The 113874-nt window shown below is 62.1% G+C and carries 107 protein-coding genes and 2 pseudogenes (1 of these 109 only partly in view); 58 read left to right on the top strand and 51 right to left on the bottom strand.

Annotated features, from left to right (window positions below):
- Positions 1-789 (bottom strand): citrate/2-methylcitrate synthase (locus P0D70_RS08330; RefSeq protein ID WP_408184064.1); only part of this gene is annotated, 789 nt, incomplete at its 3' end.
- A gap of 432 nt (positions 790-1221) precedes the next feature.
- Between P0D70_RS08330 and P0D70_RS08335 the strand changes: the two genes are divergently transcribed.
- Complete coding sequence (locus P0D70_RS08335) at positions 1222-1623, top strand: hypothetical protein (protein ID WP_408184065.1); 402 nt, start codon at positions 1222-1224, stop codon at positions 1621-1623.
- Between the two features lie 141 nt (positions 1624-1764).
- Here the strand turns inward: P0D70_RS08335 and P0D70_RS08340 are convergent, their stop codons facing one another.
- From P0D70_RS08340 to P0D70_RS08350, 3 genes are all read right to left on the bottom strand, one after another.
- Positions 1765-2550 (bottom strand): alpha/beta fold hydrolase, encoded by a 786-nt coding sequence (locus P0D70_RS08340; RefSeq protein ID WP_408184169.1) that lies wholly within the window; start codon positions 2548-2550, stop codon positions 1765-1767.
- Between the two features lie 281 nt (positions 2551-2831).
- Positions 2832-3884, bottom strand: a complete 1053-nt coding sequence (locus P0D70_RS08345; protein WP_091807970.1) for a rod shape-determining protein — start codon at positions 3882-3884, stop codon at positions 2832-2834.
- 218 nt (positions 3885-4102) lie between these two features.
- Complete coding sequence (locus P0D70_RS08350) at positions 4103-4762, bottom strand: alpha/beta hydrolase (protein ID WP_091809247.1); 660 nt, start codon at positions 4760-4762, stop codon at positions 4103-4105.
- A 325-nt stretch (positions 4763-5087) separates the two neighbouring features.
- Between P0D70_RS08350 and P0D70_RS08355 the strand changes: the two genes are divergently transcribed.
- Complete coding sequence (locus P0D70_RS08355) at positions 5088-6665, top strand: DHA2 family efflux MFS transporter permease subunit (RefSeq protein WP_408184066.1); 1578 nt, start codon at positions 5088-5090, stop codon at positions 6663-6665.
- Positions 6666-6687: 22 nt separating this feature from the next.
- On the opposite strand, the gene P0D70_RS08360 is transcribed toward P0D70_RS08355, so the two are convergent.
- From P0D70_RS08360 to P0D70_RS08380, 5 genes are all read right to left on the bottom strand, one after another.
- Complete coding sequence (locus P0D70_RS08360; protein WP_408184067.1) at positions 6688-7440, bottom strand: AraC family transcriptional regulator; 753 nt, start codon at positions 7438-7440, stop codon at positions 6688-6690.
- A 302-nt stretch (positions 7441-7742) separates the two neighbouring features.
- Complete coding sequence (locus tag P0D70_RS08365) at positions 7743-9047, bottom strand: MFS transporter (RefSeq protein ID WP_408184068.1); 1305 nt, start codon at positions 9045-9047, stop codon at positions 7743-7745.
- An 84-nt stretch (positions 9048-9131) separates the two neighbouring features.
- On the bottom strand, positions 9132-10001 hold the full coding sequence (locus P0D70_RS08370) for a class II aldolase/adducin family protein (RefSeq protein ID WP_408184069.1): 870 nt from the start codon (positions 9999-10001) through the stop codon (positions 9132-9134).
- Positions 10002-10116: 115 nt separating this feature from the next.
- The gene (locus P0D70_RS08375) at positions 10117-11025 is read right to left on the bottom strand and encodes a LysR family transcriptional regulator (protein WP_408184070.1); all 909 of its coding nucleotides are present in this window, start codon (positions 11023-11025) and stop codon (positions 10117-10119) included.
- Between the two features lie 153 nt (positions 11026-11178).
- Positions 11179-11460: a hypothetical protein gene (locus P0D70_RS08380; protein ID WP_408184071.1), complete on the bottom strand. Its 282-nt coding sequence runs from the start codon at positions 11458-11460 to the stop codon at positions 11179-11181.
- Positions 11461-11926: 466 nt separating this feature from the next.
- Between P0D70_RS08380 and P0D70_RS08385 the strand changes: the two genes are divergently transcribed.
- Positions 11927-12205 carry a hypothetical protein gene (locus tag P0D70_RS08385; RefSeq protein WP_408184072.1) on the top strand — a complete coding sequence of 93 codons (279 nt, stop codon included), beginning with the start codon at positions 11927-11929 and terminating at the stop codon, positions 12203-12205.
- Between the two features lie 85 nt (positions 12206-12290).
- On the opposite strand, the gene P0D70_RS08390 is transcribed toward P0D70_RS08385, so the two are convergent.
- From P0D70_RS08390 to P0D70_RS08400, 3 genes are all read right to left on the bottom strand, one after another.
- Positions 12291-13814: a sensor domain-containing diguanylate cyclase gene (locus P0D70_RS08390; protein WP_408184073.1), complete on the bottom strand. Its 1524-nt coding sequence runs from the start codon at positions 13812-13814 to the stop codon at positions 12291-12293.
- 307 nt (positions 13815-14121) lie between these two features.
- Positions 14122-14721, bottom strand: coding sequence for an NADPH-dependent F420 reductase (locus P0D70_RS08395; RefSeq protein ID WP_408184074.1), 600 nt, complete (start codon positions 14719-14721; stop codon positions 14122-14124).
- A gap of 71 nt (positions 14722-14792) precedes the next feature.
- Positions 14793-15527, bottom strand: a complete 735-nt coding sequence (locus P0D70_RS08400) for an SDR family NAD(P)-dependent oxidoreductase (protein ID WP_408184075.1) — start codon at positions 15525-15527, stop codon at positions 14793-14795.
- Positions 15528-15655: 128 nt separating this feature from the next.
- Between P0D70_RS08400 and P0D70_RS08405 the strand changes: the two genes are divergently transcribed.
- Both P0D70_RS08405 and P0D70_RS08410 read left to right on the top strand, forming a co-directional pair.
- Complete coding sequence (locus P0D70_RS08405; protein ID WP_408184076.1) at positions 15656-16603, top strand: LysR family transcriptional regulator; 948 nt, start codon at positions 15656-15658, stop codon at positions 16601-16603.
- Between the two features lie 334 nt (positions 16604-16937).
- Positions 16938-18617 carry an ABC-F family ATP-binding cassette domain-containing protein gene (locus tag P0D70_RS08410; RefSeq protein ID WP_408184077.1) on the top strand — a complete coding sequence of 560 codons (1680 nt, stop codon included), beginning with the start codon at positions 16938-16940 and terminating at the stop codon, positions 18615-18617.
- A 278-nt stretch (positions 18618-18895) separates the two neighbouring features.
- Here the strand turns inward: P0D70_RS08410 and P0D70_RS08415 are convergent, their stop codons facing one another.
- Positions 18896-19753, bottom strand: coding sequence for a DMT family transporter (locus P0D70_RS08415; protein WP_408184170.1), 858 nt, complete (start codon positions 19751-19753; stop codon positions 18896-18898).
- Between the two features lie 338 nt (positions 19754-20091).
- Between P0D70_RS08415 and P0D70_RS08420 the strand changes: the two genes are divergently transcribed.
- From P0D70_RS08420 to P0D70_RS08445, 6 genes are all read left to right on the top strand, one after another.
- Positions 20092-21063 carry an AraC family transcriptional regulator gene (locus tag P0D70_RS08420; protein WP_408184078.1) on the top strand — a complete coding sequence of 324 codons (972 nt, stop codon included), beginning with the start codon at positions 20092-20094 and terminating at the stop codon, positions 21061-21063.
- 445 nt (positions 21064-21508) lie between these two features.
- Positions 21509-22297, top strand: a complete 789-nt coding sequence (locus tag P0D70_RS08425; protein ID WP_408184079.1) for an alpha/beta fold hydrolase — start codon at positions 21509-21511, stop codon at positions 22295-22297.
- 223 nt (positions 22298-22520) lie between these two features.
- Positions 22521-22736 (top strand): hypothetical protein, encoded by a 216-nt coding sequence (locus P0D70_RS08430; protein WP_408184080.1) that lies wholly within the window; start codon positions 22521-22523, stop codon positions 22734-22736.
- A gap of 118 nt (positions 22737-22854) precedes the next feature.
- Complete coding sequence (locus tag P0D70_RS08435) at positions 22855-23310, top strand: RidA family protein (RefSeq protein WP_408184081.1); 456 nt, start codon at positions 22855-22857, stop codon at positions 23308-23310.
- Between the two features lie 5 nt (positions 23311-23315).
- On the top strand, positions 23316-24092 hold the full coding sequence (locus P0D70_RS08440) for a Rossmann-fold NAD(P)-binding domain-containing protein (RefSeq protein ID WP_408184082.1): 777 nt from the start codon (positions 23316-23318) through the stop codon (positions 24090-24092).
- Between the two features lie 209 nt (positions 24093-24301).
- The gene (locus P0D70_RS08445) at positions 24302-24556 is read left to right on the top strand and encodes a lipase family protein (RefSeq protein WP_408184083.1); all 255 of its coding nucleotides are present in this window, start codon (positions 24302-24304) and stop codon (positions 24554-24556) included.
- Here P0D70_RS08445 and P0D70_RS08450 read toward each other — a convergent pair.
- On the bottom strand, positions 24519-25655 hold the full coding sequence (locus P0D70_RS08450; protein WP_408184084.1) for an ISKra4 family transposase: 1137 nt from the start codon (positions 25653-25655) through the stop codon (positions 24519-24521). The two genes, P0D70_RS08445 and P0D70_RS08450, sit on opposite strands and share 38 nt — an antisense overlap.
- Positions 25656-25928: 273 nt before the next feature.
- Here P0D70_RS08450 and P0D70_RS08455 point away from each other — a divergent pair, with 273 nt between their 5' ends.
- The 9 genes from P0D70_RS08455 (at position 25929) to P0D70_RS08495 (ending at position 35031) form a co-directional block, all read left to right on the top strand.
- Positions 25929-26174, top strand: coding sequence for an H-NS family nucleoid-associated regulatory protein (locus P0D70_RS08455; RefSeq protein WP_408184085.1), 246 nt, complete (start codon positions 25929-25931; stop codon positions 26172-26174).
- Between the two features lie 268 nt (positions 26175-26442).
- Complete coding sequence (locus P0D70_RS08460; protein ID WP_408184086.1) at positions 26443-27702, top strand: MFS transporter; 1260 nt, start codon at positions 26443-26445, stop codon at positions 27700-27702.
- A gap of 41 nt (positions 27703-27743) precedes the next feature.
- Positions 27744-28442, top strand: a complete 699-nt coding sequence (locus P0D70_RS08465; protein ID WP_091807933.1) for a VOC family protein — start codon at positions 27744-27746, stop codon at positions 28440-28442.
- Between the two features lie 73 nt (positions 28443-28515).
- Positions 28516-29424 (top strand): LysR family transcriptional regulator, encoded by a 909-nt coding sequence (locus P0D70_RS08470; protein WP_408184087.1) that lies wholly within the window; start codon positions 28516-28518, stop codon positions 29422-29424.
- Between the two features lie 126 nt (positions 29425-29550).
- Positions 29551-29757 (top strand): hypothetical protein, encoded by a 207-nt coding sequence (locus P0D70_RS08475; protein ID WP_408184088.1) that lies wholly within the window; start codon positions 29551-29553, stop codon positions 29755-29757.
- 131 nt (positions 29758-29888) lie between these two features.
- The gene (locus P0D70_RS08480; protein WP_408184089.1) at positions 29889-31019 is read left to right on the top strand and encodes an NADH:flavin oxidoreductase/NADH oxidase; all 1131 of its coding nucleotides are present in this window, start codon (positions 29889-29891) and stop codon (positions 31017-31019) included.
- Between the two features lie 134 nt (positions 31020-31153).
- Positions 31154-32710, top strand: a complete 1557-nt coding sequence (locus P0D70_RS08485; protein WP_408184090.1) for a methyl-accepting chemotaxis protein — start codon at positions 31154-31156, stop codon at positions 32708-32710.
- Between the two features lie 62 nt (positions 32711-32772).
- On the top strand, positions 32773-33519 hold the full coding sequence (locus tag P0D70_RS08490) for a LysR family transcriptional regulator (RefSeq protein ID WP_408184091.1): 747 nt from the start codon (positions 32773-32775) through the stop codon (positions 33517-33519).
- 396 nt (positions 33520-33915) lie between these two features.
- Entirely contained in the window at positions 33916-35031 is a 1116-nt protein-coding gene (locus P0D70_RS08495) for a porin (RefSeq protein WP_408184092.1), read from the top strand.
- Positions 35032-35258: 227 nt separating this feature from the next.
- Here the strand turns inward: P0D70_RS08495 and P0D70_RS08500 are convergent.
- A pseudogene (locus P0D70_RS08500) lies at positions 35259-35389 on the bottom strand (alpha/beta fold hydrolase); the annotation flags it as partial.
- Between the two features lie 364 nt (positions 35390-35753).
- Here P0D70_RS08500 and P0D70_RS08505 point away from each other — a divergent pair.
- The 6 genes and pseudogenes from P0D70_RS08505 (at position 35754) to P0D70_RS08530 (ending at position 45607) form a co-directional block, all read left to right on the top strand.
- The gene (locus P0D70_RS08505; RefSeq protein WP_408184093.1) at positions 35754-38960 is read left to right on the top strand and encodes an efflux RND transporter permease subunit; all 3207 of its coding nucleotides are present in this window, start codon (positions 35754-35756) and stop codon (positions 38958-38960) included.
- Positions 38961-38985: 25 nt separating this feature from the next.
- A complete protein-coding gene (locus tag P0D70_RS08510; RefSeq protein ID WP_408184094.1) occupies positions 38986-40275 on the top strand; it encodes an efflux RND transporter periplasmic adaptor subunit in 1290 nt (429 codons plus the stop codon).
- A 26-nt stretch (positions 40276-40301) separates the two neighbouring features.
- Complete coding sequence (locus P0D70_RS08515; protein WP_408184095.1) at positions 40302-41774, top strand: efflux transporter outer membrane subunit; 1473 nt, start codon at positions 40302-40304, stop codon at positions 41772-41774.
- A 177-nt stretch (positions 41775-41951) separates the two neighbouring features.
- A complete protein-coding gene (locus P0D70_RS08520) occupies positions 41952-42473 on the top strand; it encodes a general stress protein (protein WP_408184096.1) in 522 nt (173 codons plus the stop codon).
- 168 nt (positions 42474-42641) lie between these two features.
- Entirely contained in the window at positions 42642-44963 is a 2322-nt protein-coding gene (locus P0D70_RS08525; RefSeq protein WP_408184097.1) for an ATP-dependent Clp protease ATP-binding subunit, read from the top strand.
- Positions 44873-45607: pseudogene (locus P0D70_RS08530) on the top strand (IS6 family transposase). Before P0D70_RS08525 ends, P0D70_RS08530 begins: the two are co-directional and overlap by 91 nt.
- On the opposite strand, the gene P0D70_RS08535 reads toward P0D70_RS08530, so the two are convergent.
- Complete coding sequence (locus P0D70_RS08535) at positions 45570-45818, bottom strand: hypothetical protein (protein ID WP_408184171.1); 249 nt, start codon at positions 45816-45818, stop codon at positions 45570-45572. The pseudogene P0D70_RS08530 and the gene P0D70_RS08535 overlap by 38 nt on opposite strands.
- Before the next feature lie 162 nt (positions 45819-45980).
- Entirely contained in the window at positions 45981-46916 is a 936-nt protein-coding gene (locus P0D70_RS08540; protein ID WP_408184098.1) for a substrate-binding domain-containing protein, read from the bottom strand.
- A gap of 787 nt (positions 46917-47703) precedes the next feature.
- Between P0D70_RS08540 and P0D70_RS08545 the strand changes: the two genes are divergently transcribed.
- The 3 genes from P0D70_RS08545 (at position 47704) to P0D70_RS08555 (ending at position 50265) form a co-directional block, all read left to right on the top strand.
- A complete protein-coding gene (locus tag P0D70_RS08545; protein ID WP_408184172.1) occupies positions 47704-47976 on the top strand; it encodes an aldehyde dehydrogenase family protein in 273 nt (90 codons plus the stop codon).
- Positions 47977-48484: 508 nt separating this feature from the next.
- Positions 48485-49345: a PadR family transcriptional regulator gene (locus P0D70_RS08550; RefSeq protein ID WP_408184099.1), complete on the top strand. Its 861-nt coding sequence runs from the start codon at positions 48485-48487 to the stop codon at positions 49343-49345.
- 92 nt (positions 49346-49437) lie between these two features.
- On the top strand, positions 49438-50265 hold the full coding sequence (locus tag P0D70_RS08555) for a siderophore-interacting protein (RefSeq protein ID WP_408184100.1): 828 nt from the start codon (positions 49438-49440) through the stop codon (positions 50263-50265).
- Positions 50266-50270: 5 nt separating this feature from the next.
- Here P0D70_RS08555 and P0D70_RS08560 read toward each other — a convergent pair whose 3' ends face one another.
- From P0D70_RS08560 to P0D70_RS08585, 6 genes are read right to left on the bottom strand one after another with little or no spacing between them, the layout of a single operon-like run.
- Positions 50271-50954 carry an SDR family NAD(P)-dependent oxidoreductase gene (locus P0D70_RS08560; protein WP_408184101.1) on the bottom strand — a complete coding sequence of 228 codons (684 nt, stop codon included), beginning with the start codon at positions 50952-50954 and terminating at the stop codon, positions 50271-50273.
- A 24-nt stretch (positions 50955-50978) separates the two neighbouring features.
- Positions 50979-52316, bottom strand: a complete 1338-nt coding sequence (locus P0D70_RS08565) for an NAD(P)/FAD-dependent oxidoreductase (protein ID WP_408184102.1) — start codon at positions 52314-52316, stop codon at positions 50979-50981.
- Between the two features lie 26 nt (positions 52317-52342).
- Complete coding sequence (locus P0D70_RS08570) at positions 52343-53149, bottom strand: amino acid ABC transporter permease (protein ID WP_408184103.1); 807 nt, start codon at positions 53147-53149, stop codon at positions 52343-52345.
- A gap of 53 nt (positions 53150-53202) precedes the next feature.
- Positions 53203-54021: a substrate-binding periplasmic protein gene (locus P0D70_RS08575; RefSeq protein WP_408184104.1), complete on the bottom strand. Its 819-nt coding sequence runs from the start codon at positions 54019-54021 to the stop codon at positions 53203-53205.
- Between the two features lie 51 nt (positions 54022-54072).
- Entirely contained in the window at positions 54073-54798 is a 726-nt protein-coding gene (locus P0D70_RS08580) for an amino acid ABC transporter ATP-binding protein (RefSeq protein WP_408184105.1), read from the bottom strand.
- Between the two features lie 56 nt (positions 54799-54854).
- Positions 54855-56177 (bottom strand): NAD(P)/FAD-dependent oxidoreductase, encoded by a 1323-nt coding sequence (locus P0D70_RS08585; protein WP_408184106.1) that lies wholly within the window; start codon positions 56175-56177, stop codon positions 54855-54857.
- Between the two features lie 139 nt (positions 56178-56316).
- Here P0D70_RS08585 and P0D70_RS08590 point away from each other — a divergent pair, with 139 nt between their 5' ends.
- Positions 56317-57219 (top strand): LysR substrate-binding domain-containing protein, encoded by a 903-nt coding sequence (locus tag P0D70_RS08590; RefSeq protein ID WP_408184107.1) that lies wholly within the window; start codon positions 56317-56319, stop codon positions 57217-57219.
- 154 nt (positions 57220-57373) lie between these two features.
- Here the strand turns inward: P0D70_RS08590 and P0D70_RS08595 are convergent, their stop codons facing one another.
- Complete coding sequence (locus P0D70_RS08595) at positions 57374-58549, bottom strand: GGDEF domain-containing protein (RefSeq protein ID WP_408184108.1); 1176 nt, start codon at positions 58547-58549, stop codon at positions 57374-57376.
- Between the two features lie 600 nt (positions 58550-59149).
- On the opposite strand from P0D70_RS08595, the gene sapR reads away from it, so the two are divergent.
- The 7 genes from sapR to P0D70_RS08630 all read left to right on the top strand — a co-directional run bounded on the left by sapR (position 59150) and on the right by P0D70_RS08630 (position 66111).
- Positions 59150-60037 carry a sap1 transcriptional regulator SapR gene (sapR, locus tag P0D70_RS08600; RefSeq protein WP_408184109.1) on the top strand — a complete coding sequence of 296 codons (888 nt, stop codon included), beginning with the start codon at positions 59150-59152 and terminating at the stop codon, positions 60035-60037.
- Positions 60038-60071: 34 nt separating this feature from the next.
- Positions 60072-60635, top strand: coding sequence for a D-alanyl-D-alanine dipeptidase (gene ddpX / locus P0D70_RS08605; RefSeq protein ID WP_408184110.1), 564 nt, complete (start codon positions 60072-60074; stop codon positions 60633-60635).
- A 62-nt stretch (positions 60636-60697) separates the two neighbouring features.
- Positions 60698-62305, top strand: coding sequence for an ABC transporter substrate-binding protein (locus tag P0D70_RS08610; protein WP_408184111.1), 1608 nt, complete (start codon positions 60698-60700; stop codon positions 62303-62305).
- A 55-nt stretch (positions 62306-62360) separates the two neighbouring features.
- Positions 62361-63431, top strand: a complete 1071-nt coding sequence (locus tag P0D70_RS08615; RefSeq protein WP_408184112.1) for an ABC transporter permease — start codon at positions 62361-62363, stop codon at positions 63429-63431.
- 64 nt (positions 63432-63495) lie between these two features.
- Positions 63496-64410, top strand: coding sequence for a nickel transporter permease (gene nikC / locus P0D70_RS08620; RefSeq protein ID WP_408184113.1), 915 nt, complete (start codon positions 63496-63498; stop codon positions 64408-64410).
- 1 nt (position 64411) lies between these two features.
- Entirely contained in the window at positions 64412-65290 is an 879-nt protein-coding gene (locus tag P0D70_RS08625) for an ABC transporter ATP-binding protein (protein ID WP_408184114.1), read from the top strand.
- Positions 65287-66111: an ABC transporter ATP-binding protein gene (locus tag P0D70_RS08630; protein WP_408184115.1), complete on the top strand. Its 825-nt coding sequence runs from the start codon at positions 65287-65289 to the stop codon at positions 66109-66111. Before P0D70_RS08625 ends, P0D70_RS08630 begins: the two co-directional genes overlap by 4 nt.
- On the opposite strand, the gene P0D70_RS08635 is transcribed toward P0D70_RS08630, so the two are convergent.
- The 4 genes from P0D70_RS08635 to P0D70_RS08650 form a co-directional block, all read right to left on the bottom strand.
- Positions 66048-67133 carry an AI-2E family transporter gene (locus P0D70_RS08635; RefSeq protein ID WP_408184116.1) on the bottom strand — a complete coding sequence of 362 codons (1086 nt, stop codon included), beginning with the start codon at positions 67131-67133 and terminating at the stop codon, positions 66048-66050. The two genes, P0D70_RS08630 and P0D70_RS08635, sit on opposite strands and share 64 nt — an antisense overlap.
- Before the next feature lie 150 nt (positions 67134-67283).
- On the bottom strand, positions 67284-67526 hold the full coding sequence (locus P0D70_RS08640; protein ID WP_091807780.1) for a CsbD family protein: 243 nt from the start codon (positions 67524-67526) through the stop codon (positions 67284-67286).
- A 76-nt stretch (positions 67527-67602) separates the two neighbouring features.
- Positions 67603-67785: a CsbD family protein gene (locus P0D70_RS08645; RefSeq protein WP_091807777.1), complete on the bottom strand. Its 183-nt coding sequence runs from the start codon at positions 67783-67785 to the stop codon at positions 67603-67605.
- A gap of 301 nt (positions 67786-68086) precedes the next feature.
- Positions 68087-69664: a PAS domain S-box protein gene (locus tag P0D70_RS08650; protein ID WP_408184117.1), complete on the bottom strand. Its 1578-nt coding sequence runs from the start codon at positions 69662-69664 to the stop codon at positions 68087-68089.
- A 369-nt stretch (positions 69665-70033) separates the two neighbouring features.
- On the opposite strand from P0D70_RS08650, the gene P0D70_RS08655 reads away from it, so the two are divergent.
- On the top strand, positions 70034-70474 hold the full coding sequence (locus P0D70_RS08655; protein WP_091807774.1) for a DUF3429 domain-containing protein: 441 nt from the start codon (positions 70034-70036) through the stop codon (positions 70472-70474).
- Positions 70475-70526: 52 nt separating this feature from the next.
- On the opposite strand, the gene P0D70_RS08660 is transcribed toward P0D70_RS08655, so the two are convergent.
- From P0D70_RS08660 to P0D70_RS08685, 6 genes are all read right to left on the bottom strand, one after another.
- Complete coding sequence (locus tag P0D70_RS08660; protein ID WP_408184118.1) at positions 70527-71675, bottom strand: enoyl-CoA hydratase/isomerase family protein; 1149 nt, start codon at positions 71673-71675, stop codon at positions 70527-70529.
- On the bottom strand, positions 71675-72490 hold the full coding sequence (locus P0D70_RS08665) for an enoyl-CoA hydratase (RefSeq protein ID WP_408184119.1): 816 nt from the start codon (positions 72488-72490) through the stop codon (positions 71675-71677). The genes P0D70_RS08660 and P0D70_RS08665 overlap by 1 nt, the downstream gene beginning before the upstream one ends.
- Positions 72487-73392 carry a 3-hydroxyisobutyrate dehydrogenase gene (gene mmsB / locus P0D70_RS08670; protein ID WP_408184120.1) on the bottom strand — a complete coding sequence of 302 codons (906 nt, stop codon included), beginning with the start codon at positions 73390-73392 and terminating at the stop codon, positions 72487-72489. The genes P0D70_RS08665 and mmsB overlap by 4 nt, the downstream gene beginning before the upstream one ends.
- 38 nt (positions 73393-73430) lie before the next feature.
- A complete protein-coding gene (locus P0D70_RS08675) occupies positions 73431-74942 on the bottom strand; it encodes a CoA-acylating methylmalonate-semialdehyde dehydrogenase (RefSeq protein WP_408184121.1) in 1512 nt (503 codons plus the stop codon).
- A 59-nt stretch (positions 74943-75001) separates the two neighbouring features.
- Positions 75002-76693: an AMP-binding protein gene (locus tag P0D70_RS08680; protein WP_408184122.1), complete on the bottom strand. Its 1692-nt coding sequence runs from the start codon at positions 76691-76693 to the stop codon at positions 75002-75004.
- Between the two features lie 119 nt (positions 76694-76812).
- Positions 76813-77946, bottom strand: coding sequence for an acyl-CoA dehydrogenase (locus P0D70_RS08685; protein WP_408184123.1), 1134 nt, complete (start codon positions 77944-77946; stop codon positions 76813-76815).
- Between the two features lie 250 nt (positions 77947-78196).
- Between P0D70_RS08685 and P0D70_RS08690 the strand changes: the two genes are divergently transcribed.
- The 7 genes from P0D70_RS08690 to P0D70_RS08720 all read left to right on the top strand — a co-directional run bounded on the left by P0D70_RS08690 (position 78197) and on the right by P0D70_RS08720 (position 84936).
- Positions 78197-79234 (top strand): AraC family transcriptional regulator, encoded by a 1038-nt coding sequence (locus P0D70_RS08690; RefSeq protein ID WP_091807757.1) that lies wholly within the window; start codon positions 78197-78199, stop codon positions 79232-79234.
- 84 nt (positions 79235-79318) lie between these two features.
- A complete protein-coding gene (locus tag P0D70_RS08695) occupies positions 79319-80887 on the top strand; it encodes an NfeD family protein (RefSeq protein ID WP_408184124.1) in 1569 nt (522 codons plus the stop codon).
- Positions 80884-81657, top strand: coding sequence for a slipin family protein (locus P0D70_RS08700; protein WP_408184125.1), 774 nt, complete (start codon positions 80884-80886; stop codon positions 81655-81657). The genes P0D70_RS08695 and P0D70_RS08700 overlap by 4 nt, the downstream gene beginning before the upstream one ends.
- A 129-nt stretch (positions 81658-81786) precedes the next feature.
- Positions 81787-82047, top strand: coding sequence for a DUF4148 domain-containing protein (locus P0D70_RS08705; RefSeq protein ID WP_408184126.1), 261 nt, complete (start codon positions 81787-81789; stop codon positions 82045-82047).
- 292 nt (positions 82048-82339) lie between these two features.
- Entirely contained in the window at positions 82340-82837 is a 498-nt protein-coding gene (locus tag P0D70_RS08710) for a YaiI/YqxD family protein (protein ID WP_091807752.1), read from the top strand.
- 141 nt (positions 82838-82978) lie between these two features.
- Positions 82979-84280: an NCS2 family permease gene (locus tag P0D70_RS08715; protein ID WP_091807750.1), complete on the top strand. Its 1302-nt coding sequence runs from the start codon at positions 82979-82981 to the stop codon at positions 84278-84280.
- Between the two features lie 125 nt (positions 84281-84405).
- Complete coding sequence (locus P0D70_RS08720; protein ID WP_408184127.1) at positions 84406-84936, top strand: cytochrome b; 531 nt, start codon at positions 84406-84408, stop codon at positions 84934-84936.
- 215 nt (positions 84937-85151) lie between these two features.
- On the opposite strand, the gene P0D70_RS08725 is transcribed toward P0D70_RS08720, so the two are convergent.
- The gene (locus P0D70_RS08725) at positions 85152-85442 is read right to left on the bottom strand and encodes a DUF1488 family protein (RefSeq protein WP_091807746.1); all 291 of its coding nucleotides are present in this window, start codon (positions 85440-85442) and stop codon (positions 85152-85154) included.
- 401 nt (positions 85443-85843) lie between these two features.
- Here P0D70_RS08725 and P0D70_RS08730 point away from each other — a divergent pair, with 401 nt between their 5' ends.
- Together P0D70_RS08730 and P0D70_RS08735 are read left to right on the top strand one after the other, a co-directional pair.
- Complete coding sequence (locus P0D70_RS08730) at positions 85844-87832, top strand: sigma-54-dependent Fis family transcriptional regulator (protein ID WP_408184128.1); 1989 nt, start codon at positions 85844-85846, stop codon at positions 87830-87832.
- Positions 87833-87878: 46 nt separating this feature from the next.
- The gene (locus tag P0D70_RS08735; protein WP_408184129.1) at positions 87879-88178 is read left to right on the top strand and encodes a 2Fe-2S iron-sulfur cluster-binding protein; all 300 of its coding nucleotides are present in this window, start codon (positions 87879-87881) and stop codon (positions 88176-88178) included.
- A 44-nt stretch (positions 88179-88222) separates the two neighbouring features.
- Here P0D70_RS08735 and P0D70_RS08740 read toward each other — a convergent pair whose 3' ends face one another.
- The 4 genes from P0D70_RS08740 to P0D70_RS08755 form a co-directional block, all read right to left on the bottom strand.
- A complete protein-coding gene (locus tag P0D70_RS08740; protein ID WP_408184130.1) occupies positions 88223-89362 on the bottom strand; it encodes an acyltransferase family protein in 1140 nt (379 codons plus the stop codon).
- Positions 89363-89686: 324 nt separating this feature from the next.
- Positions 89687-89881 carry a YqaE/Pmp3 family membrane protein gene (locus P0D70_RS08745; protein ID WP_012427516.1) on the bottom strand — a complete coding sequence of 65 codons (195 nt, stop codon included), beginning with the start codon at positions 89879-89881 and terminating at the stop codon, positions 89687-89689.
- A gap of 18 nt (positions 89882-89899) precedes the next feature.
- Entirely contained in the window at positions 89900-90100 is a 201-nt protein-coding gene (locus P0D70_RS08750; RefSeq protein WP_091807742.1) for a DUF1653 domain-containing protein, read from the bottom strand.
- 57 nt (positions 90101-90157) lie between these two features.
- Positions 90158-90802: a helix-turn-helix transcriptional regulator gene (locus P0D70_RS08755; RefSeq protein WP_091807740.1), complete on the bottom strand. Its 645-nt coding sequence runs from the start codon at positions 90800-90802 to the stop codon at positions 90158-90160.
- 210 nt (positions 90803-91012) lie between these two features.
- Between P0D70_RS08755 and P0D70_RS08760 the strand changes: the two genes are divergently transcribed.
- The 3 genes from P0D70_RS08760 (at position 91013) to infA (ending at position 92515) form a co-directional block, all read left to right on the top strand.
- A complete protein-coding gene (locus P0D70_RS08760) occupies positions 91013-91231 on the top strand; it encodes a hypothetical protein (protein WP_091807738.1) in 219 nt (72 codons plus the stop codon).
- A 598-nt stretch (positions 91232-91829) separates the two neighbouring features.
- Positions 91830-92111 (top strand): hypothetical protein, encoded by a 282-nt coding sequence (locus P0D70_RS08765; RefSeq protein WP_091807736.1) that lies wholly within the window; start codon positions 91830-91832, stop codon positions 92109-92111.
- Positions 92112-92242: 131 nt separating this feature from the next.
- On the top strand, positions 92243-92515 hold the full coding sequence (gene infA, locus P0D70_RS08770; RefSeq protein WP_012427521.1) for a translation initiation factor IF-1: 273 nt from the start codon (positions 92243-92245) through the stop codon (positions 92513-92515).
- A gap of 224 nt (positions 92516-92739) precedes the next feature.
- Here infA and P0D70_RS08775 read toward each other — a convergent pair whose 3' ends face one another.
- Complete coding sequence (locus tag P0D70_RS08775) at positions 92740-93483, bottom strand: GntR family transcriptional regulator (RefSeq protein ID WP_408184131.1); 744 nt, start codon at positions 93481-93483, stop codon at positions 92740-92742.
- Between the two features lie 323 nt (positions 93484-93806).
- Between P0D70_RS08775 and P0D70_RS08780 the strand changes: the two genes are divergently transcribed.
- From P0D70_RS08780 to P0D70_RS08790, 3 genes are all read left to right on the top strand, one after another.
- Complete coding sequence (locus P0D70_RS08780) at positions 93807-94985, top strand: cyanate transporter (RefSeq protein WP_408184173.1); 1179 nt, start codon at positions 93807-93809, stop codon at positions 94983-94985.
- Positions 94986-95160: 175 nt separating this feature from the next.
- Positions 95161-95736, top strand: coding sequence for an ANTAR domain-containing response regulator (locus P0D70_RS08785; protein WP_408184132.1), 576 nt, complete (start codon positions 95161-95163; stop codon positions 95734-95736).
- A 10-nt stretch (positions 95737-95746) separates the two neighbouring features.
- Complete coding sequence (locus tag P0D70_RS08790) at positions 95747-96895, top strand: CmpA/NrtA family ABC transporter substrate-binding protein (RefSeq protein ID WP_408184133.1); 1149 nt, start codon at positions 95747-95749, stop codon at positions 96893-96895.
- A gap of 14 nt (positions 96896-96909) precedes the next feature.
- Here the strand turns inward: P0D70_RS08790 and P0D70_RS08795 are convergent, their stop codons facing one another.
- Positions 96910-98328 carry a sensor histidine kinase gene (locus P0D70_RS08795; RefSeq protein ID WP_408184134.1) on the bottom strand — a complete coding sequence of 473 codons (1419 nt, stop codon included), beginning with the start codon at positions 98326-98328 and terminating at the stop codon, positions 96910-96912.
- A complete protein-coding gene (locus P0D70_RS08800) occupies positions 98325-98996 on the bottom strand; it encodes a response regulator (RefSeq protein ID WP_408184174.1) in 672 nt (223 codons plus the stop codon). The genes P0D70_RS08795 and P0D70_RS08800 overlap by 4 nt, the downstream gene beginning before the upstream one ends.
- A 139-nt stretch (positions 98997-99135) precedes the next feature.
- Between P0D70_RS08800 and P0D70_RS08805 the strand changes: the two genes are divergently transcribed.
- The 4 genes from P0D70_RS08805 to P0D70_RS08820 all read left to right on the top strand — a co-directional run bounded on the left by P0D70_RS08805 (position 99136) and on the right by P0D70_RS08820 (position 104308).
- Complete coding sequence (locus P0D70_RS08805) at positions 99136-100224, top strand: ABC transporter substrate-binding protein (RefSeq protein ID WP_091807720.1); 1089 nt, start codon at positions 99136-99138, stop codon at positions 100222-100224.
- 98 nt (positions 100225-100322) lie between these two features.
- Positions 100323-102092, top strand: a complete 1770-nt coding sequence (locus P0D70_RS08810; protein WP_408184135.1) for an ABC transporter permease — start codon at positions 100323-100325, stop codon at positions 102090-102092.
- Positions 102085-103152 (top strand): ABC transporter ATP-binding protein, encoded by a 1068-nt coding sequence (locus tag P0D70_RS08815; RefSeq protein WP_408184136.1) that lies wholly within the window; start codon positions 102085-102087, stop codon positions 103150-103152. Before P0D70_RS08810 ends, P0D70_RS08815 begins: the two co-directional genes overlap by 8 nt.
- Before the next feature lie 79 nt (positions 103153-103231).
- Positions 103232-104308 carry a porin gene (locus P0D70_RS08820; RefSeq protein WP_408184137.1) on the top strand — a complete coding sequence of 359 codons (1077 nt, stop codon included), beginning with the start codon at positions 103232-103234 and terminating at the stop codon, positions 104306-104308.
- Between the two features lie 131 nt (positions 104309-104439).
- Here P0D70_RS08820 and rhaS read toward each other — a convergent pair whose 3' ends face one another.
- The 6 genes from rhaS to rhaM all read right to left on the bottom strand — a co-directional run bounded on the left by rhaS (position 104440) and on the right by rhaM (position 110484).
- Positions 104440-105447 (bottom strand): rhamnose ABC transporter substrate-binding protein, encoded by a 1008-nt coding sequence (rhaS, locus tag P0D70_RS08825; protein ID WP_091807711.1) that lies wholly within the window; start codon positions 105445-105447, stop codon positions 104440-104442.
- A gap of 91 nt (positions 105448-105538) precedes the next feature.
- On the bottom strand, positions 105539-106555 hold the full coding sequence (locus P0D70_RS08830; protein ID WP_408184138.1) for an ABC transporter permease: 1017 nt from the start codon (positions 106553-106555) through the stop codon (positions 105539-105541).
- Entirely contained in the window at positions 106548-107606 is a 1059-nt protein-coding gene (locus tag P0D70_RS08835) for an ABC transporter permease (RefSeq protein WP_091807706.1), read from the bottom strand. The genes P0D70_RS08830 and P0D70_RS08835 overlap by 8 nt, the downstream gene beginning before the upstream one ends.
- Positions 107603-109153 (bottom strand): sugar ABC transporter ATP-binding protein, encoded by a 1551-nt coding sequence (locus P0D70_RS08840; protein ID WP_408184139.1) that lies wholly within the window; start codon positions 109151-109153, stop codon positions 107603-107605. Before P0D70_RS08840 ends, P0D70_RS08835 begins: the two co-directional genes overlap by 4 nt.
- Before the next feature lie 35 nt (positions 109154-109188).
- On the bottom strand, positions 109189-110082 hold the full coding sequence (locus P0D70_RS08845) for an amidohydrolase family protein (protein WP_408184140.1): 894 nt from the start codon (positions 110080-110082) through the stop codon (positions 109189-109191).
- A 78-nt stretch (positions 110083-110160) separates the two neighbouring features.
- A complete protein-coding gene (gene rhaM / locus P0D70_RS08850; protein ID WP_408184141.1) occupies positions 110161-110484 on the bottom strand; it encodes an L-rhamnose mutarotase in 324 nt (107 codons plus the stop codon).
- 131 nt (positions 110485-110615) lie between these two features.
- On the opposite strand from rhaM, the gene P0D70_RS08855 reads away from it, so the two are divergent.
- Positions 110616-111617 (top strand): LysR family transcriptional regulator, encoded by a 1002-nt coding sequence (locus P0D70_RS08855; RefSeq protein ID WP_091807698.1) that lies wholly within the window; start codon positions 110616-110618, stop codon positions 111615-111617.
- A gap of 15 nt (positions 111618-111632) precedes the next feature.
- Here the strand turns inward: P0D70_RS08855 and lra1 are convergent, their stop codons facing one another.
- The 3 genes from lra1 to P0D70_RS08870 all read right to left on the bottom strand — a co-directional run.
- On the bottom strand, positions 111633-112415 hold the full coding sequence (gene lra1 / locus P0D70_RS08860) for an L-rhamnose 1-dehydrogenase Lra1 (protein ID WP_408184142.1): 783 nt from the start codon (positions 112413-112415) through the stop codon (positions 111633-111635).
- Positions 112416-112553: 138 nt separating this feature from the next.
- Positions 112554-113732, bottom strand: a complete 1179-nt coding sequence (gene rhmD / locus P0D70_RS08865) for an L-rhamnonate dehydratase (protein WP_408184143.1) — start codon at positions 113730-113732, stop codon at positions 112554-112556.
- 37 nt (positions 113733-113769) lie between these two features.
- On the bottom strand, positions 113770-113874 hold the final stretch of the coding sequence (locus P0D70_RS08870) for an MFS transporter (RefSeq protein ID WP_408184144.1). The gene runs 1224 nt beyond the window's last position; the window shows 105 of its 1329 coding nt (coding positions 1225-1329); its start codon lies off the right edge, out of view — the gene reads right to left on this strand; its stop codon occupies positions 113770-113772.

Here is a 113874-nt window from a genome sequence, read left to right on the forward strand (position 1 = left end):
TAGACACGCGATACCGGCGGCGATACACGCGAACGGATTCGCACCCGACGAACCGGCCAGACGCACGGTCGAGGTCGAGGCATTCTGCTCGTGGTCCGCGTGCAGGATCAGGATACGGTCCAGTGCGCGCACCAGTACGTCGTTGACCTTGTACTCTTCGGCCGGATTGGCGAACATCATGCGCATGAAATTCGCGCTGTACGACAGATCGTTCTTCGGATAAACGAACGGCTGGCCCACGGTGTACTTGTACGCCATGGCCACCAGCGTCGGCAGCTTCGCGATCATGCGGATCGCGGAAATTTCACGGTGCTCCGGGTTATTGATGTCGAGCGAGTCGTGATAGAACGCCGACAGCGCGCCGACGGCGGCCACCAGAATCGCCATCGGGTGCGCGTCGCGACGGAAGCCACGGAAGAAGAAGTGCATCTGGTCGTGCACCATGGTGTGCTGCGTGACCGTTTTGACGAACTCTTCCTTCTGCTGCGCGTTCGGCAGTTCGCCCTTGAGCAGCAGATAGCAGGTTTCGAGGAAGTCGGCATTCTGCGCGAGGTTGTCGATCGGATACCCGCGATACAGCAACTCGCCCTTATCGCCGTCGATATAGGTGATCGCGGAATTGCATGCCGCCGTGGACATGAAGCCCGGGTCGTACGTGAACTTGCCGGTCTGGCCGTACAGCTTGCGGATGTCGATCACATCCGGTCCAAGCGTGCCCTGATAAATCGGCAGATCAATAGTCTTGTCGCTGTCGGAAAAGCTCAGCGTTGCGTGTGTCTTCGAGTCCATCTACATGTTCCTTTTACTTTCACATCGCACACGTGCCGGCATGTCCGGTCGTCATTGAACGTCTCGGCATGCTCAGGCTCCGGTACGCATTTTAAAGTCCGCAGGGCTCCGAATTGCGACGATTGACTGCAACAATCCATCTCGACCGACGCAACATTCGTTGCCTTTTTTCCGTGGAACGCGCTGCAATTTGCCGCGAAACGCGCACCAACGTCGCACGCGTCGACGCGCCGCGCCCGCTTGCGGACTGCCAGCAAAATGAAAGCTGGAACACTTACTGCAACAATGTTTTGCGGCAGCCGGACTGCGAAGGCATGGGTGCATCTGCGATACTGAATCCGTGTTTTGCTTCCCCTGCGAACACATCGCTGTCTTTGGCCCGCCGTTTCATGGCGGGCCTTTTTAATCAGCCAGAAGAACAGGAAGGACCCGATGAACGCATCTCTCGAAACGCTATTTCCGGATCATGTGCACAGCGACGAAAACATCGTCACCGCGCTGAACCACCAGGATATCGTCGTCGCATTGTCCGCGGCGCTGAAAACGCAAGACGTAGCGGTCTTGCATATGCTCTACCCGCGTACCGACGCGCGCACGCACCGCAGCCTCGATACGCTCGTGAACGTGTTGCACGGTCACGGTCTGCATGAAGTCGCGGATCTGATCTCGGACGAAGCGCACTATCTGCTGTTCAAGGACCCCGTGAAAGCGTGGAAAGCCTTCCACGAAATTCGCAACGATTCACTCGCGATCGGCGTGCATCTGTACTACCACGGCCTCGTCGGCGAAGCGGCGGAACGTGCGCTCGACAAAGACGCGCATCGCAAGCCGTGATATCGGGCGTTTGAATCGCTGCCGGTGCCGTGCCGGTGCGCTGAGTTCGCTGCAAACGCGAAAGCCAGACACCGGGGTCGGCCTCCTTCGTGCAGTCATTGCACGATCTTTACGCGGCCGTAATGCGCGCGGTACGCCGCGTTACACGCTCACGGAGCGAATGAACTCGTCGACGTAGCGATTGAACGCCGCCGGATGCGCGAGGTTCATCCCATGCGACGCGCCGCGCACGGTTTCGCGGCGCGCATCCGGCAACCAGATTTGCAGCGCGGCCACGGTCCGGCGGAACATATCGGGACTTTTTTCGCCGTCGATCAGCAGAACTGGACAACGCACCTCGGCGGCTTCCTCCGGAACATACGCAGGCAGTGGATCGCGAAACTGACGGGCGAGCGTATGCGCGTTGTCGGTCGCCATCCTGCGAAAGCCCGGTGTGCTCATGGCCCAGAAGCCGGGCCGGCTGACCGAATCGACAAACAGTTGCAGACCGGCCTCCACCTCGCCGCTTTCGATCAGTTGCGCCGCTTTCGCGCGCAACGTATTGGCCGTCTCCGGCAGACTCGCGGGCAGCCGGCCGGCAATCTGCAACGGGCCGCCCGGATCGGCGAGCGTCAGCGTACGCACGTGCCGGGCATGACGCCGCGCAAAGTGAAAAGCCACGCAACCGCCGCGGGAATGCCCCACCACATGTGCCGGCCCCGCGCCGAGTCGATCGATGAATTCAGCCACTTCGTCCGCATGCTCGCTCCAGCTGAACGGCAAGCCGGAATCCGTATCCGCCGCCGGCCAGTAGTGCGTGAGACTGACCGCGACACAACGGTAGTGCTTCGACAGGCCCGCGAGTTGCGGTTGCCAATAGCGGTAGTCGCACAGCGAGCCATGCACGAACAGCAGCAGTTCGCCCTCACCGGCTTCCACGTAAGGCATGTGCAAACCGCTTCGCAATTCGATGAAACGCGATGATGACGACGGCGACGAAACGGCAACGGATTGATTCACGGCTGGTTCACGGACAGCGCGGCAACGCCTGACCAAGCTGTGCCGGCTCGAAATGGAATGGGGAGAAGAAACGCGTATGCATCCCTGAAATTGGGATGCGAAGCGTATTGTCACACAGCCGGTCGCTCGATGTGGCCGCCCGATTCAGCGGCTGGACTGGGGCGATGCCGAAGCAGCCGCGCGACGGATCCCGCGAGGGGCCCAGGAAATCATTCGTAAGCGAGTTCGTCCAGCAGACCGGCTGCGGCCGCCGTGCCTGCGCCACGCACGGCGCACGTCAGCGGTTCATCGGCGACGCGCACCTCGAGGCCGATCTCGCTCGTCAGGCGGCGGCTCAGGTTGCCGAGCAGCGCACCGCCGCCCGTCAGCACAATTCCGTTATTGGCAATGTCGGTCACGAGTTCCGCCGGCGCCGTTTCGAGCCCGCGTTTGACCGCGCCGATGACCTGGCGCAGCGGCCCTTCGATCGCATCGGCGATATCGTGGTTGCTCAGTTGAACCGTGCGTGGCAAACCGTCGTCGACGCTGCGTCCGGTCGCGTTCATATGCTCACGCGGCACGTCGCGCACGGCCGAGCCGATGTTCTTCTTGACGTGTTCAGCGGTCTGCTCGCCGAGCAGCACGCCGTATAGATTACGCACATAGCTCACGATCGCCATGTCGAAGCTGTCGCCGCCCACGCGAATCGAACCGCTATACGCCATGCCGCCGAGCGCGATCACGCCGACCTCCGTCGTGCCTCCGCCGATATCGACCACCATCGAACCGGTCGCCTCGGACACCGGCAGACCGGCGCCGACCGCCGATGCCAGCGATTCGCCGATCAGACTCACCTTCCACGCGCCGGCCGCCACGGCCGCCTCCTTGATCGCGCGACGCTCGACTTGGGTCGCGCCCGCCGGCACGCACAGCGTGAACGCGGCGCGGCGGCTGAACAGCGGCCGCGGGCGCGCCATGTCGACGAATTGCCGGATCATGTGCTCGGCCGCGGAAAAGTTGGCGATCACGCCGTGGCGCATCGGCCGCACGGCTTCGAGATTGGCCGGCTCGCGGCCGAGAAGCTGGCGCGCCTGGGTGCCCACGGCCGCGACGCGTTTCGGCCGGTCCGAGGCCTCTTTCTGGAAGCACACCACGGACGGCTGGTTCAGCACAATGCCGCCGTCGTCGGTGTAGATCAGGGTATTGGCCGTGCCGAGGTCCACCGTCACGGAATGACGGAACAAGCGATCGAAAAGCGGGTAATGCGGCGTCGGTCTGGCCATAGGAAGGCTCTGATGTGTCGTTATCCGCCCATACCGGGCAGTCTGGAAAATGCGCCCCCGGTCACCCGAGCCGCTCGGCACACCCGCAGGAAGTCCCGTTGAGAGGACGTCCTGCCTGGCGTTGCGCGGTCCGCGCGGCGGGGGTGATTTTCATGCTTATGAGCCATTAACGGCAAGCAGATCGGATTCTTTAGAGCCGTTTTTCAATCAGGGCCGTGTCAGCCGCGCGACAAAGCGCCCAGCGCGTGTTCCAGCGCCTCCTGGCCGAGCGCGACGCCGTCGGCGTTAATCGTGTGGCCAATACCCGGCAACGCATAGGCGTCCACCGTATAGCCGGCGTTGTTGAAGGTGTCGGCAGCGTATTCGAGTTCCCGTACGGGAATCACCTCGTCGTCTTCGCCGTGGATCAGGGTGAGCGGCGTGCCGTTCTGCGCGACGATCACCGAGGCAAGCCGCCCCGAGTACGCGACCACGCCGGCCGCGCCTTCCGCACTCGTCGCCACGTGATGCATCGCCATGATCGACCCTTGCGAGAAACCGACCAGTGCAAGGCGTCCGAAAGGTAACTGCCAGTGCGCAAGCTCGGTTTCGAGCATGCGCCGCAGCGCCGGATAGGCTGCGGCGACGCGCGCCTCGCGATTGCCCTCGTTGACGTCGCGCAGGCTGAACCACTGACGTCCGCCGAAGCCGCCTTCGAAGGCGTCGGTGCCGTCGAGCGAAGTGAACGCCACGTCCGGCAGGCTGTCGCTCCAGATGTCCGCAAGCGGCATCAGGTCGCGAGCATTGCTACCGACGCCATGCATCAGCACCACCAGCCCCCTGGCAGGTGCAGTCACCGGCGCTCGCCGCCAGCCGTGTTCGAATTGCTCCCAGGTCATATCGTTTCCTTTTCTCTGTTGATTCGTCGTGGATATTTCCGCATGCGCGATGCACGGCGCGGCTATCGACGTGCGAAAACGCGCCGCCGACATGCCACGCGCTCACACGCCGCCTCAGCCGCGAGCATACGCCGCCGGATTTGTTTCCGCCCTCCGCCTTGCATGCGCCGACGACGTCCCGACGTGAATACAGGTATGCTTTTGCGAGCATTCAGCGCACCAGCGGCCGCCCGCACTGCGCGGGCGCGCAATAGAAAACTCACACAGAACATTCAAGCAGAACACTCTCGCAGCACGTTCGCAGCACACCGATCCGGAGAACCGTTTGAGCCAGCCCACTTCCGCGCCTGCCTCGGCGCCGCCCGCACCTCCACCGCCGCTGCAGGGTGGCCAGCTGGTGCTGGCCACGATTGCCGTCGCGCTCGCCACGTTCATGAACGTGCTCGACACGTCGATCGCGAACGTTGCGATCCCAACCATTTCCGGCAACCTCGGCGTTTCGGTCGACGAAGGCACGTGGGTCATCACGGTTTTCGCCGCGGCCAACGCCGTGTCCATTCCGCTCACCGGCTGGCTCACGCAACGCATTGGCCAGGTGAAGCTGTTTGTCGGCGCGATTCTGATGTTCGTACTGGCTTCGTGGTTGTGCGGAATCGCGCCGACGCTGCCGATCCTGCTGCTCGCGCGGATCTTCCAGGGCGCCGTGGCCGGTCCGCTGATTCCGCTGTCGCAAGCCATACTGCTCGGCTCGTATCCGAAGGAGAAATCCTCGACCGCGCTCGCCTTATGGGCAATGACCGCGACCGTCGGCCCGATTGCGGGACCGGCGCTCGGCGGCTGGATCACTGACAGTTACAGCTGGTCGTGGATCTTCTACATCAACATTCCGGTCGGCATTTTCGCGGCCGGCGTTACGTGGATGATCTACCGCACCCGCGAGTCGCCGACGCGCAAGCCGCCTATCGACGTGGTCGGGCTCGGTCTCTTGATCACATGGGTCGCCTCGCTGCAGATCATGCTCGACAAAGGCAAGGACCTCGACTGGTTTTCGTCGCCGTTAATCGTGATTCTCGGCATCACCGCGATCATCAGCTTCGCGTTCTTTCTCGTGTGGGAATTGACCGAGGAAAATCCGATCGTCGATTTACGGCTCTTCCAGCAACGCAACTTTCTTGGCGGCACGATTGCCATTTCGGTCGCGTACGGCGTGTTCTTCGGCAACCTCGTGCTGCTGCCGCAATGGATGCAGGAGTACCTGAACTACCGTTCCGTCGATGCCGGTCTCGTGACCGCGCCGCTCGGCGTCTTCGCGGTGTTGCTCGCGCCGGTAATGGGCCGCGTCCTGCCGCGCTCGGACGCGCGCGTGATCGCCACGCTGGCGTTCATCGGCTTCGCAATCGTGTTTTATATGCGCTCGAAATACGTGATCGAAATCGATACGTGGCATCTGGTGATACCCACGCTGCTGCAAGGCATTCCGATGGCGCTGTTCTTCGTGCCGCTGACTTCGATCATTCTGTCAGGCCAGCCGCCGAGCAAGATTCCCGCGGCGGCCGGCCTATCGAATTTCGCGCGCGTGTTTTGCGGCGCGGTGGGCACCTCGATCGCTGGCAACGAGTGGAACAACCGCACGGTGCTGCATCACGAACGACTCACGGAACAGGCCTCCGTCAACAATCCGGTGTTCAATCAGCAGATCGATTCGACCCAATCGCTGCTGCATCTGAATCCGCAATCCGCCCATGCATTGTTCGATTTCACCGTGAACACGCAGGCGGCCATGATGGGCCTGAACGATATCTTTTTCGTCTCGGCGGTCATCTTCATTCTGATCATTCCGCTGATCTGGATCACGCGGCCGGCCAAGGGCGGCGGCGGCCCGGATGCGGCGGGCGCGCACTGACAGCGCTCGCAAGCGCGCTGCGTCAGCGGAAATAACGTGCGGGCGTGTCGCCGAATGCGTCCCGAAACATCGCGATAAAGGATGACACGTCGCTATATCCCACCTCGAGCGCCACCTGCGTGACACTCGCGCCGGCGCCGAGGTGCTCCAACGCGACCAGCAGGCGAAGCTGCTGGCGCCACTGCCCGAAGGTTTGTCCCGTTTCCTTGACGAACAGGCGCGCTGCCGTGCGCGCCGTCACACCCGCCGCCGTAGCCAGTTCCTCCAGGACTGCGGGGTCCGCGGGATTGGTGCTCAGCGCATCGGCGATGCTTTGGGCACGCGGATCGCGCGGCCAGTTCAGCCCAAGCGGCGCGGCGGGCAGACCCGGCAAGCGGTCCAGCAGGACTTGCACGAGTCGCGCGGCGGGTTCGTCGAATGGGGTGTCGTGCGGCAGATCAGCCGCGGCGTTCAGTAAAGCCGCGACCAGTTGATCGGGCACAACGGCGACGGCGTGCTGCGGCGGGAGCGGCATGGCATCCATGCCGGCGTAGAGGGAATAGAACCGGACGGGACTGGTTGCGGACAGCCGGTGCAGCACGCCCGCGGGCATCCACACCGCGTGCCCCGGCGGCACGACCCAGCGCTCGGTCTGCGTGCGCACGATCAGCACCCCGGCGCTCACGTGCATCAGCCGCGCGCGACGAGAGGCGCTCAACGGCTCATCCAGTGTCTCGTGGTGCTCGCCGATCACGAACGCCGGTTGCTCGACGCCGTCTGGATCAAGAATCTCCATCGTGGTGTCCGTTTTGCCCGGTTACTGCCGGAAAGGCAGCAAGATTAGCATAGCCGGGCCGCGGCGCGACGTGAGTGCCGCTTGCGGCGGCTCACGTGGACATTCGAATCAGGTTTCAACGAGAGGCTGGCATTCGGAGCTAAGGAGGCAGACCGCGCACTTGCGCTCTCCTCGTTCTGTGCCAATGACAGGCGCCCGAGAACAGGTGCTTCCATAGTCAATCGGCGGCCACCGACTGCAACGAAGCGGGTGGCCGCCGGTACATCCGGCATCTCGGGTAATGCTGCCGCGAAGCCGTTTCCCTAGCGATTGACCACGCTTTTGGGCATTGTCAACACAATGGCCGCCGCCACGAGCAACGAAGCTGCCACGCAGTACAGGCCCACGTCGGTGCTGTGCGTCATATCCTTGATCCAGCCGACCAGATAGGGGCTGACAAAACCTGCCAGGTTACCGACCGAATTGATCAACGCAATGCCCGCGGCCGCTGCCACGCCACCCAGGAAGGCAGGCGGAATCGACCAGAACTGGCACAACGCGCCGAGAATGCCGATCGTGGCAAAGGTCAACGACCCGACAGCCAACGCGACGTTGTGGGCCACCAGCGTGCTCGCCACGAGGCCGATTGCGCCGATCACGGCCGGCAGCGCCACGTGCCAGCGCCGTTCCTTGCTCCGGTCCGAACTGCGTCCCAGCAGCACCATGGCGATGGCCGCGGCGCCGTAAGGGATCATCGTCAGCAGGCCGACGTTGAACGCGTCGCTGACGCCCGAGGCCTTGATGAGCGTGGGCAGCCAGAAACTGATGCCGTAGAGGCCCATGATGATGCCGAAGTAGCACAGGCACAGCACCCACACGCGCTTGTTGGTGAATGCGCCGCTCGCACTATGCACCTCGATGTGCCCAGACTCGTTCGCGAGGCCCGTCTCGAGCAGCGACTTTTCTTCGGCGGTGAGCCATTTTGCCGCGCTGATTCTGTCGTCGAGGTAAAGCAGCACGGCAATGCCGCCGATGATCGAAGGCAGCGCTTCGAGCAGGAACAGCCAGCGCCAGCCCGCCATGCCGTGAACGCCGCTGAAGCTGTTCAGGATCCAGCCCGACAGCGGGCCGCCGATCACGCCCGCGATCGGAATTCCGGTCATGAACATCGCGGTGATCTTTCCGCGGCGTGAGGACGGATACCAGTAGGTCAGGTAAAGGATGATGCCCGGAAAGAAGCCGGCTTCAGCGACGCCAAGCAGAAAGCGCAGCACGTAGAAGGCGGTGGGCGTCGTCACGAAAATCATCGCACCGGACAGCACTCCCCAGCTGAGCATGATGCGGGCGATCCACTTCCGCGCGCCGAAACGATGCAGTGCGATGTTGCTCGGCACTTCGAAAATGAAATAGCCGATAAAGAAAATTCCCGCGCCCAGACCGTAGATCGTTTCGCTGAACTTGAGGTCGGTCAGCATCTGCAGCTTGGCAAAGCCTACGTTGACGCGGTCCAGGTACGCGAAGACGTAGCAGAGGAAGAGGAACGGAACCAGCCGCCATGTCACCTTGGCATAGGTCCGGTCCTCGGAGTTGGCTGGCGTGACGACATCGCCGTAAGCGGATTTCAACATCGTTGTCTCCTTGAATCACGGCCGGCGCGCTTCGTGGTCGCGCCAGCGCGGCTTGTTGTGTATGTGACGGCCTATGCTGGCCGTTCAGTCGAACATGTCAGGGCTGGTCTGCACGAGCTGCTCATAAATGGGCTGGAAATGCAGCCAGCCGATGTATTCGCTGCCGACGTGTTCGCGGCTGTAGCGCGAACTGTGCTGCGGCACCATGACCGGCTTGATGCCGGTGGCCTCGACCAGCAACTGCTGCTGACAGCAGCGCTCCAGCGCGATAAACCAGAACGCAGCGGCTTCGATGCTGTGGCGGCTCACCGTCAGCAGGCCGTGATTCTGATGAATGGCCGCCTTGACGTTCTTGAAGTAGTCGGCAACCGACAGCCCGGCCTGTTCCTCGACCGCGACCGCGCCGGCCTCGTCCTTGATCACGACATGGTCTTCATAGAAGGCAGCGGCATCCTGGGTGATCGGGTCCAGCGGACGTCCGAGCGCCGCGAACGCGGTGCCGTAGACCGTGTGCGCATGGCACATCGCGACAATGTCGGGATTGGCTTCATGCACCGCGGCATGCAGCACGAAGCCGGCGCGGTTGAGCGCGTACTTGCCTTCCACGACCTTGCCGGTATGGTCGGCGAGAATCAGGTTGGAGAGCTTCACCTGGGAGAAATGCACGGCCATGGGATTGGTCCAGTACAGATCCGGGAACTCGGGATCACGCACGGTGAGGTGGCCGGCGAAACCGTAGTCGAGATTGTGCAGCGCAAAGGCGCGGCATGCGGCGACAAGGCGTTCCTTGCGGTGCTGGCGCTCCTGGGCAAAGGACGAAAAGTCGGGCAGCTCGGGAAACTTCAACCCAGCCTGCTTCGGCCGGTAAATGGAATTGTTCGAAGGATGGGAAATCGTGCGGCGCAGTTCGGCCTGCTGCGCGCTGATATCGATTTTTCCAGTGCCGGTGCTCATGGTGTCTCCTGTGTCAGCAGTGATTGCATGTCGCTAACGATAAGGAAACACCGGTCGCCGATCTAGGCGCGCCGGACAATAGGATTTATTACGCTCCCATATAAATCCCCGGCTTCTAGGGTTTCTGCCAGGGCGGCTCGCGGAAAACTTCGACGAAGTAGTCGATAAAGGCGCGGATGCGCGGGACCAGTTGGCGCTCGGGCAGATAGACGACGTGGATCGCGGTGTCATCCTTGGCCTGGTACTCCGATAGCAGCGGCACCAGTTCACCCCGGCGGATCGCGGGCAATGCCAGGTGTTCCGCGAGGCGCATGATGCCCACGCCCGCCACGCACAGCTGAAACAGCGTCGTGCCGTCGGTGCTGCGGAAACTACCCTGCACGGCGACCCGTTCGAGCCTGCCGTTGATCATGAACGGCCACTGGTTCAGATGCTCGCGCGGTGACTCCCAGGTCAGGCAGGCGTGCCTCGTCAGGCCGAGCGGAGTCACGGGCGTGCCGTGCGCGGCGAGATAGCCCGGCGAAGCCACGACGATTCGTTGCAGGTCACAGAGCTTCCGGCTGCGCAATGAGGAGTCTTGCAGCCGGCCCATGCGGACCGCGACATCGAAGTTGTCCTCGATCAGATTGACGTTGGAATCCGACAGGGAAAAATGCACGCCCAGCTTCGGGTAGGACGAGAGAAACCCGGGCAACGCGGCGACCAGTTGATCCATGCCGAACGCGTGAGGCGCGCTGACGCGCAGATTGCCGGTCGGCTCGCTGGATCGGACCTGCGCCTCCGCTTCCTCCAGGCTGTCGAGAATGTCGTTGCAGGACGAGAGAAAGCGCTCGCCCTCATGAGTTAGCCGCTGCGTGCGCGTTGAACGATGCAGCAGTTGCACGCCGAGCCTGCGCTCCAGACTGGTGACGCTTTGGCTGACGAAGGGCTGGCTCACGCCAAGCATATTCGCCGCGGCGGTGAAGCCCCCGGCCTCGACGACCGCTTTGAAGACGCGCATTTCCAGCAATCTTTCGTCTTTCATTTTTCGAATCCCCGTACACCGGGCCGCCTGATCGACCCGTTTGAGGACGATATGACGAAAACGATTTCCGCCGCAAGATTCCGTGCGTTACGCCCTGCCGGTTCAGGGCGATCGATTGCCGCGCGCGCACGGGCTCGTTGCCCGCGGCTGATTTCATGCGCCGGTCAAAAGTGACCTGGCCTGTTCAAGAAGAGCGTGCGACGCGGCAAATTCATTGCGTCCCGCCATGGTAAGGGCGGCGGCGCCAGTGCTTGCAAACAGCTCGTCGTTAGATGTCGCAACCACATGCGAAACGGTGCCGGTCTCATCGCTCCGGCGAAAGAGTTCGAGCATTCGGAGTGCATCTGCCCGCCGGTCCTGCGGACCGGTTGTGGCCAGAATTTGCGCCGCCGCTGCTAGTTGTCGCGAAGCCTGCAGGAATTCAGAACGGTCCATGGCGGTTACCTCATGAGATGCAGTCGTAGGCTCTCCGAAGCGTTTGACAACAGGTTACGCATTCCGGACATGCCGAACATGTGATGCCGGATTGAGCATCCGCGTGCGCGCCTGTACGGAAGCGTCTGCAAGGCATGCACGCCGAACCAAAGACTACAGGACGGCAACGGAGCAATCGATTCGCAATCCTCATGCAGCCAATCGATGTTCGTAATAAGGACGATCCCTATCACCGGTTCTTCACTGCACCGCTCACAGTGAATTTCACGTTGCCTTTCGTGGCCAGAATCTGGAGGAGATGCACCGTTGCAAACGTGGCGCATGACTATCGAACTCGATGATCGAGTTCAGAAAAAGGCGAACTGCGCCGTCTTGCTGATATTGGCACGTCATCGACGCACGCCGGACAAACACCACGAAAAGCTCCGACGTACGCCGTCAATGCATCGGAAACGTGGAGTTCGTCATGAGCGCAATGAATACCGCTGTCGGCCTGCTGGTCGCTAGCGCCGCTATATGGGTTTCGTCTGGCGAGGCAGCCCCCTGCAAGAAAGCTGCACCGTTCTGCCACCACACCAAGGGTGCATTGGCGAAGCCCGTCGTCAGCAAATCGCCCTCTCCGCATGAACGAGGGATTGTGAGAGTGGACGATCCTATGCAAGGAGGCGAGCCGAAGCCGGCGCAGCCGCCGGTTAATCACGGCCCTGCTGGAGAAAGCATCGACGCGCAGTTCCGTGGTGGTTGAGAACAACCCTTAAACGGCCGGTCGCATTCTTCCACGACCGGCCGCTGCGACGTCAGCATGAGACAGCCACAATCAAGAAGTGTCATCAGCCCTGCGGCTGAGCCGGCGCAATAATATCGCCTGCAGAGACGACGGCGTTCCTTCCATTCTTTTTGGCCGCGTACAGAGCCAGATCAGCTGAATTCGTCAATTCATCTAGTGACGATGGACATGAGCGTCGACCGGTCGCGCACCCAATGCTCACCGTGAAATGTGGGAGTGCCCCGGATGATACTGCCGGCCGAGCACGCTCAACTTCCTGACGTATAGCTTCAGCGATCTGAGCCGCTCCCGTTTTGTCCGTATTGGGCAGCACGACCACAAACTCTTCGCCGCCATATCGCGCGGCGAGATCGCCACGACGACGCACGTGTCGATTGATACATTCCGCGAGATGTTTCAGTGCAATATCACCTTGAGCGTGACCGTGCGTGTCATTGTATTGTTTGAAGTTATCCGCATCGACGAACAGCAGCGACAAGGAACCATCGCTGCGCTGCAGTCTTCCCCACTCGTTTTCGAGGACATGGTCGAGAGCACGGCGGTTCTTGAGCCCTGTCAGCGGGTCGGTTTGCGTTAGTTCTCTAAGCAGTTCCTGAGCCTTTGCGTGGTCTCGCAACGCAAAGGCAAGGAGCCAGACCACCGTGCAGAACGCAAGGCTAACGGACGACGCTGAGATGCCGACTATCCATGACAGTCGTTTCCAGGAAGCCAGTACGTCGTTCTCCGCAGGCGCGATAACGGCGATGAGCGGCGTCCCGGGAACACGCTGAAATGTATAGAGGCGCATGACCCCGTCCGAGATCGAGGGAGCCGCATAGAACCCGGAATCATGGTTCACCATACGCGGAAACGTCGGTGAATTACCCAGATTGACCAGTCTGTCATGACTGATTGGGGGATTTCTGGCCACCAGCGTGCCGTCCGTGCGAACGATCGCAGTGACACCGTTTGGCCCCACGTCGAGCTTTGCAAGCAGTTGCTTGAAGTATTCGACGTCAATGGCAACAATCGCTACGCCGCCGAATGACCCGTCGGGCCGGCTTATCCTTCTCGTCATCGCAATCGACTGCGCGCCAGGCCGTGACCGTGCCCGGTAGACCGATGACACATATAGCCCGACCTTCGCCGACTGGCGATGTGTAATGAAATAGTCACGATCGCTGAAATCCCAGGTATGGGCGCTCGAGCAGCAGCCGTCGATCAGACGCCCCCGATCATCTGTGACCCCCATGCCGGTGACGTACTCGGCAGCAGTCCGATCAAAGAGCAATTCGTGACGCAGGCCTGGATCCATAGTTTGGATGGCAGGCTTGTTTTGCGATGCGACGAGAGCGCGAAGGGAATTGTCTGACGTTTCAATAGTCCGGGCGATGTTGCTGACCAGGACTGCGGTGACGTTTCGCGACGTTTCATGAGCATGGTCGACCGTTGCGTCACGCGAGGCGAGAAGCGTGATCAGGCTGATTGCCATCACGACTATTGCCATCAGGCTACCTAGCACGCCGACAATCAAGGGATGTCGGCCTGCGAGAACGGCCAGTTTTCCGGTGGTAATAGAAACAGACACTTTTAATGTTGTGTTGAGTACACTCGGTGCAAACGTCGTCGTCCCGCGGTCGTGGCGAGATTATCGATTCGGTTTAGCGGGTCGTGCGGCAAAGGAATGCCCGAGTGTCTTGGCTAGCCGATGACCGGGTTTACGGCAAAGACCGTAAAAAGTAGAGGCCCCTGCGCTTCCGGCTAGCAATTTTCTACCGCGGCCGTTGACCTTGGTTATGGGCAGTTGAGTAACTGGACATCTGCCCCGGCAGGCTTGACCCTTAGCCCTTTGCCTACGAGGCAGGATCGCATCGAAAAATTGCGACCACGGCTCATCAGTCGAATTTGATCAGGTCCTTAAAGATCAGTTGCCCCCAGCTATTTCCACGCGCCTGCACAAGCAGTCCTCCTTCCGAAAGCGCACCCAGTTTGATCGGCGAGAAACCGAGATTTTCCGCAAGCGCACCAATCTCCGTTGCGGCGCCGTCATCGTCGCTCGCCAGGAACACGACTCTCTTGCCACCATGTACTGCCGGATCCTGTTCCAGGACGGCGGCGCCCAAATGATTGAATCCCTTAACCAGTCTTCCACCAGTGAAGGCCTGCCCGACGGCCCTGGAAGAAGGTTGCCCACCCAGTTCCTCAGGTGGCACGCCGTAGGCATTGGTGACATCGACGATGATCTTGCCCTTCCAGGTAGGCAGCGCCTTCGCCACATCCCGGTACGACTCGAAACGGACAGCCAGAAAAACGATGTCCGCCTTGACCGCTTCCGCCAGTTTTTTGGGAATGATCGTGGATCCGATCGCGGCCGCAGCGGATGCATAGCTTTCCGGGTCGCGAGTGGTTGCAACGGATACTTCGATGCCGCGTCGGGCAAACGCCCTGGCAAGCGCCTGGCCGATCTTGCCGAAGCCAATAATTGCGTAGGTCATAGGTTTTCCTTTGGTGTGCGACACCCTACGGGCTCCGAATATCGAATGGAGTGACCGGCGGGCGTAGTGTGTCAGAGTTGTGCAAGGCCGCCGTCGACGGCAACCTCGCTGGCGGTCATGAAGCTGCTGTCCGGCGACGCGAGAAAGGCGGCCGCCGCTGCGATCTCGGCAGGATCGGCCATGCGCTGGAGCGGAGTCATCGAGGCGAAGACCTTCTGGCCTTCCTCGCCTAGCGCTTCCTTCGCGAGTTCGGTCGCCGTCGCCCCGGGTGACAGCACGTTGACCCGGATGCCGGTGCCCTTCAGGTCCTCCGCCCAGCTCCGTGCGAGGTTGCGGACTGCCGCCTTGCTTGCGCTGTAGGCGCTCATTGCCGGGGCGCCCGTGGTACCGGCGCTCGATCCGGTCAGGATTATCGAACCGCCCTTGCCCATCAGCGGCAGCGCCTTCTGTACCGTAAAGATCGTACCTTTTACGTTGGTGTCGAAAGTTTCGTCGATGTGCTCGGCGGTGATCTTGCCTAGCGCAAGCTGGCCTCCCGCCCCGGCATTGGCGAAAACGATGTCGAGGATTCCGCGCTCGGCCTTTACCGCCGCGTAAAGTCGGTCGAGGTCGGCCAGATCGGAGACCGAGCCCTTCACCGCGCGGGCATTGGGCCCGAGGTCGGCAACAGCGGCGTCGAGGGCTTCCTGCCGCCGGCCGAAGATGAAGACGAAGGCGCCTTCTTCGATGAAGCGCTTTGCTGCGGCGCGGCCGATGCCGGTAGCGCCACCGGTGATCACGGCGGTCTTTCCATTCAGTCTGTTCATGTCATGCATCCTTCGTTGAAGTTGGTCTGGAGCGCCGAAACAAAAGCGACAAGCTCGATTCTGGAGGTCTTGATGCATGAAGCCAATTGACTAAATATTTATAATTGCCATCTACTCTTTGGATACCTATGCTCGACAACGTCACGATCAATCAACTTCGGGCCTTCGTTGCCGTGTGTGACCACGGAAGCTTTTCCGGGGCTGCACGGGAGCTAAGGCGTGCACAGTCAGCGATCAGTCACGCGATCAACGCGCTCGAGAGTGCCTTCGATGTGTTGCTGTTCGAACGCAACGCGCGCAAAGCGACGCTCACGGCAGCGGGCCGTAGCCTTCTACCTGATGCTCGTGGGGTGATTGCACGCACCGAGGAAATGAAGATGCGCGCGGTTGCCATTGCTGAAGCCGGGGTGCCACAGGTATCTATTGCAGTGGACACCTATTTTCCGCGCGCGCACCTGATTGAATGCCTGCGCAGGCTGCAGTCGGACTTTCCAACCGTCGCAATCAATCTGCGCATGACGACCATGCAAGGCGGCGAGCGCCTGGTTCTCGAAGGAACGTGCGCATTGGCGGTGACGATCACCGACGTGCCGGAACTGAGCCCGGGTACCATAGAAAGGCAGCATCTATGTGAAGCGCAAATGGTGACCGTCTGTGCGCCATCGCATCCGCTGGCCGCAATCGCGGGGCCGATCCCGCGGGAGGAATTTGGCCGGCACATCCAGCTCGTCGTAACCGACAATCAGCCCGATGCGGAAAAGACACAACAGGGGGTCGCCGGTGAACGCCAGTGGCTGGTGAATGACCTTGGTGCGAAGCACGATCTGCTCAGGGGCAGCTTATGCTGGGGGCACATGCCGCATCATCTGGTTGCAGAAGACCTCGTGAACCGAACACTTGTCGAACTCCAACGGCGCGCATGGCACATGCGCGCCCTCACGTTCATGATCTCGCAGCGGCGCGGATACTCGTTTTCCGACTGCGAGACGCGGCTGGTTGCGCTCCTGGGCAATCGTCATCGCGTTTCAAAGGGTGCCAGCAAACGCTCCGTCTCACGCGCGGGCAAAAAAGCGTGAAAGGCCGCTACGCCTGAGCAACCGCCAGCAAGGGCTGCTGCTCCACGACGGATGCCCGCAAGGTAGATAAACGGCTCGCGCGTTCTGAAATCTTCAACGGCTGCAACGGGTCGCGAAGACTCATTCACGCTTGTCGGACGCCGACATTCACCACCACCGGAGCGCCAACGACTGCAAAGGGACGAGCGGCAGCCGCCCGCCGCGCCAGTGCCCGCCTCGCTTTGTGGCCTCGGCACCGCAAAGCGAAAGCCGCTCTCCACCCGCACGGCCAGAAAAGAAACAGCCCTGTCCGTCCGGTGGGCTATCATGCCTATCCTCTTCGAAGTAGCTCCTTATGATTTCCGTCCGTAATGTCACCCTGCGCCGCGGCGTCAATGTCGTACTCGACCGCGCATCCGTCACCTTCACCCCCGGCGAAAAGATTGGCCTTGTCGGCCGCAATGGCGCCGGCAAGTCATCCTTCTTCGGCCTTCTCAACGGCACGCTGCACGAAGACGGCGGCGAATTCTCGATTCCCGCTGCATGGAAGATGGGCCAGGTCGCGCAGGAGATGCCGGAGACCGAGCAAAGTGCGACCGACTTCGTGATCGAGGGCGACACCCTACTGCTGGCCGCGCAGGCCGAAGTCGCCGCCGCCGAGGCCAGCGACGACGGCATGCGCATGGCGCACGCCTACATGGCCCTGCACGACGCCGGCGCACATGATGCTCCCGCGCGTGCCCAGGCACTGATCCTGGGCCTTGGCTTCAGTGCCGCGCAGCTTAGCCAGCCGGTCAACAGTTTCTCCGGCGGCTGGCGCATGCGACTGCAACTGGCGCGCGCGCTCATGTGCCCGTCCGACTTGCTGTTGCTCGACGAGCCGACCAATCACCTCGACCTCGACGCACTGGTCTGGCTGGAAGCGTGGCTCAAGCGCTATCCAGGAACTTTGGTCGTGATCAGCCACGACCGCGAATTCCTCGACGCGGTGACACAGGTGACGGTGCACGTCGACAACGCCAAGCTCGTTCGCTATGGCGGCAACTACAGCAAGTTCGAAGAGATGCGCGCTGAGCAACTGCTGTTGCAGCAGGCCGCGATGGCCCGGCAGGCGGACAAGATCGCCCACCTGCAGAAATTCATCGACCGGTTCAAGGCCAAGGCCTCGAAGGCGAAGCAGGCGCAGAGCCGGGTCAAGGCGCTCGAACGCATGGAAAAGATCGCACCTGTGCTTGCCGACGCCGAGTTCACCTTCGAGTTCAAGGAGCCGCTCAACGTCCCGAACCCGCTGTTGTCGATGCTGGACGCGAGCTTCGGCTACCCGGCGCCGACCGACGCGCCTCCGGGCACGCCGCCGACGGTTATCGTGCGGGGCATCAACCGGTCCGTGCTGGCTGGGCAGCGCATTGGCATTCTCGGTGCCAACGGCCAAGGCAAGTCCACGCTGGTGAAGACAGTAGCGCACGAGCTGGCGCCGATTACCGGCGAAATCAGCGAAGGCAAAGGCCTGAACATCGGCTACTTCGCACAGCAGGAACTCGACGTGCTGCGTCCTCTCGACACGCCGCTGGAACACATGATCCGTCTTGCCAAGGACACGCCAGCGCACATGCGCGCCCCCGGCCAGAGCGGCACCGAACAATCGCTTCGCACCTTCCTCGGCACCTTCAGTTTCAGTGGCGACATGGTCCATCAGGCGGTCGGCACGATGAGCGGCGGCGAAAAGGCGCGGCTCGTGTTGTGCATGATCGTGTGGCAGCGCCCCAACCTGCTGCTGCTCGACGAGCCGACCAACCACCTCGACCTGGCCACACGCGAAGCGCTAGGCATGGCACTCAACGAATTCGAAGGCACGGTGATGCTGGTCAGTCACGACCGGTCCCTGCTGCGCGCGGTATGTGACGAGTTCTGGCTCGTCACCAAGGGTGGCGTCGAGCCATTCGACGGCGATCTGGACGATTACCAGGAGTTCCTGCGCGACGAAGCCCGTCGCATGCGCGAGCAGGCTGCCGGAGAGCAGAAGGTCATCGCCTGAGGTAACTGCCTGCGGTAACTATTGGTAGTTCCATTCTGGAAGCTGCCGTAGCATTCGCATCGAGTCGAAGGCGCCTTAGAGCCGAAAAATACGCCTTCTTCGATGCCACAGCGGTCGTTCGTGATTTTAGTTTCCGACCGACCGCTGTGCTGCAGCGAGCGCGACTTTGTTGTCTGCCCATACTACGTATGGAGAAACATCAAAGTCCGCGCGGGAGAGCGTGGAAAGAGGCAAGCGCGATCGTCAGTCCCGATAAATCCGCATCGCCCACCGCCCTCTTACGGCCGCCTGGCGTGCCGGGTTCCCCGACGCACCACAACCAGGGCAATACCTCCGAGAATCGCCGCCGAGGCCAACACGATTCGGATGGTCACGCTTTCTCCAAGAAATGCGGCTGCGCCGAGCGTCGCGATGACCGGCACGCTCAACTGCACCGTGGCCGCGTTGCCGGCTTTCAGACCGGGCAACGCCGCGTACCAGATGGCGTAGCCAATGCCGGAGGCCGCTGCGCCGGAACCCGTTGCGTACCAGAAACCGGCGTAATCAATCGAAGCGTGGGCGGACATGGCGGCGCTGAGCGCCGCGGCAAGTGGGACTGCGCGCAGGAAGTTACCGGCCGTCACCGCGGTGGGATTTCCCGCGCCCTTGCCGCGCAACGAATAGATGCCCCAAGCGACGCCGGCGCCGAGCATAAGGACAGCGCCTCCGGGAGGTGGCGCGGAGAGACCGGGAAGCAGCAGCCCCGCAAGGCCTGCCAACGCGCATGTCAATCCGATCCATTGCCGCCAATGGAAGCGTTCGCCCTTTCGGATGCCGTAGCCGATCATTGTCGTCTGCACGGCGCCGAACAGAAGCAGGGCCCCAGTGGACGCCGGCAGGCTCAGGTATGCAAACGAGAATGCGGCCGCATAGGCGAACAGCGCCAGCGCCGACAGCCAGTTTCCGGCGCCGCCCAGCCTGCCGCCCCGGAGCCGCACTATCATCGAGAGCACGAGGGCGCCCGACGCGATACGGATCGACGTAAAACTCGCTGCATCGATGCCGGTGCCCTTAAGGGCCAGCCGGCATAGCAACGAGTTCGCTGCAAACGCGACCATTGCAAGCAGCGTCAGCACAGTGACACGCACGGGCGACACAGACATCCCCCCAAAACCCCCGAATCTTCCGCCAGTATCCGGCCATTGCGCTGCCCGTACGAGCGTCGGTGACCGGTCGCCTCTGCCCGAGCGCGGCCTTTTGCAATCGGCTCGTGTCGATCCGTTGCAGTGCTTCGCCCCCCGAGACCTGAACGACTGCTTCCAAGGCAGGATCGGACAACCCGCCCGGCGTGGCGGTCGTTCCGCCGAAGATATGTTCGCATAGCGGAAGGGGCGTGTCCGGTGCGCCGCTGGCCCTAAAGTAGCAGATAGTCTCTTGACCTTGCACACATCGTTGATGGGCGCGGTCTTGTGAATATGCCCTAAAGGAGTAACTCATGCCGTCCGAGCACGCCGATGTCCTGTCCCAGATACTCAAGCTGATTCGCCTTCGCGGGGATCACGTTTTCCACGGCAAACTGGGCAGTTCCACCGAAGTGATTTTTCCGCCCGGACCGGCGGCTTTTTTGCATCTGCGTACCGGCGAACTGTCTGTGTCTCAATGCAATGGACCCTCCGTGACGCTGCGGTCAGGCGACTTCGTTCTTTTGCCGCATGCGGATGGACACACGATTCGAAGCGAGCCGGGCGGAAAAGCACATCAACGCTTCGAGGCGGCGGTGGACTTTACCCTCAGCAGAGATGTTCAGACGTTCAAATGGGCGGCTGATGATCGAATGGCAGGATCCTTTCTTGCGGGATCATTCTATTTTGACGGGGCGCCGTTGCGCTCTTTGCTCACCGGGCTTCCCGGGCTGATTCATCTGACATGCGACAAAGTCAGCGAACCCCCTTGGCTTGCCTCCATCTCGCATTTTCTCGACGTGGAATCGCGTAGCGCGGGCCCAGGATCATCGCTGATGATCTCGCGGCTTATTGATTTGCTAGTTATCCGCACCTTGCGGATGTGGGTCAGCCGGCAAGGCGATCGGGTCGGCTGGCTGTCCGGACTGAGCGACGAACGCGTCGGTCGTGCGTTGAACGCAATGCATCTGGAACCTAACCGTCCATGGACAGTGTCGGCGCTCGCCGAGACAGCGATGATGTCGCGATCGATGTTTTCGGATCGTTTTACGGCGGTGGTGGGGCTTCCACCGTTGCGTTATCTGACACGGTGGAGATTGACGATCGCGGCAGACTTGCTACGCGGAGGAACCTTGAAGGTGACCGAAGTGGCCCACGTTGCCGGCTATGGTTCGGAGGCTGCCTTCAGTCGCGCCTTCAAGGAGGAGTTCGGCTATTCACCGCGCGACGCACATCGAATCGAACAGACAGGCGCCTTTGTCGCACGAAGTTCGGAACTCCTTTGACAGCCCTTGTCACGCCGTTGGCTCGCTTCGTCAGTTGAAGCTGTCAGTGCGGTAGTTTCGTTTCAATGGCATGGCATCGCGTCGATCCCCAAGCGACTCGATCTGCTCAGCTTGCCCGGGTGCGTTGATCGGACGATAGATCATGCAAATCAGACGCCGGGATATGGTCAGTCCTGGACACGTTCTTTAGAGTGGATAGCCAAGGTCCTCCCGTATCCGGAACGGAGGAAGGCTCTCACGCACTATGGTTCGGATCTCTCATGCTCAAGCAGATCAGACAGTTTGCGATAACACTTCTCGTTGCAACACCCACGCTTGCGTCATGTGTCTGGATCGGAAGCGCGAGTGCGGTCGCCAGCGTCACCGTCGTATAGCACGGATCTTTTCAAAGCCAGGTTCCAATTCACGACATCGGCACCGATGTCTCGTCAAGGAAGCAATATAGATGAAACTCCTGCTCGCTGCTCTTGCCATTTCAGCATTCGCGTTCGATACCAGTGCGATGGCTGCGCAAAAGCCCCCGATCGTTCTGGTCCACGGCGCTTTCGAAGACGCCCAGGTCTGGGGGCATGTCACATCCAGGCTTCAAACCGATGGCTATAAGGTTGTGGCGGTTGAACTGCCAGGTCGTCCGGGCGCGCCCGCCACGCCGGACAAGGTGAGCCTCGACCTCTATCGCGACACCGTGGTCGCAGCGCTGAACGAATTCCATCGCCCAGCAGTCGTGGTCGGTCACAGCTTCGGCGGCATCGTCATCGCCGACACCGCGGAAACGGCACCGAAGAAGATCAAAACCTTGATCTTCGTTGCGGCCTACCTGCCGCAAGACGGCGATTCGCTCGTGTCGATGGCCAACAAGGATGCCGACGCCAGGATCGGCCCGCACCTGCAGATCGACAAGGAAAAGGGCATTGCCTCCATCGAATATTCGGCACGCGCCGATCTGTTTGCCAATGGAGGTCCTGACGAACTGCGCAAGGCAATCCCGAATCTGATTCTGGATGAACCCGTGAGCCCGCTAGCTACGCCCGTGCACGTGACTTCCACCAACTTTGGTCAGATCGACAAGGTCTATATCCACACAGCCATGGACCAGGTCATCAGCCCGTCGTTCCAGGCGAAGATGGTTGCGGCAACCTCCGTGAGAGCAGAGTACACCCTGCAGACCGGTCATACGCCGTTCCTCACCGATCCCGACGGCCTGGCAAAGGCGATCGAGGCTGCTGCGAAATAGCCGGTTCGCGGTTGGTCCAGGAAACGAAGGCGCTGCGGCTTCGTCGTCCCGCGCTTTGCCTTCAAGTGTATTGCTCCGGGCGGGGGGGCTCGCTATATCCGGGCTTCCGCGTACCGTCCTGCGGACCGCTCTTCGATGGTCTGCACCGGCATGCTCTTTCAGAAAGAAGCATACGCATCGGTTGTTTACGACAGTTTCTCTTGTTTCCAAAGGCAGAACCGATATGTCCCGTCTTCAGATACCCGCCACGATCGCAGATGCACTCGCTGCTTCCCAGCCCTTCCTAGAAGCCATCAACAAGAAACTGGGTGTCACGCCGAATCTGTTTCGTCTGATGGCCAACCGCCCTGCGGCGCTCGAGGGCCACCTCGGTCTGGCCGGAGCCTTGGCGACCATCCGCAAGAACAGCGCCAATGCGCGAGTCAGTGATTCATTTTGATACGCGGAATCAAGCCGCAACCGACGACTGTCGTTCGCTGTATCGGATGCTTGAGTTCACTGCGTCGCGATAAGTCCAGGCCACATCTATTTCTATTCACCTAACGTTAAGACCGAACATGAACGTATTTGACCGGCTCGCGCAAGCGAGCCTAAATTTGCCAGCGCCCATCAACCCGCTTGGCTCCTATCGAACGGTTTCCGTTTCGGGAAGCCAACTATATGTATCCGGTCTCGGCCCTTTCCAAGATGGCAAGCCAATCGTCGGAATGGTGGGCCGCGATATTTCACTTGAAGAAGCTCAAGACGCGGCGCGCCTAACGATGCTCATGATCTTGGCCTGTGTCGATGAGGCATGCGGACTCGACAACGTCAAGCGATGCAGCCGGCTAACAGTCTACGTGCGTGCAGAACAGTCGTTCGCCCAGCATCCGCACGTGGCCAATGGCGCCAGTGACCTCTTGCTGACGCTGTTTGGGCAAGACAATCTGCCGGCTCGAAGCGCACTGGGCGTGCATTCGTTGCCGATGGGCATCCCGGTTGAGATTGACAGCATTTTTGAGTTGAAGGGGTGATGGACATGGCTCGACCGCACGACGACGCTCAGTTGATGCGAGCCAATCGGCCGGCCAAACCTGATTCTGAACCCGCCGCACAACGAGCGCACATCGCGCTGTCTGGAGGGGAATACTGCCGTCCTGCTTTCGAGAACAATCAATCCGTGCCCGCGTTCGGACGCCGCAAGCATTGCGATGCGGCCGCCACACGGTTGCCCAGCATTGAAACGAACCATCTATTTTTCCGTCGGACTCTGATCATGCGTCAAATGATATTGACCGTTGTCGTCACACTGACTGTCTCTACGGGATGTCTCGCGAGCACTTCTACCATCTACAAGGAACCCCTGGACGCGAAGACTCTGAACACACTTCGATCGGATTTTAGCCATCTCATGCAACTAGCCAACCGCCACGACTTCAAAGCGCTCCATGAGATGTTCTGGCAATCTCCCTCGGCCCTTCTCGTCGCCAAAAGTGCGATCCCCACGGAAGGGAACTGGGCTGGCTTCTGGGGTAATGAGGCGATCGATCAGAAGCTGCGCGATATCGGCACCTCCGGCCCTGTCGTGCTGCGGCCGGATTATTCGAAATTCAAGGTCGTCGGCTTGACGAAGGACATAGCGCAATCCTATGCGCCAGTGAATATCACGGTCTCCTATGCGGGTCAGGACGGAACCCCCAAGCCGTTTCTATTGCTAATCAACTGGATAAAAATCGGCAAGGACTGGAAGGTGGCTTCGGAGATCATCCTACCCGTACCGCCGGCGCCTGAAGCAAAAAGCGAAGTACCTGGATAGTCGTGACAAAAGTGTCCAGATCCCTTGCTACAGACACACCAGCAGAGTTCAACGTGCGATCGGCAACGTATCACCGACACCACGGATGTTGGTCTTTAGCCTGCCTAACGAAAGAGTGATGCCAACAGGAAAGCGAGTTGACGCGGATATTCAAATGCGGCGCCTGACACATTTCACCAGGCAGACAACTTTAAGAAGGAAGACGGGTCATGACGATCAACAGACGTAACTTCTCGGCCGCCCTCGTTGCCGGCGCTGCCGCGTCGCTTATTTCTACTCGCAGCGTAGCAGCAACGCCTGCTTCGGGGAAGGCGCCCAATATCGTCCTCGTGCATGGGTTGTTCGCTGATGGGTCGTGCTGGACGGAAGTGATATCGCGATTGCAGGCAGCGGGGCTCAATGCCACGGCTGTCCAAAACGAAGCCGTTAAGAAGACTGGGAAGTTCGTTGCCAAGGCCACGTAACACGTCGCTGTCCAATCCACGGAAACTGTCGTCGCGCGAGTTCGTGGAATTCCTGGTTCAACAACGCGACGCGCAATTGCACGACACTGTGTGCCCCCACGCGACTCCAGCGCATATGCTGGCTCTTGCACATTCGACGGCCAACGATTCGATTAATTGACGATTCGACGAAGCCGGTGGAGATTCGTCCTCCCGCACGTTGCCATATGCGATAGTCGATCAGCGACTCGGCGTTGCTAAGGAGATACGTGACCACATTCGAGAGGCTATTGCTCGCTTTCCTGACGTGGCTGCTCACTGCTGGATCCCGTGTCTCACGTAGATCAAGCAAGTGAGCAAGTCTAGCTGCAAACTGCTGCCAGGCGGCAGTACGTCCGACCCAAACGTAGTGGCGGAAGCGGACAAACAGATCCGACAGTTCAAACGCTGATCCACTGTCCGTAAGTCGCCCATATGCCAGAGGCGCGATAGCCTGCTCAACGCGTCGCAACATGCGCCCGATGTGTGCCCAATCGAGAATCCACTTGTTATCGTATGGGAGATCATTAGCGACGCCGGCCAAGTCCCGAGCTCCATCAGTCAGGACAACGACTTCATTAGGATCCCCGTATCCGCTGTCCTCGCGGAATCGTGTCATTTCTTGATTCAGTCGCCTGGTGCGCGGCATGGCGGAAGCCCACACTCGTGGCTGCTTACCGGCTTTGCCCAAAGCAGCAACGACGACTGCGATCGACGACGGCCGGTTCCCGGCTTCTGCACGATTTTCCTTGCCGGAACCCTTGCAATTGCAGGCCTTCCATCGTTCGCGGCAATAGTAAACCTTTCCTGGCGCGGTCTTCAGCTCCGAGCTATGACTATCATGCAGACGACGCTGGACGCCGCAATCCACACAGGATCTATGCGAGGCGCAAAAACGTTCGATCTGCTCGACAACGAACTCCTGCTGCACACAATTGAGCAAGGACTTGCCTTCACTGAGTGACAATCCCACGTCTCCTGGCGTCTGGTCGTCGATGGGCCTGTGCAACCGCATGACCTCAACCCGCTTTACCACACTCCCGTCGCCGTTATCGAACTCAAGAGCGATCGTGCATCGCATGGTGGCTCCTGGGTCTCGTCGTTAGGGATACGATACCCCGCGGCGCGCTCGTCTCCCAGCCTTTTTAACGGCTTCTTGCTCGAGCCCGCCATTTCAGGCTGCTTCGCCTCAGAGCGTCAGGCCGTTATCTGACACTGGCGGATAGGTCGCAGTTCTCTGCTTGCAAGTTCGATAATCACCGTGCGTTTGCGAAACAACGGCGGGAGTCCCCATGGTCAAATTGGCGCCACGCCTGCCCAGATGGATTCCCTCGACCTCACTACGCCAACGATCATGTCTACCCTCATCGCCCGACCCGATGCGCAAACGCGAGAACGCCTGATTCTGTGGATCAGGAGACGCATGGACGAATGCGGCATTACCGAGTCGGCATTGCAAGCGGCACTGGAAAACGATCAGCGCCACTTGCGCTACCAGGACGCGTTCGGCAACGTCTGGAGCGGCGACGGCGAACTGCCCGCATGGCTGAAACGCGCGGTGGCCGCCGGCCAGAGTATCGAGCACTTCCGCTGCAACTAGGGTCCGAGAAAGCCGCCTGCGCGAACTCTGCGTAGCAGTCAATGCAATGCTGCGTTGCTTTTGCACCCGGTTTATCAATCATTTTGGCTTGAATAAGCTGTGTCTCGAGTTCACAGCGAAGGCCTCCCCGCCGCCCACGGCGCAGGTCAGCGCCGAATTCACGGCAACTCGAGCACCATTTGCCCCTCCCGATTGCGGATATCGAAACACGATTTCGCCCTTATATTAATCGATGGATAATTTATCCTCCGCTTCCATGACATCTTCGATGAACAAACTAGCTGAATTTAGACGCGGATGGGTGCAACTGATCGGCTCGACGCTGGGCCTCGGCATTGGCGTGATCGGGCTGGGCTCTTACAACCTCGGACTCTTTGCCAAGGACCTGCAGGGCGCCGTCGGTCTCACGAAGACGCAATACGGGGCCGGTTACCTCGCTTTCACGCTGGGACTCGCGCTCGGTCTGCAGATGTGGGGGCGCCTGCTGTCACGCTTCGGCGCGGCGCGCACGGCGGCGGGCAGCGCGCTCGCGCTCGCCGCGTGTTTCGTGGCGATGGCGGAACTGATCTCGACACCGACCGCCTACATCGTGCTGGTCGGTCTGGCCGGCTTTTTCGGCGGCGGCACAAGCGGTCTCACGTTTACACGCATCGTCAGCGGATGGTTCGATCGCGGCCGCGGCTTCGCGCTCGGCCTCACTCAGGTCGGGCTGGGATTGTGCGGCGCGATCCTGCCGCCGATCATCGCGGCCACGATCGTCAAAAGCGGCTGGCATTCCGGTTATCTGATGCTGGCTGCCATCGCCGCAGCGGGCGCGCCGATCGCGCTGTTGATCCTGCGCGACAGTCAATCCAGCGCCATGGAGCAGTCCGCCCCGGCCGATGCCCCCGATCTGCGCGAGCTCGCCACAGAATTCGCGGCGGTCAAACGGACCAGCACATTCTGGATCATGTTCCTCGCCTTCACGCTGTCGACGCTCTTCGTGGCGGGCAGCGCTCAACACATGGCGCCGATGCTGCGCGAACTCGGCGCGAACGCCGCCTCGGCGGCCAGATACATGAGCCTGCTCGGCATCGGCACGGTCTGCGTGCGCCTGATCGTGGGCTGGCTCTCCGACTATGTGCATGCGCCGCGGCTGATGGCCTTTTCCTGTCTGGTCGGCATGGCCGGCGTGCTGACGCTCAAGCTCGGCGGCATCGGCTACGCGCCCTTGTATGCGTTCACGGTGGGTTGGACCTTCGGCGGCGAGATCGATCTGGTCGCGCTGATGTGCACCCGCTACTTCGGTCTCAGGATGTTTCCGCGTGCCTACGCGTTTCAGTACGGCGCACTGTGCATCGCCGCGGGCGTAGGTCCGCTGGGGATTGGCTGGCTGGCCGACAGGTTGGGCAGCTACCAGCCGGGCCTCGTGCTGAGCGCGGTACTCGCGGCCGCCGCGGCGTTCGTGTTCCTTCTGCTGCCCCGCTACGACGGCCGTGCCGGCGAACCGGGCGAGGCCGGGCGCCTCGGACTGAACAGCATCGATTAATGCGCTTTACCCAGTAGTTCACCGTTATCAGGAATGTCTCAATGATCCACTTTGACCACGTCTGTCTTGCAGCACAAAACGTCTACGAAGCCACGTTCCGGCTGAGCCGCGAAACTGGGTTCGGCAACTACGACGGCGGCTTCTTCCCGCTCTACGGCATCGGCCACAAGGTCGTGCCGCTTGCGCCGGACATCTACATCGAAGTCGAAGGCATTGTCGATCATACGGTCCTCAAGCGAGGCCAACCGCTGGCCAGTTTTTTCGAGCAGCAGACGCGTGAAGGCGATTGCTTCGTGGGCTGGTGCCTGCGCACCGACTCGCTGGACGAGCTGAAGGCTTTCGCCAGACATCACAACACGGTCGTCGACGAAAGCACCACCGGCAAGGACGCCGGCCGTCAGATGATGAACGGCAAGCGCGGCTTTGCGTTGCAGACGCCGAGCGCGCTGACGGCATGGCCGATCGGCAAGCCCAACCTGTACTTCAAGCCGGGTAACGGACCGCACACCGCGAGCCTGCCGACAGAGCCGGGCACGGGATCGGTACAGGGCCAAGGGCTCAACTGGATCGAGATCGGCGAAGACGAAGCCGCGCTCGCGGCATGGCTCGGCGAGATCGGCCGGCCGTCGGACTTTCCGTTCGAGATTCGCTACAACCGGAAGACCTCCGGACTGTACGCGATGGGCGTGAAAACGAGCGAGGGCGAACGGGTGATTCGCCGCGCCGCGGTCAAGCTCTGACGCTTCGCAAAAGATCGGAGAGCGTTGGAAAGATTCAAACAGGCAGGCCTGATGCCGTGACGTGGGAGAAAGTATGGACAAGCTGCTAGCGTTGCGAACGCTGCTCGCCGTTGCGGAATCAGGGGGCTTTACGGCCGCCGCTCACGAGCTCGGCAAGACCACCTCATCGGTCATGCGTCTGATGGATGGCCTGGAAGCGTCGCTAGGTACCTCGCTATTGACGCGCACCACACGCAACGTTTCGCTCACCGACGCCGGCGTGACCTACGTCGAACAGGTTCGTCAGGTGCTGACCGATCTGGCGGGCGCCGACGACAGCGTGATCGACAGCGGAATCGATCCGATGGGACCGTTGCGAGTGAGCGTGTCCGCCACCTACAGTCGTTTGCATATCGCCCCGCATATCGCCACGTTTCTGAAGAAGAATCCGCGCGTCAACCTCGAGCTGGTAGTGTCGGACAACCATCTCGACCTGGTCAGCGAACGTCTGGATCTGGCTGTGCGGGTCGGCGTCCCCACCGCGGACGATCGTCTGATCGTGAAGCGGCTGCGCCAGAGCGAAAGATTCGTGGTTGCCAGCCCGGACTATCTGCAAAGAAAAGGCACCCCGCAGGCGCCGTCCGAACTGATTCGCCACGAGTGCCTGCGCTTCGTCTACAAGCCCGGCAATCGGCAACGATGGGTCTTCCGCTATCCGGGCAGGTCCGAAACCGTCGACGTGAATGGACAGCTGCTGACCAATAACCTGGACATGCTGGCCGGCGCCGCGCTGGGCGGTCACGGTATCGCCCTCCTCCCGCAATGGCTGGTGGGCGCCGACGTGGCGGCGGGCAGATTGACGGCGCTTTTCACCGACGCCCAGGCGACGCCCGAAGGCGGCGATGCCTTCGTCTACGCAACCTATTTGCCGAATCGCCGACATTCGAGAAAGGTTCATGCGTTCATCGATTTCGCGGAACACGCGATTGCCGTCCCCACCTGAGCGCCGTGCGAACCTGCCGGCCGGCATCGAAATAATGTCGTGCGCATTTGAAAAGCCGTGCGTTGCACGCAATCGACGCGCGCCGAATAAGCGGAAGCTGACTCCAACCCATCACGGAGAAGGCGCATGTCGACTGAAACGAAATGCCCGTTCATGCATGGGGCCGGCGACGGTGCGTCGGTTCCGCGCGACGTGGGTCGCGACGTCGGTGCGCTGGCGTTGCGCCACGCCCACGCTCCGAGCGCCGAAGTTCTTTTTTTATCACTTGATCATTTATACTCCGATCCGGACAGCGGGGTGTGCGCAAAGTCCGCGGACAACCGCCTCACCTGAAACATCTGAAGATTTGATTGGTTTTCCTATTGCTAGCGAGCATCGACAGTTCGACGTTCCCCACCTTTTCCGGAAAGTCAGTACTTCGTCCATGTCAGCGATATCAACTTGCAACTTGCTGGAGATGAAGCATGACATCCACCCTGTTTTCCCTCACCACCGTCGGGCCCGTCACACTGCCGAACCGGATCGTCGTCTCGCCGATGTGCCAATACAGCGCTGACGACGGATGCGCGAACGACTGGCACCTGATGCATCTGATGCAGCTCGCCATTTCCGGCGCAGGGCTGATCGTTCTCGAAGCCACGGCGGTCGAGCGTCAGGCCCGGATCACGCACGGCTGCCTCGGCCTCTACAGCGACGCGAACGAGGCCGCCCTCGCGCGCGTGATGGACGCGGCGCGGCGCGTGGCGCCGCCACAGACGCGTTGGGGCATTCAGATCAACCACGCGGGACGCAAAGCATCGGCCCAACGCCCGTGGGAAGGCCGCGCGGCCTTGGGCCCGCTTGAAGATCCGTGGCCCACGGAAGGTCCTTCCGCAATCGCGGCCGGCGAGCATTGGCCTACCCCGAAGGAAATGACGCACGCCGACATGACGCGGGTCCGCGACAGTTTCGTCGCGGCGACCCGCCGTGCGCTGCGCCTCGGCTTCGACGTGATCGAGATTCACGCGGCGCACGGCTACCTCATGCATCAGTTCCTGTCGCCGCTGGCCAATCAACGCACCGATCAGTACGGCGGCTCGCTCGACAATCGCATGCGCTTTCCACTGGAAGTGGCGACGGCGGTTCGCGAGGTCATTCCGGCCAAGGTGTGCCTCGGCCTGCGCATCACCGGCTCGGACTGGACACCTGGCGGCATTGAAGTGGTCGAGACCATCGCGTTCGCCAATGCGCTGAAAGCGCGTGGCGCCGATTATGTGTGCGTCACCACGGGCGGCGTCGTCAACGCCCGCATCCCCGTGCAACCGGGTTACCAGGTCCCGTTCGCCGCCGAAGTGAAGGCGAATGCCGGGCTCCACACGCGCGCGGTCGGCATGATCGCCGATGCGCAACAAGCCGAGGCGATCATCGCCTCGGGGCAGGCGGACACTGTGGCGCTCGGCCGTGCCTTTCTGGATGATCCGCGCTGGGTGTGGCACGCGGCTCACACCCTCGGCGTCGCGGATTCGATCAGCTACCCGCCGCAATACGAACGCAGCAAGCCGGTTTTGTGGGCCGGGGCTCAACTCGCCCGCCACGGGACAGCCAACGTTTCTTGAGCCGAACCCGCCAACGCGGACTCGCGTTCCAGCACCGTCAATCGGGCGCCCGTGCATGACTCAAGCGGGCGCCCGTGTCTTTCTCCTCTTGCCGACGCGGCTGTGCCCGCGTCCACTTAACTTTCGTCCATACCGTGTTCAAGAATATCAGTATCCGCGCGCGCCTCGCGCTCACCGTGAGTTTTCTGGGCCTGCTGCTGGTGATCGGCGGCGCCATGGGCATTGCCGGCGTGTCGATGAGTAATAGCGACGTCGAGCAACTCTATTCAAATCAGCTCGCCTCTTCCACCGCGCTCAGCGAGGCCAGCGTCTCGCTATCGAGAATGCGTCTGTGGCTCTATCGCATCGCGCTCGACCCAACGAGTCCCAGCGTCCCGCAAAACGTGCAGAACGCCCAAAAACTGCTGAGCGCTTCGCGCAATTCGTGGGCGGCTTATCGCGCGTTGCCAGCAGATGGTCCTGAAGAAAGCCGCCTCACCGAACTCACTAACGCGAAGCTCGACGCCCTGATTGCCAACGGCATTCAACCGATGTTCGACGCGCTGGCCGCCCACGACTCGGCAAAGCTCGTCGATGCCGCCCTGCATACCCCACCGTCGCTTTTCATCGACGTGACGGAAGCCATGGACACGCTCGGCAAGTATCAGGTGTCCTCCGCGCGCGCCACTTATGCAGCGGCACAGGCGCGCTTTCGCCGCTTCGTCGAACTCGCGCTAGCCGGCATTCTGATTGCCCTGACCGCAGCCGCCTTCTCCTGGTGGTCGCTGCAACGCGCGATCAGCGGCCCGCTCGATCAGGCACTCCGCCATTTCAAAGCGATTGCCGACGGTGACCTCACGACGCAGATCGAGGTGCTTAGTCGCGACGAGATGGGCCAGTTGATGGACGGCCTGCAAGCCATGCAAAGCAAACTGGTCAGCACAATCGGCGCGGTGCGGGACGGCGCAACGTCGATCGACACGGCGGCGCGTGAAATCGCGGTCGGCAACGTGGATCTTGCGCAGCGCACCGAAGAGCAGGCCGCGTCGCTGGAAGAGACCAGTTCGTCGATGGAGCAGTTGACGTCGACCGTACGGCAGAACGCCGCGCACGCGAAGCAGGCCAAACAGCTGGTGACGAGCACCGCCATGCTGACCGATCAGGGCAATCAGGCGTCGCTGAAGGTGGTCGAGACCATGAAGGAACTGTCCAGCTCTTCGCACAAAATTGCCGAGATCACGAGCGTGATAGAAGGCATTGCGTTTCAGACCAACATTCTGTCGCTGAACGCGGCGGTCGAAGCGGCCCGCGCCGGCGACCAGGGGCGCGGCTTTGCCGTGGTGGCGGGCGACGTCCGCCTACTGGCGCTGCGTAGCGCGACGGCCGCCAAAGAGATCAAGGAATTGACGGGCAGTTCGCTGTCCCGCGTCTCGGCGGGCGCGCAGCAGGTGGACGACGCGAGTCAGACGATGACGCAAATTCTGGATTCGGTGCGCAAGGTCAGCGATCTGATGAGCGAAATTGCTTCGGCATCCGAAGAGCAGTCGATCGGAATCGAGCAGATCAATCGCGCGGTTGCCCAGATGGATCAGGTGACCCAGCAGAACGCGGCGTTAGTGGAGCAGGCCTCCGCGGCGGCGTTGTCGCTTGAAGCGCGGGCCGGCGATCTGGAAACCGCCGTTTCGGTGTTCCGCGTACCAGCAAGGCGCTAGCGATACGCGCGTAACACCCAAACCGTGAGAAAGGGAGACCTTGAACGGACACGCTTTACGCAATGAGAGTGTTCGTGCGGATCGTCGAGGCGGGAAGCCTGACGAAGGCGGCCGACTCCTTCGGCTCGACCGCGCCGAAGGTCTCCAAGCTTCTGCAAGGGCTGGAGCATCGCCTGGGTTGCAGGCTGCTGCAAAGAACGACTCGCAAAGTGTCGCTTACCGAAGACGGGCGCATGTACTACGAGCGCTGCGTCAGCGTCCTCAACGAGATCGATGATATGGAAGGCTCGCTCTCACATGCCAAGGTCTCGCCGCAAGGGCGCCTGAAAGTCAACCTGCCAATGGCGATGGCCAGGCATATCGTCATCCCCGCGCTACCGGCCTTTGTCGCGCAGTATCCTGACATCGACCTTGAGCTCGGGCTGACGGATCGTCACGTGGACGTGGTCGGTGAAGGCGTCGACTGCGTCGTGCGAGTGGATACGCTGGACGATTCGGGTCTGGTCGCGAAGCGTATCGGGATGATGCAAACCTGCACGTGCGCGTCGCCCGATTATCTCGCGCTGCATGGCATGCCCGAAACGATCGACGACCTCGATCGCCACCTCGGCGTGAACTACGTATCGGCGGATACCGGGCGTGCGCGCAACTGGGATTTCATGGTCGACGCAGAAGCGAGGGTGGTGCAGATGAGAGGCTCGGTGCTGTACGTGCCGAACCGGCACCTTCCAAAAAAACTCAAGGTATTCATTGAATTCCTCGGCACCGTGTACGCAGCGAACCCTGTATTGCAAGGCGACGCGCTGTGACGTGAGTGTGTGACCTGAACGACACGGACATTCCTGAGTAAGCGCATGTTCATGTGCATGCTGGCCTATGTTCGCGCGTCGCCTCCCGATACGATGCCCCGCGCCTGCATCGCAGACAACGCAATGCTGCGTTGCATTTTCACCCCATATATCTATTTTTTTGGAGTGAATAACCTGCGAACTGGCTCAGCGAACTCTCACCCGAGGCTGCGCCACTAGAAGTCTCAGCCGGCCCGGATGCGTCGTCGACCTTGCGCAGTCCGCGCGCGTTCACCCGCACCGACGAGCTAAACCATCGCATTATTTATCGATCGATAGCTTCAATCAGGTCAGAAAAGTCCGGCTGCTCACGCAAGCTCAAGCTTCTGTTCAGATATTTATATTTTAGGTAAAGAGATGAAAATCAGAGTATCGCTCATTGCGTGCGGCTTCGGCGTGGCAACGATCTGTTCGAGTGCTTTCGCGCAGAGCAGTGTCACGCTTTACGGGCTTATTTCCGGTGGCTGGGCTTTTTCGACCAATCAGGGCGGCCACCACACCTATCAGGCTGTCAGCGGCACGAACCAGTCGCCGCGATGGGGGCTGCGCGGCAAGGAAGATATCGGCGGCGGCACCAGCGTCATCTTCACGCTGGAGAACGGCTTCAATATCTATAACGGCAATGCTTCATTTAATGCCCGCTTATTCGGCCGTCAATCGTATATCGGCGTGACCAATACGAAGTGGGGCACGCTCACGTTCGGGCGGCAATACGACACCGTGGAAGACCTGCTCGGCCTGAACACCGCGTACAACTGGAATGGCACGATTGGCGACAACGACAACACGTACGCCAACCTGCACGTCAACAACTCGATCAAGTACACATCGCAGAAGATCGCGGGTTTCCAGGCCACTGCGCAGTACGGCTTCAGTAACTCGACAACCGGTTTCAACGACAACCGCAGCTTCGGCGCGGGCGCGAGCTACAACTATGGCAGCCTGAACTGGAACGTCGCGTACACGGAGTTCGATTCGCCGTATAGTGCGACCAACCCGACCGGCGCCATCGATACCGATTATTCGCCCACCTACCTGACGTTCGACCGCAGCGCTTTGGGCACCCACGCCTACGCGAAGAAACAGCGAATCTTCGGCACGGGTGGTTTTTACAGCTTTGGCTTGCTGAAGTTCGGCGCGCTTTATACCGACGTCAACTTCAACTATCTCGACGGTCAGCATCTGAACATACAGAACTTCAGCCTGAGCGCGAATTACTATGTCCGCCCTGATTTCCTGCTTGGCGCGGCGTACGTTTATACGACCGGTGACTACACCATTACGGGCAAGAAACCGAAGTGGAACGAGCTCAACCTCGTCGCCGACTACTACCTGTCCAAGCGAACCGACATTGCGCTGATGGTCTACCTGCAGCAAGCCGGCGGGGGCGCGCTGGCGGATATTCAGGGCTACACCTCGTCGTCGACGAATCGGCAGATGGTGACGACGCTCGGGATGCGGCACACGTTCTAGCGGTTGCTGCAAGGTGCCGCTTCACTGTTCAGTCTCGCGCAACACTGTGTTGCCGGATCCCTCGCTGCATTTTTCGTGAGCGAGGTTTACACTTCTTTCGTCTCCTCCATGTCTCCTCCTGATGTGGATTCGGCCCGCCATGCGGGCCTTTTTTCTTTCTGCCGCGTTGCTTCCGCCGGCCTGTCGTTCGATCCTCGCAAGCTGGCCAAACCTGCCATGCAAATCGGCGCGAGGAACATCATCTGCGCGTCCCATGCGTCCGCGTCAAGCGGCCAGCCGTGGGAGAACGTAATCGTTTGGCCTGTACCCAATCCTTTTAATAGATTTCCGTGCCGTCTCTGGTAGTGAAATATGCCATTGCTATTGCTCCTTTCGAGGTGATTGACCGGTGTCTGCCGGTGTGCCGAACGTCAGAGCAGTATTGGCGATAGCCGGCGAGCGCGATCTTTCTGATCGCCCGTAATTGTCGTATTCGTACGGCTATACCGACTGCTCGCCTGCGGCCTCACCGTTGGCGCTCTGTTTTTTTGCGCCGCCGCATCGTTCGCGTACAGCCGTCGTGCGAATTCGCAAAGTCAGTGCCTCGCAGCGAATCCTCGCAGATCGAAAGACGCTAATCTCCTGCCATAACCAGTGACCGCTCCGGCTCACTCGACAACACTATCCGTCCCCCGTGCAACACCTGCCTGAACGCATCAGGCTTCCGTCATCAGGAATCCGTCATGTGGATCGTCAGACTTGCCTTGCAACGACCGTATACGTTCATCGTGCTGGCCGTGCTGCTATTCATCCTCGGCCCGCTGGCGATCATCCGCACTCCGACGGACATTTTTCCGAATATCAACATTCCGGTGGTCAGCATTGTCTGGTCGTACAACGGCTTTTCCGCCGAAGATATGGCGCATCGGATCACATCGAACTACGAACGCGCGCTGACCACCGACGTGGACGATATCGAACATATCGAATCGCAATCGCTCAACGGCGTGTCGGTGGTGAAGATCTTTTTCCACCCCGGCGCCGACATCAACCGCGCCATCGCCGAAGCCGCCTCGAACTCTGCGTCGATTCTGCGCGTGCTGCCGCCGGGCACGCTGCCGCCGAACATCATCACCTACAACGCCTCCACGGTACCGGTACTTCAGCTCGGCCTGTCGAGCAATACGCTTCCCGAGCAGACGCTGTACGACCTCGGCAACAGCTTCATCCGAACCCAACTCGCCACCGTGCAAGGCGCGGCCGTGCCGCTGCCGTTCGGCGGCAAGATCCGCCAGATCATGGTCGAACTCAATCCGCAGGCATTGCAGGCAAAAGGCCTCGCGCCGGCTGACGTGGTCAACGCCGTGAATGCGCAGAACCTCATCTTGCCGGGTGGCACCGCGAAGATCGGCACCCGCGAATACAACGTGCAAATGAACGGCAGCACCGACACGGTCGCCGCGCTGAACGATCTGCCGATCAAGACGATCAACGGCGCGGTAGTGTACGTGCGTGACGTGGCGCACGTGATCGACGGCTATGCGCCACAAACCAACATTGTGCGCAGCGACGGCAAGCGCGCGGCGCTGCTGCAAGTGGAAAAGACCGGCAGCGCGTCGACGCTCACCATCATCCAGCAGGTCAAGGACATGCTGCCGAAGATCGCCGCAGGTTTGCCGAGGGCACTGGTCATCACCCCGCTTTCGGATCAGTCGCTATTCGTGAAGTCGGCGATCACCGGCGTGGTGCGTGAAGCGTTGATCGCGGCCTGCCTGACCGCCGTGATGATCCTGCTGTTTCTCGGCAGTTGGCGCGCCACGCTGATCATCGCCGTATCAATACCTCTCGCTGTGCTGACATCGCTGATCGCGCTGTCCGCTCTTGGCGAGACCATCAACATCATGACGCTGGGTGGACTCGCCCTGGCGGTCGGAATTCTGGTCGACGACGCCACCGTCGCGATCGAGAACATCACGCATCATCTGGAAACCGGCGAGCCCTTACACGATGCGATCCTGAACGGCTCGGGCGAGATTGCCGTGCCGACCTTCGTGTCCACGCTGTCGATCTGCATCGTGTTCGTGCCGATGTTCCTGCTCTCGGGTGTGGCGCGCTATCTGTTCGTGCCACTCGCGGAAGCCGTGGTGTTTGCCATGTGCGCGTCGTATTTCTTCTCGCGCACGTTGATTCCGACACTCGCGATGTATTTGATGCGCGCGCCTTCGAAAGACGGCAAAGCCGCACAAGGACGGTTCGGCGGGCTGGTCCGGTTTCAGGCGCGTTTCGAACACCGCTTCGAGGCATTTCGCGGCGGCTATCGCAACGTTCTGCAAGGCGCGATTGCTCATCGTGGCCGCTTCATTCCGATCTTCCTCGTGCTGTGTTTCAGTTCGCTCGCGCTGATTCCGTTCGCGGGGCGCGACTTCTTCCCTGCCGTCGATACCGGAGAAATCCGTCTGCATCTGCGCGCGCCCACCGGAACCCGAATCGAACAGACCGCCCGCATCACCGACGAAGTCGAAGCGAAAATCAGCAGCGTAATTCCCAAACAGGATCAGGCGGCTGTGCTCGACAATATCGGCGTGCCCGTCAGCGGTATCAACCTGACCTACGACTCTTCTGATCCGGTCGGCCCGGAAGATGCCGACATCATGCTGACGCTCAAGCCCGGCGCCGGCTCGACCGCGGGCTATGTGGCGAAGCTGCGCAACGTGCTGAACGCGTCGTTTCCCGGCGTGACATTTTCGTTCCTGCCGGCCGATATCGTCAGCCAGATTCTCAACTTCGGCCTGCCCGCGCCGATCGATATCCAGATCGTCGGCAACAAGCTCGAAGAAAATCGCGTCGTGGCGGATCGCCTGCTGGCAAAACTGCGCGGCGTGCGCGGTCTCGTCGATGCCCGCATCCAGCAACCGGGCGACGAACCCGCCATCGACGTGGACGTGGATCGCACCAAGGCCATTCAGGCCGGCCTCACGCAACGCGACGTCGCGCAGAACCTGCTGATCGCCCTGTCCGGCAGCTCGCAAACCACACCGAACTTCTGGCTCGATCCGAAGAACGGCGTGAGCTATCCATTGATGGCGGAAGTGCCACAGTACGACATTCACTCGCTGCAAACGCTCGCGAACATTCCGATCACGACCTTCGGCCTCACCACCGGTCCACAGAATCTGCTCGGCACACTCGGTACGATGTCGCGCAGCACGCAGCAAGCGGTCGTCTCGCACTACAACGTGCAGCCGGTGCTCGACATTTTCGCGTCGACGCAAGGGCGCGATCTGGGCGGCGTCGCCACGGACGTAGCGCATCTCGTCGATGCGGCGCGCGCCGAGTTGCCACCGGGTTCGTCGATCGTGATCCGCGGCCAGGTTCAATCGATGAACGAATCGTTCGGCGGCCTCGAAACCGGCCTGATCTTCGCAATCGCGCTTGTCTATCTGCTGATGGTGGTGAACTTCCAGTCGTGGCTCGATCCGCTCATCATCGTGAGCGGCTTGCCCGGCTCGCTCGCGGGTATCTCGTGGATGTTGTTCACCACTCACACCACGCTCAGCGTGCCTGCCTTGACCGGCACGATTCTCTGCATCGGCATCGCCACGGCGAACAGCATTCTGGTGATCAACACTGCGCGCGAGTTGTTGCAGCAAGGCGCCGATCCGCTCGTCGCCGCACTCGAGGCCGGCTTCAGCCGCTTCCGTCCCGTCCTGATGACGGCGCTCGCCATGCTGATCGGCATGATGCCGATGGCACTCGGTCTCGGCGATGGCGGCGAACAGAACGCACCGCTCGGCCGCGCCGTGATCGGCGGCCTCGGCATCGGCACGATTTCCACGCTGCTGTTCGTGCCGGTGGTGTTCGCGCTGGTTCACAGCCTGCTCGCGAAGCGCCGCGCCCGCCAGGCCGTTACCACGGCTACCACCGCTACCACCGCTAGCCAGGCTCAATAACCAATGCCCACGATAGGACTCCATCATGAACACGCCTGATGCCACTCCGGAACACGACGGCGCCGTCACCAGCGCAGGTCTGCCTACCCTGCGCCCGGCGCCGCCACGCGAGACCGTCCGCGCCGGCGCACTGCGCCGCTACCGTCTGCCGCTGATTCTCGCGGGCGTCGCCGCTGTGCTGCTGATCATCGGCATCGTGCCGCGCTTGCGGGCCAGTTCGGCGCTGGACCAACAGGTTGCCGCGCAAACCGCGCTGACGGTCAAGGTCGTCTCGCCCGGCCACGCGCCGGCTTCGCAAGAATTGCTGCTGCCGGGCGCCGTCATGCCCTATGCGGATGCCTCGGTGTATGCGCGAACCAGCGGCTACATCCAGCACTGGACCAGCGATATCGGCGCCAAGGTGAAAGCCGGCCAGTTGCTCGCCACCATCGAAACGCCGGAACTCGACGCGCAATTGCAGCAGGCGCGCGCCGATGCGGCCACTGCGCAAGCCAACTACAACTACGCCAATACCACCGCGCAACGCTGGCAGCAGATGCTGCAAACGCAGTCCGTCTCGCAGCAGGACGCGGACAGCAAAACGGCCGACATGCAGGCCAAACACGCGACGCTGGCGTCGGCGCAGGCAAATGTCGCGCGCCTCACGGAGATGGTGTCGTACGAGAAAGTCACCGCGCCGTTCGATGGCGTGATCACGGTGCGCAACGTGGATGTGGGAGCGCTGGTCACGGCGGGCGGCACGCCCGGTCTCGCCGCGCCCGCCAACGAGTTGTTCCACATCGCGCAGACGGATGTGTTGCGTACTTTTACCGACATTCCGCAAAACGACGCGAGCTTCGTCAGCGTGGGAACGCAGGTTTATCTGACGACCCAGCAGTATCCCGGCCGCCAGTTCCCGGCGCGGGTCGCGCGCAGTTCCGACGTGATCGACCCATCGAGCCGCACGATGCGCGTGGAAGTCGACGTGGACAACAAGGACGGCGCGTTGCGTCCCGGCGCTTATGTGCAGGTCCATCTTGCCCTCGACACCGCGCATCCCGCACTCGAGCTGCCGGTAAGTGCCTTGCTGTTCCGTCCGACCGGCGTGACCGTGGCCGTGGTCGGCGATAACAACCTGGTCGCGCTGAAGACCGTGACGATCGGCCGCGATTTCGGCACCTACGTCGAGATCGCCACCGGTCTCACCGCGACCGATCGCGTGATCGACAACCCTGGCGATGCGATCACCGCAGGCGAGGCCGTGCAGGTGATGGCGCCCGCTGCCGCTGCCGATGTCACTAAGGCCGCCTCCGCCGCGTCGGCTGCACACGGCTAATGCCGTTCACCCCAAGGAAGCCGACCATGCGCGCCCTGCCCCTGACATTCCTACGCAAGACCTTGGCGACCGTTGTGGCATGCGCGCTGACGGCATGCTCCACCTTGCCCGCCTATAAGGTGCCCGAGACGGCCGTGCCGGATCGCTACGCGGCGCCCACCCGCCCCGCGCAGGCGGCATCCGGCTGGGCCGTTGCAACACCAGTCGATACGCAGCCACGCGGCGACTGGTGGAAGGTCTTCAACGATCCTGAACTGAATCAGCTCGAAGATCAGCTGCCGGTGTCGAATCAGAGCGTGCAAAAAGCCGTCGCGCAATTGCAGCAGGCACGCGCGCTGATCGATTACCAGCACTCCGGCTTTCTGCCGACCGTGACGGCCGGCGCCGCACAATCGCGTACACGTCTCTCGCAAAACGTGGAGGGCCATTCCCTCGCCGGCAAGACCGTGCCCGATTATTCGATGGGTGTAGCCGCCTCGTGGGAACCGGACCTGTTCGGACGCGTACGCGACGCCGTGACAAACGCGCGCGATTCCGCCCAGGCCAGCGAAGCCGATCTCGAGGCAGTCCGACTTTCGATGAGCACCGATCTCGCGCGCGACTACTTCGCGCTGCGTGCGCTCAATATCCAGAAGAAGCTGCTCGACGACAGCGTGAGCGCCTACGCTGCGGCGCTGAAGATTCTCAGGCAGCAACTGGCCGACGGCGCCATCGACGCCTCCGCTACCGCGCAAGCCGAAGCGCAACTGGAAAGCACCCGCTCGCAAGCCACCGATATCGAGGTGCAACGCGCCCAGCTGACGCATGCCATCGCGACGCTGATCGGCGTGCCTGCGTCGTCCTTCTCGCTGCCGCCGAATATCGAAGCCATTCCCGTGCCGCAGATTCCGGCGGGCGTGCCGTCACAATTGCTGGAACGCCGCCCGGACATCGCGGCGGCGGAGCGGCGCGTGGCTGCGGCCAACGCGCAGATCGGTCAGGCGAAGGCGGCGTTCTATCCGGACCTCACGCTTAGCGCGAGCGTCGGGCTCGAGAGCACCTTCTTCTCTCCATGGCTAACCGCGCCGAGTCTGTTCTGGTCGATCGGTCCGCAACTGGTGGGCACGCTGTTCGACGGCGGCAAGCGCACAGCGGCGCTAAAGGGCGCCACGGCGCAGTACGACGGCTCGGTGGCCGACTATCGGCAAACCGTGTTGGTCGCTTTCCAGCAGGTCGAGGACCAGCTTTCGGCGCTCGACTCGCTCGCGAGCGAAGCGCAAAGCCAACGGCGCGCCACGGCCGCCGCGGAACTCTCGCTCAAGCTCACCCAGAACCGCTATCAGGCCGGCGCCGTCAGTTATCTCGACGTCGTCGCCGAGCAAACCATTGCGCTGACCAACCAGCGCACCGAAGCGCAGGTTCAGGCAAGACGCGTGGAAGCGAGCGTGCAGTTGCTGAAAGCACTTGGCGGCGGATGGGATCGCACGGCGCTGGCGGTGTCATCGCAAGGCACAGAGTAATGCTCGTATGGCAATCACCGTGCGAATCGAAAAGAGAAACCGAAGCGCTTTTGCGACACTCGGCTTACGCGAACGCGACTTGAATCCCGCGACGCGGCCAGCGATGACAACGTCTTTCGTGGCCGCGCCGTATCCCACGCAACGACCTCATCGTGATGGTCTACCAGGAGCTGAACAATGAATCAGGACAACGCCGTCGTTTCAGTATTTTCGAGCCACGACGCCGCTGACGAAGCCGTCAAGGAATTGAGCCAGAACGGCTTCGACATGACCAGGCTGTCTATCGTCGGCAAGGGCTATCACTCCGAGGAACACGCCGTCGGCTTTTATACCGCAGGCGACCGCATCAAATCGTGGGGTGCAACCGGTGCGTTCTGGGGCGGCATCTGGGGCCTCTTGTTGACGCCGGCGCTGTTTCTGGTACCGGGCCTCGGCGTGGTCGGCCTCGCCGGTCCGATCGTGACGGCTGTCGTGTCCGCGCTCGAGGGTGCCGTGCTCGGCGGCGGCGTGACGGCGATCGGTGCGGCACTGGCGGAACTCGGCGTGCCGAAGAACGACGCTGTGAAATACGAAACGGCGGTCAAAGCTAATGGCTTCCTGTTGATCGTTCATGGCACGACGGAGGAAGTCGAGCAGGCGCGCGCCATCCTCAGCAAGCTTGGGCTCTTCACCGCAGCGGGAAGCGAAACCAGCTCGTAAGGGTATTGCCTTGCGAAGGTCACTCGCGGCAGGCGTCACCCACCAGGCAGCGCCGGCCGTTTCCATTTGCGGATCCTCACCCGGAGGATTCAACGGATTCACCCGATCAAAAGGACTATCGACATACCTCAGGCTCTGTGTGACATCTGCGGCGCACGGCCCGCTTCGGTGCGCGTCACCGTACTGCAGGACGGCGAGCGGCGCGACCTCGACGTTTGCGACTTTCACTATGTCCAGCTGACGCGCCATCAACGTTACATCTCGCCGCTGGAATCGCTATTCGGCAGCGGACTCTTCGACGAACCCGGCACGACGACGACGCCCACGCCCCGCCGCGGGCAAATGTCGTCCGCGCACAACCGCAACCGTATCGAACAGCATTTCAGCGACCAGGCGAGAGAGATTCTGCAGCGCTCAGCCGAGCGCGCAGTGCTGTTCGGCAGCCGTGAAGTCGATACGGAACATCTTCTCTACGAATTGCCGGAAAGCGACGTCGTCCAGACCCTGCTCAAACAGCACAAGGTTTCCGCCGACGACATCCGCGCTTATATCGACGCCAACGCGACGCGCCGCCCTGGCGCGCCCGTAACCACCAGGGTCCAGCTCGGCGTCTCGCCACGCGTGAAGAGCGCGCTCGATCGCGCCTTTATGATCTCACGCGAAATGGGTCATAGCTACGTCGGCCCCGAGCATATTCTGCTGGGACTCGCGGACGTGCCCGATAGCTTCGCCGGTGTGCTGCTCGCGAAACTCGGTCTCACGTCGCAATCGCTGTTGCAGCACTCGCTGCGGGTGGTCGGCAAGGGCGCGGAGCATGGCCGGATCGATACGCCTTCGAAAACGCCCAAACTCGACGAACACGGACGCGACCTGACGCGGCTGGCCCAAGAAGGCAAGCTCGATCCGGTGATCGGACGGTCACGCGAAATCGAAACCACGATCGAAGTGCTGGCGCGCCGCAAGAAAAACAATCCAGTACTGATCGGCGAGCCCGGTGTCGGCAAGACGGCGATTCTCGAAGGCCTCGCGCAGCGCATCGTGAACGGCGACGTGCCGGAGGTGTTGCGCGACAAACGCCTGATCGAGCTGAACGTCAACTCGCTCGTCGCCGGCGCGAAGTATCGCGGCGAATTCGAGGAACGCGTGAAGCAGATTATGGAGGAGATCGTCGCCGGCCGGCACGAGGTTCTCATTTTCATCGACGAAGTACACACGATCGTCGGCGCAGGCCAGGGTGGCGAAGGCGGGCTCGATATCGCGAACACGTTCAAGCCGGCCATGGCGCGCGGCGAACTGAACCTGATCGGTGCGACCACGCTGTCGGAATATCAGAAATACATCGAGAAAGACGCGGCACTTGAACGGCGCTTTCAGCCCGTGATCGTGGCTGAGCCTTCGGTCGAGCAAACGGTCAATATCCTGCGCGGTCTGCGCGACCGGCTCGAAGCGCATCACAAGGTGACGATTCAGGATCAGGCGCTGGTGGCGGCCGCCGAACTCTCCGAGCGCTATATTTCCGGCCGCTTCCTGCCGGATAAGGCGATCGATCTGATCGACCAGGCCGCGGCGCGCGTTCATCTTTCGCAAACCTCGCGGCCGATCGACATCCACGAAGGCGAAGCGGAAATCGCCCAACTCAAGCGCGAGCAGAGCTACGCGACCAGCCGCAAACAGTACGATCGCGCGAAGGAACTCGAAACCACCATCGACGAACGGCAGACCACGCTGCACGAAGCAACCGAGGGCTGGAAGCAGAAGATCGGCTCGAACACGGCGGAGGTAACCGCGCATCACGTCGCGGAAATCGTGTCGAAAATCAGCGGCGTTCCGGTGACGCAACTCACTGAAGCCGAGAAGGCCAAGCTGCTGCAACTCGAAGAGCGGCTGCATCAACGGGTGATCGGCCAGGAAGAAGCGATCCGGGCGGTCAGCGACGCCGTGCGGCTGTCGCGCTCGGGTTTGCAGCAAGGTCACCGGCCGATTGCCAATTTCCTGTTCCTCGGCCCCTCGGGCGTGGGCAAAACGGAACTGGCCAAAGCGCTTGCCGAGCAGGTATTCGGCGATGAAAACGCGATTGTGCGGATCGACATGAGCGAGTACATGGAACGCCATGCCGTCTCACGGCTGATCGGCGCGCCGCCCGGTTATGTCGGCCACGACGAAGCCGGCCAGTTGACCGAGCGTGTGCGCCGGCAAGCCTATAGCGTGATCCTGCTCGACGAGATCGAAAAAGCGCATCCCGACGTCTACAACATCCTGCTACAAGTATTGGATGACGGACGGCTGACAGATAGCAAAGGGCGCACGGTCGATTTCAGCAATACGCTGATCATCGCCACCAGCAACCTTGCGAGCGACGGCATTGTCACGTTGCCGAATGGGTCGGGTAACATCTGGCGATGCAGAACACAAAATCACTTTACCGCGGCCATCGCTTTCCCGCGATCGTCATCAGTTGCGCCGTGCGCTGGTACTATCGGTTTCAGTTGAGCCTGCGCGACATCGAGTAGCTGCTATTCGAACGCCGTGTCGTCGTCAGCTACGAAACGATTCGACGCTGGTGCGACAAATTTGGCGCGGGCTTTGCACGACGGGTCAAAGCGGCTCGCCCCACACCCGGCACCACATGGCATCTGGACGAGGTGTTTGTGACGTTGTGCGGTGAGCCTTACCTGCTATGGCGTGCCGTTGATGAACATGGGGCCGAACTCGACATGCTGCTGCAGAAACGGCGGGACAAAGCGGCCGCCAAACGGTTCTTCAGGCACGTGCTTCGTTCTTGCCGCGTGCCGCGCAAGATTGTCACCGATCAGCTTCGTAGCTACCCGGCAGCCAAGGCCGACATCCCCGACCTGGCGAACGTCAAACATGTGTTCGTCAAGGCTGCGGCCCGGGTGAACAATCGCGCGGAGAATAGCCATCAGCCTACGCGTGAACGTGAGCGGCGCATGCGCGGATTTCGTGACCCGAAGCGCACGCAGGCTTTTCTCTCGAGCTTCGGACTGATCCGGCAGCACTTCGCGCTCAAGCGGCACTTGCTGCGCGCCTCGCTCTATCGCGAACAACTCGCTTCTCGATTCGCTGCGTGGCACGAATTCACAGCCGTAGCCCAAAATCCGTCGACCGCCTCCTGAGCGATTGACTCTTCGCCGGAGTCCGTGCCGCTGCCGACAAGTTGACAGTGCCCTTCAACGGGTGAGGAACCTGCGTCTCGCGGACTTCGACATAGCGTATCAGTGGCAGATGCAGCATTCCATCGAGCTGATCCTGCAACTGTCTGCTATCGAGAGCCCAAAGCGCATTGCCGAGCCCCGACGCATAGCCTTGCTCAACAACTGTCAGCACCAGCGTAACTGTCGTACTGAACAGCAAGACTCGGCTAAGTAAGGCGACAGCAATTCCACCGTGTTGCGTCTTGAACGTATTGGAAAGCAAGCCAGAATGCGTAGGCGGCAAGATCCCCTCCCGGGTAAGGTGGCCGTCGTTGGAAACGCTGTACTGGAGCGCTTAGTGAGCGTAGTTCGCCAGCAACGAACGGATTGCGGCGTCATTCATGTTGTTCGGCGTCACCGTGACCACGTCAACAAATACCTGAGGGCGCGGCGGATGGCCCTGCAACGCCGAGACCAACCCTTCCAACGCAAGATAACCCATGCGGTAAGGGTCCTGCAATACATCGGCATATATGACGCCACGCCTGAGTCCGTCCATGAATTCCGGACGCCAGTCGAATACGACCAGGCGCGGGCGATCGGCGATCGCCTTTGCGTCAATGATCCGCAGGGCGCCGTAGGCGATCGGTTCGGCCGGCGCGAAAACGGCATCGAGGTGGCCCGGATAGCCGCTCAAGGCCTCCGTGATCAAACGCTCGGCATCACGCGGCCGGTACCCCACGTAAGTATCAACAACCACATCCCAACCCTTCTCCCGTGCGACGCTCAGAAACCCGTTTTCGCGCGCGGTCGTAGAGCTGATGTTCGTTGCAAGCCGTAACACGGCTACCTTGGCACCCTTTTGCAGGGCCGGTGCCAGGCTGAGCGCTGCCTTTCTGCCTGCACCAAAATTGTCTGTATACACGGTCGAGATGCCCCTGTAATCAGGGCTGTCCCGATCAACGAGGATCACTGGGACTCGGATCGAAACCTGCGTTTTGCTCTGCAGGGGTTCCGGCGCTAACACAACGCCGGCCACCCCCTGCTGCACCAGGTAGTCGATCATGCGCAACTGGAGATTCGACGTGTCCAGCGACGCCCCATCCGAAGGATTGCGTATCAGGAGATGCACATGCCGATCCTCAGCCGCCTGTTCAATGCCTTTGATCATTGCCTGGTAGAAGACAAGCGATGATCCGGGTAGGACGACACCGATTGTGGTCGCTCTCGCGGTCGATACGGTTGCGGTCAAGGCGGAAAGAAGCAAGAAGAACGAAAGAGTCTTGCGCATAGTGACTGACCTTCGTTATCGAGATCGCTCGAAATAGATCCCCGCTCACGGAGAAGGATTCCTTCAGACGATTACCTTATTCGGGGAGAACCGCTAAAACCAAGCTTCCACTCCACTATACGGCACGGCACGACTTCCGAACCGTGAGGAAGATTTCGCAACCGCTTTCACTGTTTCGTCGCGCTGCGTTCGCCCTCTGTTCCTCGCTACCCTTCAGTCAATCGACGCTCGTGCCGGTTCTGTCGCATTGTGTTGGTGTTCAGAATCGGTGCTAGCCAGCGTGCACAGCACCGCTAGCATGTCCAGTAATTGCGCTAGCGTGCCTTGCATGTGCTGTTAATCAATTCGTGCATCGCACTTTACCTCGAAGCCGCAGCACCGCTTTTCGCACAGGAGACGTCTCGCGGATTATGGCCGCAGCCGAACACTACCACGCGTGCTAATCAAAATAGCTCTTTGCACAAGAGCTAAAGTTATCTTTCCTTAAACCAGATAACAAAACACAGAAGCGCTTTCTGACTGCATGCGGCCGGTAACGATCCTGAACTCCACCCAAAAAAAGTGTCCCTCGGATCGCATCGTCCGTAAGACTTGATATCCAGCACCGATGCCACGCTAGCAGAGTTACCGAACAAGCATCATCACGATTGTTGTACCGTCGCGACAGGCGTGATCGCACGCAACGCGTTACGCAGCAAGCCATCCCGGCGTTTTGGCCGCTAGCATTCCTGTGAACATGGCTAGTGGCAATTGTGAGCACCAACAGAATTAACGGACACCAACAGCTATTGCAGCACGGGCCGGCGGAGCACTCAAGAAGTCAGTCCTGGAACTCGGAGGCTCAGATCCTTTCATCGTTCTGGCTGACGCGGATCTCGAAGGTGCATCTGAAGCTCCAACCGGGCACATCAGCACTGGCATATTGCCAGGCAGACCGATAGCCTGGTTAGGCCTGGACTCGAAAGATTGGAGAGGCTCCAACCGTCCAATCGCGATGAAACTGGGATTCATGTCGAATACTTCGATGCCATTCATTGTGTTAGCTATCGTGTTTGATTGACTCTGGCACCTGCTTCGTGCCTCCACTGCATATCTCTGCCGAGGGCTGGGTCTCTCGGACACGCCGCTTCGACAAGTGACTGCTAATTCGTATAGCTCCAAAGAGCCTTAATGAAAGGGCTCGAAACATCCTTTGGATGTGGGACTTTTCGAATCGCCCTGAAATCGCCGCCTAATTAACGGCGCTTTGGTATGCGCTCGACTACATCGTTCGCGATACGCGCTCGGCCACCTCTGCCCAATGCTCGACTCGACGAACGAATCCGCGATGTCGAGGCAAGTTCGCATGTTGCTATTTTTCTAAGCTTCGTTATTGGACGGCTCACATCTTGTGTGTCAGCAGCGCGCATCCGAAGCAGTCAGTCCTCAAAATTTGTGCACCGCACAACGAAATTTCGAAATGCCGCAGACTTTGTTGTCTGCCGATACTTCGCAAAAAGAAATTTGACAAACTATCTTTAGATATATATCTTACGACACATCTTAAGACACAAACGGGAGTACCCAAGATGCGTCATCACCATCGATTTTCCCGTCCGCACAAAGCGGACGACAGTCCGTACACCGGCCGCGAAGCGGCGTCGCTTCATGCACTCTGGCATGCGTTCGCGCGCCACCACGAATCTCGTCGCGCACCAGGCGAACGAGGCGAACGCGATGCCCGCCGTGACGCCCGTGGCCACGACGGCCACGGCTTCGACCACTTCTCGCCGCACGCCCTGTGGCACGCCATCGGCCGCCATCATGAGCCGCGCGGCGGCGGTCGCGGCGGGCGCTTCGGCGGCGGCCCAGGCGGCTTCGGCGGCGACGGCGACGGTCTTCCGCGCGGCCGTAAATTCAGTTCCGACGACCTGCAACTGCTGCTGCTCTCGCTGATCGGCACGCAGCCGAGCCACGGCTACGAACTGATCAAAGCGCTCGAAACCCGTTCGAACGGCTTTTACAGCCCGAGCCCGGGCATGGTCTATCCGGCGCTCACGTATCTGGAAGAACTCGGCTATGTGACCGTGCAACTCGAAGGCAACCGTAAGCGCTACGAACTGTCGGAAACGGGCCGTGACTACCTGGCCGCCAACCGCGAGCGCGTCGAGTTGATGCTCGCCAGGCTGAGCCATATCGCCCGCAAGATGGATTCGGTGCGCCGCGCGTTTGCCGGTGAAGAGCCGGCCGACATCAGCGAAGGCGGCTGGCTGCCGGAGTTGAACGAAGCGCGCCGTGCGCTCAAGCGTGCGCTGCTGCTGCGCGACAACGCGCCAGCGGCCGAGCAGCGCCGCATCGCCGACATTCTCATGCGCGCGGCCAAAGAAATCGAAAGCCAGGTCAAGCCGGACAGCAGCGAATCCGGCAATGGCGGCGCAACGGCCGTTTGACATCGAGCGGCCCGCACCGCGCGTGTACTAGTGCGCCGGCAGCGCCCCCAGCGCGTGAACGCGCCTATCGAACCAACAGGAGTAGCACTCTCATGCTGATGAAACACCAACCAACCGATCTGGCCGTTCAACGCGTGCGGCATCCGCTGAAATTCCGTCTGCTGCAGGTCAAGCAGGTGCGCGCGCTAACGCCTCATCTGATCCGCGTCACCTTTACGGGCGAAGACCTGCACGACTTCGTCTCCGCTTCCTTCGACGACCACATCAAAGTGTTCTTCCCCGAACCCGGCGCGGACAAGCCGGTGCTGCCGGAAGCAGGCCCGAACGGCCCGGTGTTTCCCGCCGGCCAGCCGCGGCCGGTCGCGCGCGACTTCACGCCGCGCCGCTTCGATCGTGAGGCGCGCGAACTCGACATCGAATTCGCCATGCACGACGCGGGCCCCGCCGCTACGTGGGCGGCGCAAGCCAAGGTGGGCCAGTATCTCGGTATCGGCGGCCCGCGCGGTTCACTCGTGATCCCCACGGGCTTCGACTGGCATCTGCTGATCGGCGACGATACCGCGTTGCCCGCCATCGCCCGCCGCCTCGAAGAACTGCCGGCCGGCACGCGCGTCGCCGCGGTAATCGAAGTCGCCGACGCGTCGGCGCAGATCGAATTCACGACACAGGCCGAGTTGCATATCGTCTGGTGCCATCGCAACGAAGTGAGCGTACGCGGCGAAGCTTTGTTGCGGGCGGTCCGCGAAATCTACCTGCCTGAAAACGGCGAAGGGTACGTGTGGGCGGCCGGCGAAGCCGCCACCATGCGCGCGGTGCGCTATCACCTGTGCACGGAGCGCGGCGTCGACAAATCGCGTATTCGCGCGGCCAGCTACTGGAAACAGGGTGCCGAAGCGGTGCACGAAACGCTCGACGACTGAGCCTGCTAAAACAGGTCCTCATGCCGGCAATTGACGAGAATTTCCGCGACGCTCGCGGAGTTCGGCATCTCGATTGTGTTGGCGACCAATCGTGCGATGTCCTCGGGTTGTGTCATCGCTTCCGGCTCGAGATCCGCGATGCCGGCGGCCATTTCCGTGTTGACGAATCCGGGGCATATCGCCGTCGCACGCAAGCCATCGTCCCAGCCTGCGCGACGTACGGCATGAGTCAACGCTATCGCGGCATACTTCGACATCTGATAGCCCGCGTTGAGGTTCTTCACGCGCTTGCCGGATAGCGACGCGATCTGCACGACACGAGCACCGCCCGCGCGGCGCAAATGCGGCAACGCAGCCTGGATCAGCCGGAACGGCGCTTTCACGTTGATGTCGAGCGTTTCTTCGAGCAGTTCGTCGGTGCCCTCTTCCAGGCCGATGTGCTTGCAGATACCCGCATTGCTGATCAGCACGTCGATACGGTCGAAGCGTTCGACCGTTGCCTCGACCCAGCGGCGGCCCGCGTTTGTGTCGCGCGCTTCGTATGGAAACGCGAGCGCATCGAAACGACCGGCGAGCGCCGACGGATCGCGCACGCCCAGCGACAGCCTATAGCCGCGTCGCGACAACTCGGTCGCGATTGCCAGCCCGATGCCGCGACTCGCGCCGGAAATCATGGCTACTTTTTGCATGACTCTCTCCGTGAAAGCATTACCTTAAAAGCCCGCATCGATGACGATTTTCGTACCGTCGCTGAAACGGTTGAGGCGAAACGCGTGCGGATCGACGAGCGGCGTGTCGTTCGTCACCAGATCCGCCATCAGCTTGCCGGCCGCCGGCCCGATGCCGAACCCGTGCCCCGAAAAGCCGGTGCCGATGAAGAGGCCCGGCACCGTATCCACACCGGAAATCACCGGAATCGCGTCAGGCGTCACATCCATGTAGCCCGCCCAGCGCTGCGCGATTCGCGCGTGCGCCAGATGCGGGAAGACCTTGATGAACTCGCGCAAACCGGCGTCGGTGTATCGGGTGATCGGTTCCGGATCGAGCGTGCGGATCTCTTCGAACGCTGTGGGACGGTCGAGCACCCAGTGTCGTGGACGGCGCAATTCATCGAAGAAACGAGCGCCAATGCCAATGCGCAACGAGCCCAACTGGCTCTTCAGTGCTTCGACGTACTTGAAGAACAGGCGAAATGAATCGGGCGTGAGATCGCTATAAGTGCGAAAGCCAAAAGCGATCGTGTAGCCGCCGTCGGCGCGCTTGCGAAACGCGAATTTCTTGTTGCTCGCGCTACAGGCCGGACCGCCGTCGAGCGGCTCAGTGCGAAGCACCGAGGCTTTTACCAGCAGTTGAGGTACATCGACACCCAGGTTCCCGCAGAACAACCGCGACCATGCGCCGCCCGCGACGACGACGCTATTGCAGCGGATCGTACCGTGCTCGGTGACCACCGCACTGACGCGCCCCGCGCTCGTTTCGATGCCACGCGCGGCACACGGCGTCAGAATCTTGACACCGCGTTTGCGTAACGCATTCGCGATCGCCGGTGCGGCTTTTTGCGGTTCGGCGCGGCCGTCGCCAGCTGTGTAGAGTCCGCCCTTGAACGCTTTCGTGGCGCCAGGCAGCAGTGCGCCAACGGTACTTCCGTCGACCAGACGTGTATCGAACGCGTCACCCGCTACGTTGCGCGCCTTGTCGAGCCATACGTGGTGACTGTCCATCACGGCGTCTTCGTCCGTCATATAGAGGATGCCGCATTGATTGAAGCCGGTGTCGATACCCAACGTCGCATCCAGTTTCCGCCACAGCTTCAGGCTCTCGATGCTCAACGCGAACTCGCGCATGTCGCGATGCGTGACGCGAACCCAGCCCCAGTTGCGGCTCGATTGCTCACCCGCGATATGGCCTTTCTCACATAGCGCGACCTGCAAGCCTTTCTCGCTAAGATAAAGGGCCGTGCTCACGCCGATAATGCCGCCGCCGATCACAACGACATCGACTTTCGCTGGCAAGGTGGTGTCGTCGGCGACTGTTTCTACTTTCGGTCCCATCGTGGCTGATATCCTGCCTGTGAAGGCTAGTTATGTTGATCGGCGACGCCAGCCCTGACCGCGACGGTCGAATTGGCCGAAGCCTGCGCCTTGCGTTGCCGGCGTGACGATCCCGCTCTGGAATGACCGCGCGACGGATTCGAATGACGGTTGGTCCAACGGTCAATGTGGTTAATCGCATGCGTGAGCGGCACGGTCACGAGCAGGTACACCACGCCCGCGGCCACCAGCGGCGACAGGTTCGCGGTATTCACCGACGTGTTCTGGCCGATCGTGAACAGATCGCGCTGCGAAGTCAGCAGGCCGAGAAAATAGACCAGGCTCGAATCCTTGACGATCGAAATGAACTGATTCGCAAGCGCCGGCAAGATGCGCCGCACGCCCTGCGGCACGATCACATAGCGCATGCTGCTCCAGTACGTCATGCCGAGCGCCTGACATGCGGACAGTTGTCCGCGCCCCACGCTTTGAATGCCGGAGCGAAAAATCTCCGCGATATACGCGGACGAAATCAGCCCAAGCGCGACGATCGCGAGCGGGTACGGATTCGGCCCAAAGATCGCCAGTCCCACGGGCGCGAGGCCCTGCCCGACCAGCAGGATCACGAGCGCTGCCGGCAGGCCGCGAAACACGTCGATGAACACCTGCGCGGGCAGCATCAACCAGCGCGTGTGAGACACGGCCATCAACGCGAGCACCATGCCCGCAACGATACCCAGCACGGTTGAAAACACCGACAGCACCAGCGTGTTGACGAGACCCGTGCAAAGCAAAGACGGCATCGACGAGACCAGCAGCGGCCAGTCGAGAAAGTTCTGCAAGAAAGCATTCATGGTGCGCTCCTTGTTGAGCGCCGGCGGCGGGTTGAGCCGCCGGCCGGGCCTGATCAGCTACCGGTCTTCATCGCGTAGGGCGGCAGATTCGCGGGCTTCGGATAACCGGGGTGGAACTGCATGTACAGCTTGACCCACGTACCGTCCGCAACCAGTTGGTCGATGGTCTTGTTCAGCGCCGCCTCGAGCTTCGCGTTGCCCTTGTGCACCGGGAAGCCGGCAGGAAGGTTGACGGCCGAGATATCGAGCTTGTCCGCGATGTTCAGTTGCGGGTACTTGCTCTGCAAACCCTCGACGAGCGTTTTGTCCACGAAATAGCCGTCGATATATTTCGAGCGCATCGACAGGAAGCCCGCATTCAGATTCGGAAAGCGCACGATCTGCGCACCCGGCAGATAGCTGTCCGAATAGGTGTCTTCGATGGTGCCCTGCACGACGCCGATCCGTTTGCCCTTCACCGATGCCGGGTCGCTCGTAATCGTGCTGTCGGGCAAGGTCGCAACGCTCAGCAGGCCGGTCAGATAGCCCTCCGAGAAATCGACCATCTTCAGACGGTCTTTCGTGATCGAAATCGAGCCGGCGGCCAGATCGAGTTGCTGGTTCGCAACGCCCGGCAGCAATCCACTGAAATCCTGCGCGCGAAACACGGCGCTCAAGCCGAGTTTCGCCGCGACCGCTCGCAGCAATTCGACGTCGAAGCCCGTCATCTTGCCGTTGTCGATATACGAATACGGCTTGTTGTTCGCATCGACACCGGCGACCAGCTTGCCGGGAGTCAGCGTGCCGAGATCGTCGGCATGCGCGTTACCTGTCAAGGTGAACGATAGCGGCACGACAACCGCAATGAGGCTGAGAAGATGGCGAAAACGCATGATGTTTGCTCCGTCGAAAAGGCCTGCGATGGAAAGAAAATCAAGTGGACATCACTGCAATATCCTGGAGAGAAAGTCGCGGCCACGAGCCGAGCGCGGACGCTCGAAAAAAGCGTCCTTCGTGTCGTCCTCGACGATGGCGCCCTGGTCCATGAATACGACCCGGTCCGCGACACGGCGCGCAAAGCCCATTTCGTGCGTGACGCATAACATCGTCATGCCGTCCTGCGCGAGTTCGGTCATCACGTCCAGAACCTCATTGACCATCTCGGGATCGAGTGCGGAGGTCGGTTCGTCGAACAGCATTGCAACGGGATCCATCGACAACGCCCGCGCGACCGCCACCCGTTGCTGCTGTCCGCCCGACAACTGCGATGGAAACCTGTCCTCATGCGCGCGCAAGCCTACGCGCTGCAGCAGCATGCGCGCCTTGTCGGCGGCTTCGTCGCGGCTGCGCCGCAATACGTTGACCTGCGCGAGAATCAGGTTCTGGCGAATGTTCAGATGCGGAAATAGTTCGAAATGCTGAAACACCATGCCGACCCGCGCGCGCAGCGTTTGCAGATTGGCTCCGCGTGCCGAGACCAGCGTGCCGTCAACGACGATCTCACCTTGCTGCACCGGTTCGAGTCCATTGACGGACTTGATCAGCGTCGATTTTCCGGAACCGGATGGCCCGCAGATCACGACCACCTCGCCCCGGCCGATGTCGGCGGAACAATCGGTCAGCACGCGCTGCTCGCCGTACCACTTCGAAACGTTACGCAGAGAAATCATCCGCAACTCCTCAAGCCTGAAGCGCATCGGCTTCGGTGTCAGTGTCGACGTCGATATCAGGAAAGGGTGGCACGCACCCGGCCGCTCCAGAGATCGTCGAATGTATAGAGCGCTGTGCCGACCGGCACGCTCAGGCGGCTCGCCATGCCGGCCGGACTGATCGGAAACGCGCCTTCGCCGAATGCGCCCGACTTTGCGTCGAATCCGAGCAGGTGTTTCGCGATCCGCGCGCCTAGATAGCTCATTAGCGCCACGCCATTGCCGTTGCAACCGAGCGCGTAATGAATGCCATCGTGTTGGCCAATATGCGCGAGCCTGTCGCCGGTCATCGCGACATAACCCTTCCACGCGTGCGTGATGCGCACGTCGCGCAAGGCGGGCCACAACTCGATCATCTTCGCGTGCAGCATTCTCGCCGCCACGCGCTCGCTCACCTCGCGGATCGCCGGGCGCGAGCCGAACAGCATCCGCGTGCCGTCGGGCGACGGCCTCGTGTAGAACAGATTGCGCTTCGAATCGCTGATCATGCGTCGCCCCGGATTCAGCACGGCCATCAGTCCTGGCGGCAGCGGTTCCGTCGCAATCTGGTAGCTCGCCACCGGCAGCACGCGCCGCGAGAAGAACGGCAGCAGCGGTCCCGTATAGCCGTTGGTCGCGACCAGCACATGTTTAGCGTCGATCTTTCCCCGCGTTGCATGAACCCTGAAACCCGCGCCATTGCGTTCGATCCGCTCCACGCCCGCATGCGAATGCAGAGTCGCGCCGCAGCGCCGTGCGAGATCGCGTAGCGCGCGATGATATTTGGCGGTATGCAGACCGCCGTATTCGTCGACGAGAATCCCGCCGTAGTAGTAGTCCGAGCCGATCAACGCATGCTGATCCGCGCGCGGCACGACGTGCACTGTGACGCCGGTCTTGTCGCGCAACAGATCGCCTTGGCGCCGCAAGACATCGAAGTGACGTGGCGTGAATGCGCCGAAGAAGCGACCAGTGATCTGCAAATCGGCGTCGAGCTGCTCGTCGGCGACAAGGCGTTTCAGATAGTCGAAGCTCGCCATGGACTCGCTCATCAGGCGTCCCAGCCGTTCTGCCGAGACCCCGCGAATCGCATTGGTCAGCGCAAGCTTCTGTCCGCTCGACACCATGCCGCCGCTGCGCGTGCTGCCGCCCGCGCCGATTTCGGCGGCGTCGAGCACGGCGACGCGCGTGCCGAGTCGCGCAGCTTCGGCTGCCGCCGCCAAGCCGCAATACCCGCTGCCGATAATCACCACGTCGACCCGGGACGGCAACGCGTCGCGGACCGTCTCCGGCGGTGCGGCGTCCCACCAGTAAGGGGTCAGGCGAAAGTCGTCATGAAACAGCAAGGCTTCGGAACGCATCGTGGATCGCCGGTGACAAGGTTCCAGCCAGTCTAGGTTTGGGTTATCCATCCGGTCAAATACGATCAAAAACGGCTGCCATTCAATTTTGATATGGCAAGCTGAGGACCGAATCAACGAAATCAGGTGAGCCGGGCAGATGAACCAACGACAAATCGAAGCGTTCAGGCTAGTCATGTTGCGCGGATCGATGACCGCTGCCGCCGAGGAACTCGGCACGTCGCAGCCGAGCATCAGCCGGTTGATTGCGGAGTTGGAGACGTCGACGGGTCTGACGCTCTTCACGCGCAACGGCGGGCGCATTCAGGCCACGGACGCGGGCAGCGCGTTCTATCGCGAAGTGGACCGGAGTTTCGTGGGCCTCGAAAAACTCGCGCATTCCGCGCGTGAGATACGCCAGTTCGGCAGTGGCCGGTTGCGGCTCGTCGCGGCGCCGGTGCTGGCATTGTCATTCGTGCCGATGGTGATCGAGCGTTTTCTTGCGGTGTATCCGCGCATCGCGATATCGCTGGAAATGCGCAGCGAAGGCACGATCCAGCGCTGGGCTTCGTCGGCCTATTGCGATATCGGCTTCGCCACGACGACGCCCGATGCGTTCGGTGTGACGAGCGCCGAGTTATACCGGTTGCCGGGTGTATGTGCGCTGCCGGCCAGGCACCCGCTGGCTGCGCGCGAGCGTATCCACGCGCGGGATCTACGCGGTGAAAAGCTGATCCTGCCTTCGTATGCCGACGACACGCGTTCGTCGCTGGATCGTGTGTTGCGTCAGGCGGAAGTCAATCAGGTGCCGACCATTGAAACACCGTACGGTGCGACGATTTGCGCGATGGTGTCGCGCGGTTTGGGAATCGGCATCGTGAATCCGCTTACAACGGTTGACGCCAATACGGCGAAGATCCAGTTCCGGCCGTTTTCACCGGACATCGTGTTCCGTGGGTTCACGGTGTGCCCCCAGCTTCAATCCACCAATCCGATCGTCGACAGTTTTCTGAAGATCGCCAACGAGACAATGAGGCTTCAGGCGAAACACTCGAAAGCGTAATGTGACGGACAGGTTTCGATATTGGATTGGCGAAGCCAATCCAAACCCGGTCACGCGTTTATAGCGGCGGCTGAGTGAGTGAAATCAATCCGCTTGAATCGAACTGCGCTTCGCCAGGCACGCAACGTGAATCCTTTGCCGGCATCGCTGATCGTCAGGCAGCTTCGGGGCGCGAGGCAGGCTGCGCTGTGACGAGCCGATTGCCGCCGAGCGACTTCGCGTTGTATAACGCCGCGTCGGCCGCCGCCAGCAGGTCGGCAAGCGTGGGCACATCGGTTCCGAGCTGTGCGAGCCCAATGCTGACCGTTGCGTGTATCGCGACGCCGTCAATGCGGTGAGGGATCGTCTCGGCGAAACGTTTAGCGATAAATTCGCCCACTTCTTTGGCACGAAGGCTGTCATGGTGGGGAAGTAGCGCAGCGAACTCTTCTCCGCCGATGCGCGCGAGAATCGCATCGGGCCTCACCCCGCTCCGAGCGATGTCGCTAAATGCCTTCAGCACCTCGTCGCCCGTCTTATGACCGTAGCGGTCATTGATTGCCTTGAAGAGATCGAGATCGAATGCAAGGAGGGAAATCGGCTGGCATGACTCTGCGTCACGGACCACCCGTTCGCCCTCTTCAAAAAACCATCTGCGATTGCCAAGACGGGTCAGGTAATCCGTTTGCGAGTCTCGCAGAAGCTCGCCATGAGTCTCCTCGCGGATCAGCCTCAGCAAGGTCATCGGCAGAACGACCGAGTACAGCACACCTTCGTACATCGTAATGTTGCTGGCGACCAGCACCACGTCCTGCCCGTACCGTGCCGCCAACCAGGGCAGGATGGACGCTCTGGCCGCATACAGGAGCGCATGAATGCCCGTCACCCATACCGCGATGCGCCGCGATTGCATCGCTTTCATGCTGTCGCATCGCAGCAGTTCGAAAGACGTCACGCCGCTTGCCAACGCGATCGGAATGGCGCTCGCGTAGTACCACACCGAATCATCCCAGCGCGCACCGGCCACGGCCCATGTGAGCGCCAGCAGGATGAGCATTGCAATAGAGCCGGTACGGTATTGCCGGCCGCTCAAGGCCGCGACGCCGTGCAGAAGCAATAGATAGCCAGTGACAATAACGAGGTTGCTCAAGGCGGAGCCCGTCGCACCGGGCAGCTTGTGACGAACCGTTGCCGCCGCACATCCGATGGCAAGCGTGGCGTACCCCGCTGCCAGTATTTTCAATTCCCCGCTGCGTCTGGGATGTGTTCGATATTCCCAGAGCGTCATCACGGAACTGGCGAACAGCGTCCCGACGATGAGGAAATAAAGGGTGAGAAGATCGACGTGCATCGTTGAGGAGAGAATCCTGCGCCAGCGTACCGGGGCGGCAATTCTACGCAAAAAATCGATAGTTGGATGATAGTCGAGGTGGGGTCCCGGATACATTCGGAGGCCGCTCGCCTTTAAGCGTGTCTGCATTACCATCGCACTCAACTTATGTCGAAAGAGGAAGTGAACGGTCCGCTCGCGGCAACAGATATAGTCTCTGGCAAGACCGCTGTCGTTGTAGACAATGCACGCCGACGTTTCCATTCTGACGCGCGGGTGAGGCCCGGAAGTCTGGATTTGAAACCGAGGAATGAACTGAGCCGCCTCTAATCTGGCAGGGACCAAGACGCACCTGCAACCCGACGAGGGAGAAAAACGCAATATGGAGACGCAGTGTGATCTAACGGCAAATGTGGACGGAACTTTAGAGCCATCAACTGAAAGCCTTAAATGAAGCTTGCGGAGCAGTGTGAACGGAAGCGTGACCGGACGCCAGGTCAAAAACTATCAGACAACCACATCCAATTGATTTTTTAAGCTGGCGCTGAGTTTATTGGCTTTGTTAGATACATGTCACTGATCAAATAAATGACAAGCAACTAACCAAACCCATGCGCTGACATGCCGACCGCTTTCGCACAAACCGTCGAAGCCCACTTTGCCGACCTCACCCCCACGTCCAAGCGCATTGCCAGCTATATGCTGGCGAATCTCGAACGACTCGGACTGGAAACGGCTGATCAGATTGCGCAGCAGACGGCCACAACCGGTATTTCCGTGGGCCGGTTTCTGCGCAGCGTCGGCTATCGCAATCTCGACGACCTCAAGCGCGAGCTGCGCGGCGCACAAGCGCGCCCGTGGATGATTACCGACCGGCTCGACGAATACCGGCGTGTGTCCGGACAGTTCGGCAACGCGGCGCATAACGGCGAGAGCGGAGAAAACGGGGCCCTGACCCACTCATTAGAACTCGAAATCGACGCGATCCAGCATGTGTACCAGTTGGCGCACTCGCCCATGTTCGCCCGTATCGCGGAGCGCATTTCCAATGCGGACGCCGTGTATATCCTCGGCATCCAGTCGACGCGCGGCATCAGTAACGCGTTCTACAGCTACCTCGAATATATCCGTGCGCGTGTGTTCTACTCCGACGGCATGTCGGGCTCATACGTCGATTCGCTGAATTCGGAGTTTGCCTCACCGTACCTCGTCATTACCGATACGCGCGCCTACTCGATGATCGCGCGCCGCTATTGTGAAGCCGCGACACGTCGTGGCGTGCCGTTCGCGCTGGTCACCGACATCTATTGTCCCTGGGCTCGCGAATTCGCCTGCGACCTGTTGCAGGTCAAAACCGATGTCGGCCAGTTCTGGGACTCTCTGGCGCCGCTCACCTGCCTGTTCAACCTGCTGATTAGCGCGATCGTCGCGCAACTGGGGTCCGCCATCGACGAACGCGTCGCACGCAATCGCGAGTTGCAAGGCGAATTCAACCAGTTCGATCTCTGAACCCTCTCACAACCGGCATCTCACCGCGCCCTCCATGACAAAACCGCGACTCATCGAAATCACCGCCGCCACGCATGGCGTGGACATCGACCTCGTCTATGCCACCGAGCGCAACCTGACCGGCAAGCCGATCTACAAGGAAGCTCACTGCCTGCTGCTCGAACCCGCCGAAGCCGGCTTGCGCAAGGCCGTTGAAATTGCCCGCGACGCCGGCCTGACCGTGCGGATTTTCGACGCGTACCGTCCGCCGCAGGCGCAACAGGTGCTGTGGGATTTCCTCCCCGATCCCACCTACATCGCCGAGCTTGGCCGTGGGTCGAACCATAGCCGCGGTACGGCGATCGACCTGACGCTGCTCGATGCCGGCCGCAATGAACTCGACATGGGCACGGGCTTCGACGCCATGACGATCGAGTCCGAACACTTCCATACCGGCCTGCCCGCGCACGTGCAGCGCAACCGCCTGTTATTGCTCGGCATCATGCACGCCGCCGGCTTCGCCCACATCAAGAGCGAATGGTGGCATTACGAGCTGCCTGGCTCCCGTGCGCTGCCGGTAATCGACAACAGCGAAAGCGGTCCGCTGCGTCTCATGTAGTGCCCTCGATTTCTCCATCCGTTGTTCCCTGACAGGCTCTACCCCATTCCTATGGAGCGGCAATGAAACTGGTATTGCGCAATGCTTTGACGGCGGCAGCGATCGCCTCCGCCTTGACCTTGTCGTTCGCAGCGGTCAGCCCCGCTACCGCGGCGACGCCGAAAGACATGTTCGTCATGGCGACGTTCCTCGACGAATTCACCACGCTCGATCCAGGCGAAATCTACGAGCTGGTGCCGGAAGAATATGTGGCGAATACGTATGACCGGCTGGTGCGGGTCGATCTGAAAGACCCGTCGAAGTTCAACGGCGATGTCGCGCAATCATGGACCGTGAGCCCCGACGGCCTGACCTTCACGTTCAAGATCCGTTCAGGTCTCAAGTTCCACTCGGGCAATCCGCTGAGCGCCGACGACGTGGCGTGGTCGATCCAGCGCACCGTGCTGCTCGACAAAGGCGCGGCGGCCGTGCTGCAAGGCATTGGCCTGACGAAGGACAATGTGCTCAACAACGTGAAGAAGGTTGACGATACAACCGTCAGTGTGACGACGGACCAGAAATACGCGCCGACGTTCGTGCTGAACGTACTCGGTGCGTGGCCCGCATCGGTGGTGGACAAGCAGTTGCTGCTCACGCACCAGAAAGGCAATGACCTCGGCAACGACTGGCTGCGCACGAACGAGGCCGGCTCCGGCGCCTACAAGCTCGTCAAATGGACCGCTAACGACAGCATCGTCCTGCAGCGCTTCGACGGCTATCGCGTTCCGCTCGCCATGAAGCGTATCGTGTTGCGTCACGTGCCGGAAGCATCGAGCCAGCGCCTGCTGATCGAGAACGGCGACGTCGATGTGGCGCGCAACCTGAGTCCGGACGATCTCGTCGCCCTGACGAAATCCGGCAAGGCGCATGTGAGCGCGGTGCCGCAAGCCACGTTGCTGTACCTCGGCCTGAACGTCAAGAATCCGAACCTGGCCAAACCGGAAGTCCAGGAAGCGATGAAGTGGCTGATCGACTACAACGGCATCCAGAGCAACGTCGCGAAAACCACCTACAAGGTGCACGAAACGTTCCTCCCGGAAGGCTTTCTCGGCGCGCTGAACACGAACCCGTACCAGCAGAACGTCGCGAAGGCCAAGGCGCTGCTGGCAAAGGCCGGCCTCTCGAATGGCTTTTCCGTGACGATGGACGTGCGTAACGGCTACCCGTACAGCGAAATCGCCGAAGCCGTGCAGGCCAATCTCGCCCAGGGCGGCATCAAGGTTCAGATCATCCCCGGCGATAACAAGCAGACGCTCGCCAAGTACCGCTCGCGCTCGCACGACATCTACATTGGTGAATGGTCGGCGGACTACATCGACCCGCACAGCAATGCCCAGGGCTTTACCTGGAATCCCGACAATTCCGACAAATCGGCCTATAAGATGCTCGCATGGCGCAACTCGTGGGACATTCCCGGCCTGACGAAGGAAACCAACGCGGCGCTCGCCGAATCGTCGACAGCAAAGCGCGCCGAGTTGTACCAGACCATGCAGAAGCAGGTGCTCGCGAACTCACCCTTCGTGATCATGTTCCAGCAGGTCTCGCAGGTCGCGGCGCGACCGGGTGTGACGGGACTCGAGGTGGGTCCGATCAACGACCTCGTGTCGTATCGTGATCTGAAGAAGCAGTAACGTTGGCGGCGAAGGCGATACTGTCCAGGCTTCGCCTTCGACCCAGGAACTCATCATGTCGACTCCCCTCACGACTTTCGAGCGCATGCGCGCGCTTTCGGCTGAAAGCGCCAGCGTGCGCTGGACCTTGCGCCTCGTGCGCTGGATCATCACGCTCGTGATCACCTTCACCGGGTTGCTGGCGGTCACGTTCGTGATCGGCCGCAAAATACCGATCGATCCGGTGCTGGCTATTCTCGGCGATCGCGCGTCGGCGACGGCCTACGCGGCGGCGCGTCTGCAGCTCGGGCTCGACAAGCCGCTCGCCGTGCAGTTCCTGATCTATGTGCGCGATGTGCTGCATGGCAACTTCGGCATGTCGCTGCTAACCGCGCACCCTGTTATCGAGGACATCCAGCGTGTGTTTCCCGCGACGCTCGAACTCGCGACGCTGTCCACCATCATCGGCGTGCTGATCGGCGTGCCGCTGGGCGTGATCGCCGCCGTGCGCCACAACCGCTGGATCGATCATGTCGCGCGCTTTGTCGGCCTCGTCGGCAGTTCGGTTCCGGTGTTCTGGCTCGGGCTGATGGGCCTGCTGCTGTTCTATGCGAAGCTGCACTGGGTAGCGGGTCCCGGACGCGTCGATCCAGTGTTCGACGGAATGGTCGATACGCACACGGGCAGCCTGCTCATCGATTCGCTCATGGTGGGCGAATGGGACGTGTTCTTCAATGCGTTCTCGCATATCGCGCTGCCTGCTGCCATTCTCGGCTACTACTCGGTCGCCTATCTGAGCCGCATGACGCGTTCGTTCATGCTCGAACAACTCAGCCAGGAGTACATCACCACGGCACGCGCGAAAGGCTTGCCCGAGCGCCGGGTGATCTGGCGCCACGCGTTCGGCAATATCGCCGTGCCGCTGCTGACCGTGATCGCCCTCACATACAGCTATCTGCTCGAAGGCTCGGTGCTCACCGAAATCGTCTTCGCGTGGCCGGGAATCGGTTCGTATCTGACCGGCGCCCTGCTGAACGCCGATATGAACGCGGTGCTGGGCAGCACGCTCGTAATCGGCGTCACGTTCATCGCGCTCAACCTGCTGACCGACGCGCTTTATCGCGTGTTCGATCCGCGCGCCCGCTGACGTTCGGGAGGTCTCTTTCGTGCTTCCCCCAACCGATCAATCTACGCAAACGCAGGACTGGCCGATGAATGCCGCGCCCCGACGATGGAAAGACTGGCTGCTGAGCGACACACCCGCGTCGCGCAAGCAGGCCGCACTCGGCCTCGCTTACCGGCGCTGGCGGCGCTTCGCGGGCAATCCGCTGTCGGTCTTCGGGCTGGTGATTCTGGCCTTGCTGATCGTCATCGCGGCAATCGGGCCGCTGATCGCGCCACACGATCCGTTGCAACAAGTGCTCTCCGACCGCCTGCTGCCGCCCGGTTCGCCATCGCACTGGTTCGGCACCGACCAGCTTGGCCGGGACATCCTTTCACGGCTGATCTACGGCTCACGCCTCACGCTTTCGATTGCGATTCTCGTTGTGGTGATCGTGGTTCCGGTGGGTCTTCTGATCGGCACCACGGCGGGCTTCTTTGGCGGCTGGGTCGACAACGTGCTGATGCGGATCACCGACGTAGCGCTCGCGTTTCCGAAGATCGTGCTCGCGCTCGCCTTCGCGGCCGCGCTGGGACCCGGTGTGATCAACGCGGTGATCGCCATTTCGATTACGGCCTGGCCGGCCTATGCACGCCTCGCGCGAGCGGAAACGCTCCGGCTCGTGCAGGCCGATTTCATTCACGTCGCGCGCTTGCAGGGCGCCTCGCGGATGCGCATCCTCCTGCGCTATATCATGCCGCTCTGCTCGTCGTCGGTGATCGTGCGCGCGACGCTCGATATGGCCGGCATCATTCTCACTGTCGCGGGTCTTGGCTTCCTCGGCCTCGGCGCGCAACCGCCGAGCCCTGAATGGGGTTTCATGGTCGCGTCGGGCCGCAACGTGCTGCTCGATTCGTGGTGGGTGGCTACCATTCCAGGCTTTGCCATTCTGCTGGTGAGCCTCGCCTTCAACCTGCTCGGCGACGGTCTGCGAGACGTCTTCGATCCGCGCCATGGAGGCTGACATGCCAGCCGCGACGACCCAACCGCTGTGTGAAATCGACGACCTGCGAATCGGCTTTCGTGGGCATGACGGCGAATTGACCGAGGCCGTGCGAGGCCTTTCGCTCACGCTGCAGCGCGGCGAGCGCCTTGGCATCGTCGGCGAGTCCGGTTCGGGCAAATCGCTCACCGGGCGGGCGCTGCTCGGCCTGCTGCCGCCCGCGGCGCAATGCCATGCGAAGGCGATGAAGTTCGACGGTCAGGATCTGCTGAGCATGTCGGTGCGCAAGCGCCGCCAACTGTGCGGCCAGCAGATGGGCATGATCCTGCAAGATCCGAAATTCTCGCTGAACCCGGTGATGACGGTCGCGCAACAGATGCGCGAAGCGTTCGAACTGCACGGTCCGAAGTTCAGCCGTCGCGAGATGCGCGAGAAGATCATCGAGGCGCTGGCCGCGGTGCATATCCGCCATCCGGAGCGTGTCGCGGACTCTTACCCGCACGAGTTGTCGGGTGGCATGGGGCAGCGTGTAATGATCGCCATGATGGTGTCGTCCGGACCGCGTCTGCTCATTGCCGACGAGCCGACCAGCGCGCTCGACGTGCTCGTCTCGATGCAGGTGCTCGGGATTCTCGACGAGATGATCGATAAGCACGACACGGGCCTCATATTTATCAGCCACGACCTGCCCCTCGTCATGTCGTTCTGCGACCGCGTCGTCGTGATGTTTGCGGGACGTGTGGTGGAAACCTGCGCGGCGCGCGATCTCATCCACGCCCAGCATCCCTATACGCGCGCCCTGCTCGCGGCGAATCCACCGCTTGTCAATCCGCCCGATGAACTGCCCGTGTTGAAGCGGGATGCGGCCTGGCTCACGCAACCGGCAGGAGAATCAGCATGATCGATGTCAACGCCCTGACGGTCCGTTTCAGGACCAAAACCGGTGATTTCAACGCAGTTCGCGAGGCGAGCTTTCATGTCGGCGAAGGTGAGGTGTTCGGGCTGGTCGGCGAATCGGGTTCCGGCAAGTCGACGATCCTGCGCGCGCTGACCGGCCTCGCGCCCGTCGCCGGCGGTCATATGAAGATCGGCACGCACGTGCTCGGCGAGAAAATCGACCGTTCCTTTCGACGCGATGTACAGATGGTCTTTCAGGATCCGTACGGCTCACTGCATCCGCGTTTCACGGTCGATCAGACCTTGCGCGAGCCGCTGACCATCAACGGCATCGACCGGCAGGAACAGCGCATTGTCGATGCGCTGCGCGAAGTCGGTTTGGGTCCGGCGTATCGTTTCCGCTATCCGCATCAATTGTCGGGAGGGCAGCGGCAGCGCGTCGCGATTGCGCGGGCGCTGATTGTCGAACCGCGCGTGCTGCTGCTCGATGAACCGACATCCGCGCTCGACGTTTCCGTGCAAGCCGAAATCCTCAACTTGCTGCGACGGCTTCATCGCGAACGCAATCTGACCATGATTCTCGTGAGCCACAACCTCGCGGTGGTCGGCTTTCTCTGCTCGCGCGTCGCGGTCATGCGTAATGGCGAGATCGTCGAGCAGCGCGACATCGCCGCCATTCGCGCGCAGCAGGTCGAGCACGAGTACACGCGCAGCCTGCTGCTCGCGACCACGGGATACCGGCGCGAGTCGGTTCGAAAACATCAGTCGGTTTTGCCGGTCAACGCGCGGCGCGCGACTTCCCCTTCATCGCGTGAAGCGGAATAAAACACGCGTGCCCGGCCAATGATGATTTTCAACATGGCGATCACCGGCACCGCCAGAAAGATGCCCGCCACGCCGCCCAGCTGATCGCCGGCCAGCAATCCGACAATCACGAGAAACGGACTGACCTCCACGCCTTCGCTCATCAGATAAGGATTGAGCACGTAGTCCTGGAATAGCCGGTACAGCGCGATAAAGATCACCAGCCAGAGCAGATGCGCATAGCCGCTGAACACGGCCACCACCAACGTGATGGCCACGGCGCCGAGCGGCCCGGCAAACGGCACGAACTCCAGCAAGCCCGCGCTCACCGCCAGCAGAAAAGCATACGGCACGCCGAGCAGCGAGAACGCCACGCCGTAACAAATCAGCGTGGCCAACGACAGAAACAACATCGCACGCACATATTTCGACAGCAGCACGTTCAGATCGGTCACGATCTCCGCCCACAACGTGCGGTGCCGATCCGTCAGCAGGTCCAGAAACGCGTCGCGCATTTGCGGACCTTCCTTGATCAACAGGAAGCTCAGGATCGGAATCAGCACGAGGTAGATCAGATTGCTGGCCGCATGCACCACGCCGAGGCCGACGCTGCGCGCCATCGGCACGGCCTTGTCGGAGCCGGTTTCAATCTGGCTGCGCACGAAATCCACGATCCGCTCGCGCAATGGTTCGAGAAAATGCGGCAAGGGAAAGCGATTGGGTACGTCGGACTTCATCAAGGCCGGCAACTGCGCGAACAGATGCGTCGCCTGATCCTGCAATTGCACGCCGAACAGCGACCCGGCCACCGCGATCACCGCGACCACCACCACGAACACCAGCGCGATCGACGCCACTCGCGGCACGCGGCGCGGCCGGATGCGTTCGACCAGCTCGACCATCGGGTAGATGAGATAACTGAAGAAGACGGCGAAAACCACCACCAGCACAGTGGATGACGCCATATAGATGCAGAAGAACAGCAGCGCGATAAGAAACGCGGTCCAGACCTTTCTGGCCGTGCTTACGTCGAATCCCAGCATGAACCTTCCTCGAATAGACGATGAGATCCGGCGCCTCTAACGCGCCGGGAACATCGGACGGACATCGGATAACCAAGGCACCCGCGGGCCCAACGACACGCGCCGGCGCCCGGGCCGCGAATGCACCGGGCGGCGCCGAGCGTGACAGATTTACATCAGCTTGCCCAACAGAAATCCGACACCGAGCGCAATCAGCAGCGCGCCGAGCGGATTGTTGCGAGCCGTTTCGGCGACCTGATCGACGCTGTCGCCGTATTTCGCCTGCGCCTTGCCGGCAAGCTGGCGGACCTTGCCTTCGGCCTGCAGGTCCACATCGCCCGTCAAGCCGCCGACGGCATCCTGAACCTTGCCGGCCACATCTTTCACAGAACCTTCGAACTGGTTTGAATTCATCGTGATCCTCCTTGAACAGGGGGTCAGGCAGTCGCCGGCGGAAGCCGGCGCTCTATCGTGACCGCCTTCGCTACCGTTACCGCTTCACGCGGTTGCGTACCGCATCCGCGGCTTCACCGACCTTCGACTGCACCTTGCCGGCCAGTTTCTCAGCCGCGCCTTCGGCCTGAGCCGTCCGGTTGCCGGTGACCTTGCCAATCGCTTCCTTCACGGAACCCTTGACCTGTTTCGCTGCACCTTCCACACGATTCTTGTCCATGACGGTTTCCTTTAAAAAGGTTGAGTTGCACAGAAGACGCCGAGCTCACCATAGGTGGGAAAGCGTGACCGCTTCCACACCTGTCACTCGACCCAGGATTGCATTGTCCCGGCTCAGCCCGCCTGCCGACAGTCGCGAATGCACGTGATCGCCTGGTGCATTTGAACGCGTCCCGGCATGCATCCATTCGCGGAACGACGCCTTGCTTCGCGTCGCGCGCTTCCGGCCAGCCGGACTTCATTAGCACGGTTCGTTCCCGGCCGCCCTCGCCGGTCGGCGGATCCCCAGGACGACCTCGCGCTCATGCCGGTTTCGGTCCTTTGCGGCGCGGCGCGCTGCCGGGTTCGAGGCCGAAATGGCCGCGCGCGCGAGCCCACACGATTGCCTCGGTACGACTGTGCACGTCGAGCTTCGCGTAGATCGTGGCGACGTGATTGCGCACCGTGTTTGGCGCCAGCCCGAGTTCGCGGGCGATCTCCTTGTCGGCGAGGCCGCCGCACAAGCAGGCGAACACGTCGCGCTCGCGCGCGGTCAGATCGGCGAGATGGCCGCCCGCGTCGGGCGCGTTTGCGCGCCGCACGTTGACCAGCTTTTCGATCAGCGTCTGGCTGAACCACGAGGCGTCCTGCATGACGGTTTCGATCGCCGTCACCAGCTCCATTTCGGAGCGCTTGCGATCGGTAATGTCGAGCAAGGTCATCAACACGCAGTCCTTGCCGTGAATGCTGACCGCCTCGGCGGAAACGAGGCAATTCAGCGCTTCGCCGGCATGGCTGTTCACGAGAAACTCCATGTTGCGCAGGCTGCCGCTCTCCTCCAGCGCCGCGCGGATCCGCGCGCAGGCGTCGTCGGTCCACAGGCGGCTCTGATCGAGCGGTTTGCCCAGCAACTCCTCGGGTGTGAAGCCGGTGGTCGCGGTGAAGGCGTCGTTGATATCGAGCGTGGTGTAGTCGTCGGCCGCGAAGAGCGCGGTGGACACGGGCGTCATCCTGAACGACTTCTCGAAGCGCTCCTCGCTCTGGCGCAGCGCGCTCTCGGCGCGTTTGCGCGGCTCCAGATCCATGAAGGTGAACAGCATGCAGGCCTCTTCACCGATATCGATCGGCTGACCGGCCACCACCACGAATTTCGTGCCGCCTTCAGGCAAGCGCAGCAAGGCTTCCATCTGCGGAATGGTCGCGCCTTCGCTCAGCCGTTCGATTGCAAGTTCGCGCCGCTCGGCGCCTTCGAACACGTCGAGCTCGTACACCGAGCGGCCGATCACGTCCTCGCGCACATAGCCGGTCATCTCGAGAAAGCCCTGATTGACCTTGATATAACGCTGGTCGCTCAGGCGGCAGATCACGGCCGGCGCGGGATTGGCGTTGAAGGTCTTCTCGAAGCGCTTCTCGGCGCTCGCCCATTCACTCGCGTCGTGCAGGATCAGCGCGAGACAGTCGGGCTCGCCGCGCGCGTTGGTCAGCACGAGGCTGCGCACGCGATGCACCCAGTTCACCTCGTCGTCGTGCGCCGGGAAGACTTCGACCACCACGTCGCTGAAGCACTCGCCCGCGACCACGCGTTCGATCGGGTAACTGCCTTCCGGCAGCGGATGGTTGTTGCGATAGCGCAGACGAAAGCGCTCGCGGTATTCGGTGACGTCGGCGCCCAGTTGCGCGACTTCGGCGATGCCGTGCATGTCGAGCGCGGCCTGATTCGCCCAGACGATCGTCTGGTCCGGCTCGACGAGAATCACGCCCTCGGTCAGCCCGGTGATGATCTGCTGCAACTGGCGACGGTCGGTCTGCGAACGCAGCACCTTGTCGTCGGCGGGCGGAGCGTCGTCCGGATCGTTGGATTGCACCACGGTAAAGGGTGCAGCGGAGTGTGTTGTCGTCATTGTGGGGGATGAGCGCGAGCGGCGCGCGCGAAAGCCTGTCCAGCACGGAGAATCGCCGAAATCGCGGCAGAGCGCCAATCGCCAATGCACCAGGCCGACTGGTGCATGCGCACCAGGTGCGGGCGGCGAGGCGGCAGCAAAAGGCTTCGGTGCCGGACTTCGGGCTCGTCGAAACGAACTGCGCCGGCGGCAAGCGCCGCCACAGGCAAAAATCCGCGCAAAAAACCAATTATCGTTTCAAATGGTGTGAATTTACCGCTTCATACCATCATCTTGACTCATTTTTTCGTTTCGATTTGTATCCGATATGGCCTATTATTAGAACTCAAACGAGTCAAACTGACGCAATATCGGTGGAGAGGTAGGAGCATGACGCCATCCGCTACGAGATCGCCGGCGCTGCCGATCACGCTCGGCCTGGCAGGCGCGATTCCCTTTGTCGCACTGGCCGTGCTGGTCAATACAGTCGGCGCGCACGAGGACTTCTTGCGCCACGCCATGCTGGCGTACGGCGCGTGCATTGTGTCGTTCGTGGGCGCGGTGCATTGGGGAATCTGGCTGGCGGCAGCCGATCCCCCACCGCATTCGGGAATGGCGCTGAGTTGGAGTGTCCTGCCGGCCATCGCCGCATGGGCCCTGCTGGCAATCGGCACGCGCTACGCGTTTCCTGGCATGGCGGCGCTGCTCGCGACCTGCCTGCTGGTCGATCTGGCGCTCTGGCGAATCGATGCGCTGCCGACCTGGTATCTGCGCATGCGCGCGTTGCTGACCACCATCGGCGCGCTGTGTCTGTTGGCGGCTATGCAGTGACGCGGCGGTGCGCCAGCACGGCACGGCATGCCGCGCTAGCGCACGCCTTTCTTCAGCCCTGCTCTCCGCCCAACGCGGCGAGCGGATGCGACTCCCGCTTCCACGGCGAAGCAAGGAAGTGCCTGACGCGTTCGGGCCGCACTTCGGCGAGCGCGGCGGGAGCCCAGCGGGCCTTGCGATCCTTGTCGATCAACTGGGCTCGCACGCCCTCGCAGAAGTCGCCCTCCTCGATCACGCGTTTGACGATGCCCAACTCCATGCGGAAGCACTCCGCCAAAGTCATCTGCCGGCCGCGCAAAAGCGCCTCGCGGGTAACGTAAAGCATGGTGGGCGAATGGCCGGTCAGTGCGTCGTACGTGGACTGCAACCATTGCTTCACCTCGCGCGGCGGCTCGCGCTCCAGGTCATGGCGCACGGTCGCGACCATCCGTTCGATACTCGAGCGCCGATCGAAGTGCCGCAGGATCAGTTGCGTAAACGGCCCCAATGCCGCGTGCGGAACAATGTTGCACGGCGGCTCGAACACGCCGCGCAAGGCGGCCATCAGGTCGCCTTCCAACGACATGCGCTGCAAACGCTCTTCAAAGCTCGCGAGCCATTCGGCCGGCACGCACAGATCCGCCAGTTGCAGGCGCAACGCATCGGCACCGGACAAGGTCGCGCCAGTCAGCCCGACATACAACTCGAGTTCCGCCGGCATCACGCTCAGAAAGCGCGTCGCGCCGACGTCCGGCAGAAAGCCGATGCGCGTCTCCGGCATGGCGATCTTGCTGCGCTCGGTCACGATGCGCAGCCGCGCCGCCTGCCCGAGCCCCATGCCACCGCCCATCGCAATGCCATCGAGCAGCGCGACCACCGGCTTCGGAAACGTGTGCAGCGCGTAGTCGAGCCGGTATTCATCGACGAAGAACGCGAGCCAGCGGCTGTCGCTGTTCTTCGCGAGCCGCTGCACTTCGCGCACGTCGCCGCCGGCGCAGAAGCCTTTGGTGCCCGCGCCTTTCAGCACGAGCGCGACGATGCCGTCGTCGGTGCGGCAATGTTCGACCAGCACGGCAAGCTCGCGCACCATGGCGTGCGAAAGCGCGTTGAGCGCGGCGGGCCGGTTCAGCGTGACGATCGCCACACGGTTGACGACGCGAAACAGAATCTCGCGCTCCACTTCGAGACTCGTATCGGGTGCCACGCTTTGCAAGGCGCTCATCAACGCGTCTCCTGATCGGCCTGCGTGGCCTGTGTGACCTGCGTCACCTGCCAGCGTGGCGCGCGCTTTTCGAGGAACGCATTGACGCCTTCGCGCTGATCGGCGCCGTCGAACAGATCGACGAAGCGCTCGCGCTCCAGCGCTAGCGCCGCCGTGCGTGGCACGCCGTTGCGGGCCTGATGAATCAGCGTCTTGCTGAAGCCGACCGCCTGCGGGCTCAACGTGGCGACACGCGCGGCCATGGTCAGCGCGGCCTCGCGCGCCGCGCCCTTCTCCACCACCTCTTCGACGAGACCGATGCGCAACGCCGTCGTTGCGTCGACGCGCTCGCCGGTCAGAATCATCCGCTTGGCCCAGCCTTCGCCGACCAGCCATGGCAGCGTCTGCGTGCCGCAACCACACGGCAGCAAGCCGACCGCGGTCTCGGGCAACGCCAGCAACGCATGCTGTTCCGCAATGCGGATATCGCACGCCAGCGCGCATTCAAGCCCGCCGCCCATCGCATAGCCGTTGATCGCCGCGATCACCACAGGCCGCGCGTTCTGCAAGGTTTCGAACGCTGCGCCAAAGCGCGCCGCCGCCGTGCGTGCGACTTCGCGGTTGCCGTCGGCGAACGTGTTCAAATCGGCGCCCGCGCTGAAGAACTTGGGGCCGTCGCCGGTAATCACGATCGCCCGCACACGCGCTTCTCCGTTCAGGCGTTCGACCGTCTGTTGCAGTTGCAACAAACCCTCGGGCGTGAACGCGTTGGCGGGCGGCCGCTTGAGCGTGAGTTGGGCGACGGCGCCGTCGTGCAAGTAGTCCAGTTCGATCATGACGCGCCTCCGTCCTTGCCATCCTGACGATAGAGCTTGATGACCGCCGAAAAGTCGAGGCGTCCCGCGCCTTTCGTGCTCATCGTCTGATAAAGCTGTTGCGCCAATGCGCCGAGATAGACCGGCTGACGCGCGGCTTTCGCGGCGTCGGTGGCGAGGCCCAGATCTTTGAGCATCAGATCCGTGCCGAAGCCGCCGGTATAACCACGGGTGGACGGCGCCGTCTCGATCACGCCGGGCATCGGGTTGTAGGTATCCGAACTCCAGCAGCGTCCCGTCGACGTATTGATGATGCCGCCCAGCACTTTCGCGTCGATGCCGAGCGCCTCGCCGAGCGACATGGCCTCGGCCACGCCCGCCATCGTGATGCCGAGCACCAGGTTGTTGCAGATCTTCGCGACCTGGCCGGTGCCAGTGTCGCCGCAATGCACGATGTTCTTGCCCATTGCCGAGAGCACCGGCTTGACCTGCTCGAACGCGCTCGCGCTGCCGCCGACCATGAAGGTCAGCGTGCCCGCCGCCGCGCCGCCGGTGCCACCCGAGACGGGCGCATCGACAAAGCGGTTGCCGTGTTGCTGCGCGAGTTCGGCGAACGCCTTGACGCTCACGGGGTCGATCGTGCTCGAATCGATGATGGTCACGCCGCTGGCAATGCCGGCGAAGATGCCGTTGTCCGCCGTCAGCACGCTGCGCACGTGCGCCGCGGCGGGCAGCATGGTGATCACGCATTCCACGTCGGTGACGGCCGCTTTCGGCGAAGCGGCGGCTTTCGCGCCTGCATCGACGAGTGCCTGCACGGCTTGCGCGTTGAGGTCGAACACATTGACCGCGTGGCCCGCCTTGAGCAGGTTGTGCGCCATCGGCGCGCCCATGTTGCCGAGTCCGATAAAGCCTATTTTCATGATGTCGTTCTCCGTGTGTCCGCTCGCTCGGGACGCGCTCAGCGCAGGCTGATGGTCGTGTTGACGCCGTCGTTCACGGTGTCGTCGTCGAACCAGCGGGCGGTGACGGTCTTGGTCTGCGTGTAGAACTGCACGACCTGTTTGCCGTAGGGGCCGAGATCGCCGAGCTTCGAGCCACGCGAGCCGGTAAAGCTGAAGGACGGCACCGGCACCGGAATCGGAATGTTGATGCCGACCTGGCCGATATCGATCTCGCTCTGGAACTTGCGCGCCGCCGCGCCGCTCTGCGTGAAAAGGCCCACGCCGTTGCCGAACGGATTGCGATTGACGAGTTCGATCGCGTCGTCGAGCGTCGCCACGTTCAGCACCACGAGCACCGGCCCGAAGATTTCCTGCCGGTAGATTTCCATCCCGGTCGTGACGTCGGTGAAGACCGTCGGGCCGATGAAGTTGCCTTGCTCGTAGCCCGGCACTTTCACGTCGCGGCCATCCAGCGCCAACGTGGCGCCTTCTTTCACGCCCGTTTCGATCAAGCCGAGAATGCGTTGCTTCGCGGCGCGCGAGACTACCGGGCCGATGTCCGTGTTCGGTTCGTTGCCCGCGTTGACCTTCAGCGTCTTCGCCTTCGCCACCAGGTCCGGCAGCCATTGCTGCGCGGCGCCGACCAGCACGACCACCGAGGTCGCCATGCAACGCTGTCCGGCTGCGCCGAATCCCGCGCCGGCCAGTGCATTCAGCGTTTGCTCGCGGTTCGCATCGGGCAGCACGACCGCGTGATTTTTCGCGCCCATCATCGATTGAACGCGCTTGCCGTGCTCGCTGCCGAGGCGGTACACATGCGTGCCCACGGCCGTCGAGCCCACGAACGAAATAGCCTTGATGAGTTCGTGCGTGCAGAGCGCGTCGACCACGTCCTTGCCGCCATGCACCACGTTCAGCACGCCCTTCGGCACGCCGGCTTCGAGCGCGAGTTCGACCAGTTGCATGGTCGAGAGCGGATCCTGCTCCGAGGGCTTCAGCACGAACGTATTGCCGCACACGATCGCCATCGGGAACATCCACAGCGGGATCATCGCCGGGAAATTGAACGGCGTAATGCCCGCGCACACGCCGATCGGCTGACGCAACGTGTAGGTGTCCACGCCACCCGCCACGTTCTCCGCAAATTCGCCCTGCTGCAGCGTGCCGATCGAACACGCATGCTCGACCACTTCGAGGCCGCGGAAGATATCGCCTTCGGCGTCGGGAATCGTCTTGCCCTGCTCGGCGCTCAGGGTCTTGGCGATACGCGGCATATGCTCGCGTATCAGCGCCTGGTACTTCAGCATGATGCGCATGCGCGCGCCGATCGGCGTGTTCTTCCAGGTCTTGAAGGCGGTGTGGGCGGAACGGATGGCTTCGTTGACCTCATCGGCGGTGGCGAACGGTACGCGCGCCAGCACCTCCTGCGTGGCGGGGTTGACGATGTCGCGCCATTCGGTGGTCTTCGATTCGACGAACTCGCCGTTGATCAACAGTTTGACGGTGGCAATGGCCGCAGTTGCGCTCATGCTGAAACTCCTGTGCAGTGGCCGCGAGGCGGCCGGGCAGTGACTGGGAATAAAAAGAATCAACGCAGATCCGGGAAGTCCTCTTCCCAATACTCGCCGGGCAGGCGCGCGGGCTCGGCCGCGCGTTCCATTTCGCGGCGCCGCAATTCGACGCGGCGGATCTTGCCGGAGATGGTCTTGGGCAGTTCGCTGAATTGCAGGCGGCGAATCCGCTTGTACGGTGCGAGCTTTTCGCGCGAAAACGCGAACACGGCGCGCGCGAGTTCGGGCCCGGCTTCGAAGCCATGGCGCACGGTGACGAACGCCTTGGGCACCGACAGACGCAGCGCGTCGGCGCTCGGCACCACGGCGGCTTCGCCGATCGCCTCATGCTCGATCAGCACGCTCTCGAGTTCGAACGGACTCAGGCGGTAATCGGACGACTTGAACACATCGTCGGCGCGGCCGACGTAGACGTAGTAGCCGTCGTCGCGGCGCAGCGCGACGTCGGACGTGCGGTAGAAACCGTTGCGCATAGCCTGCGCGGTGGCATTGGCATTGTTCGCATAGCCGGTCATCAAGCCGAGCGGACGCTCGTCCAGCGGCAACGCGATTTCGCCTTCGGTGACGGGCTGATCGTCCGCATCCAGAAGCTCGATCCTGTAGCCCGGCAGCGGACGCCCCATCGAACCGGGCACGACCGGCTGCCCCGGCGAATTGCCGATCTGGCAGGTAGTCTCGGTCTGGCCGAAGCCATCGCGAATCGTAATGCCCCACGCGTGCTTCACGCGCTCGATGATCTCGGGATTCAACGGCTCGCCGGCGCCGACGATTTCGCGCAGCTTGACCGGATACTCGGTGAGGTGCTCCTGCACGAGCATGCGCCACACGGTCGGCGGTGCGCACAGCGTGGTGACGTTGAAACGCACCAGCACGTTCAGCGTGTCTTTCGGCACGAAGCGCGGGAAGTTGAACACGAACACGCAGGCCTGAGCATTCCACGGCGCGAAGAAGCAGCTCCACGCGTGCTTGGCCCAGCCCGGCGAGCTGATATTCCAATGGATGTCGTTCGGTTGCAGACCGATCCAGTACATCGTCGACATATGGCCGACCGGGTAGCTTTGATGCGTATGTTCGACGAGCTTGGGTTTCGAGGTCGTCCCCGAGGTGAAGTACAGCAGCATCGGGTCGGTCGCTTGCGTCACGCCTTGTGGCGTGAATTGCGGCGATGCGTCATAGGCCGCGGCCAGATCGATCCAGCCGTCGCGCGGCGTGCCAACGGACAGGCGCGTGAGCGGCGTCTCCAGCGTATCGAATTTGGCCAGCTCCGCGCTATCGACCACCACGAACTTCGCGCCGCCGATCTGCACGCGGTCGCGCACGTCGTCGGCGGAAAGCTGGGTGGTGGCGGGCAGCACGATTGCGCCGAGCTTCATGGCCGCGAGCATCACGTCCCAGAGTTCGACGCGGTTCGGCAGCATCAACAGCACACGGTCGCCGCGACCCACGCCGACACCGCGCAGGAAATTCGCCATGCGCGCCGAACGCTCCGACATTTGCGCGTACGACAGGCGCAGACCGTCGCTGGCCGGATCGTCGACGATCCACAGCGCGGGATTGTCGTTATTGCGCGCGATCACGTCGAAGTAGTCGAGCGCCCAGTTGAACTCGCCCAGTGCCGGCCACGCGAATTCGCTGTAGGCGCGGTCGTAGTCGGTTCGATGGCGCAGTAACAGATCGCGCGCTTCGAAAAAGCCTTTCGCTGCAGTCATCGTCGTCTCCAGATGGCGCGGTATGCGCTCCGTTTTTTTGTCCCGTTCCTGCACTGCTGTCTGCTCGACGGGCAAGCTATTCTGCGCTCAAACGCAAGCTCGTCCGCATCGCGCCGCAATTACACATGGCGCGCAATCACCATGCGTTGCACTTCACTCGTCCCTTCGTAAATCTGCGTGATACGCGCATCGCGATAGTGCCGCTCCACCGCATAGTCCTCCAGATAACCGTACCCGCCGTGAATCTGGATGGCGTTCGAGCAGATTTCCTCCGCCAGCTCCGACGCGAACAGCTTCGCCTGCGATGCCTCCGACAAACACGGCTTGCCCGCCGTGCGCAACCGCGCCGCGTGATGCACGAGCAGGCGCGCGGCGTTCAGGCGCGTGGCCATGTCGGCAAGCATATTGGCGATGGTCTGATGCTCCTTTAACGCTTTGCCGAACTGGATGCGTTCGTTTGCATAGAGACGCGCGGCATCGAACGCGGCCCGGGCGATGCCGACCGCCTGCGCGGCAATGCCGATGCGGCCGCCTTCGAGATTCGACAGCGCGATGCGCAAGCCCTCGCCCGGCTGGCCGAGCAGGTTCGCTTCGGGCACGGCGCAGTCGTCGAGCGAGATGGGGCAGGTGTCGGAGGCGCGAATGCCGAGCTTGTGTTCCGGCTTGCCGACGTTGAATCCCGGCGTATCCGTCGGCACGATGAAGGCCGACAGACCACGCTTGCCGCGCTCGGGATCGGTGACGGCGAACACGATCGCGAGGTCGGCGCGAGAACCGTTGGTCACGAACTGCTTGCTGCCGTTGAGAATCCACTTGCCGTCGCGCAACACGGCGCGGGTGCGCAGATTGTTCGCCTCGGAGCCTGCCTGCGGCTCGGTCAGGCAGAACGCGCCGATGCGGCGGCCGGTCGCCAGATCCTGCAGATAGCGGTCTTTTTGCGCGTCCGTGCCGAAGTTGAGAATCGGCCCGCAGCCGACCGAGTTATGCACGCTCATCAGCGTGGCGCAGGCGGCACAGCCCGCGGCGATCTCTTCGAGCGCGAGCGCGTAAGCCACGTAGTCGGTGTAGGAGCCGCCCCACTCCGCCGGCACGATCATGCCGAGAAAGCCCAGTTCGCCCATTTGCGTGACGACCTCGGCGGGCAGTTGCGCGTCGCGGTCCCATTGACCCGCGTACGGGGCGAGCCGCTCGGTGGCAAAGTCGCGCGCCGCGTCGCGGATCATGCGTTGTTCGTCGGTGTAGAAGCTGTCCATAGCGCTCGATCCTGTGCTGTGCGTCTGATCGCGGTGGTTGCCCAAGGCAGCCTGCGCGCGATCGGTTCGGACCCAGTGTAGGCAAGCCACGGTGCAGGTTCGATGCTCAGCCCGATCAATCTGACTGAGCGCATTTGCCATACTGGTACGATGCGAAGCTGACTCCACCCGCAATTTCAAGGACTTGGCGAAGCGTCAGAAGCAAAACGTTGAGCGCTTTTGCCAGATCGCCCCAATCAGCCGGACACGCATGAAATACGATAAAGGCACGATTTCCGTCAGCATGGTCGAGGAAACCCTCGCGCTGGCGCGCTCGCGCGGCCTCGACGCGCTGCCGCTTGCCGAAGCCGCCGGCATCGCGGCGCCGATGCTGGCGTCGCCGAAAAGCCGCGTGTCGTCGGCGCAATACGGCGCGCTGTGGGCCGCGATTGCGCGCGCGCTGGACGACGAGTTCTTCGGCCAGGATTCGCATCGCATGAAAAGCGGCAGCTTCATCGCCATGACGCAAACCGCGCTGACCGCGCGCAACGGCGCGCAGGCGCTGGCGCGTGCGGTCGGCTTCATGCGGCTGGTGCTGGACGATCTCGGCACGCAGATTGAAACAGATGCGCAGCGCGTGAGGCTGCGCTTCGTGGAGAACCCCGCTGCCCGAGCGCCGGGCATGTTCGCCTATGCGACCTACTTCATCCTCGTGTACGGCCTGCTGTGCTGGCTGGTCGGGCGGCGCATTCCGTTGCTCGAAGCGCGCTTTCGCTGCGCCGAGCCGCCCGCCGCGCACGAATACCGCCTGATGTTCTGCGATCACATGTGCTTCGACCAGGCCGAGTCGTACGTCGATCTCGCACCCGTGTTTCTGGAACTCCCCGTGATCCAGACCACCAAGTCGGTCAAGCCTTTCCTGCGCGATGCGCCGGGCAGCTTCATCGTCAAATATCGCAATCCCGGCTCGCTCGCGGCGCGCGTGCGCAGGATGCTGCGCGCCATGCCGATGGCCGGCTGGCCCGCCGCCGATCAGATGGCCGAACGGCTGCATGTGGCCGAGGCCACCATGCGGCGGCGTTTGAAACAGGAAGGCTACACGTACCAGTCGATCAAGGACGACCTGCGGCGCGACATCGCGATCGGCGAGTTGCAGGACACCAACCGCACCATCGCCGACATTGCCACCTCGGTGGGCTTTGCCGAACCGAGCGCGTTTCATCGCGCGTTCCGCAAATGGACCGGCATGCGGCCGACCGATTACCGGCCGGCGCGCGCGGATTTCACGCACCGGGCGGAATCGGACTAAGCTGTAAGGAGCAGGCCAGCCTTCTTGTGGGGTATCGGCCCGCGCCAGTCGATACGCTTCGACCGGGCGCGGCAGCCGTCAGCGATGAGCACGTATCCGCGTCTCCCGTTCCGGCAGTCTGGCTCGCGCTTCTCGCTTATCCGTGGCGATATCGTGGGCCGGTTGGTGCGCGGCATGACCGTGCTAGGCATGCTATTGGCGATCGGGTTCGCGTCGTGCGAATCGAATGTGCCGCTTCGCGCCGCCGTCGCGCCCAACGGCGTGGTGGTCATTCCGGTCAACGGGGCGATCAGTCCTGCGAGTGCCGACTTTATCGTGCGCAGCCTGCAGCGCGCCGCCGACGAGCACGCGCAACTCGCCGTGCTGCAACTCGATACGCCGGGCGGCCTCGATACGTCGATGCGGCAGATCATCAAGGCGATCCTCGCCTCGCCGGTGCCGGTCGCCACCTTCATCGCGCCGAGCGGCGCGCGTGCGGCGAGCGCCGGCACTTACATCGTCTATGCGAGCCATATCGCGGCGATGGCGCCGGGCACCAATCTCGGCGCGGCGACGCCGATCCAGATGGGCATCGGCGGCGCCGAGCCGCCGGCGGGCGGTGGAGCGCCGGGTTTGCCCGGCGTCGGCGGCGGTGCCGGCGGGTCGTCCCAACCCTCGGCTTCGGCGCCCACCGGTTCAGCCAGCGCCTTGCCGCTCGACACCCAATCGACCGAGATGCGCAAGCAGGTTCACGACGCCGCCGCCTATATCCGCGGCCTCGCGCAAATGCGCGGGCGCAACGCCGACTGGGCCGAGCGCGCGGTGCGCGAAGCCGTAAGCCTGTCGGCGGCGGACGCGCTCGCGCAGCACGTCGTCGATCTGAATGCGCGCGACGTACCCGACCTGCTGCGCCAGGTGGACGGCCGCACGATCGTCACGAGCGCCGGCAATGTCACGCTCGGCACGGCCAGCGCGCCGGTCGTCACGCTCGAAGCCGACTGGCGCAGCCATTTCCTCGCCGTGATCACCGATCCCAACGTCGCGCTGATTCTGCTCATGATCGGCATGTATGGCCTGTTCTTCGAGTTCGCCAATCCGGGCTTCCTGCTGCCCGGCGTGGTCGGCGCAATCAGCCTGCTGCTCGGCCTCTTCGCCATGCAGATGATGCCGATCAACTACGTCGGCCTCGGTCTGATCTTTCTCGGCATCGCGTTCCTGATCGGCGAGGCGTTTCTACCCACTTTCGGCTCGCTCGGCTTCGGCGGCGTGGTCGCGTTCGTGATCGGCGCGCTGATGCTGATCGACACCGACGTGCCCGGCTACGGCATCCCGCTGCCGATGATCGCCGCCGTGGTCGTCTTCAGCGTGCTGTTCGTGCTGGGCGTGTCGAGACTCGCGCTGCGCGCGCGGCGCCGGCCGGTGGTGACGGGCTCGGAAGCGCTGATCGGCAGTGTCGGCGTGGTGCTCGACGGCGGCCTGCTGCCTGAGACCGCCGCTGCGGACCCCGCGGCCGGTGGCGCGCTGGCCGGCTGGGCGCGCGTGCATGGGGAACGCTGGCGGGTGTCCAGCGTGGCCCCGGTTGCGGCAGGGCACGCGGTGCGCGTCACCGCGCGGCGCGGCCTGACGTTGACCGTGGTGCCCACGGAAGTACGACAACAAGGAGAAATTTCATGATCGGTTTTACATTCGGCTTCAGCAGCATTCTGATTCTGCTGGTGGCCGCGCTAATTGCTTCGTCGATACGGATTTTTCGGGAATATGAACGCGGCGTCGTGTTCATGCTCGGGCGCTTCTGGAAGGTCAAGGGGCCGGGGCTCGTGCTGATCATTCCGATCGTGCAGCAGGTCGTGCGCATGGATCTGCGCACCGTTGTGTTCGACGTGCCGCCGCAGGACGTGATTACGCGCGACAACGTCTCGGTGAAGGTCAACGCCGTGGTGTATTTCCGCGTGGTCGATCCGGAGAAAGCGGTGATTCAGGTGGCGCGTTACTTCGAGGCGACCAGCCAGTTATCTCAGACCACTTTGCGCGCGGTGCTCGGCAAACACGAACTCGACGAACTGCTGGCCGATCGCGAGCAGTTGAACGCCGATATCCAGAAAGTGCTCGACGCTCAGACCGACGCGTGGGGCATCAAGGTATCGATCGTGGAAATCAAGCATGTGGATATCAACGAAACGATGATCCGTGCGATTGCCCGCCAGGCCGAAGCCGAGCGCGAGCGGCGCGCCAAGGTGATTCACGCGGAAGGCGAATTGCAGGCCTCGCAGCACCTGCTGGAAGCGGCGCAAACGCTGTCGCGCCAGCCCCAGGCCATGCAGTTGCGCTACCTGCAAACCCTGACGACGATTGCCGCCGACAAGAATTCGACGATCGTCTTCCCGCTGCCGATCGACCTGCTGAGCGCCGTGCTGGAGCGCTTTAGCAAGCCGTCGGCGCCCTGAACCTCAGGTTTGCCCAGTCCGGTTTGGTTCACTGGGTGAAATGGTGCATTGCCTTCAATCGCCTTACTCGAAATGCCTGTGAAAACTAAAATCTCGAGGTCGTTTTTAACCGCTCCATAGGAGCTCGTCATGAAAATCGTTTCTACTGTTGGACTCGGCGCGCTGTTGGCTGCCGTGAGCATGAGCACCGCGTTTGCGCAGACTTCGGCGCGGCCTTACGACCCGTCGGCGCCGAAAACGCGCGCCGAAGTGCGGGCCGATCTGGCCGACTGGCGTGCCGCCGGCTACGATCCGCTCGACTGGATCGACTATCCGCAGAATGCTCAACGCGCGGGCCGCATCGTCGCGGCGCGGCGGGCCCAGCAGTCCGGCGCGACGATGACACAGTAAGCGCGAGCCACCGCGCGGCATGCGGCGCCGCCTGCGACTGCAATGGTCGTGGGCGAGGTTGGCTCCGCATGCATTCCCGATTTGCTGCGTTCTGTGGTGCTTTACCGCTTTACCGCTTTACCGCTTTACCGCTTTACCGCTTTACCGTTTCGACGCTTCGACGCTTCAACGCTTCAACGCGTCAACGCCTCGCCCCCGTTCCCCGCCTCGCAAATTCACTTGCCGCGCCGCCCTTTGCGCTGGCAAGGTATCATCTCGCCCCTTCGACAACCCCGCTGCCGGAATCCGAACCATGCCAATCTGGGTTGACGCCGACGCCTGTCCGGTCGTGATCAAGGACATGCTCTACCGTGCCGCGCGCCGCACCGGCATGACGCTGACGCTGGTCGCCAATTCGTTTCTGCGCGTGCCGCCCTCGCCGCTGATCCGCGCAATCCAGGTGCCGGCCGGTTTCGACGCCGCCGACGATCTGATCGCCGAACGAGTCGCCGCGGGCGACCTCGTGATCACCGCCGACATCCCGCTCGCCGCCGCCGTGCTGGCCAAGAACGCTCAGGCGCTCGATCCGCGCGGCAACTGGTACACGCCCGGCACGATCGAAGAACGGCTGCGCATGCGCTCCATGCTCGACCAGTTGCGCAGCAGCGGCGTCGATACCGGCGGCCCGGCCGCCTTCAGCGCGCGCGACAGCAAAAGCTTCGCGGGTGAGCTGGACCGCTGGCTGGCACGGCAACGGCCGCAGTCTGATGCGCCGGCGCCACAGTCTCCCGGCGAACCGCCCATCGCATGAGCTTTACGCGGCGGCTCGCCCACACAAAGCGGCACGCCGCCGCCAATCCTGACTACAATCCGCCCGTAACGCCGGCGGCGACGCCGCGCAAGCACCGCTCCAACCACAAAAAAGCTTTCTGAACGACGAGAGACCCGCCTCATGGACTCCATAAAACGCTACTTCGGCTTCGAAGCCGCCGGCACCAACCTGCGCACCGAAGTGCTCGCTGGCCTGACCACCTTCCTCACGATGGCCTACATCATCTTCGTGAATCCGGCGATTCTCGGCGACGCCGGCATGCCGAAGGACTCGGTGTTCGTCGCGACCTGCATCGTGGCGGCGCTCGCCTCGCTGATCATGGGTCTGTACGCGAACTATCCGATCGCGCTCGCGCCGGGCATGGGCCTGAACGCGTACTTCGCGTACACCGTCGTCAAGGGCATGGGCTTCACCTGGCAGGCCGCGCTCGGCGCGGTGTTCATCTCCGGCTGCCTGTTCATGATCGTCACGCTGTTCCGCGTGCGCGAAGTGATCGTCAACGGCATTCCGCATTCGATACGCATTGCCATTACCGGCGGTATCGGCCTCTTTCTCGCGATCATTTCATTGAAGTCGGCCGGCGTGGTGGTCGGCAATCCGGCCACCCTCGTGACGCTCGGCGACCTGCACAATCCGCACGTGATTCTCGCGGTGATCGGCTTCTTCGCGATCGTCACGCTGGACCACCTGCGGGTGCGTGGCGCGATCCTGATCGGCATTGTCGGCGTGACGGTGCTGAGCTTTTTCTTTGGCGGCAACCAGTTTCACGGCATCGTCTCGGCGCCGCCGTCCATCGCGCCGACGCTGTTCCAGCTCGACATTCGCGGCGCGCTGTCGGGCGGCGTGCTGAACGTGATCCTCGTGTTTTTCCTCGTCGAATTGTTCGACGCGACCGGCACGCTGATGGGCGTTGCCAATCGCGCCGGGTTGCTGGTGGAAGGCAAGATGCACCGGCTCAACCGCGCGCTGCTCGCCGACAGCACGGCGATTCTGGCAGGCTCGATGCTGGGCACCTCGTCGACCACCGCGTACATCGAAAGCGCCTCGGGTGTGCAGGCAGGCGGACGCACGGGCGTGACCGCCATCACCGTGGCCGTGCTGTTCCTTGCAGCGCTCTTTTTCGCGCCGCTGGCGGGCGTGGTGCCCGGCTACGCGACGGCGCCGGCGCTGCTCTACGTGTCGTGCCTGATGCTGCGCGAAATGCTCGACCTGCCGTGGGACGACGCCACCGAGGTGGTGCCGGCCGCGCTCACCGCGCTTCTGATGCCGTTCACCTATTCGATTGCCAATGGCGTCGCGTTCGGCTTCATCTCGTATGCGGGCCTGAAACTGCTCACCGGCCAGGCGCGCAAGGTGAAGCTGGTGGTGTGGATCATCGCGGCCATTTTCCTGTTCCGCTATTTCTATCTCGGCAGCGAGTAAGCTCCGCGCCGCACGCTCTCGCCTGGATCGATCACGATTTTATTGATGGTGCCATTCCGGTCAGGCACCGTTTATCATCTGATGATTCATAAAAACGATCGACCAGGTCTCGGGAGCCCCCCTTCATGTCTTACAGCCGCACCTCGGAGCGCTACACGCCGCCCGCCATTTTCTTTCACTGGGTTATGTTTCTGCTGATCGCGCTGGCCTACCTGGCAATCGAGATTCGCGGACCCAAGGGCAGCGACAGTCGCGCGTTCTGGAGTAGCGTGCATTTCTGGTGCGGCACGCTCGTGCTGGGGCTCGCCGCTCTGCGTTTGCTGTGGCGCTTGTGGGCCGGCGCGCCCGCCGAAGTGGATAGCAACAGCGTGCTCGCATTCCTCGCGCGCGCCACGCATCTCGCGCTATACGTTTTTTTCTTCGCGCAGCCGTTGCTCGGCATTCTGATGATCAACACCGGCGGACATCCTGTCACGCTCGCGTGGCTCAATATCAATTACACGCTGGTCGGCGCCGATCCTGTCGCGCGGCCATTGCTCAAAACCGCGCATGAATGGCTCGGCAATGCATTTTATTGGGTGATCGGCCTGCACACATTGGCGGCGCTCGGGCATCACGTGGTGTTCAAGGATCGCACGCTGCGGCGAATGATTTAAGCGCACTCAGCCACTCGCGCTACAACGTGGGCGCGTTCTGAGCTTTGCGTGTTTCGTGCTTTGCGAGTTTCGTGCCGATACCGGCGGCACGCATGGCGTGCAGGCGATTTTGAATGATCGATTAATGCCGCGCGGGTTTCCACACCTTCTGATTCTTGCGCGGCTTTCGATCTGCTTCCGGCGTTGGCCCTAACGTCAGCCGGAAACGCCCTCGATCAATTGCGCCAGTTGGCCTCGTAGAAGCGCACATAGCCGCTTCTGAGCACGAGACATTGCGCCCTCGTTTCCGAGAGCAAACGCCGCGTGGCGGCTTCGATCCGGGCGCGATGCGTGTCGAATGCGCCGACCATGTCTTCCAGGCGCGGCGAGGCGGCGCCGAAGTGGTCTTCCAGTGCCTCAGCCGTGATCATGCATTCCACCCTCTGCCCATCGACCATCGCGGGGAAAGCCAAGGTGAGTTCGCGACCTGAATATTCAGGGGTTTCTTTCGGGAAAAGGATCTGCATGGGAGTTCACCTGGAAGGTAGGTGCTGCGCATGGTCTAGCCGGGTAATGCGCACGCCGGTTGCAACTGGTCGCGTCTCTAGCGCCAACCTCCTTGTCCAATGCTGACGACGCGGGCTCGTCACCTCGCGGCGGCGACGCTGTAGTTCGCGGCCCGCGGAGGTGATTTGATTCACTTTAGACGAGTTCGGGCGCGGCGCAAGTTTTCCTTTTGGTTTGCCTGATTTTGGTGCCCTCCGCGTTTTTTTGAGGCGAGACGTGTGCGCCGCCTCCGTTTTTTCCCTGCCGCGCGCTGCGCGTTTCGTCCTGTAAGATCGGTGTTCGACCGTCTGCGCAGATGTTGCGCTGCGGCATCGAGCGGAGGGCAACGTACCCGCCGTGTCCGTTTCACCGGAGACATGCCTTGACCCAACGTTCTGCCACGCCGCCCGCCGTGGGCCGGCCTGATGTCATCGCGCAGGCGCACGCCCGCTCGCTCGAACTCGGGCTGCGCGCGTCCGAAACGCCGGACTTTCATCCGCTGCGCCGGCCCGCGTTGCGTGAGCTCGTCGATCGCAATCAATCGCTTTATACGCATGCGCTTCCCGTCATGGAAACGTTGCATGCGCAGATTGTCGATACGCAAAGCATGGTGCTGCTCACCGACAATCATGGCGTGATCCTTCACAGCCTCGGCGATAGCGACTTCGTCGAAAAAGCCAATCGCGTCGCGCTGTGTCCGGGCGTCTCGTGGGCCGAGGCGGATCGCGGCACCAATGCGATCGGCACCGCACTAGTCGACGGACAGCCCACTGTCGTGCATGCGGGAGAACACTTCCTGCACGCCAACCGCATTCTCACCTGCTCGTGCGCACCGATTGCCGATCCGTTCGGGCGCACGATCGGCGCGCTCGACGTGAGCGGCGACACGCGCGGCTTTCACAAGCACACGCTTGCGCTCGTCAGGATGTCGGCGCAGATGATCGAAAATCATCTGTTCTCCAATCAATTTGTCGACGCGATCCGCGTTCACTTTCACGCGCGCGCGGAATTCATCGGCACGTTGTTCGAGGGGCTCGCGGCGTTCACGCCGGAAGGCACGTTTCTGTCGGCCAACCGCAGTGCGCTGTTTCAATTCGGGCAGCCGCTGGCCGAGCTTCAACGGCAACCCTTCGACGCGCTGTTCGGAATCGCGTTCGCGCGGCTGTTGCAGCAGATTACGCGCGCACCCGGCGAGACCATTCTGCTGACGCTGCCGAGCGGCGTGCGCGTGGTGGCGCGCGGCGAATACGCAACGCCTCGCTATGTCGCACAGTCGGAAGACCTCGATAGGTCGCGCGCGCCGCTCGCCGGCGGAGCGCGTCATGCGCCGCGCACGGTGGATCCCGCACCACTCGCCACGCTTGAAACGCTCGACACCGGCGACGCGCAAGTCGCCGCGATCCTGCGGCGCGTCGCCAAACTGCGTGGCCGCGATATTCCGATTCTCGTGCTCGGCAAGACCGGCACCGGCAAGGAGTGGCTCGCGCGCGCCATCCATCACGATTCGCCGCGCCGGGCCGCGCCGTTCATCGCACTGAATTGCGCGTCTTTGCCTGAGACCCTGATCGAAGCGGAGTTGTTCGGTTACGAAGACGGCGCGTTCACCGGCGCAAAAAAACGCGGCAGCGTCGGCAAGATCGTGCAAGCCGATGGCGGCACGCTATTCCTCGACGAAATCGGCGACATGCCGCTCGCCCAGCAAGTGCGTCTGATGCGCGTGCTGCAGGAGCGCACCGTCGTGCCGCTCGGCGGAACACGGGCGATTCCGGTGGATCTGCGCATCGTCTGCGCGACCCACCGCAACCTGCGCGCGATGATCGAAGCCGGCACCTTCCGCGAAGATCTGTATTACCGGATCAACGGACTCGTGGTGACTTTGCCCGCACTACGCGAGCGTACCGATCTTCACGCGCTCGTCACGCGCATGCTGGCCTTGCAGCCCGATGGCGAACGCCTGCCGCGCCGCGTCTCAGCCGAGGTGCTCGACCGGTTTGCGCAATGCCGCTGGCCGGGCAATCTGCGGCAACTGGCCAACGTGTTGCGCACCGCGAGCATCATGGCCGAAGGCGCGCAACAGATCGAACTCGACGATTTGCCCGAGGACTTCTTGCAGGATTGCGTCGACGCTACGGCAGAGCAAAGCGTGCAAGCACCGGTAACGCTTGCAGGGTCAAGTTCGGACGACGAAGCCGTTGCCGCGGCGCAAACTCCGGGGCAGCCGGCGTCCGGCAAGATGGAAGCGTGGCAGGCTGCGTTGATTGCGCAAACGCTCGAGCGGCTGGACGGCAATGTGTCGGCGGCGGCGCGCGAGTTGGGGCTGGCGCGCAATACGGTGTACCGGTATTTGCGGCGCGGCGGCACGACGCATTGAGACGGCAACGTGTAAAGTGTGGCGCAATCCGTCACAGACTCACACGATGTCCGACTCTATCCGCCCGCCTCTGGTTCGCGTCGAGCCAATTGGTCAAAGCTTCGAAGCGCCCGATTCGCTCACGATTCTCGAAGCCGCAAGCTTTGCAAATCTGCGTTTGCCGCGCTCGTGCAGGAATGGGACATGCCGTACGTGTATCTGCCGTCTGGTCAGCGGAACAGTCTCGTACACGATCGAATGGCCCGGACTGAGCCGGGAAGAAAAGGCGGAGGGTTTTATTCTGCCGTGTGTGGCAATTGCCGAGACCGATCTTGTTATCGAGGTGCCGGACGCATCAGAAGCCTGAGCACAAAAGCGCCAATTCCATGCATATGCAGAATCTCACGTTCTTCAACTATTAGTGATGGAGCGTGGGTGACGATCTTGAAGCGGTGTCTGATCGTCACCGCCATCTGCGGGTTTTGGCAGCAACTCGCGATAGTCCGATACCGAGCCAAATTCAATATATCGGTATGAAATCCACGCGATCAGATAGGTAATACCCACGTACGCAGCGTAGGTGAAGATCGAGTAAGCGGAAGCCCGGAAATGAGAAATAATGGGTGCGTGCCATAGATAGATGCTGTAGCACATCAGCCCAGACATTTGCAAAGGCCAAATGCTCACCAGGCGCGCGGCCGGTTTGCAGCCAACGAGCAATGCATTGACGGTCAACAGCAAGCCGGCGTCGAACGGTATGTTGAAGAACGCGGCAAGCGGTTCCACGAATGTGCCGCGATACCACAGCGACCAAAGTACTGCCGACGATACGAGAAGCGACACGCCACACAGGAACTGGACTGTCGGCCGCCAAAGCATCAGGCGCCGTGAGAATACCCATGCGCCCAACATGCCGAGAATAAATTCATCAAGCCGGCCAAACAGCGAATCCGATATGAAGTTCAGAACCCGCCGCGGATTCGTTGGGACCACGATCTGACCTGCAAAACGAACGGCGAGTGCCGCAATCATGACGATCACGAGTATCTTGCGCCAGCCGAAGCGGTCGATCGCGATCACAACAGCGGGAAACAACAGCGAAAACCATAGTTCGACACCGAGCGACCAAAGTACCCAATTGATTGACGGAAAAAAAGTCTCCCTGCTGAATATAAATGTCGCCAATGCATACTGAACCAGTGCCCGATACAGCGAGGAATCGTCAAGCTGATAGTGCGTTGTGAAGAGGAGGAGAAACAACGACGCCGTGTAATACAGCGGTAACAACCGCCGCGCTCTATGGCCGTAAAAGCCGAACAGCGATCGAAGTCCGTTGAACGACCGTTGGCCGGTTGCGTACGGAAGATACAAAACGAAGCCGGAGAGAAAGAAAAAGAGGTTCACTCCTAGCCATCCACTGGATCCGAGCACGGTCGACGGAGTTAGGGTGACGGATCCAGCCGCGTTAAAGAAAACCGAAAATGAGTGGTGAAATACCACTGCAATGATCGCGATTCCGCGCAGCCCGTTTAGAACGGGAAGTCGTTTCATTTGCTTGCCAAGGGTAGGCAAACATCTTACCAGTAGTTACCAGGCCCGAAAGAATCGAAGATCCGTCAGATATGGAAACGTTCTGCATTCTTCCATGCGGTCGAAACGAATGCTTTGCCGCTACCTGCCACCTGCAATCCATGGAGGAGTCCGATCACTGCCGGCGCGCCTGTTGCTGAAATATCGTCCGTGAGCATCACACATTTGCGCGCGGCAAAAACGCTCCGCACGAGGGCTAAACGCGCGTGTCGGGCGTGCTTTAGCCTATTTGAAGGGCGGCGCATGTGTGGCTCGGAAACACACTCATGCCGCTCCTCGCAAGCCTTAACGCCCGCTGCCCATCGCCCGGGCAATTTTCTTATCGGTGTTGTACTGGCTCAGCGCATACACCGACCAGATCGCGGCCGGAATCCAGCCGATCAGCGTAATCTGCAGGATCAGGCAGATAATGCCCGCGAACGGACGGCCGATCGTGAAAAACTGAAACCACGGCAGAATGATGGCAAGCAGTAGACGCATTCAGATTCCTGTTGTTGGTTATGCCTGATCGATCGGCGCGAAGCGCGCCACTTTGGCGCCGTCCACGTCGATCAGTTCGAAAAATACCGAAGCCGGACGCGTCCAGATCGTACCATTGGCGGCTTTGTACACGATCATCGTGACGGTCGGATCCGACTCGAGCGTGGCCTCGCAAACCAGTTCGTAAATCCCGCCTTTGTAGTGCCGGTAACGCACCATTCGCATCCTCCCTGAATTGAAAAAACGCAGCGCTTTCGCACGGCAACGGTCGAACCGTCAGCCGCCCTCTTTCATCTGCTTCAGAATCTTGTAGACGGTGGCGCGCCCCATCGTCAGCACGGCGGCCACGTAGTTCGCGGAACTGCGGCCGCGAAACGCGCCTTGTGCGTGCAGCGCCTCGACGATTTCCCGCTTGTGTTCGCGCGTGAGCGCATTGATGCCGATCTGCCGTTCGCGCAGCCACGTATGCAGGTACGTGTTGATGCGGTCCTGCCAGTCGTCGCGGAACAGTTCTTCCGCGGGCGCGTCGCTCAGGTTGCCGCCCTTGATGAACAGATCGAGTGTGGAACGCACATCTTCGAACACCGCGATATTGAAGTTGATGCACAGCATGCCGGCCGGTTTGCCGTCGTCGTCGAACAGGATGTTGCTCACGCAACGCATGCGCCGGCCGTCCCAGTTGAGCTTTTCATACGGCCCGATCGTCTGGCCGCGCGCCGCGTAATGGACTTCGTCCAGCACCGACGGCCCGCCCACCTCGAGCTTCGACAGGTTGTTCACGAGGTACGCGATGGTCTGGTCGCGCAGGTCGTGAATCACCACTTCGGCGCACGGATAGAACAGCGCCGCGATGCCGTCGGCAATGGGAGCGTAGCGCTCGAGCAGCAGGTCTTTCACAGGAGACACGTTTGGGTTGCGCATTGGGGAATCGCGGTGTTCAAGGGATGCGGCAACTCGCCATTGTAGCCACCCCGCCGCGCCGCGGCGACCGCGGCGGCGATCACGCCCTCAAAAAACGGGCGCGGGCGCCGGCCTCTCGACGCCGCCCTTTCGCGCACGGCGAATTTTGTCCGCTTGGCGAGCGATTTTTTTTCGTGCGATAAAAGGCGTATCTATTTCACGGAGCAACAGATGGCCACGCTCGAAGCGTTTCGCGCCGTGCTCGATGACGAAGGCACGCCGGAGATCATCCGCAATCACATCATCGATTCGCTGCAATACACGCTGCGCAATCACGGGCAAATTTTCACGTCGAAGGAAGTCGAATGGCTGGCCGGCTGGGATGACGCCCGCATTCCGCTCGCGGCAACGCGCGAGCTGCAGAAGCGCGTCGCCGAAACATCCCGCTGAAGCAAGACCCTGTTGATCGTTCAGCGCGCGCCACGACGGCGCAACCCTTCACCCGGCGTGCCGCTCATGGCGAGGCACGCCGTGCGCGAGCGCCGCGTCGCGCGCGAGGCCCCGCCGGCTGGGCGGTTCACCCCTGCGTGGAACTTTTTGCTATCCAATTAGCCCCATTTAGTGCATCATATTGGAATAGCTGTATTCCGCATTCGTAGTTCCGGCGTTTCCTGGCAAAATCGCAGCATCATCGCGGGTTGAACCTCAGGCAATACCGGGCAGGCTCAAACCGGCATCTCCGCACCACCCCCGACTGTTCGACCGCCGCCTGCTGGCGGTCCCGTCACTCCGGCAATGCGTCGCATGCATTCGCCGTCGCGAGCTGTGCAGCTGAGGGTTCATTCACGCGCCCGATGTCCGTGCGACATCAGCGTGTTTCTTCTCCATCGAATCCGCGATTTTGCGCGGCCGCGCTCAAGCCCTTGTCATCGGGCCTGTGCCAAACTTTTTCCATGGCGGCGCGCCTCAAGGTGCTGCGCTGCCCGGCCGGTCTTGCCGCGCGTAACACGCGTGACACGCCGGCCACGTAATACAGGACACAAGCTTCATGAATTCAGCAGTCAAGACGTACAAGGGTTACGAAATTCACCCGCTCGTCTATCCGCGCCGCCCGGCGGACGGTCAGACGAGCCGCAATCCGGACGCCGGTTACGACGCGTCGGTGCGCATCTGCCGCGTGGGCGCCAGTGCGGCCGCCGACGGCCGTGTGTTCCGTCTGCAGTACCTGTTTCCGTTCGACGGCACGGGCAAGGCACGCATTGCGTGCATGGCGCATGCCGAGCAACTGATCGACGGCCGTGTAGACGGCCAGTCCGTCGCCGATCTTTGAGCGGTACTATCAGCATATAGGCTGATGCCGCAGGACAGCGGGCTCGAAAAACCCGCTATCGCCCCAATCTGATGTTGTGCTGCCCGGCGTGGGCGACCAACACCCCTTATCCCATCGACCAGGAGTTATGCATGGCGAAAGAAGAACTGCTTGAACTTGACGGTATCGTCGACGAAGTACTTCCGGACAGTCGTTACCGCGTGACGCTCGACAACGGCGTCGTGGTTGGCGCTTACGCGTCCGGACGCATGCGCAAGAACCACATCCGTATTCTCGCGGGCGACCGCGTGACGCTTGAGCTGTCCGTCTACGATCTGACCAAAGGCCGGATCAATTTCCGTCATAAAGACGAGCGCGCCACCGGTGGCGGCGGTGCTCGCAACACGCAATTCCGTCGCCGTTAAGGCCGGCGGCACGCTGAGCGCGCTTTGCGCGGTCCCGGCGTGATCCATTGCGATTGAGTTGTACGCGAAGCCATTCGCGCGCCTTCTCCGGCTTGACTCGTTGATTCGAGCCTGAGCGGCGCGCTGCGGCGTCGCCTTGTTGCAACCTGAAATTCCCTCATCGCCTGGCGCTTTCTGCTGCCGGCGGGCGTTTCACCGCCTTCCCCGCTTCCCTCCACACGCGCTCAAAGGCCGAACACCGTCCCGAGATCCTCTCCGGCGGCGCTTTTGCGCACCTGCTCGACCACCCGCTCCTCCAGTTCAGTCAGATGCTCCCGCATTGCCGCCAATGCCGCGGCGAGGTTGCCCGATTCGAGCGCGTCGATGATTTGCGTGTGTTCGTCCGCGGAGCAGGTGGAACCCTTCGACGGGTCGAACAGCGCTTTATACAGCTCGGTTTTGGCGACCAGTTGCCCGACCAGTCCGAGCAGTTCCGCGCCGCCGGCTAACTCCGTCAGCAACACGTGAAACTGGCCGGCAAGACGCACGGAGTCTTCGAGCGCCCCGGCGCGTAGCGCCTTCTCTTCGCTGCGAACGTGCGCGCGCAAGCTCCGCTTGTGCTGCGCGCTCAATGCCCCGCACAACGCGGCGACGATGCCCGCCTCGACGATCTGCCGCGCGCGATACACCTGGCGAATGTCCTCCTCGGACGGCGACGGCACAAACGCACCGCGATTCGCCTCCAGCACGAGCTTGCCTTCGAAGCCTAGCCGCGCCAGCACCTTGCGCAGCGCGCCGCGCGTGCAGCCGAAGGCGGCGGCCAGATCCCGCTCGACCAGTTGCGCGCCCGGTCGCAGGCGTCCCTGCAGCAACGCCGCGGTAATCGACGCATAGATACGCTCTTCGACGCTGGACGAATCGTCGTCGCGTGCGGGTTGAACGGACGCGTCTGTATCAGCAGACGACGAGCGCCGGGGACGTGGTGGCATGGCTTCAGTGACCGGAAATGGAGCGGAAACGCCCAGGCATTCTAGCGGCGGCGGGCAGCCGGCGCCATCCGCTTATGCTGCTCGCTATACCGGACATCATAAAAATGGTTAACCATTTTTTGTTATTATGGTTGACCAAAATAAGCCGCGCGTGGGTTTTCACACTGCTGCTGCTCACCGGTTTCGCCAACGACGCCCACCTCGCCGCTTCGCCACCGCGCCAGCAGACGGCGCGCCGCCCCTCTCTCGCCACCAGGACCATTGTGAATTCGCAGCCCCAAGCCAGTTCGACCCGCGCTTCCGCTCACCACGCCACTGTAGCGCTGACGTGGCGGGACATCGTGTGGCTCGGTGCGATCGTCGCGATCGGCATCAATCTGCGGCCGTTGCTGACCTCGATCAGCCCTTTGATGACGACGATCCGCGACGCAACCGGCCTCAGCTTCTACGGAGCGTCGCTGCTGACCAGCCTGCCGGTCGTCGCAATGGGGATCGGCGCATTCGGGGCGGGCGCGCTGGCCCGCACGCTCGGCGAAACACGGGGTGTCGCGCTCGGCTTGCTGGCTATCGCGCTGGCATGCGCGGCGCGGTGGACGGCGTCGAGCGGCGCGGCGCTGCTCGCCACCGCGTTGCTGGCAGGTGCCGGGGTCGCCGCAATTCAGGCGCTGCTGCCCGCCGTGATGAAGCAGCGCTTTCATGCGCGCGTGCCGCTCGCAATGGGTGTGTTCTCCGCGTCCATCATGGGCGGCGGCGGGTTGGGCGCGAGTTTGAGCCCTTGGGTGAGCCACGCGATGCAGTCATGGCAGGCAGGGCTCGCGGCATGGGCGATTCCTGCCTGTGCGGCGCTCGCCTGCTGGTGGGCATTGAACCGCCGGTCTTCCGGCAGCGGCGCCGCAGCGGCTGCTTCGGCACAAACCGACACACTTTCACTTTGGCGTACGCGGCGCGCGTGGACCCTCGGGCTCTACTTCGGGATTGTGAACGGCGGCTATACGAGTCTCGTCGCGTGGTTGCCGGCGTTTTATCAGCAGCGCGGCGTGAGCGTGGCGGCGAGCGGATCGCTGCTGGCCGGCATGACGGTGTTTCAGGCGAGCGCGGCACTGCTGTTGCCGCTTGCCGCGGCGTCGTTCCGGGATCGCCGGCCATGGCTGATGCTCGGTCTCGCGGCGCAACTGTTCGGACTGCTTGGCTTGATTGTCTGGCCCGATGCCGCGCCCTTGCTGTGGGCCGGCGTAGCAGGCGCGGGCCTGGGCGGGGTCTTTTCGCTGACGCTCGTCACCGCCATGGATCATTCAGCCGACCATCGCGTGGCCGGCCAGCTCGTCGCATTCACCCAGGGCGTGGGCTTCATCGTGGCCGCCGTCGCGCCGGTTGTGGCCGGTCTCGTGCGAGGCTGGAGCGGAAGCTTCAGTGCCGCGTGGATCATGCTCGCCGGCTGCGTCGTCGCCATGATGGCGCTGAGTTTGGTGTTTGCGCCCCGCAGTTACAGCCAATGGCGCTGATGAACTGAGCGGCGTGCGCCGCTTCGGTGCATCGGCGTGACGTGCCCCGCGCAGGTGCAGCGACGGGCGCCCACGCAATCGCCAAGTGCGTGACTGCACGAGTTTCACACTTGGGCGCATCGACTGGCATAGCCATTGCTTTACTTCTGGTCAGCCGTCGATAAAACCCCACTCCATGCTGCGCGTTCTCCTCGTAACCGACACCGATAAGCCCATCGGCGACCTTCGCGACGCCCTTGCCCGACTCGGCTACGAGATGCTGGCGGGCACCGCCACGCCGCAAGCACTGCATCGCGTGGTGCAGAGCGAGCGGCCCGATGTCATCATCATCGATACGGAATCGCCGTCGCGCGACACGCTCGAACAGCTTGCGGTCATGAACGCCACCGCGCCGCGTCCGGTGCTGATGTTCAGCCACGACGCCAACCAGCAATTGATCCGCGACGCCGTCGGCGCGGGCGTCACGGCCTATCTCGTCGAAGGTCTTGCGACCGAGCGTCTTGCGCCCATCCTCGAAGTCGCGCTCGCGCGTTTTGCGCAGGAATCGCAATTGCGCGAGCGCCTCGCGCAAGTCGAAAGCGAACTTGCCGAGCGCAAGCTGATCGATCGCGCCAAACGGCTCCTGATGGATCAACAGAAGATCACCGAACACGCCGCCTACGCCAACCTGCGCAAACGCGCGATGAACCAGGGCGTCAAACTCGCCGAAGTCGCGCGCGCCATCATCGCGTCGGCCGACTCGCTCAAATGAAGCGCCGTCCATGAACTCTCCCATTACCACTGCAACCAACCCATCCGGGCCGCTCGAGAAGACTCATCTGCGGCTCGGCTTCGTGGCGCTCTCGGACGCCGCGCCGCTCGTCGCCGCCAAGCTGCTCGAATTCGGCCACGCGCACGGCCTGACGCTGGAGCTGTCGCGTCAGCCGTCGTGGGCCGCCGTGCGTGACAAACTACTGTCGGGCGATCTGGATGCGGCCCACGCGCTCTACGGACTCGTGTACGGCGTGCAACTGGGTCTCGGCGGACCGCAAACGGACATGGCCGTGCTGATGGTGCTCAACCGCAACGGCCAGGCTATCACGCTGTCGAACCGTCTCGCCGATGCGCTCGCCGAACACGGCACGCTGCCCAAGGCACTCGCCACGCTCGGCCGCAAGCCGGTCTTCGCCCAGACATTCCCCACCGGCACGCATGCGATGTGGCTGTACTACTGGCTCGCGTCGCAAGGCGTGGATCCGTTGCGCGATATCGAGAGCGTGGTGATTCCTCCGCCGCAAATGGTCGCGGCGCTCGCCGAAGACAAGCTCGACGGACTGTGCGTTGGTGAACCGTGGAATATGCAGGCCGAAGCGCAAGGCGTCGGCAGAACGATCGCTTATACGAGCGACGTGTGGCCCGATCATCCCGAGAAGGTGCTGGCGTGCCGGCGCGATTTTGTCAGCGCGAATCCGCATGCCGCGCGCGCGCTCGTGCAGACCATGCTCGAAGCGTGCCGCTGGCTCGACGGCGCGGGACATCGCGAGGACATCGCGCGCTGGCTTGCGCGGCCCGAGTACGTTGGCATTGATGCCTCGTTGATCGCGGCGCGCCTCGGCAACGAGATCGCGGCTTCCGCGCCGGGCGGCCTGCCCGTGCGCTTCTTCGACAACGGCGCGGTGAATTATCCGCGAGCGTTCGAAGGCGCGTGGTTTCTCACGCAGTTCGAGCGCTGGGGCATGATCGACGCGCGCGCGGATTATGCGGACATCGCCGCGCGAATCAACCAGACGCAGTTGTATCGCGAAGCGGCAGCGGGCGTAAACGTCGCGGTGCCGGAAGAAAGCGCGTCACAGGTATTGATCGACGGCGAAACGTGGAGCAGCGGCACCTCTCCCACGGGTTATGCGCGGCGCTTTCCGATTCGCCGCTGAATTCAGCGCCGGCGTTACGCCGCCTTCAACGGCGGAAGCAGCACGCTGACGATCAATCCGCCGCCATGCGCATCGGCGAGCGCAACCAGCGCACCGTGTACGCGCGCGATTTCCCGCACGATCGACAAACCCAGTCCGCTGCCTTCCACCGCCTGCGTCGCTTCGCTGCGATAGAAGCGCTCGAACACCGCCTCGCGCTCGCTCATGGCAATGCCCGGCCCATTGTCGATCACCTGCAGCAACGCCTGTTCGCCTTCGCGCGCGACCCGCACGGTAATCACCGCACCATCGCCTGAATAGCGGATCGCGTTATCGATCAGATTGCCGACCAGTTCCGCGAGCAGATCGCTTTGCCCCATCACGTCGACACGCGCGTCCTGCTCGAAACCGAGATCGATGCCACGTGCGCGAGCCACCGGCGACCAGTCGAGCGTCACGCTGCGCGCCACCTCATGCAGCGGCACGGCCGCGTGCCTGACCGTATAGCCGCTGTGCGCTTCGAGCCGCGAGAGCGACAGCAACTGTTGCACGATGCGCACCGCGTGCTGCACCGCGCGATTCAGCCGCCGCAAATGCACCCCCTGCCGACGATCGCCAGTCGAACCCGCTTCCGTGCCGTCGATATCACGCAGCGCCAGTTCGGACTCCGCCTGAATCACCGCAAGCGGCGTTTTCAACTGATGCGCGGCGTCGTTGAAAAAACGCCTGCGCGACGACTGCATCAACTGCGTGCGGCCGATGTACTGATTGATCGAATCGACTAGCGGCGTCACTTCGCTCGGCAGCCCGACCGTGTCGAGCGGCGTCGGATCATCCTCCGCGCGCGCGGCCACTTTTGCCGACAAACGGTTCAACGGCCGCAAGCCGCGCGCCACGCCCAGCCACACGATGCCGAGCGCGAGCACCACCAGCAAGCCTTCCTGTTGCAGCGAGCCGGTCAGAATCTCGCGCGCCAACGCCTGACGCTGCTCGATCGTTTCACCCACTCTCACCAGCACCACCCGCGTCTGCGCGCTCGGCACGTCGTGCACGGGCAGCCTGAGCATGGCGATACGCAGCGGGCGGCCGCGAAACACGCCGTCATAGAAACGCACGCGGTAGGGCTCACCCGACACGTTGCCGGCGTCCGGCAAGTCAGGATATCCGGTCACCACGCGCCCACCTTCCTCGCGAATCTGATAGTAGATGTTGCCGCCGCCATTCGATTCGAACATCTCCAGAGCGAGGTACGGAAGATCGACTTCGATCTCGCCGTCGCGCAAGCGGATGCCGTCGCGAATCGAGCGCAGCGAAAATTCGAGCGTGCGGTCGAATGCCGCATGCGCCGCGTTCATCGCACGCTGATACGTGAGCCACGCGTCGAACGCGAGCAGCAGAAGCAGCGGCACCAGCAGCCATAGTGCGACACGTACGCGCAGATTCGGCTGCGTCATGCGCTTTTTGCTTCCAGCAAATAACCGAGTCCGCGCAGCGTCACGATGCCGACCGAACTGTGTTCGAGTTTCTTGCGCAAGCGGTACACATAGATTTCGATCGCGTCCGCATTCACCGATTCGTCGAGCCCGAAAATTTTCTCCGACAGCGTGTCCTTGTTGATCGCGCGGCCGTTACGCAGGATCAGCACTTCCAGCACCGAGCGCTCGCGCGGCGTCAGCGCAAGCGATTCTCCGTTGAGCGTGAAACTCCGGTCCACGCTGTCGTAAAGCAGCGTGCCGCATTGTGCGTTGAGCGGTTCCTGACCGTGGCTGCGGCGTAACAGCGCACGCGCGCGCGCTTCGAGTTCGGTGAGGGCGAAAGGCTTGGCGAGATAGTCGTCGGCGCCGAGATCGAGGCCGCGCACGCGCTCCTCGACCGAACCGTGCGCGGTCAGCATTAGCACCGGCACGGCGTTGCGGCGTGCGCGCAAACGGCGCAGCACTTCGAGGCCGTCGAGTTTCGGCAAACCGATATCGAGAATCACCAATGCGTAGTCCTGCGTACGAAGCACGTGGTCGGCTGATTCACCGTCGTGCATGCAGTCGACCGTGAGTTTCGCGCTGGTCAGCGCGTCGGTGAGCGAGCGGGAAAGGATCGGATTGTCTTCGACGAGCAGCACACGCATGAGCAGAATCCCAGGGAAATCCATGAGGCGAATTCGACCATTGTGACGCATTTCCCTCGAAAATTGAAAGCGTTCAGAAAGCACCGACCTCTTACCATTCGCCTACACAAAACCAACACGAAGTTATCTGGAGGAAGACGTGCAAAACGCTTTGAAAGTACTCGCAGCAGCTGTCGCATTCACCGTCAATTCCGCATGGGCAGCCATTCCGGCCGGCTATCCAGGCGATTACCAGGCCACTATCGACGGCGCAAAAAAGGAAGGCAAGCTGATCGTCTACTCGGTCACGGACACCGCGCTGGTGCGTCCGCTCATCAAGGACTTTGAAAGCATGTATGGCGTCAAGGTCGACTACAACGACATGAGCAGCACCGAGCTATACAACCGCTATATCAGCGAGAACGCAGCGAGCAGCATCAGCGCCGACGTGTTGTGGAGTTCAGCCATGGATCTGCAGGTCAAGCTCGTCAACGACGGCTTGATGGCCACCTACGAGTCGCCCGAGACGAATCAGTTGCCGCAATGGGCGCAGTACCAGAAACAGGCTTACGGCACCACCTACGAGCCGCTCGCGATCGTCTACAACAAACGCCTGCTGCCGCCCGGCGACGTGCCGCAAACGCGCGCCGATCTGATCAAACTGCTGCAAGCCAGGCCCGATCAGTTCAAGGGCCGCGTCACCACTTACGACATCGAAAAGTCCGGCGTGGGCTTCAACTATCTGACTCAGGACGTGCGGGTCAATCCGCAGGTCACGTGGAATCTGGTGAAAGCCATCGGCGCCACCGGCCCGAAACTGCAATCGAGCACCGGCGCGATGATGGAGCGCATTTCCTCGGGCGAGAACCTGATCGGCTACAACATTCTCGGCTCGTACGCGCAGACCAAAGCAAAGAAAGATCCGTCGATCGGCTACGTCTATCCGAAGGACTACACGCTAGTTGTCAGCCGGCTCGTGACGATCTCGAAGAAAGCACACAGCCCGAACGCCGCGAAGCTGTGGGTCGACTATCTGCTCTCGGAACGCGGCCAGACCTTGCTGGCGAATCAGGCGGGCCTGTTCTCGATTCGCGCGGACGTGCAGGGTGAAACGTCGATGGCCGGCCTCACGAAGCAGCTCGGCGACTCGCTCAAACCGATCCCGATCGGCTCGGGCTTGCTGGTCTACCTCGACCAGTCCAAGCGCCTCGAATTCTTCAAGCAATGGCAACAGTCGATCAAGCGCTAGCCCTTCGCGTTTGACACAGCGGCGCGCGCGCTGACACGCGCGGCCGCACTTCCTTCCATACCTGTCGATATGCGGCTTTGTGCCGCAGGGGGACACTCATGCTTTCCACTAGCGCAACCGGACACCGCGCGGCACCACCGCACGCGGCAGACGGCGGCTCCATCGGCGCGCTGCCGAGCGGCGGACTGCAGCCGTTCATGGGACTGCTGCGCTGGCTCGTCATCGCGGTGCTGACCGTGGCGGTGGCGCTGCCACTCGGCTTCATCCTGCTGCAAAGCGTGCTGAGCGCGCCATTCTTCGACGCAAAGCGCACGCTCGGCCTCGCCGGCTTCGAATTCATTTTTAGCGACCCGGACTTCTGGTCCGCGCTGAAAAACTCCTTTGTCATCGCGGCCGGGATGCTGTTCATCTCGATTCCACTCGGCGGCGTTCTCGCGTTCCTGATGGTGCGCACCGACCTGCCCGGCCGCCGCTGGCTCGAACCGTTGCTGCTCACGCCCGTGTTCGTCTCGCCGATGGTGCTCGCCTTCGGCTACGTGGTCGCCGCCGGCCCGGTCGGTTTTTACTCGGTCTGGTGGACGGAACTGTTCGGCACCGCGCAAGCGCCGTGGACCATCTATTCGGTTTTCGCCATCACGGTAATCGTCGGCCTCACGCATGTGCCGCACGTGTACCTGTATTCGTCGGCGGCGCTGCGCAATCTCGGCTCGGATGTCGAAGAAGCGGCCCGTGTGGCCGGTGCGCGGCCGTTTCGCGTCGCGCTCGACGTGAGCCTGCCGATGACCCTGCCCGCGCTGCTGTTCGCCGGCGTGCTGGTGTTCTTCCTCGGCTTCGAAGTATTCGGCTTGCCGCTCGTACTCGGCGATCCCGAAGGGCACCTCGTGCTGGCCACCTATCTCTACAAGCTCACCAACAAGCTGGGCGTGCCCTCGTATCACCTGATGGCCGCGGTCGCGATGTGCATCGTCGCGATCACGTTCCCGCTCGTGCTGCTGCAACGCCGGCTGCTAAGGAGCGCGAACCGCTTCGTGACGGTCAAGGGCAAGGCGGGACGGCAGACCGTGCTGCCGCTCGGCGTGTGGCGCTGGGTCGCGCTCGGCATCGTCGCGCTGTGGCTATTCTTGACGGTGTTCGTGCCGATCTCCGGCATTACGTTACGTGCGTTCGTCACGCACTGGGGACATGGCGTGCATCTCGCGGATGCGCTCACGCTTGCCAACTTCACGGAACTGTTCGAGCAGAACAACCTGGTCCGCGCGATTCTCAACACGCTCGGCATCGGCGTGTTCGGCGGCGCGCTGGCGGTCGGCTTCTATTCGCTGGTGGCGTTCGCCGGTCATCGCCGCAACGACTGGGCCACGCGCCTGCTCGATTACCTCGTGCTGCTGCCGCGTGCGGTGCCGGGCCTGCTCGCCGGTCTCGCGTTCCTGTGGGTGTTCCTGTTCGTGCCCGGCCTCAAGGAACTGAAGAACTCGATGTGGAGCATCTGGATCGCGTACACCGTCGTGTGGCTCGCCTACGGCATGCGCCTGATTCAGAGCGCGCTGCTGCAAGTCGGGCCTGAACTGGAGGAAGCGGGACGCAGCGTCGGCGCCACGCGTGCGCGCGTCAGTCTCGATGTGACGCTGCCACTCGTGCGCTTCGGCCTGCTCGCCGCGTGGCTGCTGATTTTCATGATCTTCGAGCGCGAATATTCGACCGCTGTTTATCTGCTCTCGCCCGGCACGGAAGTGATCGGCGCGCTGCTCGTGTCGCTGTGGGCCACCGGGTCGGTCGATCAGGTCGCGGCGCTTTCTGTCATCAACATCGCGATGGTCGGCGCCGGACTCGGTGTCGCGCTGCGCTTCGGAGTGAAATTGCATGGATAAGCTCTCAGTCGACAACCTCTTTCTGAGCTATGGCGACAACCCGATTCTCAAAGGCGTGTCGTTCGAACTGAACCCCGGTGAAGTGGTCTGCCTGCTGGGCGCGTCGGGCAGCGGCAAGACCACGCTGCTGCGCGCGGTGGCCGGACTCGAACAGCCGTCGTCGGGCCGCATCGAACTGGACGGCAAGGCGTTTTTCGACGGCGCGGCGCATGTCGATCTGCCGGTCGAGCAGCGCTCGCTGGGACTCGTGTTCCAGTCGTATGCGCTGTGGCCGCATCGCACGGTGGCCGATAACGTCGGCTATGGATTGAAACTGCGGCGCGTCTCGCCCGCCGAGCAGAAAAAACGCGTGCAGGCCGCACTCGACCAACTCGGCCTCGGCCACCTTGCCGCGCGTTATCCGTATCAGCTTTCCGGCGGCCAGCAACAGCGTGTCGCGATTGCGCGAGCACTGGTCTACAACCCGCCGGTGATTCTGCTCGACGAACCGCTCTCGAATCTGGACGCCAAGCTGCGCGAAGAAGCCCGCGCCTGGCTGCGCGAGCTGATCGTGTCACTGGGCCTCTCTGCGTTGTGCGTGACGCACGACCAGACCGAAGCGATGGCGATGTCCGACCGCATTCTGTTGCTACGCAACGGCCGTATCGAACAGGAAGGCACGCCCGCCGAACTGTACGGCGCGCCCCGCTCGCTCTACACCGCCGAGTTCATGGGCAGCAACAACCGCATCGAGGCACGCGTGGCCGCGGTCGACGGCGAACGCGTGACGCTTGCCGGCGACGGCTGGCAACTGCAGGCGCAAGCACGCGAAGCACTCACGGCCGGACAGCACGCGCAGGCCGTGATCCGCCTCGAACGCGTGCAGGTCGCCGACGGACCCGGCGCGAACCGGCTCGAAGCCGACCTCGTTACGTCGATGTATCTCGGCGACCGCTGGGAATACCTGTTCCATTGCGGCGACCTGCGCTTGCGCGCCTTTGGCCACGTGCCGCGCGCGGCCGGCCGCCACTGGATCGAATTCCCCGCCAACGACTGCTGGGCCTTCGCTCAGGCGAGCTGAAGCGCGGCATGCAGACCCCGAAGGACCTCTCCTTCAGGCTGCCCAATCGAAGTAACAAACCAACCACAGGAGACTGTTGATGAAGTGGAGTATGAAGAAGGCGACCGTCGGCGTCACTTGCGCCGGACTCGCCGGTTTTGCAGCCGGCGCGCACGCGCAATCGAGCGTGACCCTGTACGGCATCGTCGACGCGGGTGTCGAGTACGTGAACCATGCCAGCAAAGACGGTGGCGCCACGCGCCTCGTGTCCGGCGGCAAGAACACTTCGCGCTGGGGTTTGCGCGGCGTCGAGGATCTCGGTGGCGGGCTGAAGGCGGTGTTCCAGCTGGAAAGCGGCATCAACATCGCCAACGGCCAGTTCGACGACAGCTCCGGCGCGATCTTCGACCGCCGTGCAACCATCGGCCTGAAAAACCGCTTCGGGCAAATCACGCTCGGCCGCAATTTCACGACCACGTACGACTACATGCTGCAGTTCGACCCAATGGGGTATGCGCCGAACTACTCGTGGGCGACGTCATCCACGGCGACGGGCGGCCGCAAGGACGGTCTGTTCTCGCGCTCGTCCAACGCGGTGCGTTATGACGGCACCTTCTCCGGCTTCAAGTTCGGCGCGATGTATGGTTTCGGCAACGTGCCGGGCAGCATGAAGTCGAGTTCGAAGTACGACTTCGCTCTTGGCTACGAGACCGGTCCGTTCGCCGCGGTCGTGACCTTCGACCGGCAGAACGGCGCGAACGACAGCGTCACGCCCGCCGATACCACCAACTATATCCAGGGCATTCACGCAGGCCTGAGCTACGACTTCGGCGCCGTGAAGGCAATGGCCGGTTATCGGAACTACCAGCGCACGTTCCACACCGCCGCGCCCACTTTGCGCAGCGACATGTACTGGCTCGGCGGTCAATATGAGGTGACGCCGTTCTTCTCGCTGTTCGCGGCGGTCTACCATCAGGACATCAAGGACGCGAGCGACGCCGATCCGACGCTGTTCTCGCTGCGCGCGCAGTACGCGCTGTCCAAGCGCACGGTGCTGTATATGGCGGGCGGCTATGCGATGGCCAAGCATGACAATGCTGTCAGTCTGTCACGCGATTTGATCGGTGTGGCGGATACGCAAACTGGCGTGACGGCGGGTATTCAGCATCGCTTCTGAAGCAGTTGCGCTTAAGCGCTTCAGGCTTCCGGAAGAAAAAAGCGCGCGGGCTGTTGTTTGCCGGCGCGCCTCGTGTTTCTTGTCTCGTGAAAAGCATCGCCGCGAGAAACCACGCGGCGATGCTTGCCCACTCAGAAGTTAAAGTTGTCGATATTGCTCGAGTCGAACGTAGTGGGCGGTCCAAGAATGATTTCGCCTTGCGGCCCGATGGTCCGTTTGCCGAGCTTGCCGGCGTCGAACGACTCGCCTTCCTTACCGCTGATCGTGCCCGAAGACAGCGCCGCCGCGGCATAAGCAGCCAGGTAGCCGAGTTGACCCGGATCCCACAACTGGAACGCCTTCACGGTGCCGTTCTTCACGAACGCACGCATCTGGTTCGGCGTACCGAGACCGGTCACCGCCACCTTGCCCTTACTCGACGAAGTGGAGATATAACGCGCGGCTGCGGCAATACCGACCGTGGTCGGCGCGACGATCGCCTTCAGATTCGGGTATGCCTGCAGCAGACCTTGCGTTTCGGTGAATGACTTCTGATCGTCGTCGTTACCGTACGCGATCTTCACGAGCTTGATCTTCGAATACTCGGGCTTTTTCAGTTCCTCCTGCATCCACTTGATCCACGTGTTCTGATTGGTCGCATTGGGCGTGGCCGACAGCACGGCGAACTCGCCCTCGCCGCCCATCAGCTTGGCCACCAGTTGAACCTGGCCACGGCCGATGCCTTCCGCGTTCGCCTGGTTGACGAACAGTTGCCGGCCCTCGGGCGCCGTGTCCGAGTCGAAGGTCACGACCTTGATGCCTTGCGACATCGCTTTCTTCAGATACGGCACCACCGCATTGGCGTCGTTCGCTGCGATCACGATCGCGTCCTGGCGCTGCGTAATCAGCGTATTGATGTACTGCACTTGCGACGACGCGCCCGCATCCGACGGGCCCACCGCTTTGCCCACGCCGCCGAATTCCTTGATCGCGGTCATGCCGCCGTCGTCGGCGATCACTTCGTAGGGGTTGTTGATCTGCTTCGGCACGAATGCGATTTTCAGACCGCTTTTCAGGCCCGCGGCGGACGCGGCGCAACTGATCGCGATCAACGCAACGCAGAGCGCCGCGGTGCCGGTGTGACGTAGAGGTTTGAACATGAAGTGTCTCCTGCCTTGTTGTTGGACGTGACGTTGTCCGGGTTATCGGTTGTTAGACTTTCTCTTCGCAGATGCAGGCACGGCTAAAAACTTAGACTGAAGATGCGGACTTCGCGATGAAACGCCGGTCGCGCGCCGCGCGCCAGCGCGCCACCAGATTCGGTATCAGCACCGAGGCCAGCAGCAGCACGCCGGTCACGATGGTCAACGTCTCGCTGGATACGTCGTCGAGCGTCAGCGCGTTTTTCAGCACGCCGATAATCAGCAGCGACAGCAGCACGCCGATCATCGACCCGCGTCCGCCGAAAATGCTCACACCGCCGAACAGCACCGCCGCGATCACCGACAACTCGAAACCTTCACCGTTGTCGCCCCGCGCGCTCGTGAAGCGCAGCGTATAGACCACGCCCGCCAGCGCGCTCATGACGCCGGACAGCACGAACAGACGCAAGCGGATCTTTGCCACTTCGATACCGGAGAACGCCGCGGCGGTCGGATTCGCGCCGATCGCATAGAGACTGCGGCCGAACGCCGTGGACTGCAGCAGCACGGTGAACACCACCGCGCCGACAATCACGATCACAAACGGCAGCGGTATGAAACTCGAACCAACCGTGTCCATGCCGAACGCCGTGTAAGCCGCGGGGAAATCCGCCACCGCCTGGTCGCCGAGCAGCACATAGGCGAGGCCGCGAAACAGCGCCAACGTGCCGATCGTGACCGCGAGCGAAGGCAGATTGAGCTTGACGATCACGAGGCCGTTCAGCAGACCGGCCAAGGATCCCGCGATCAGCACCAGCACGATCACGAGCGGCATCGGCAAGCCCATGTGCCATAGCACGCCCATCAACGCGCTGGACGCGCCGAGCACCGAGGCCACCGACAGATCGATTTCGGCGGCGACGATGATCAGCGTCATCGGCAGCGCCATCAACGCAATTTCGGTCAGATCCGCCAGCACGTTGCTCAGATTCGCGCCGGTGAGAAACACCGGCGACAGCAACCGCCCTAGCGCGAGCGAGAGAATCAGCACGATCACCAGCAGCACTTCCCATTGCAGCGGCGTTTCGCGTTTGCGCGTGAGCAGCGCGGAATCGGGTTTAGCCATGATCGCGTTTCCTCATCATGCGTTTGGCGACGGAGCGGGCCAGCAAGGTATCGGCGGTAATCGCAGCGACGATCAGCGCGCCCTCGATGGCCTGCTCCCAGAATGGCGACACGTGCAGCACGACCAGCGCGATGCTGATCACGCCGAGCACGAGCGCGCCCAACGTCGCGCCGAGAATCGTGCCGACGCCGCCAGTGATTGCGACACTACCCACCACGGCGGCGGCCACCACTTGCAATTCGATGCCCTTCGCGGTGCTGGCATCCACGGTGCCGAAGCGCGCCAGCCACAACGCGCCCGCAAAACCGGCAATCGCGCCAGAGAGCAGAAATCCCGCCATCACGCGACGCTCCACGTTCACACCGGCGAGACGCGCCGCCTCCGGATTCGAGCCGATCGCGTAGTGTTCGCGGCCACCGCGAAACTGCTTCAGATACACGGCGAGACCGGCCAGCACGACGATCGCGATCAGCGCGAGCGTCGGAATGCCGAGCAACGTTCCAGTCGCGAGACGAGAGAAAGCATCGGGCAGGCTGGTGGCGTTGATCTGCCCGCCATGCACCCACGCATAGTCCGCACCGCGAAAAATGTACAGCGTGGATAGCGTCGCCACCAGCGACGGCACGCGCCCCACCGCGACGAGCAGCGCATTGATGCCGCCCGCCACGAGACCGATGGCAAGCCCCGCGGCCAACGCGACGATCACCGGCATCTGCGGAAACGCGACATACAGGCTGCCGACCGCATACGCGCTGATGCCGACCGTCGAGCCGACCGACAGATCGATATGCCGCATCAGGATCACCACCGTCATGCCGGCCGTCAGCAAGCTGATGATCGACACGTTCAGCAGCACGTCGCGCAGGTTCTGCAGGTTCAGGAACTGTGGTTTCGCGAGCCCAGTGCCCACAATCAGCAGAATCAGCACGACGAACAACGTTGTTTCGCGGCTCTTTGCGATGCTTGCGGCAAAGCCGCCCGGCGAGCCCGCCGCGCGCTTCGCGACCGGCGGATGGACCGGCGCGGGATGGGTGGAAGAATGGCGCATCATGCGGCGTGTCCCAGCGGTGGAATCGGTTGGACTGGATGGCCGACGGGTTGGCCAAGTGCGGCGCCCATGATGCGTTCCTCGTCAGCGTCGGCACGCGCTATATCCGCGCTGATACGTCCCTCGTGCATCACCAGCACACGGTCGGCCATGCCGAGTACTTCGGGCAATTCGCTCGAGATCATCAGCACCGCCATGCCGTCGCGCACCAGTTCGGCGAGCGCGCTATACACCTCGGCCTTCGCGCCGACGTCGATCCCACGCGTGGGTTCGTCGATGATCAGCACTTTCGGCCCGGTTGCCAGCCATTTACCGAGCACGACTTTCTGCTGATTGCCGCCTGACAACGTGCCGACCGGCGCGTTCGGGTCGCCCGCCTTGAGACGCAAACGCGTGCCCCATTGGTTGGCAAGTTGCGTCTCGCTGCGCGTCGAGATGAGGCCGTGTTTGACGAGCCGCCCGAGCACGGTCATCGAGGCATTGCGCGCAATGCTCAATTCCAGCGCGAGTCCTTGTTGCCGGCGGTCCTCCGGCACGAGCGCAAGTCCGGCGCGCACCGCGGCGGCGGGCCGGCCTGCCGTCAGGCGCTTGCCGGCAATCCAGATTTCGCCCGAGTCGAGCGGATCGATGCCGAAGATCGCGCGCGCGACTTCGCTGCGCCCCGCGCCGACCAGCCCGGCCAGCGCCACAATCTCGCCCGCGCGCACGTCGAAGGAAATGTCCTTGAAGACGCCCACGCGCGTGAGGCCGCGTACCGACAGGCGCACTTCCCCAGGCGGGCGGTCGGCTTTCGGATAGAAGGTTTCCAGATCGCGCCCGACCATTTTGGCCACGATCGACTCAGTGGTGAGATCGGCGGTCAGACCGTCGAAAACTTTCGCGCCGTCGCGCATGATCGTGACGCGCTGTGTCAGCGCGAATACTTCGTCGAGCCGGTGCGTGATGAACAGAATCGCCACGTCACGCTCGCGCAGCTTGCGCACGATCGCAAAGAGCCGCTCCACTTCGGGCAGCGACAACGCGGCGGTCGGTTCGTCCATGATGAGCACGTTTGCGTTCAGCGACAACGCCTTGGCAATTTCGATCACCTGCTGATCGGCAATCGACAAACCGCGCACCAGCTGATCGGCGCGCAGATCGACACCGAGCGACGCCAGCAAGCCATCCACCTCGCGGCGCATCGCGTCGTATTGAATGCGGCCGATCCGGTCCACCGGCTGCCGCCCCATGAAGATGTTCTCCGCGATCGACAGATCGAAGAACAGCGTCGGTTCCTGATAGATGACCGCGAGCCCGGCGTCGCGCGCTTCAGCGGGTGTCGCGAAGCGGCGCGCCACGCCGTCCACCAGCAACTCGCCGGTATCCGGCTGATGCACGCCCGCGAGAATCTTCACGAGCGTCGATTTGCCCGCGCCGTTCTCGCCCAGCAACGCATGCACCTCTCCCGGCCATAGCGCGAGATCGCCGTCGGAAAGCGCGCGAACCCGGCCGAATGATTTACTCGCGTGCCGCAATTCGAGCCGCGGTACTGAGGATGTGGCTTGCTGCACAGCGTGTCTCCTTCTTTTTCGCGTTCCAATGCCCTTCAGATGCGGTAGCAACGTTCCGCATTACGGCAAAACAGCGCCTCTTTCTCGGCGACGCTCGCGCCATCCACGATCGATGCATACGCATGCCACAAATCCGCGTATGAGCCGAACAGCCGGTCGACGGGAAAATTCGAGGCGAACATCGCGCGCTCGACGCCGAACGTATCGATCGTTTCGAGCACATACGGCCGCAGGCTTTCAACACTCCACTGGTGATCGAACATCGCGAGTCCGCTGATCTTCACCGCGACATTGCGGCAACCGGCGAGCAGGCGCATGCCGTCGCGCCAGGCGCGATAGCCCGCCACGCTATTACGGTCCACGAACATGCCCGCGTGGTTGATCACGAACTGCGTGTCGCCATGCGAGCGCGCCAACGCCGCCGCTTCTTCCATCTGTGACGGATACAGTTGCAGATCGAACGACATGTCGTAACGGCGCAGCAACGCGAAGTGTTCGCGCCATTGCGGCTCGCGCATGAAATGACGGCCGACGTAATCGAACAGCTTGTTCTCGTGCACGTTCAGAATCTGCCGGATACCACGCGTATTCGCGAACGACGCATGCGCTTCGAGCACGGCCGGCGCATTCGGCGCGGACAGATCCACCGCGGCGACGATCGCGTTCGGCATGCCGCGCGATTCCTTGCGATCCGCAATGGATTGCAGCCAGCGCGTTTCTTCGACCGGATCGGCGGGATCGTGATTCGCTTCCACGTGCACCAGTTTCAGTACCTCGATATCGCCCGCCTCGCCCAGCAGATCGTCCAGCAGGTAGTCATGCTTCAAGTCACGCGCATCGCCCACGAACGACACGCCCGGGTTTTCCAGCCACGGATAGCGATGCGTTTTCAGATCCCACAAATGGATATGCGAATCGACCACCTGCATGCGACATCCTCCGTCCGGTGAAGATCGTTTCGAGTCAGATCATGTAAGTCTGCTGAGCGGCAATCAGATCAAGTCGGCTCAGCTCAGCGAGTTCAGGTGAAAGACCGGTTCGAGCGGCTGCTGAAGCGGCGTGTGATCCGGCGCCGTGTGCATGATGTCAGCCATGTAATCCCACCATTTGCGCATGACGTCGAGCTGCGGCAGTTCGTCCATGGTGTGATGGTTGTTTCGCGTCAGCATGGCGAAGAGATGGTGCGAGTCCGGGTCGAAGAAAATCCGGTAATCGCGCACACCGGCATTGTGCAATGCATCAACCAGTTCGGGCCAGATTTGCGCGTGACGTCGTTCGTATTCCTCGCGCATGCCGGGGTTGAGCACCATCCGGAAAGCAATTGTTTCCATTGCGGCCTGTCTCCCGTCGTATCGGAGCGCTTTCTCGGAGAAGCGCCTGATGCGACTATAATTCCTGCGTCGATAGCATCTCAATCCGTTGTTGGGATTGGGCGATCCACAAACCGAATCGCACCCGACCCATGAGCCAACACTCAGCAACTGTCGCACTCGTCAATCGGCTCAAATTCAAGCACCTCGCGCTGCTCGTCGCGCTCGACGACGCGCGCAATCTCCATCAGGCCGCCGAGGCCGTTAACGTGGCCCAGCCGAGCGCGAGCCGCATGCTCGGCGATATCGAAGAAGCATTCGGCTTTCTGCTGTTCGAGCGCAACGCGCGCGGCATGACGCCCACGCCGCTTGGCGTCGTCACGCTGGCCTATGCCCGGCGTGCGCTGGCGGAACTGACCCGTTTCGCCGAAGACCTCGACGTCAAACGCCGCGGCGGTCACGGCCAACTGACGGTCGGCGCGATCATGGGCGCCGCGCCCGATCTGCTGGCCATGGCGGTCGCCGCGCTGAAAACCGAAAGCCCGCTGCTGAACGTGCGCATTCTCGGCGAGACCAGTGACCAGGTCGTGCAATTGCTGCATCGCCGCGAAGTCGATCTGGCGCTCGGGCGCCTGACCAGCCCGCTGCAACACAACGATTTCAGTTTCGAGCCGCTCGCGCGCGAAACGCTGCTGCTCGTGGTGCGTGCGGTGCATCCGCTCGCGCAGCGCGCGCGCGTCAGCTTGCGTGAGCTGATCGACTGGCCGTGGGTGGCGCAGCCCGTCACCAGTCCGGCGCGCGTGCTGTTCGAAGAGGAACTGGCGCGCGCGGGACTGGCCACGCCGGTGAATCTGACCGAATGCGCGTCGATCTTCGCTACGCTGCAATTGCTCGAGAATTACGATGCGGTGGCCATGCTGCCCGAGTCGGTGGTGCGCGATCATTTGCGCGGCAAACTGCTGGTTGCGTTGCCGCTCGAAATCGGCAAGAGTCTTTCGGGCTTCGGCATTCTCACGCGCAAGGAAGAACCGCTCGCAGAACCGGCGCTGCGTTTCATCGACCTGTTGCGCGGTTTCTCGCACAAACTCAAACGCGACGACACCGCCGCGGCCGCATCTGACTCCCTGGTCGCGGCTTCGGCTCCGGTGAACTGAAATCGGCATCGCGCGTTATTGCAGGTTGACGAAAAGGCCGCCGTCCACCAGCAGCGCAGCGCCCGTCACATAGCGCGCGCGGTCGGAGGCGAGGAACGTCACGCAATCGGCGACATCTTCCGGGCGGCCCAGTCTGCCGAGCGGGATGCGTTTTTCGAAGTAGGCTTTTTTGGCTTCGTCGGCGAGGTCTTCAGCGTTCAGATCGGTGGCGATGGTGCCGGGCATCACCGAGTTGCAGCGAATGCCGTAGGGTCCCAATGCGACCGCGCAGGATTGCATCAACGAATGCACGCCCGCTTTGGTCGGCGTGTAATGCGTCTGCATGCCGCCGCCCACCAGCGCGCTGATCGAACTCGTCGCCACGATCGCGCCGCCCGTGCCCTGCGCTTTCATCTGTTGCGCGGCGGCTTGCGTTACATAGAATGCGCCGTTCAGATTGACCGCCACCGTCGATTCGAGTACTTCCGGCGGCATGTCGAGAAAAGCATGAAACGGACAGATGCCCGCGTTGCTGGCCAGCACGTCGACTTTGCCGAACGCCTCGACCGTTTGGCGCACCAGTTGCTGACCGGTTTCGCGCGCGGCGACGTTGCCTTCGATCGCAATCACGCGCCGCCCCAGCGCCTCGATTTCACCGACCACTTCCGCAACGGCGGAACGGCGTCCATACGATGCGTCGTTGTCGCCCCAGTAGTTGATCGCCACGTCCGCGCCTTCGGTTGCGCACGCAACGGCTATCGCGCGGCCGATGCCACGCGACCCGCCGGTGACGATCACGACCTTGTCCTTGAGCAGCACGTCATTCTCCTTTCAGGGTTCGAATTTGCGACGGGCGACGCGCACGGCGCGGCTCGACCCGACAACAAGTGATCAACACGCACGCATCGTGAACTCATCGTGAACTCATCGCGAACTCAGCGCGAACTCAACGCGAACTCAACGCGCGTAAGGCCGCACCAACGCGCATTCCGGATTCAGCCTCACGCCGAAGCCTGGCGCGTCCGGCACTTTCATGCGCCCGTTCACGGGCACGGGTTCATCGAGCAACAGTGGCGTGAACATCGGCACGACTTCGTCGGCTTTGGGCGCCATCATCAGAAACTCGGCAAACGGCGAGTTGTGCCGCGTCACCACGAAGTGATAGCTATACACCGACGAACCGTGCGGCACGACCATCACATTGTGGGCATCCGCTAGCGCGGAGATCTTGATCAACTCGGTAATGCCGCCGCACCAGCCGACATCCGGTTGAATCAGATCGCAGCATTGCATCTCCAGCAACATGCGAAAGCCCCAGCGCGTTGCTTCGTGTTCGCCGGTCGACACCATCATGCCGCGTGGCACATTGCGGCGCAGTTCGGCGTAACCCCAGTAGTCGTCGGGCGGCAGGCACTCTTCGATCCATTTCAGGCCATACTCGTGCGCCGCTTGCGCGAGCCGCGTGGCATACGGCACGTCGAGGCTCATCCAGCAGTCGTACATCAGCCAGAAGTCGTCGCCCACCCGGCTGCGCATGTCCTCGAGCTTTTCCAGATTCTTTTTGAGACCTGCTTCGCCTTCGGCGGGACCGTGCTGCAACGGCAGCTTGCCGCCGATGAATCCCATCTCCTTCGCCAGATCGGGCCGCGCGCCGGTCGCATAGAACACCAGCTCGTCGCGTACCGGACCGCCCAATAGCTGGTACACCGGCTCCTTGCGCACTTTCGCGAGCAGATCCCACAACGCGAGATCAACACCCGAGATCGTATTCAGCACGACCCCTTTGCGACCGTAATACAGAGTCGAGAAGTACATCTGATCCCACATTTTCTCGATGTCGGTAACGAGTTGCCCTTCGAGAAAACGCGCGAGATGTTTCTCGACGATGAACGCGCCGATCTCGCCACCCGTCGTCACCGCAAAACCCACGGTGCCGTCGCTCGCTTCGATCTCCACCACGAGCGTGCCCAGCACATTGATACCGAATGACTGGCGGCTCTGGCGATACTCCGGATAACGCGCCATCGGCGTGGAGATGTGATCGTCGATCCAGTGTCCGCCGGGTTGGTCGTGATAATCCGCACCGCCGCCGCGGACGATGAAGGCACGCACGTGCCGAATGGTAGGCATGGCCATGTATGGAGGCTCCGTTATGAGTGCGTCGAGCGAGCGCCTAGCGGGCGCGATGCAGTAAGGTTTTGAAAGTTGCGCCCGGATGGGCGGCGTCGCGGCGCAATAGCGTGCCGATCAAAAGCGCGGCGAGCAGACTCGACATGCC

Origin of the sequence: Paraburkholderia sp. RL17-381-BIF-C (genome assembly GCF_046026435.1) — a bacterium.
In the GTDB taxonomy this organism is placed as follows: Bacteria; Pseudomonadota; Gammaproteobacteria; order Burkholderiales; family Burkholderiaceae; genus Paraburkholderia.

What these genes read in the sequence shown, in the direction of transcription:
- P0D70_RS08370 (WP_408184069.1), bottom strand. Translation starts at nt 10,001, where the DNA reads ATGAGCACCGGCACTGGAAAAATCGATATCAGCGCGCAGCAGGCCGAA.
- mmsB (WP_408184120.1), bottom strand. Translation starts at nt 73,392, where the DNA reads ATGAAAATAGGCTTTATCGGACTCGGCAACATGGGCGCGCCGATGGCG.
- P0D70_RS08820 (WP_408184137.1), top strand. Translation starts at nt 103,232, where the DNA reads ATGAAGTGGAGTATGAAGAAGGCGACCGTCGGCGTCACTTGCGCCGGA.
- P0D70_RS08405 (WP_408184076.1), top strand. Translation starts at nt 15,656, where the DNA reads ATGCTCGACAACGTCACGATCAATCAACTTCGGGCCTTCGTTGCCGTG.
- P0D70_RS08505 (WP_408184093.1), top strand. Translation starts at nt 35,754, where the DNA reads ATGTGGATCGTCAGACTTGCCTTGCAACGACCGTATACGTTCATCGTG.
- P0D70_RS08685 (WP_408184123.1), bottom strand. Translation starts at nt 77,946, where the DNA reads ATGGACAGCTTCTACACCGACGAACAACGCATGATCCGCGACGCGGCG.
- P0D70_RS08765 (WP_091807736.1), top strand. Translation starts at nt 91,830, where the DNA reads ATGAATTCAGCAGTCAAGACGTACAAGGGTTACGAAATTCACCCGCTC.
- P0D70_RS08675 (WP_408184121.1), bottom strand. Translation starts at nt 74,942, where the DNA reads ATGAGCGCAACTGCGGCCATTGCCACCGTCAAACTGTTGATCAACGGC.
- P0D70_RS08380 (WP_408184071.1), bottom strand. Translation starts at nt 11,460, where the DNA reads ATGGACCGTTCTGAATTCCTGCAGGCTTCGCGACAACTAGCAGCGGCG.
- P0D70_RS08385 (WP_408184072.1), top strand. Translation starts at nt 11,927, where the DNA reads ATGAGCGCAATGAATACCGCTGTCGGCCTGCTGGTCGCTAGCGCCGCT.
- P0D70_RS08740 (WP_408184130.1), bottom strand. Translation starts at nt 89,362, where the DNA reads ATGAAACGACTTCCCGTTCTAAACGGGCTGCGCGGAATCGCGATCATT.
- P0D70_RS08410 (WP_408184077.1), top strand. Translation starts at nt 16,938, where the DNA reads ATGATTTCCGTCCGTAATGTCACCCTGCGCCGCGGCGTCAATGTCGTA.
- P0D70_RS08625 (WP_408184114.1), top strand. Translation starts at nt 64,412, where the DNA reads ATGCCAGCCGCGACGACCCAACCGCTGTGTGAAATCGACGACCTGCGA.
- P0D70_RS08560 (WP_408184101.1), bottom strand. Translation starts at nt 50,954, where the DNA reads ATGCAAAAAGTAGCCATGATTTCCGGCGCGAGTCGCGGCATCGGGCTG.
- P0D70_RS08760 (WP_091807738.1), top strand. Translation starts at nt 91,013, where the DNA reads ATGGCCACGCTCGAAGCGTTTCGCGCCGTGCTCGATGACGAAGGCACG.
- P0D70_RS08810 (WP_408184135.1), top strand. Translation starts at nt 100,323, where the DNA reads ATGCTTTCCACTAGCGCAACCGGACACCGCGCGGCACCACCGCACGCG.
- P0D70_RS08645 (WP_091807777.1), bottom strand. Translation starts at nt 67,785, where the DNA reads ATGGACAAGAATCGTGTGGAAGGTGCAGCGAAACAGGTCAAGGGTTCC.
- P0D70_RS08395 (WP_408184074.1), bottom strand. Translation starts at nt 14,721, where the DNA reads ATGACCTACGCAATTATTGGCTTCGGCAAGATCGGCCAGGCGCTTGCC.
- P0D70_RS08340 (WP_408184169.1), bottom strand. Translation starts at nt 2,550, where the DNA reads ATGCCTTACGTGGAAGCCGGTGAGGGCGAACTGCTGCTGTTCGTGCAT.
- P0D70_RS08585 (WP_408184106.1), bottom strand. Translation starts at nt 56,177, where the DNA reads ATGCGTTCCGAAGCCTTGCTGTTTCATGACGACTTTCGCCTGACCCCT.
- P0D70_RS08335 (WP_408184065.1), top strand. Translation starts at nt 1,222, where the DNA reads ATGAACGCATCTCTCGAAACGCTATTTCCGGATCATGTGCACAGCGAC.
- P0D70_RS08790 (WP_408184133.1), top strand. Translation starts at nt 95,747, where the DNA reads ATGAACTCTCCCATTACCACTGCAACCAACCCATCCGGGCCGCTCGAG.
- rhaM (WP_408184141.1), bottom strand. Translation starts at nt 110,484, where the DNA reads ATGGAAACAATTGCTTTCCGGATGGTGCTCAACCCCGGCATGCGCGAG.
- P0D70_RS08480 (WP_408184089.1), top strand. Translation starts at nt 29,889, where the DNA reads ATGACATCCACCCTGTTTTCCCTCACCACCGTCGGGCCCGTCACACTG.
- P0D70_RS08750 (WP_091807742.1), bottom strand. Translation starts at nt 90,100, where the DNA reads ATGGTGCGTTACCGGCACTACAAAGGCGGGATTTACGAACTGGTTTGC.
- P0D70_RS08445 (WP_408184083.1), top strand. Translation starts at nt 24,302, where the DNA reads ATGACGATCAACAGACGTAACTTCTCGGCCGCCCTCGTTGCCGGCGCT.
- P0D70_RS08800 (WP_408184174.1), bottom strand. Translation starts at nt 98,996, where the DNA reads ATGCGTGTGCTGCTCGTCGAAGACAATCCGATCCTTTCCCGCTCGCTC.
- rhmD (WP_408184143.1), bottom strand. Translation starts at nt 113,732, where the DNA reads ATGGCCATGCCTACCATTCGGCACGTGCGTGCCTTCATCGTCCGCGGC.
- P0D70_RS08475 (WP_408184088.1), top strand. Translation starts at nt 29,551, where the DNA reads ATGTCGACTGAAACGAAATGCCCGTTCATGCATGGGGCCGGCGACGGT.
- P0D70_RS08375 (WP_408184070.1), bottom strand. Translation starts at nt 11,025, where the DNA reads ATGAAAGACGAAAGATTGCTGGAAATGCGCGTCTTCAAAGCGGTCGTC.
- P0D70_RS08490 (WP_408184091.1), top strand. Translation starts at nt 32,773, where the DNA reads ATGAGAGTGTTCGTGCGGATCGTCGAGGCGGGAAGCCTGACGAAGGCG.
- P0D70_RS08855 (WP_091807698.1), top strand. Translation starts at nt 110,616, where the DNA reads ATGAGCCAACACTCAGCAACTGTCGCACTCGTCAATCGGCTCAAATTC.
- P0D70_RS08590 (WP_408184107.1), top strand. Translation starts at nt 56,317, where the DNA reads ATGAACCAACGACAAATCGAAGCGTTCAGGCTAGTCATGTTGCGCGGA.
- P0D70_RS08695 (WP_408184124.1), top strand. Translation starts at nt 79,319, where the DNA reads ATGAGCACGTATCCGCGTCTCCCGTTCCGGCAGTCTGGCTCGCGCTTC.
- P0D70_RS08515 (WP_408184095.1), top strand. Translation starts at nt 40,302, where the DNA reads ATGCGCGCCCTGCCCCTGACATTCCTACGCAAGACCTTGGCGACCGTT.
- P0D70_RS08470 (WP_408184087.1), top strand. Translation starts at nt 28,516, where the DNA reads ATGGACAAGCTGCTAGCGTTGCGAACGCTGCTCGCCGTTGCGGAATCA.
- P0D70_RS08680 (WP_408184122.1), bottom strand. Translation starts at nt 76,693, where the DNA reads ATGACTGCAGCGAAAGGCTTTTTCGAAGCGCGCGATCTGTTACTGCGC.
- ddpX (WP_408184110.1), top strand. Translation starts at nt 60,072, where the DNA reads ATGACAAAACCGCGACTCATCGAAATCACCGCCGCCACGCATGGCGTG.
- sapR (WP_408184109.1), top strand. Translation starts at nt 59,150, where the DNA reads ATGCCGACCGCTTTCGCACAAACCGTCGAAGCCCACTTTGCCGACCTC.
- P0D70_RS08550 (WP_408184099.1), top strand. Translation starts at nt 48,485, where the DNA reads ATGCGTCATCACCATCGATTTTCCCGTCCGCACAAAGCGGACGACAGT.
- P0D70_RS08830 (WP_408184138.1), bottom strand. Translation starts at nt 106,555, where the DNA reads ATGGCTAAACCCGATTCCGCGCTGCTCACGCGCAAACGCGAAACGCCG.
- P0D70_RS08555 (WP_408184100.1), top strand. Translation starts at nt 49,438, where the DNA reads ATGCTGATGAAACACCAACCAACCGATCTGGCCGTTCAACGCGTGCGG.
- P0D70_RS08710 (WP_091807752.1), top strand. Translation starts at nt 82,340, where the DNA reads ATGCCAATCTGGGTTGACGCCGACGCCTGTCCGGTCGTGATCAAGGAC.
- P0D70_RS08570 (WP_408184103.1), bottom strand. Translation starts at nt 53,149, where the DNA reads ATGAATGCTTTCTTGCAGAACTTTCTCGACTGGCCGCTGCTGGTCTCG.
- P0D70_RS08835 (WP_091807706.1), bottom strand. Translation starts at nt 107,606, where the DNA reads ATGATGCGCCATTCTTCCACCCATCCCGCGCCGGTCCATCCGCCGGTC.
- P0D70_RS08510 (WP_408184094.1), top strand. Translation starts at nt 38,986, where the DNA reads ATGAACACGCCTGATGCCACTCCGGAACACGACGGCGCCGTCACCAGC.
- P0D70_RS08655 (WP_091807774.1), top strand. Translation starts at nt 70,034, where the DNA reads ATGACGCCATCCGCTACGAGATCGCCGGCGCTGCCGATCACGCTCGGC.
- P0D70_RS08705 (WP_408184126.1), top strand. Translation starts at nt 81,787, where the DNA reads ATGAAAATCGTTTCTACTGTTGGACTCGGCGCGCTGTTGGCTGCCGTG.
- infA (WP_012427521.1), top strand. Translation starts at nt 92,243, where the DNA reads ATGGCGAAAGAAGAACTGCTTGAACTTGACGGTATCGTCGACGAAGTA.
- P0D70_RS08365 (WP_408184068.1), bottom strand. Translation starts at nt 9,047, where the DNA reads ATGTTGAAATCCGCTTACGGCGATGTCGTCACGCCAGCCAACTCCGAG.
- P0D70_RS08665 (WP_408184119.1), bottom strand. Translation starts at nt 72,490, where the DNA reads ATGATCGAACTGGACTACTTGCACGACGGCGCCGTCGCCCAACTCACG.
- P0D70_RS08715 (WP_091807750.1), top strand. Translation starts at nt 82,979, where the DNA reads ATGGACTCCATAAAACGCTACTTCGGCTTCGAAGCCGCCGGCACCAAC.
- P0D70_RS08815 (WP_408184136.1), top strand. Translation starts at nt 102,085, where the DNA reads ATGGATAAGCTCTCAGTCGACAACCTCTTTCTGAGCTATGGCGACAAC.
- P0D70_RS08650 (WP_408184117.1), bottom strand. Translation starts at nt 69,664, where the DNA reads ATGACGACAACACACTCCGCTGCACCCTTTACCGTGGTGCAATCCAAC.
- P0D70_RS08520 (WP_408184096.1), top strand. Translation starts at nt 41,952, where the DNA reads ATGAATCAGGACAACGCCGTCGTTTCAGTATTTTCGAGCCACGACGCC.
- P0D70_RS08575 (WP_408184104.1), bottom strand. Translation starts at nt 54,021, where the DNA reads ATGCGTTTTCGCCATCTTCTCAGCCTCATTGCGGTTGTCGTGCCGCTA.
- P0D70_RS08735 (WP_408184129.1), top strand. Translation starts at nt 87,879, where the DNA reads ATGTCCGACTCTATCCGCCCGCCTCTGGTTCGCGTCGAGCCAATTGGT.
- P0D70_RS08425 (WP_408184079.1), top strand. Translation starts at nt 21,509, where the DNA reads ATGAAACTCCTGCTCGCTGCTCTTGCCATTTCAGCATTCGCGTTCGAT.
- P0D70_RS08435 (WP_408184081.1), top strand. Translation starts at nt 22,855, where the DNA reads ATGAACGTATTTGACCGGCTCGCGCAAGCGAGCCTAAATTTGCCAGCG.
- P0D70_RS08720 (WP_408184127.1), top strand. Translation starts at nt 84,406, where the DNA reads ATGTCTTACAGCCGCACCTCGGAGCGCTACACGCCGCCCGCCATTTTC.
- P0D70_RS08725 (WP_091807746.1), bottom strand. Translation starts at nt 85,442, where the DNA reads ATGCAGATCCTTTTCCCGAAAGAAACCCCTGAATATTCAGGTCGCGAA.
- P0D70_RS08595 (WP_408184108.1), bottom strand. Translation starts at nt 58,549, where the DNA reads ATGCACGTCGATCTTCTCACCCTTTATTTCCTCATCGTCGGGACGCTG.
- P0D70_RS08400 (WP_408184075.1), bottom strand. Translation starts at nt 15,527, where the DNA reads ATGAACAGACTGAATGGAAAGACCGCCGTGATCACCGGTGGCGCTACC.
- nikC (WP_408184113.1), top strand. Translation starts at nt 63,496, where the DNA reads ATGAATGCCGCGCCCCGACGATGGAAAGACTGGCTGCTGAGCGACACA.
- rhaS (WP_091807711.1), bottom strand. Translation starts at nt 105,447, where the DNA reads ATGTTCAAACCTCTACGTCACACCGGCACCGCGGCGCTCTGCGTTGCG.
- P0D70_RS08635 (WP_408184116.1), bottom strand. Translation starts at nt 67,133, where the DNA reads ATGCTGGGATTCGACGTAAGCACGGCCAGAAAGGTCTGGACCGCGTTT.
- P0D70_RS08745 (WP_012427516.1), bottom strand. Translation starts at nt 89,881, where the DNA reads ATGCGTCTACTGCTTGCCATCATTCTGCCGTGGTTTCAGTTTTTCACG.
- P0D70_RS08540 (WP_408184098.1), bottom strand. Translation starts at nt 46,916, where the DNA reads ATGCGCAAGACTCTTTCGTTCTTCTTGCTTCTTTCCGCCTTGACCGCA.
- P0D70_RS08615 (WP_408184112.1), top strand. Translation starts at nt 62,361, where the DNA reads ATGTCGACTCCCCTCACGACTTTCGAGCGCATGCGCGCGCTTTCGGCT.
- P0D70_RS08690 (WP_091807757.1), top strand. Translation starts at nt 78,197, where the DNA reads ATGAAATACGATAAAGGCACGATTTCCGTCAGCATGGTCGAGGAAACC.
- P0D70_RS08360 (WP_408184067.1), bottom strand. Translation starts at nt 7,440, where the DNA reads ATGGAGATTCTTGATCCAGACGGCGTCGAGCAACCGGCGTTCGTGATC.
- P0D70_RS08610 (WP_408184111.1), top strand. Translation starts at nt 60,698, where the DNA reads ATGAAACTGGTATTGCGCAATGCTTTGACGGCGGCAGCGATCGCCTCC.
- P0D70_RS08460 (WP_408184086.1), top strand. Translation starts at nt 26,443, where the DNA reads ATGAACAAACTAGCTGAATTTAGACGCGGATGGGTGCAACTGATCGGC.
- P0D70_RS08775 (WP_408184131.1), bottom strand. Translation starts at nt 93,483, where the DNA reads ATGCCACCACGTCCCCGGCGCTCGTCGTCTGCTGATACAGACGCGTCC.
- P0D70_RS08565 (WP_408184102.1), bottom strand. Translation starts at nt 52,316, where the DNA reads ATGGGACCGAAAGTAGAAACAGTCGCCGACGACACCACCTTGCCAGCG.
- P0D70_RS08450 (WP_408184084.1), bottom strand. Translation starts at nt 25,655, where the DNA reads ATGCGATGCACGATCGCTCTTGAGTTCGATAACGGCGACGGGAGTGTG.
- P0D70_RS08845 (WP_408184140.1), bottom strand. Translation starts at nt 110,082, where the DNA reads ATGCAGGTGGTCGATTCGCATATCCATTTGTGGGATCTGAAAACGCAT.
- P0D70_RS08640 (WP_091807780.1), bottom strand. Translation starts at nt 67,526, where the DNA reads ATGAATTCAAACCAGTTCGAAGGTTCTGTGAAAGATGTGGCCGGCAAG.
- P0D70_RS08495 (WP_408184092.1), top strand. Translation starts at nt 33,916, where the DNA reads ATGAAAATCAGAGTATCGCTCATTGCGTGCGGCTTCGGCGTGGCAACG.
- P0D70_RS08755 (WP_091807740.1), bottom strand. Translation starts at nt 90,802, where the DNA reads ATGCGCAACCCAAACGTGTCTCCTGTGAAAGACCTGCTGCTCGAGCGC.
- P0D70_RS08700 (WP_408184125.1), top strand. Translation starts at nt 80,884, where the DNA reads ATGATCGGTTTTACATTCGGCTTCAGCAGCATTCTGATTCTGCTGGTG.
- P0D70_RS08455 (WP_408184085.1), top strand. Translation starts at nt 25,929, where the DNA reads ATGTCTACCCTCATCGCCCGACCCGATGCGCAAACGCGAGAACGCCTG.
- P0D70_RS08465 (WP_091807933.1), top strand. Translation starts at nt 27,744, where the DNA reads ATGATCCACTTTGACCACGTCTGTCTTGCAGCACAAAACGTCTACGAA.
- P0D70_RS08785 (WP_408184132.1), top strand. Translation starts at nt 95,161, where the DNA reads ATGCTGCGCGTTCTCCTCGTAACCGACACCGATAAGCCCATCGGCGAC.
- P0D70_RS08580 (WP_408184105.1), bottom strand. Translation starts at nt 54,798, where the DNA reads ATGATTTCTCTGCGTAACGTTTCGAAGTGGTACGGCGAGCAGCGCGTG.
- P0D70_RS08630 (WP_408184115.1), top strand. Translation starts at nt 65,287, where the DNA reads ATGATCGATGTCAACGCCCTGACGGTCCGTTTCAGGACCAAAACCGGT.
- P0D70_RS08350 (WP_091809247.1), bottom strand. Translation starts at nt 4,762, where the DNA reads ATGACCTGGGAGCAATTCGAACACGGCTGGCGGCGAGCGCCGGTGACT.
- P0D70_RS08430 (WP_408184080.1), top strand. Translation starts at nt 22,521, where the DNA reads ATGTCCCGTCTTCAGATACCCGCCACGATCGCAGATGCACTCGCTGCT.
- P0D70_RS08345 (WP_091807970.1), bottom strand. Translation starts at nt 3,884, where the DNA reads ATGGCCAGACCGACGCCGCATTACCCGCTTTTCGATCGCTTGTTCCGT.
- P0D70_RS08795 (WP_408184134.1), bottom strand. Translation starts at nt 98,328, where the DNA reads ATGACGCAGCCGAATCTGCGCGTACGTGTCGCACTATGGCTGCTGGTG.
- P0D70_RS08420 (WP_408184078.1), top strand. Translation starts at nt 20,092, where the DNA reads ATGCCGTCCGAGCACGCCGATGTCCTGTCCCAGATACTCAAGCTGATT.
- P0D70_RS08660 (WP_408184118.1), bottom strand. Translation starts at nt 71,675, where the DNA reads ATGAGCGCCTTGCAAAGCGTGGCACCCGATACGAGTCTCGAAGTGGAG.
- P0D70_RS08440 (WP_408184082.1), top strand. Translation starts at nt 23,316, where the DNA reads ATGGCTCGACCGCACGACGACGCTCAGTTGATGCGAGCCAATCGGCCG.